The 115,343-nt window shown below is 46.3% G+C and carries 104 protein-coding genes, 2 tRNA genes, 1 other RNA gene and 4 pseudogenes (2 of these 111 only partly in view); 91 read left to right on the forward strand and 20 right to left on the reverse strand.

Annotation, left to right across the window (positions count from 1 at the left end):
- The 7 genes from GN277_RS10205 to GN277_RS10235 all read left to right on the forward strand — a co-directional run.
- Positions 1-646, forward strand: partial view of a YicC/YloC family endoribonuclease gene (locus tag GN277_RS10205; RefSeq protein ID WP_159750943.1) — the 3' portion only. The gene continues 236 nt to the left of window position 1, outside the view; the window shows 646 of its 882 coding nt (coding positions 237-882); the start codon falls outside the window, past its left edge; the stop codon is at positions 644-646.
- A gap of 21 nt (positions 647-667) precedes the next feature.
- Positions 668-1,288 (forward strand): guanylate kinase, encoded by a 621-nt coding sequence (gmk, locus tag GN277_RS10210; RefSeq protein WP_159750944.1) that lies wholly within the window; start codon positions 668-670, stop codon positions 1,286-1,288.
- A 3-nt stretch (positions 1,289-1,291) separates the two neighbouring features.
- The gene (gene rpoZ, locus GN277_RS10215; RefSeq protein WP_159750945.1) at positions 1,292-1,606 is read left to right on the forward strand and encodes a DNA-directed RNA polymerase subunit omega; all 315 of its coding nucleotides are present in this window, start codon (positions 1,292-1,294) and stop codon (positions 1,604-1,606) included.
- A 200-nt stretch (positions 1,607-1,806) separates the two neighbouring features.
- Entirely contained in the window at positions 1,807-3,132 is a 1,326-nt protein-coding gene (gene rimO / locus GN277_RS10220; RefSeq protein ID WP_159750946.1) for a 30S ribosomal protein S12 methylthiotransferase RimO, read from the forward strand.
- Entirely contained in the window at positions 3,129-3,671 is a 543-nt protein-coding gene (gene pgsA / locus GN277_RS10225) for a CDP-diacylglycerol--glycerol-3-phosphate 3-phosphatidyltransferase (protein ID WP_159750947.1), read from the forward strand. Before rimO ends, pgsA begins: the two co-directional genes overlap by 4 nt.
- A gap of 3 nt (positions 3,672-3,674) precedes the next feature.
- Positions 3,675-4,919, forward strand: a complete 1,245-nt coding sequence (locus tag GN277_RS10230) for a competence/damage-inducible protein A (protein ID WP_159750948.1) — start codon at positions 3,675-3,677, stop codon at positions 4,917-4,919.
- Between the two features lie 56 nt (positions 4,920-4,975).
- On the forward strand, positions 4,976-6,448 hold the full coding sequence (locus GN277_RS10235) for a GNAT family N-acetyltransferase (protein ID WP_159750949.1): 1,473 nt from the start codon (positions 4,976-4,978) through the stop codon (positions 6,446-6,448).
- Positions 6,449-6,572: 124 nt separating this feature from the next.
- Here GN277_RS10235 and GN277_RS10240 read toward each other — a convergent pair whose 3' ends face one another.
- Together GN277_RS10240 and GN277_RS10245 are read right to left on the reverse strand one after the other, a co-directional pair.
- The gene (locus GN277_RS10240; RefSeq protein ID WP_159750950.1) at positions 6,573-7,370 is read right to left on the reverse strand and encodes an ABC transporter permease; all 798 of its coding nucleotides are present in this window, start codon (positions 7,368-7,370) and stop codon (positions 6,573-6,575) included.
- Complete coding sequence (locus tag GN277_RS10245) at positions 7,363-8,067, reverse strand: ABC transporter ATP-binding protein (protein WP_244324668.1); 705 nt, start codon at positions 8,065-8,067, stop codon at positions 7,363-7,365. Before GN277_RS10245 ends, GN277_RS10240 begins: the two co-directional genes overlap by 8 nt.
- 37 nt (positions 8,068-8,104) lie before the next feature.
- Between GN277_RS10245 and GN277_RS10250 the strand changes: the two genes are divergently transcribed.
- Together GN277_RS10250 and GN277_RS10255 are read left to right on the forward strand one after the other, a co-directional pair.
- Entirely contained in the window at positions 8,105-8,968 is an 864-nt protein-coding gene (locus GN277_RS10250) for an AraC family transcriptional regulator (RefSeq protein WP_159750951.1), read from the forward strand.
- Positions 8,969-8,972: 4 nt separating this feature from the next.
- A complete protein-coding gene (locus tag GN277_RS10255; protein WP_159750952.1) occupies positions 8,973-9,437 on the forward strand; it encodes a hypothetical protein in 465 nt (154 codons plus the stop codon).
- 718 nt (positions 9,438-10,155) lie between these two features.
- Here the strand turns inward: GN277_RS10255 and GN277_RS10260 are convergent.
- Positions 10,156-10,587, reverse strand: a pseudogene (locus tag GN277_RS10260) (ATP-dependent Clp protease proteolytic subunit); the annotation flags it as partial.
- A gap of 133 nt (positions 10,588-10,720) precedes the next feature.
- Complete coding sequence (locus GN277_RS10265; protein ID WP_159756589.1) at positions 10,721-11,065, reverse strand: MmcQ/YjbR family DNA-binding protein; 345 nt, start codon at positions 11,063-11,065, stop codon at positions 10,721-10,723.
- A gap of 163 nt (positions 11,066-11,228) precedes the next feature.
- On the opposite strand from GN277_RS10265, the gene GN277_RS10270 reads away from it, so the two are divergent.
- The 4 genes from GN277_RS10270 to GN277_RS10285 all read left to right on the forward strand — a co-directional run bounded on the left by GN277_RS10270 (position 11,229) and on the right by GN277_RS10285 (position 13,965).
- Positions 11,229-11,411 carry a hypothetical protein gene (locus GN277_RS10270; protein WP_159750953.1) on the forward strand — a complete coding sequence of 61 codons (183 nt, stop codon included), beginning with the start codon at positions 11,229-11,231 and terminating at the stop codon, positions 11,409-11,411.
- Between the two features lie 148 nt (positions 11,412-11,559).
- A complete protein-coding gene (locus GN277_RS10275; RefSeq protein WP_159750954.1) occupies positions 11,560-11,814 on the forward strand; it encodes a UPF0175 family protein in 255 nt (84 codons plus the stop codon).
- Positions 11,807-12,298: a DUF3368 domain-containing protein gene (locus GN277_RS10280; RefSeq protein ID WP_159750955.1), complete on the forward strand. Its 492-nt coding sequence runs from the start codon at positions 11,807-11,809 to the stop codon at positions 12,296-12,298. Before GN277_RS10275 ends, GN277_RS10280 begins: the two co-directional genes overlap by 8 nt.
- A gap of 26 nt (positions 12,299-12,324) precedes the next feature.
- Positions 12,325-13,965 carry a recombinase family protein gene (locus GN277_RS10285; protein ID WP_159750956.1) on the forward strand — a complete coding sequence of 547 codons (1,641 nt, stop codon included), beginning with the start codon at positions 12,325-12,327 and terminating at the stop codon, positions 13,963-13,965.
- Between the two features lie 67 nt (positions 13,966-14,032).
- Here the strand turns inward: GN277_RS10285 and GN277_RS32135 are convergent.
- Positions 14,033-14,170, reverse strand: a pseudogene (locus GN277_RS32135) (spermidine/putrescine ABC transporter ATP-binding protein); the annotation flags it as partial.
- Positions 14,171-14,341: 171 nt separating this feature from the next.
- Here GN277_RS32135 and GN277_RS10295 point away from each other — a divergent pair.
- From GN277_RS10295 to GN277_RS10325, 7 genes are all read left to right on the forward strand, one after another.
- Positions 14,342-14,956, forward strand: a complete 615-nt coding sequence (locus tag GN277_RS10295; RefSeq protein WP_159750957.1) for an epoxyqueuosine reductase QueH — start codon at positions 14,342-14,344, stop codon at positions 14,954-14,956.
- Between the two features lie 50 nt (positions 14,957-15,006).
- Positions 15,007-16,386, forward strand: coding sequence for an argininosuccinate lyase (gene argH, locus GN277_RS10300; protein WP_159756591.1), 1,380 nt, complete (start codon positions 15,007-15,009; stop codon positions 16,384-16,386).
- Between the two features lie 50 nt (positions 16,387-16,436).
- Positions 16,437-17,522, forward strand: coding sequence for an aspartate-semialdehyde dehydrogenase (asd, locus tag GN277_RS10305; protein WP_159750958.1), 1,086 nt, complete (start codon positions 16,437-16,439; stop codon positions 17,520-17,522).
- A gap of 164 nt (positions 17,523-17,686) precedes the next feature.
- Positions 17,687-19,837 (forward strand): polyphosphate kinase 1, encoded by a 2,151-nt coding sequence (gene ppk1, locus GN277_RS10310; protein WP_159756593.1) that lies wholly within the window; start codon positions 17,687-17,689, stop codon positions 19,835-19,837.
- 77 nt (positions 19,838-19,914) lie between these two features.
- Positions 19,915-21,990, forward strand: a complete 2,076-nt coding sequence (locus GN277_RS10315; RefSeq protein WP_159750959.1) for a DNA topoisomerase — start codon at positions 19,915-19,917, stop codon at positions 21,988-21,990.
- A gap of 101 nt (positions 21,991-22,091) precedes the next feature.
- A complete protein-coding gene (locus tag GN277_RS10320) occupies positions 22,092-22,760 on the forward strand; it encodes an LbetaH domain-containing protein (RefSeq protein WP_159750960.1) in 669 nt (222 codons plus the stop codon).
- Between the two features lie 27 nt (positions 22,761-22,787).
- A complete protein-coding gene (locus GN277_RS10325) occupies positions 22,788-23,684 on the forward strand; it encodes an NAD(P)-dependent oxidoreductase (protein ID WP_159750961.1) in 897 nt (298 codons plus the stop codon).
- Between the two features lie 114 nt (positions 23,685-23,798).
- Here the strand turns inward: GN277_RS10325 and GN277_RS10330 are convergent.
- A pseudogene (locus GN277_RS10330) lies at positions 23,799-24,978 on the reverse strand (IS110 family RNA-guided transposase).
- Positions 24,979-25,277: 299 nt separating this feature from the next.
- Between GN277_RS10330 and GN277_RS10335 the strand changes: the two are divergent.
- The gene (locus tag GN277_RS10335) at positions 25,278-25,754 is read left to right on the forward strand and encodes a methylglyoxal synthase (RefSeq protein ID WP_159750962.1); all 477 of its coding nucleotides are present in this window, start codon (positions 25,278-25,280) and stop codon (positions 25,752-25,754) included.
- A 61-nt stretch (positions 25,755-25,815) separates the two neighbouring features.
- Here the strand turns inward: GN277_RS10335 and GN277_RS10340 are convergent, their stop codons facing one another.
- Positions 25,816-25,968, reverse strand: coding sequence for a hypothetical protein (locus GN277_RS10340; RefSeq protein ID WP_159750963.1), 153 nt, complete (start codon positions 25,966-25,968; stop codon positions 25,816-25,818).
- Positions 25,969-26,176: 208 nt separating this feature from the next.
- Between GN277_RS10340 and GN277_RS10345 the strand changes: the two genes are divergently transcribed.
- From GN277_RS10345 to GN277_RS10355, 3 genes are all read left to right on the forward strand, one after another.
- Positions 26,177-27,427, forward strand: coding sequence for a DUF1015 domain-containing protein (locus tag GN277_RS10345; RefSeq protein ID WP_159750964.1), 1,251 nt, complete (start codon positions 26,177-26,179; stop codon positions 27,425-27,427).
- Between the two features lie 44 nt (positions 27,428-27,471).
- Positions 27,472-28,704, forward strand: coding sequence for a nucleotide sugar dehydrogenase (locus GN277_RS10350; RefSeq protein ID WP_159750965.1), 1,233 nt, complete (start codon positions 27,472-27,474; stop codon positions 28,702-28,704).
- A gap of 201 nt (positions 28,705-28,905) precedes the next feature.
- Positions 28,906-29,547 carry a cell wall hydrolase gene (locus tag GN277_RS10355; protein ID WP_159750966.1) on the forward strand — a complete coding sequence of 214 codons (642 nt, stop codon included), beginning with the start codon at positions 28,906-28,908 and terminating at the stop codon, positions 29,545-29,547.
- A 94-nt stretch (positions 29,548-29,641) separates the two neighbouring features.
- Here the strand turns inward: GN277_RS10355 and glgB are convergent, their stop codons facing one another.
- Positions 29,642-31,450 carry a 1,4-alpha-glucan branching protein GlgB gene (gene glgB, locus GN277_RS10360; protein ID WP_159750967.1) on the reverse strand — a complete coding sequence of 603 codons (1,809 nt, stop codon included), beginning with the start codon at positions 31,448-31,450 and terminating at the stop codon, positions 29,642-29,644.
- A 204-nt stretch (positions 31,451-31,654) separates the two neighbouring features.
- Between glgB and GN277_RS10365 the strand changes: the two genes are divergently transcribed.
- From GN277_RS10365 to GN277_RS10390, 6 genes are all read left to right on the forward strand, one after another.
- The gene (locus tag GN277_RS10365; RefSeq protein ID WP_159750968.1) at positions 31,655-32,221 is read left to right on the forward strand and encodes a TetR/AcrR family transcriptional regulator; all 567 of its coding nucleotides are present in this window, start codon (positions 31,655-31,657) and stop codon (positions 32,219-32,221) included.
- Positions 32,222-32,550: 329 nt separating this feature from the next.
- A complete protein-coding gene (locus GN277_RS10370; protein ID WP_159756596.1) occupies positions 32,551-33,852 on the forward strand; it encodes a putative DNA modification/repair radical SAM protein in 1,302 nt (433 codons plus the stop codon).
- 10 nt (positions 33,853-33,862) lie between these two features.
- The gene (locus GN277_RS10375; RefSeq protein ID WP_159750969.1) at positions 33,863-34,636 is read left to right on the forward strand and encodes a TIGR03915 family putative DNA repair protein; all 774 of its coding nucleotides are present in this window, start codon (positions 33,863-33,865) and stop codon (positions 34,634-34,636) included.
- Positions 34,637-34,781: 145 nt separating this feature from the next.
- Positions 34,782-37,181, forward strand: a complete 2,400-nt coding sequence (locus GN277_RS10380; RefSeq protein WP_159756599.1) for an ATP-dependent DNA helicase — start codon at positions 34,782-34,784, stop codon at positions 37,179-37,181.
- A 13-nt stretch (positions 37,182-37,194) separates the two neighbouring features.
- Complete coding sequence (locus GN277_RS10385) at positions 37,195-37,932, forward strand: TIGR01906 family membrane protein (RefSeq protein ID WP_244324669.1); 738 nt, start codon at positions 37,195-37,197, stop codon at positions 37,930-37,932.
- Between the two features lie 45 nt (positions 37,933-37,977).
- Positions 37,978-41,745: a phosphoribosylformylglycinamidine synthase gene (locus GN277_RS10390; protein WP_159750970.1), complete on the forward strand. Its 3,768-nt coding sequence runs from the start codon at positions 37,978-37,980 to the stop codon at positions 41,743-41,745.
- Positions 41,746-41,849: 104 nt separating this feature from the next.
- On the opposite strand, the gene GN277_RS10395 is transcribed toward GN277_RS10390, so the two are convergent.
- Positions 41,850-42,461, reverse strand: coding sequence for a PilZ domain-containing protein (locus tag GN277_RS10395; RefSeq protein WP_159750971.1), 612 nt, complete (start codon positions 42,459-42,461; stop codon positions 41,850-41,852).
- 313 nt (positions 42,462-42,774) lie between these two features.
- Here GN277_RS10395 and GN277_RS10400 point away from each other — a divergent pair, with 313 nt between their 5' ends.
- The 4 genes from GN277_RS10400 (at position 42,775) to gdhA (ending at position 49,374) form a co-directional block, all read left to right on the forward strand.
- A complete protein-coding gene (locus GN277_RS10400) occupies positions 42,775-45,312 on the forward strand; it encodes a hybrid sensor histidine kinase/response regulator (protein ID WP_159750972.1) in 2,538 nt (845 codons plus the stop codon).
- Positions 45,313-45,358: 46 nt separating this feature from the next.
- Positions 45,359-47,386 carry a bifunctional diguanylate cyclase/phosphohydrolase gene (locus tag GN277_RS10405; protein WP_244324670.1) on the forward strand — a complete coding sequence of 676 codons (2,028 nt, stop codon included), beginning with the start codon at positions 45,359-45,361 and terminating at the stop codon, positions 47,384-47,386.
- Between the two features lie 33 nt (positions 47,387-47,419).
- Positions 47,420-47,773 carry an Hpt domain-containing protein gene (locus GN277_RS10410; RefSeq protein ID WP_159750973.1) on the forward strand — a complete coding sequence of 118 codons (354 nt, stop codon included), beginning with the start codon at positions 47,420-47,422 and terminating at the stop codon, positions 47,771-47,773.
- A gap of 266 nt (positions 47,774-48,039) precedes the next feature.
- On the forward strand, positions 48,040-49,374 hold the full coding sequence (gene gdhA, locus GN277_RS10415) for an NADP-specific glutamate dehydrogenase (protein WP_159750974.1): 1,335 nt from the start codon (positions 48,040-48,042) through the stop codon (positions 49,372-49,374).
- Between the two features lie 139 nt (positions 49,375-49,513).
- On the opposite strand, the gene GN277_RS10420 is transcribed toward gdhA, so the two are convergent.
- The gene (locus tag GN277_RS10420) at positions 49,514-49,762 is read right to left on the reverse strand and encodes a hypothetical protein (protein ID WP_159750975.1); all 249 of its coding nucleotides are present in this window, start codon (positions 49,760-49,762) and stop codon (positions 49,514-49,516) included.
- A 275-nt stretch (positions 49,763-50,037) separates the two neighbouring features.
- On the opposite strand from GN277_RS10420, the gene GN277_RS10425 reads away from it, so the two are divergent.
- Together GN277_RS10425 and GN277_RS10430 are read left to right on the forward strand one after the other, a co-directional pair.
- Positions 50,038-50,110: transfer RNA gene (locus tag GN277_RS10425), tRNA-Val, on the forward strand.
- Positions 50,111-50,159: 49 nt separating this feature from the next.
- Positions 50,160-50,233 (forward strand) — tRNA-Met (locus GN277_RS10430).
- Between the two features lie 93 nt (positions 50,234-50,326).
- Here the strand turns inward: GN277_RS10430 and GN277_RS10435 are convergent.
- On the reverse strand, positions 50,327-51,172 hold the full coding sequence (locus tag GN277_RS10435) for a MerR family transcriptional regulator (protein WP_159750976.1): 846 nt from the start codon (positions 51,170-51,172) through the stop codon (positions 50,327-50,329).
- A gap of 100 nt (positions 51,173-51,272) precedes the next feature.
- Here GN277_RS10435 and GN277_RS10440 point away from each other — a divergent pair, with 100 nt between their 5' ends.
- The 3 genes from GN277_RS10440 (at position 51,273) to GN277_RS10450 (ending at position 54,836) form a co-directional block, all read left to right on the forward strand.
- Positions 51,273-52,604, forward strand: coding sequence for an MATE family efflux transporter (locus GN277_RS10440; protein ID WP_159750977.1), 1,332 nt, complete (start codon positions 51,273-51,275; stop codon positions 52,602-52,604).
- Between the two features lie 121 nt (positions 52,605-52,725).
- Positions 52,726-54,255, forward strand: a complete 1,530-nt coding sequence (locus GN277_RS10445; RefSeq protein ID WP_159750978.1) for a Y-family DNA polymerase — start codon at positions 52,726-52,728, stop codon at positions 54,253-54,255.
- A complete protein-coding gene (locus GN277_RS10450; RefSeq protein WP_330587210.1) occupies positions 54,252-54,836 on the forward strand; it encodes a hypothetical protein in 585 nt (194 codons plus the stop codon). Before GN277_RS10445 ends, GN277_RS10450 begins: the two co-directional genes overlap by 4 nt.
- On the opposite strand, the gene aroD is transcribed toward GN277_RS10450, so the two are convergent.
- On the reverse strand, positions 54,752-55,546 hold the full coding sequence (aroD, locus tag GN277_RS10455; RefSeq protein WP_159750979.1) for a type I 3-dehydroquinate dehydratase: 795 nt from the start codon (positions 55,544-55,546) through the stop codon (positions 54,752-54,754). The two genes, GN277_RS10450 and aroD, sit on opposite strands and share 85 nt — an antisense overlap.
- Positions 55,547-55,685: 139 nt before the next feature.
- Between aroD and spoIVA the strand changes: the two genes are divergently transcribed.
- From spoIVA to rnpB, 6 genes are all read left to right on the forward strand, one after another.
- Positions 55,686-57,158: a stage IV sporulation protein A gene (spoIVA, locus tag GN277_RS10460; protein WP_159750980.1), complete on the forward strand. Its 1,473-nt coding sequence runs from the start codon at positions 55,686-55,688 to the stop codon at positions 57,156-57,158.
- A 169-nt stretch (positions 57,159-57,327) separates the two neighbouring features.
- Positions 57,328-57,798, forward strand: a complete 471-nt coding sequence (locus tag GN277_RS10465) for a MogA/MoaB family molybdenum cofactor biosynthesis protein (protein WP_159750981.1) — start codon at positions 57,328-57,330, stop codon at positions 57,796-57,798.
- Positions 57,799-57,814: 16 nt separating this feature from the next.
- Entirely contained in the window at positions 57,815-58,498 is a 684-nt protein-coding gene (locus GN277_RS10470; RefSeq protein WP_159750982.1) for an MBL fold metallo-hydrolase, read from the forward strand.
- Positions 58,499-58,510: 12 nt separating this feature from the next.
- Positions 58,511-58,990, forward strand: a complete 480-nt coding sequence (gene rnhA, locus GN277_RS10475) for a ribonuclease HI (RefSeq protein ID WP_159750983.1) — start codon at positions 58,511-58,513, stop codon at positions 58,988-58,990.
- 127 nt (positions 58,991-59,117) lie between these two features.
- Entirely contained in the window at positions 59,118-60,962 is a 1,845-nt protein-coding gene (locus GN277_RS10480) for an alpha-amylase family glycosyl hydrolase (RefSeq protein WP_159750984.1), read from the forward strand.
- A 39-nt stretch (positions 60,963-61,001) separates the two neighbouring features.
- An RNA gene (gene rnpB / locus GN277_RS10485) (RNase P RNA component class A) lies at positions 61,002-61,370 on the forward strand.
- A gap of 28 nt (positions 61,371-61,398) precedes the next feature.
- Here rnpB and GN277_RS10490 read toward each other — a convergent pair.
- The 3 genes from GN277_RS10490 to GN277_RS10500 all read right to left on the reverse strand — a co-directional run bounded on the left by GN277_RS10490 (position 61,399) and on the right by GN277_RS10500 (position 63,573).
- Positions 61,399-61,845, reverse strand: coding sequence for an aspartate carbamoyltransferase regulatory subunit (locus GN277_RS10490; RefSeq protein ID WP_159750985.1), 447 nt, complete (start codon positions 61,843-61,845; stop codon positions 61,399-61,401).
- A gap of 11 nt (positions 61,846-61,856) precedes the next feature.
- Positions 61,857-62,774: an aspartate carbamoyltransferase gene (pyrB, locus tag GN277_RS10495; protein ID WP_159750986.1), complete on the reverse strand. Its 918-nt coding sequence runs from the start codon at positions 62,772-62,774 to the stop codon at positions 61,857-61,859.
- Positions 62,775-63,189: 415 nt separating this feature from the next.
- Positions 63,190-63,573: a putative ABC transporter permease gene (locus tag GN277_RS10500; protein WP_159750987.1), complete on the reverse strand. Its 384-nt coding sequence runs from the start codon at positions 63,571-63,573 to the stop codon at positions 63,190-63,192.
- A gap of 162 nt (positions 63,574-63,735) precedes the next feature.
- On the opposite strand from GN277_RS10500, the gene pheA reads away from it, so the two are divergent.
- The 4 genes from pheA to GN277_RS10520 all read left to right on the forward strand — a co-directional run bounded on the left by pheA (position 63,736) and on the right by GN277_RS10520 (position 67,561).
- Positions 63,736-64,866 carry a prephenate dehydratase gene (pheA, locus tag GN277_RS10505; protein ID WP_159750988.1) on the forward strand — a complete coding sequence of 377 codons (1,131 nt, stop codon included), beginning with the start codon at positions 63,736-63,738 and terminating at the stop codon, positions 64,864-64,866.
- Between the two features lie 24 nt (positions 64,867-64,890).
- Positions 64,891-66,186 (forward strand): ATP-binding protein, encoded by a 1,296-nt coding sequence (locus tag GN277_RS10510; protein ID WP_159750989.1) that lies wholly within the window; start codon positions 64,891-64,893, stop codon positions 66,184-66,186.
- A gap of 483 nt (positions 66,187-66,669) precedes the next feature.
- Positions 66,670-66,870: a hypothetical protein gene (locus tag GN277_RS10515; protein ID WP_159750990.1), complete on the forward strand. Its 201-nt coding sequence runs from the start codon at positions 66,670-66,672 to the stop codon at positions 66,868-66,870.
- Positions 66,845-67,561, forward strand: coding sequence for a putative PEP-binding protein (locus tag GN277_RS10520; RefSeq protein WP_159750991.1), 717 nt, complete (start codon positions 66,845-66,847; stop codon positions 67,559-67,561). Before GN277_RS10515 ends, GN277_RS10520 begins: the two co-directional genes overlap by 26 nt.
- Positions 67,562-67,836: 275 nt before the next feature.
- On the opposite strand, the gene GN277_RS10525 is transcribed toward GN277_RS10520, so the two are convergent.
- Together GN277_RS10525 and GN277_RS10530 are read right to left on the reverse strand one after the other, a co-directional pair.
- The gene (locus GN277_RS10525) at positions 67,837-68,241 is read right to left on the reverse strand and encodes a type II toxin-antitoxin system HicB family antitoxin (protein ID WP_159750992.1); all 405 of its coding nucleotides are present in this window, start codon (positions 68,239-68,241) and stop codon (positions 67,837-67,839) included.
- 28 nt (positions 68,242-68,269) lie between these two features.
- On the reverse strand, positions 68,270-68,458 hold the full coding sequence (locus GN277_RS10530) for a type II toxin-antitoxin system HicA family toxin (RefSeq protein WP_159750993.1): 189 nt from the start codon (positions 68,456-68,458) through the stop codon (positions 68,270-68,272).
- A gap of 177 nt (positions 68,459-68,635) precedes the next feature.
- On the opposite strand from GN277_RS10530, the gene GN277_RS10535 reads away from it, so the two are divergent.
- The 7 genes from GN277_RS10535 to GN277_RS10565 all read left to right on the forward strand — a co-directional run bounded on the left by GN277_RS10535 (position 68,636) and on the right by GN277_RS10565 (position 77,782).
- Positions 68,636-71,224: an N-acetylglucosaminidase gene (locus GN277_RS10535; protein ID WP_159750994.1), complete on the forward strand. Its 2,589-nt coding sequence runs from the start codon at positions 68,636-68,638 to the stop codon at positions 71,222-71,224.
- A gap of 104 nt (positions 71,225-71,328) precedes the next feature.
- Entirely contained in the window at positions 71,329-71,538 is a 210-nt protein-coding gene (locus GN277_RS10540; protein ID WP_286151972.1) for a hypothetical protein, read from the forward strand.
- A gap of 322 nt (positions 71,539-71,860) precedes the next feature.
- A complete protein-coding gene (locus GN277_RS10545) occupies positions 71,861-73,447 on the forward strand; it encodes a sodium:solute symporter family protein (protein ID WP_159750995.1) in 1,587 nt (528 codons plus the stop codon).
- 137 nt (positions 73,448-73,584) lie between these two features.
- Entirely contained in the window at positions 73,585-75,573 is a 1,989-nt protein-coding gene (locus GN277_RS10550) for a 2-isopropylmalate synthase (RefSeq protein WP_159750996.1), read from the forward strand.
- Positions 75,574-75,592: 19 nt separating this feature from the next.
- Entirely contained in the window at positions 75,593-76,831 is a 1,239-nt protein-coding gene (locus tag GN277_RS10555; RefSeq protein ID WP_204162733.1) for a metal-dependent hydrolase family protein, read from the forward strand.
- Positions 76,832-77,236: 405 nt separating this feature from the next.
- Positions 77,237-77,500, forward strand: coding sequence for a type II toxin-antitoxin system RelB/DinJ family antitoxin (locus tag GN277_RS10560; protein ID WP_159750997.1), 264 nt, complete (start codon positions 77,237-77,239; stop codon positions 77,498-77,500).
- Between the two features lie 3 nt (positions 77,501-77,503).
- Entirely contained in the window at positions 77,504-77,782 is a 279-nt protein-coding gene (locus GN277_RS10565) for a type II toxin-antitoxin system YafQ family toxin (RefSeq protein WP_159750998.1), read from the forward strand.
- Between the two features lie 36 nt (positions 77,783-77,818).
- Here GN277_RS10565 and GN277_RS10570 read toward each other — a convergent pair whose 3' ends face one another.
- Positions 77,819-79,186 (reverse strand): MATE family efflux transporter, encoded by a 1,368-nt coding sequence (locus GN277_RS10570; protein ID WP_159756631.1) that lies wholly within the window; start codon positions 79,184-79,186, stop codon positions 77,819-77,821.
- 144 nt (positions 79,187-79,330) lie between these two features.
- On the opposite strand from GN277_RS10570, the gene GN277_RS10575 reads away from it, so the two are divergent.
- From GN277_RS10575 to GN277_RS10590, 4 genes are all read left to right on the forward strand, one after another.
- Positions 79,331-81,118 carry an aminopeptidase P family protein gene (locus tag GN277_RS10575; protein ID WP_159750999.1) on the forward strand — a complete coding sequence of 596 codons (1,788 nt, stop codon included), beginning with the start codon at positions 79,331-79,333 and terminating at the stop codon, positions 81,116-81,118.
- 88 nt (positions 81,119-81,206) lie between these two features.
- Complete coding sequence (locus tag GN277_RS10580; RefSeq protein WP_159751000.1) at positions 81,207-81,440, forward strand: hypothetical protein; 234 nt, start codon at positions 81,207-81,209, stop codon at positions 81,438-81,440.
- 146 nt (positions 81,441-81,586) lie between these two features.
- Positions 81,587-83,740 (forward strand): FtsX-like permease family protein, encoded by a 2,154-nt coding sequence (locus GN277_RS10585; protein ID WP_159751001.1) that lies wholly within the window; start codon positions 81,587-81,589, stop codon positions 83,738-83,740.
- Positions 83,737-84,519, forward strand: coding sequence for an ABC transporter ATP-binding protein (locus GN277_RS10590; RefSeq protein WP_244324671.1), 783 nt, complete (start codon positions 83,737-83,739; stop codon positions 84,517-84,519). Before GN277_RS10585 ends, GN277_RS10590 begins: the two co-directional genes overlap by 4 nt.
- Before the next feature lie 94 nt (positions 84,520-84,613).
- Here GN277_RS10590 and GN277_RS10595 read toward each other — a convergent pair whose 3' ends face one another.
- Entirely contained in the window at positions 84,614-85,975 is a 1,362-nt protein-coding gene (locus GN277_RS10595) for a peptide MFS transporter (protein WP_159751002.1), read from the reverse strand.
- Between the two features lie 324 nt (positions 85,976-86,299).
- On the opposite strand from GN277_RS10595, the gene GN277_RS10600 reads away from it, so the two are divergent.
- From GN277_RS10600 to GN277_RS30125, 18 genes are all read left to right on the forward strand, one after another.
- Complete coding sequence (locus GN277_RS10600) at positions 86,300-87,739, forward strand: acyl-CoA carboxylase subunit beta (protein ID WP_159751003.1); 1,440 nt, start codon at positions 86,300-86,302, stop codon at positions 87,737-87,739.
- 14 nt (positions 87,740-87,753) lie between these two features.
- On the forward strand, positions 87,754-88,548 hold the full coding sequence (locus tag GN277_RS10605; protein ID WP_244324672.1) for an OadG family transporter subunit: 795 nt from the start codon (positions 87,754-87,756) through the stop codon (positions 88,546-88,548).
- Between the two features lie 24 nt (positions 88,549-88,572).
- Positions 88,573-88,947, forward strand: a complete 375-nt coding sequence (locus GN277_RS10610) for a biotin/lipoyl-containing protein (protein ID WP_159751004.1) — start codon at positions 88,573-88,575, stop codon at positions 88,945-88,947.
- Positions 88,948-88,988: 41 nt separating this feature from the next.
- Positions 88,989-90,146 carry a sodium ion-translocating decarboxylase subunit beta gene (locus GN277_RS10615; protein WP_159751005.1) on the forward strand — a complete coding sequence of 386 codons (1,158 nt, stop codon included), beginning with the start codon at positions 88,989-88,991 and terminating at the stop codon, positions 90,144-90,146.
- A 19-nt stretch (positions 90,147-90,165) separates the two neighbouring features.
- On the forward strand, positions 90,166-91,590 hold the full coding sequence (locus tag GN277_RS10620; RefSeq protein WP_159751006.1) for an oxaloacetate decarboxylase subunit alpha: 1,425 nt from the start codon (positions 90,166-90,168) through the stop codon (positions 91,588-91,590).
- A 227-nt stretch (positions 91,591-91,817) separates the two neighbouring features.
- A complete protein-coding gene (locus tag GN277_RS10625) occupies positions 91,818-92,732 on the forward strand; it encodes a MurR/RpiR family transcriptional regulator (RefSeq protein WP_159751007.1) in 915 nt (304 codons plus the stop codon).
- 3 nt (positions 92,733-92,735) lie between these two features.
- Positions 92,736-93,989 (forward strand): BaiN/RdsA family NAD(P)/FAD-dependent oxidoreductase, encoded by a 1,254-nt coding sequence (locus GN277_RS10630; RefSeq protein WP_159751008.1) that lies wholly within the window; start codon positions 92,736-92,738, stop codon positions 93,987-93,989.
- A 57-nt stretch (positions 93,990-94,046) separates the two neighbouring features.
- Positions 94,047-94,703 carry a (d)CMP kinase gene (gene cmk / locus GN277_RS10635; RefSeq protein ID WP_159751009.1) on the forward strand — a complete coding sequence of 219 codons (657 nt, stop codon included), beginning with the start codon at positions 94,047-94,049 and terminating at the stop codon, positions 94,701-94,703.
- A 22-nt stretch (positions 94,704-94,725) separates the two neighbouring features.
- Positions 94,726-95,583, forward strand: a complete 858-nt coding sequence (ispH, locus tag GN277_RS10640) for a 4-hydroxy-3-methylbut-2-enyl diphosphate reductase (RefSeq protein ID WP_159751010.1) — start codon at positions 94,726-94,728, stop codon at positions 95,581-95,583.
- The gene (gene rpsA / locus GN277_RS10645; RefSeq protein ID WP_159751011.1) at positions 95,564-96,646 is read left to right on the forward strand and encodes a 30S ribosomal protein S1; all 1,083 of its coding nucleotides are present in this window, start codon (positions 95,564-95,566) and stop codon (positions 96,644-96,646) included. The genes ispH and rpsA overlap by 20 nt, the downstream gene beginning before the upstream one ends.
- Before the next feature lie 204 nt (positions 96,647-96,850).
- On the forward strand, positions 96,851-98,170 hold the full coding sequence (rsxC, locus tag GN277_RS10650) for an electron transport complex subunit RsxC (RefSeq protein WP_159751012.1): 1,320 nt from the start codon (positions 96,851-96,853) through the stop codon (positions 98,168-98,170).
- A gap of 54 nt (positions 98,171-98,224) precedes the next feature.
- Positions 98,225-99,154 (forward strand): RnfABCDGE type electron transport complex subunit D, encoded by a 930-nt coding sequence (locus GN277_RS10655; RefSeq protein ID WP_159756640.1) that lies wholly within the window; start codon positions 98,225-98,227, stop codon positions 99,152-99,154.
- Positions 99,154-99,735: an RnfABCDGE type electron transport complex subunit G gene (locus tag GN277_RS10660; RefSeq protein WP_159751013.1), complete on the forward strand. Its 582-nt coding sequence runs from the start codon at positions 99,154-99,156 to the stop codon at positions 99,733-99,735. The genes GN277_RS10655 and GN277_RS10660 overlap by 1 nt, the downstream gene beginning before the upstream one ends.
- Before the next feature lie 11 nt (positions 99,736-99,746).
- On the forward strand, positions 99,747-100,472 hold the full coding sequence (gene rsxE / locus GN277_RS10665; RefSeq protein WP_159751014.1) for an electron transport complex subunit RsxE: 726 nt from the start codon (positions 99,747-99,749) through the stop codon (positions 100,470-100,472).
- Between the two features lie 13 nt (positions 100,473-100,485).
- The gene (locus GN277_RS10670; RefSeq protein ID WP_159751015.1) at positions 100,486-101,061 is read left to right on the forward strand and encodes an electron transport complex protein RnfA; all 576 of its coding nucleotides are present in this window, start codon (positions 100,486-100,488) and stop codon (positions 101,059-101,061) included.
- 12 nt (positions 101,062-101,073) lie between these two features.
- Positions 101,074-101,865 carry an RnfABCDGE type electron transport complex subunit B gene (locus GN277_RS10675; RefSeq protein ID WP_159751016.1) on the forward strand — a complete coding sequence of 264 codons (792 nt, stop codon included), beginning with the start codon at positions 101,074-101,076 and terminating at the stop codon, positions 101,863-101,865.
- 78 nt (positions 101,866-101,943) lie between these two features.
- Entirely contained in the window at positions 101,944-102,360 is a 417-nt protein-coding gene (locus GN277_RS10680; RefSeq protein ID WP_244324673.1) for a DUF2752 domain-containing protein, read from the forward strand.
- Between the two features lie 70 nt (positions 102,361-102,430).
- Complete coding sequence (locus GN277_RS30125; RefSeq protein ID WP_244324674.1) at positions 102,431-103,057, forward strand: hypothetical protein; 627 nt, start codon at positions 102,431-102,433, stop codon at positions 103,055-103,057.
- A gap of 79 nt (positions 103,058-103,136) precedes the next feature.
- Here GN277_RS30125 and GN277_RS10690 read toward each other — a convergent pair whose 3' ends face one another.
- Positions 103,137-104,126, reverse strand: a complete 990-nt coding sequence (locus GN277_RS10690) for an FAD:protein FMN transferase (protein WP_159751018.1) — start codon at positions 104,124-104,126, stop codon at positions 103,137-103,139.
- A 211-nt stretch (positions 104,127-104,337) separates the two neighbouring features.
- On the opposite strand from GN277_RS10690, the gene GN277_RS10695 reads away from it, so the two are divergent.
- From GN277_RS10695 to GN277_RS10750, 13 genes and pseudogenes are all read left to right on the forward strand, one after another.
- Entirely contained in the window at positions 104,338-104,709 is a 372-nt protein-coding gene (locus GN277_RS10695) for a NusG domain II-containing protein (RefSeq protein ID WP_159751019.1), read from the forward strand.
- Between the two features lie 65 nt (positions 104,710-104,774).
- Complete coding sequence (locus tag GN277_RS10700) at positions 104,775-105,266, forward strand: Gx transporter family protein (protein WP_159751020.1); 492 nt, start codon at positions 104,775-104,777, stop codon at positions 105,264-105,266.
- A gap of 44 nt (positions 105,267-105,310) precedes the next feature.
- Positions 105,311-105,922, forward strand: a complete 612-nt coding sequence (gene ruvA, locus GN277_RS10705; protein WP_159751021.1) for a Holliday junction branch migration protein RuvA — start codon at positions 105,311-105,313, stop codon at positions 105,920-105,922.
- A gap of 72 nt (positions 105,923-105,994) precedes the next feature.
- The gene (gene ruvB / locus GN277_RS10710; RefSeq protein WP_159751022.1) at positions 105,995-107,002 is read left to right on the forward strand and encodes a Holliday junction branch migration DNA helicase RuvB; all 1,008 of its coding nucleotides are present in this window, start codon (positions 105,995-105,997) and stop codon (positions 107,000-107,002) included.
- A gap of 102 nt (positions 107,003-107,104) precedes the next feature.
- Positions 107,105-107,518 (forward strand): cell division protein ZapA, encoded by a 414-nt coding sequence (zapA, locus tag GN277_RS10715; RefSeq protein ID WP_159751023.1) that lies wholly within the window; start codon positions 107,105-107,107, stop codon positions 107,516-107,518.
- Between the two features lie 103 nt (positions 107,519-107,621).
- Positions 107,622-109,833 (forward strand): annotated as a pseudogene (locus GN277_RS32395) (peptidase U32 family protein).
- An 8-nt stretch (positions 109,834-109,841) separates the two neighbouring features.
- The gene (locus GN277_RS10725; protein ID WP_159751024.1) at positions 109,842-111,314 is read left to right on the forward strand and encodes an FtsW/RodA/SpoVE family cell cycle protein; all 1,473 of its coding nucleotides are present in this window, start codon (positions 109,842-109,844) and stop codon (positions 111,312-111,314) included.
- A gap of 37 nt (positions 111,315-111,351) precedes the next feature.
- Positions 111,352-112,680, forward strand: coding sequence for a peptidoglycan D,D-transpeptidase FtsI family protein (locus GN277_RS10730; RefSeq protein ID WP_159756646.1), 1,329 nt, complete (start codon positions 111,352-111,354; stop codon positions 112,678-112,680).
- A 36-nt stretch (positions 112,681-112,716) separates the two neighbouring features.
- On the forward strand, positions 112,717-113,037 hold the full coding sequence (locus GN277_RS10735; protein ID WP_159751025.1) for a hypothetical protein: 321 nt from the start codon (positions 112,717-112,719) through the stop codon (positions 113,035-113,037).
- Position 113,038: 1 nt separating this feature from the next.
- Positions 113,039-114,277, forward strand: a complete 1,239-nt coding sequence (locus tag GN277_RS10740; RefSeq protein WP_159751026.1) for a DUF2953 domain-containing protein — start codon at positions 113,039-113,041, stop codon at positions 114,275-114,277.
- A 20-nt stretch (positions 114,278-114,297) separates the two neighbouring features.
- Entirely contained in the window at positions 114,298-114,693 is a 396-nt protein-coding gene (locus GN277_RS10745) for a GerW family sporulation protein (RefSeq protein WP_159751027.1), read from the forward strand.
- A gap of 93 nt (positions 114,694-114,786) precedes the next feature.
- Complete coding sequence (locus GN277_RS29415) at positions 114,787-114,924, forward strand: hypothetical protein (RefSeq protein WP_204162734.1); 138 nt, start codon at positions 114,787-114,789, stop codon at positions 114,922-114,924.
- A 287-nt stretch (positions 114,925-115,211) separates the two neighbouring features.
- A protein-coding gene (locus tag GN277_RS10750) for a DUF6033 family protein (RefSeq protein WP_159751028.1) crosses the window boundary here: on the forward strand, positions 115,212-115,343 show its 5' end (the start). The gene runs 834 nt beyond the window's last position; the window shows 132 of its 966 coding nt (coding positions 1-132); the start codon lies at positions 115,212-115,214; its stop codon lies off the right edge, out of view.

Raw genomic sequence — 115,343 nt, forward strand, 5'->3', positions numbered from 1 at the left:
GTATAATGAACAGCTTGCAGGGGAGTATCTTTCATATTTCAGACAGATGGAGGAAAAATTCTCTCTTGGGAATGACGTTCGGGTCTCCACGCTTCTGCGTTGTCCAGAGGTGCTGATCATGGAAGAACAGACGATGGACGAGGACGAGCTGTGGAATGGGCTTAAAAAGGCGCTGTCTGGCGCTATCCGGCAGTTTGTAGAGACAAGGGCCCAGGAAGGGGACAGTCTGAAGGAGGACATTCTTAAGAAGCTTAGCGGGATTCAAAAGCTGGTGGACTATATTGAAGAACGTTCACCCCAGATTGTGGCGGAGTATCGGGAGAAGCTTCAGAATAAGGTTCGTGAGCTTCTTTCAGATACCCAGATAGAAGAAGGAAGGCTTGCGGCAGAGGTGGTAATCTTTGCGGACAAGATTTGTACAGACGAGGAGCTTGTAAGGCTTAGAAGCCACGTGGTACATATGAAGGAAACGTTGGAATCCAAGGAAAGCGGGATTGGACGCAAATTAGATTTTATAGCTCAGGAGATGAACCGAGAGGCGAACACCATTCTTTCCAAGGCAAATGACCTGGAGGTTTCCAATGCGGGGATTGATCTGAAAACAGAGATTGAGAAGGTTAGGGAGCAGATTCAGAATATTGAATAAAGGCAGAGAGAGGATAAGCTCATGGGCGAGAGAGGTATTTTGATTGTGGTATCCGGCTTCTCCGGAGCCGGCAAGGGTACGGTTATGAAAGAGATTATGGGGCAGTATGATAATTATGCGCTGTCCATTTCCGCGACAACCAGAAAACCAAGGGCGGGGGAGGAAGAAGGACGGGAATATTTCTTTAAATCCACAGAAGAATTTGAAAAAATGATTGCGAAAGATGAACTGATAGAGTATGCTAGATATGTGGACAATTACTATGGGACGCCAAAGGTCTATGTGGAGGAGCAGTTAGCTGCTGGGAAGGATGTAATCCTGGAGATTGAAATCCAGGGGGCCCTTAAGGTGAAGGAGAAGTTTCCAGAGACCTTATTGTTGTTCGTGACTCCGCCTACGGCCAGAGAGTTAAGGTCGCGTCTTGAGGGACGGGGAACCGAGACGAAGGATGTGATTGATTTCCGCATGAATCGGGCGAAGGAAGAAGCCGAGGGAATGAATCAGTACGATTACCTGATCGTCAACGATGTGCTTGAGGAATGTGTGGCGCAGGTGCATCAGATCATTCAGGGAGAACACAGAAGAAGTTACCGCAATCAGGCGTTTATAGAGTGTATGAAGGAAGAACTGAAAGGAGAATAGTGTATGCTGCACCCATCTTACACAGATTTAATGAAAGTAGTGAATAAGGATGTAGAGGAAGGCGAGACTAAGATTGTCAATAGCCGGTATTCCATCGTTATGGCGACTGCGAAAAGGGCGAGGGAGATTATAGACGGCAATATGCCGCTGGTGCCTGTAAAGAACGGTGAGAAGCCGCTTTCGGTTGCCATCGACGAGCTGAATCAGGCTAAGATCAAAGTCGCCGCAGAGGAAGAACCAAAAGAGATAAAAGCGCAGGAAGCAGAGGATATACAGGAAGATAAGGAGCAGAGGGTGCCGGAAGAGGTTTTAGAGTAAGCACAGGAATTTTTGAGGAACTGTTCGGCATAGATACAGGCAATGAGGGGCTATCGGAAAATGACATTTTCACACAATATATAGACATTTTCTGCCAAGAAGGATGGTATATATTGTTGAGATATTTCGTTTTCCGACAGCCCTTTCTTGACATAGCATGAGTTTTATGAAACTGTGTATAAATTTGGAAGGAGGATAGGATGAATATATTATTTATCTCTCTGGGATGTGACAAGAATCTGGTAGACTCGGAGGTCATGTTAGGTCTATTAGATGGGAAGGGATATCAGATTGTAGATGACGAGACCCAGGCAGATGTGATCGTAATCAATACCTGCTGCTTCATCCATGACGCAAAGGAGGAAAGCATCCAGACTATTCTTCAGATGGCGGAGTATAAAGAAACCGGAAGGCTTAAGGCTCTAGTGGTGACCGGATGTCTTGCACAGCGGTATCAGCAGGAGATTCTTAAGGAGATTCCGGAGGTGGATGCAGTTCTTGGGACCACCGCCTATGACCGGATTGTTCATACGGTGGAGGAAGCTCTTTCTTCAAAGGGCTATATGGAGATTGGAGGGCTGGATGCCCTTCCTTTGGTGGAGGAAAAGCGTTTGGTGACGACAGGCGGACATTACGCCTATCTGAAAATCGCAGAAGGGTGCGACAAACACTGTACCTACTGCATCATTCCGAAGATTCGGGGGAATTATAGGAGTGTGCCTATGGAGAGGCTATTGAAGGAAGCCAGGGAGCTTGCAGACCAAGGCGTGAAGGAACTAATCCTGGTGGCTCAGGAAACCACCCTCTATGGGAAGGATCTTTATGGAGAAAAGTCGCTTCACAGACTGCTGCGGGAATTATGCAAGATCAGAGGAATCCGCTGGATTCGTCTCTTGTACTGTTATCCGGAGGAGGTGGATGATGAGCTGATTCAGGTGATAAAGGAAGAAAAAAAAATCTGTCATTATCTGGATCTTCCCATTCAGCATGCCAGCGACGAGATTTTGAAGAAGATGGGAAGAAGAACCTCCAAAGGGCAGCTTAAGGAGATTGTGGCAAGGCTCAGAAAGGAGATACCGGACATTACCATCCGTACCACGCTGATTACTGGTTTCCCAGGGGAGACGAAGGAGCAGCATGATGAGCTTATGGAGTTTGTGGACGAGATGGAGTTTGACCGTCTGGGCGTATTTACCTATTCGCCGGAGGAGGACACGCCGGCCGCCATGCTGCCAAACCAGGTGGCAGAAGATGTCAAGGAGGAACGGCAGGCAGAGCTTATGGAGTTGCAGCAGGAGATTGCCTTTGATCAGGCAGAGGACATGATAGGACGGGAAGTGCTGGTGCTGATTGAGGGTAAAGTGGCGGATGAAGCTGCCTACGTGGGGAGGACTTATCGGGACGCCCCCAACGTTGACGGGCTGATCTTCGTACAGACAGAGGAGGAGATGGTGACCGGAGACTTTGCAAGAGTGAGAGTGACCGGCGCTTTGGAATATGATTTGATAGGAGAGTTGAGCGTATGAATTTACCAAATAAACTGACGGTGCTTCGAGTGATTATGGTGCCTTTTTTTGTTTTTTTTATGCTGACAGATGTAGGAGGCCCTTTGAATAAATGGATTGCCCTTGTGATCTTCTGTGTGGCGAGCCTTACGGATATGCTGGATGGGAAGATTGCGCGGGCAAGGAACCTGGTAACAAATTTCGGGAAATTTATGGACCCGCTGGCAGATAAACTGCTGGTATGTTCTGCCATGATTTGTCTGATTCCATCAGGGGATTTGGAGGCGTGGATTGTCATTTTGATTATTGCGAGAGAGTTTATCATCAGCGGCTTTAGGCTGGTTGCGTCGGATAACGGAATCGTCATTGCGGCAAGCTACTGGGGGAAATTCAAGACAGTATCCCAGATGGCGATGATTATTGTGCTGATTGCCGACTTTGGCGGCGTATTTGATATGATTGGAACAGCGTTAATCTGGGTATCCTTAATCTTGACGGTTGTTTCTTTAATCGATTATGTTGCCAAGAATGTACAGGTGCTGACACAAGGGGGTATGTAACGGATGACAGTGGAATTTATTTCTGTAGGTACAGAGATTTTATTGGGAAATATTGTAAATACCAATGCGGCGTATCTGTCGGAGCAGTGCGCGGCTCTAGGTCTTTCCTGCTATCACCAGAGCGTGGTGGGGGATAACGAGGAGCGTTTGGAGGAGGCCGTAAGACAGGCCCTTTCAAGGTCTGATATTCTGATTTTAAGCGGCGGCCTTGGCCCTACGAAGGACGACTTAACCAAGGAGGTTGTGGCGAAGGTCTTTGGAAAGGAATTGTATGAGGATACTCACACAAAAGAGAGGATTGAGGCGTATTTTAAAAGAGTACGCAGCGAGCAGGTAACGCCCAACAACTGGAAACAGGCCATGGTGCCAGAGGGAGCTAAGGTGGTGGATAATCATAACGGAACGGCTCCCGGACTGATTATGGAGGAGGACGGGAAGACTGCCATCCTGCTTCCAGGCCCGCCAAACGAGATTAAGCCCATGTTTGAGAGGGATATTGCGCCTTATCTGAACCGTTTGCAGCCAGAGGGAATTTACTCGAAGATGGTGAAGATTTGTTCGATCGGGGAGAGTAAGGCTGAGACCATGGTTGCTGATTTGATGGACGCACAGACGAATCCTACTATTGCGCCCTATGCAAAGACGGGAGAGGTACATTTCCGCGTGACGGCCAAGGCTGCTAGTCCCAAGGAGGCAAAAAAGCTGTTTGCGCCTCTCATGGACGAATTGTTTGGCCGTTTCGGAGATAAGATTTATACCACTGAGGAGGAGGTTACCCTTGAGGCGGCTATCGTCAGTCTTCTTGAGGATGATAAGATGACCTTGACGACAGCAGAATCCTGTACAGGAGGACTTCTGGCAGGCAGGATTATGAATGTGGCAGGGGCTTCAAACGTATATCGGGAGGGATATATCACTTACTCCAATGATGCCAAGGAGCGTCTCCTTGGGGTAAAGCGGGAAACCTTGATGCAGTACGGCGCGGTAAGTGCACAGACCGCTGAGGAGATGGCGCGGGGCGCGGCCAAGGCTGCCGGTGCGGATGCCGCCCTTAGTGTGACAGGGATTGCAGGGCCGGCAGGCGGTACGCCGGAAAAGCCGGTAGGGCTTGTGTACGTGGGCTGTTATGTGAAGGGGCACGTCCGTGTGGAGGAGTTTCACTTCACAGGAAACAGAGATAAGAACAGGGAATTTGCCGTGGCAAGGGCATTGACTCTTCTTCGAGAGGAACTGATTGGGAGAAAGTAGGTAAGCAGGCAGTCTGTTTGCTGTGCTAACCGATAAAAAAGCTAGGAGGCTTTGATATGGAAATAAGGATGTTACAGCAGCCGGAGTTGCTTCCGGCGCTGCATCTTGTGTGGGAGGTCTATGCGGATACGATTGCACCGACCAGTACTCCAGAGGGTGTGGCATCATTTCAGAAATTTATTAAATACGATTATATCAGCCAGGTATGGCAGCGGGGAGAGTTGATTTTCTTTGGCGCATACGAGGGAGAAAGCCTGTTGGGCACCCTTGCTCTAAGACCGGATGGTCACATTGCTCTTTTCTTCGTGGATAAGGACCGTCAGGGACAGGGAATCGGGCGTATGCTCTTCCAGCATGCCTATCATTACTGTGCCCAGTATCTTAATGCAGGCAGGTTGACGGTCAATGCTGCGCCGGATGCGGTGGAGAGGTATGTACATATGGGAATGCGTCCTATTTCCGGAGAACAGGAGAGGGAAGGGATGCGCTACGTCCCTATGGAAATGTATGTGAACTTAAGTGTGGTGTCTCCCAAAGGCCAGCGGTCGAAGGCTCCGTGGATCGCCCTTGGGGCATTTGGGGTGGTTCTGGTGCTGCTGTTGACGTTTATAGGCGTCAATGCGTTCAATGATATCCGAAGAGAGATTGTCCATCAGAGGGACTGGGTGTATGATGAGCCAGATTATGATTATGATGATAACTATGACTATGATTATGATAATGGCTTTGGCTCAGAAGAATTTCCGGAGGGCTATGGCGGCGACGGATATGATGAATCAGAGGAAATGTCGGGAATATGGACGATTCCGGAGATGATTGACGATGGGCTTACCTATGAGATTGAAGAGGATGTGTATGAATTTTCAGATGAAGAGAAACAGTCTATGATGATTCAATTCCAGGTGGCTTATCCTAAGCTCAGCGGGCTTTCGGATGCCTCTGTAGAGAAGAAGGTCAATGATATCTTAAAGGCGCGGGCCATGGAGTCAGTGAAGCGGATTTATGACGACCCTGCTCCAGAGATTAAGGAGAGAGTACTTGGAGAGGAATATGCCATATTAATCGACTATGTGGATTATAAAGTCTGCTATGCGTCTGAGGATGTGCTCAGTGTGGTGTACGAGGACTACTGTTACGAGGGCGGGCAGGATTACTATGTCCAGCATCTGCGTACCTGTAATATCAGCTTGAAGGACGGGAAGGTGTATGAGGTAAAGGAGATCGTAGAGCTTAGCGACAAATTTTTGGAGGAATGGCTGGTCAGAATGAGAAGCGAGGCGGGAGATGATAGTTTTCTGTCAGAGGCGGATATGAATACTTTGAAGAAGGCGCTGGAGGGAGACAGCCAGAACGGTGTATATGATGTGAGCTTCTTTCTGGATGCCGATGGAATTGAGATTGGCTTTGATTTGAACTATGCCAGCGATGATGAAAATAACAGAGGGTATGTGTGGGTGACTGCTCCCTTTACCTTTGAGGAGATGGGTGAGTATGGGTCAGGCAGTAACCTGTGGGAAAAGTTGAAGTAAGGTAAGGTATGGGTCAGGCAATGGCCTGTGGGTGTGATAAGGATAAGTATGTACGCAGGAGGTGCTATTTGCATCTCCTGATGTGTTTTTCGACAGTGATTTTGCCGAAAACGTATGAGGGATTTTAGAAACGGCGCCGGCACCATTTTTCCAGGAGGCTGATTAAGGAGTAAAGAAGCATTGCCATGATGCATAGGAGGACGATGCTCATAAGAAGCCAATCCATTTTAAATACCTGGCTGGAATATATAATGAGATATCCAAGCCCGTCTCTCGCCGCCAGGAATTCACCGATGATTACCCCCACCAGACACAGTCCGATATTGACCTTCATATTGCTTATGATTGCCGGAATGGAGCTTGGCAGAACCACTTTTGACAAGGCGTGAAACTGGTTGCCTCCCAGGGTGTAAATTAGTTTTATCTTACCTGGATCGACGGTAGTGAAGCTGGTGTAAAGACTTAAGATGCTTCCGAAAATGGCCACCGACATTCCAGCAACAATAATGGTGGTTTTGGTTGCGCCAAGCCACACAATTAGAAGCGGGGCTAACGCAGATTTGGGCAGGCTGTTGAGCACCACCAGGTAGGGGTCTAGGATTTCGGAGAGTTTGCTGCTGAACCACAGGGCAACTGCCACCAGAATGCTGATGGCAATTACAAGCAGGAAACTTAAAATCGTTTCGTATAAGGTGACTCCAAGATGGAGAAAGATGCTCTTATCCAAAAGCATTTCCCAGAAACAAAGTGCAATCTTGGAGGGACTGCTGAAGATAAAAGAATCAATTATCCCTACATTGGCTGTGAATTCCCAGATAAATAAAAAACTTAGCAGTATTAATATTCGTGATATCCTGACAATTCGTTTATGTCGGCGGTGCATGAGAAGATATTTCTGTTGTCCTGCTGACAGGTTACTCATCTGTATTCAACTCCTTCCATATGAGATTAAAATATGTTTTAAATTCCGGTGCGTTACGCCGGTTTAGGGGTGTATCTGTGTCAAGGTCAAAAATCAGCGGGATGGTCTGCTTAATGGTTGCGGGACGACCTGAAAGAATGATGACTCGGTCAGCCAGAGATATGGCTTCTGACAGGTCATGGGTTACAAGCAGTGCAGATTTTCCTTCTTTGCGTATGATTTGACCGATATCGTCCCCCACAGTCAGCCGTGTCTGGTAGTCCAGGGCAGAAAAGGGTTCATCCAGGAGAAGAAGCTCCGGCTCCAGCACCAGGGTACGGATTAGGGCTGCCCGCTGGCGCATCCCGCCGGACAGCTCCGAGGGACGGGAGGTCTCAAACTGGCGGAGCCCATAGAGGTCTAAAAGCTCGTGGGCCCGCTCTTTGGTGCGGGCGGTCAGCATATGTTGAACCTCCAGTCCAAGGATTACATTGCTGTAGATGGTTCTCCATTCAAAAAGTTCGTCGTGCTGAAGCATGTAGCCTACATTTGTGGTGCTTTCTTTTAAGTATTTTCCATTAATCTTGATCAGGCCCTTTTCCGGTTCGAGAAGTCCTGCGATTAAGGAAAGCAGTGTGGATTTGCCGATGGTATAGCAGTGGAAACTAAATGCTATCCAGATAGTACCTAAAATGAGCTGAAAGTCAATGGTATACATGATAAAATATGATTCAGGAAAGGGGAGCTCTGAAGCCATGGAGTGGAATAAAAAATTACAAAATATTATTGATTATGTTGAAAATCATTTACAAAGGAAAGAAGAACCTGTCAGCAATGATGAAATAGCAAAAATGGCAGGTTGCTCCTTTGGGTTCTTTCAAAAAGTATTTTCTTATATGAATGGTATCAGCTTTGCTGAGTATGTCCGCTCTAGGAAATTAACTTTAGCTGGATATGATTTAAAAAGTACAGATTTACGTATTATAGATATAAGTTATAAATATGGCTATAATTCGCCAACCTCATTCACAAAAGCATTTCAGCAATTTCATGGTGTTTCTCCTAAAGAAGCAAGGGAAAAAGATATTGAATTAGCTGTTATGCCTAAAATGCAAATTGAAGATAAACAAAAATATTCATGGAAATTAGAACGAAAGCCAAGTTTACATTTAATTGGAAAGACTACCAAGATTTCATGTGTGAACAATGAGCATTTTTCAAAAATCCCTGAATTTTGGAGTGATTGCCAAAAAAATGGCCTTTATGCAAATTTAATATCTTTGGATAGAGGAAATCCCAAAGGTATGTTCGGACTATTTGGTTATTATGATGAAAATTCTAATGAAATAGAATATTCTATTATGGTTATATCAGATGCAGATTTACCAGACGGATTTACAAAAATTGAGTTGCCAGAAGCAACCTGGGCAATATTTGACTGTATAGGTATGATACCTCTGTCTATTCACAAGGGCTGGAAATATCTACATGAAGAGTGGTTGATAAAATATCCTTTCAAACACGCGCCTTGTCCAGAAGTAGAGTGGTATAGCGATGGCAATTCTTACGACGCAAATTATTTAAGTCAAATATGGATACCAATTATAGAGGAGGACTAGAAAAATGGTACATTTAGTTTATTGTGATAATGCAGGAAAAAGGGGAGAAAAAGTATTGGACAAAATCCTTGCAGGGACAAAGAGTATGGTTGTTCGTGGGGCCGCAGGCAGAAAGCTTCCCCACAGTCGAGTTTTTGAGGGAGAGCGTCTTTATTTCATGGAAAAAGGAAGTGGGTTAATAACAGCAACAGCCATTGTAAAGTCGGTTCAAAATTATGTGAAACTGACGGATTACGAAATTACAAAAATACTGAAAGAAAATCAAAACAAATTAAATCTGTCTGAAAAGCAAAAAACACGCTGGCATAAGAAATGTTTGTGTTTAGTGGAATTTGAAAATGTTGAGGAAATAGAGCCTCTTAGTTTTGAACATCAGGGAAATATGGACGATTGGTTAATCTTAAATAAGATTGAAGATGTTGTTGTCGGCACAAGTATTCCCTACAATTATGAAAACTCAAGATTTTAGTTGCCACAAAGAAATCTCTAAAAGCGCATAGATAACCATTACTTCGTCTGAAAGGCGATAAATATGCAGACTCAAAAATGGCTTTTGAAAGCGATGCTATCTATTACAGCACAAATGCACCCGCATTTTTACCTCTTGCGCTAAGCTGCCAGATATGCTATATTATAGAAAAGGGAAAGCCACAGAAGCGGCTCTACCCCGAACAATAATTTTTTACCTCAAAAGAGGCAAGCCGTCACTATTGTGAGTAGTGGCGGCTATTTCTTTTTTCCCTTGTAAATCTGATAAATCAAATTAGCAAGGGCAACAATGAGTATTCCGATCTGAATTAAATCAGCATATGTAACATACATTGTATCGCCCTCCTTTCTTTCGTCTGGAGGGCTGTTATACCCTCCGAAAATAAAAGAGGGGCAAAGCCGCCGTTGGCTCTATGGTTTTCCCATAAAGGAAGTATAGCATACATTTTCTTATCGTACAATCATAATATTCCGAATCAATATAGCAATCGGAGTTGAATATTTATTAAGAGAAATGGTGTGCATAGAAAATGCCTACACTCCAAACTGAAATGTAGGCATCATCTGCGCTAAATTTTAGATATTTCACCTGTCTACTTGACAAGGGGCATATCAATACCACCCAACTGCGGCTTTATTTTTTCGTCTTTGTAAAGATATTGATTTTTTTAAAACCAAATTACTTTTTCTATATAAAATCAACGTTTATCTATAATTTTATCAATCAAGCCAAAATCCATTGCTTCTTTTGCTGTCATATAATTATCGCGTTCCGTAGCAATGGCAATCTCATCAATACTTCTATCTGTATTTTCTGATAAAATGGTATTTAAGCGTTCTTTGGTCTTTTGTATGTGGTCAGATGTAATTTTTATATCGGCTGCCTGTCCTTGAATCCCATTTCCATGAATAGCAGGCTGATGTATCATAATTTCTGCATTGGGCAAAGCAAGGCGCTTTCCTTTTGCACCTCCTGCCAATAAAAAGGCTCCAAAACTGGCGGCAAGACCTATACATATTGTTGAAACATCACATTTGATATACTGCATTGTATCATAAATAGCAAAACCTGACGAAACAGAGCCCCCTGGACTATTTATATATAATTGAATATCTTTTTCAGGATCTTCCTTTCCCTATTTAATATAACATAGCTTTCTAAAATTATCTTAATAGAAATTGCCCCAATCTGTTATTCATAAATAATTTACAGGTAGTGTCTCAGGATTTCCAAGCGTGTGAACACTGTTATAAACTCTTACTTCAAGATCTGATTTTCCCTGTTATAAGGTCATAGCTTTCCAAAATCATACGTTTAATATCTTTATCCGGTATACTTCCATCCAGAATCACCGTATTCCAATGCTCTTTATTCTGATGATACCCTGGGATTACAGACGGGTAAGCCTGCCGCCAAAAATCACGCCATTGAGGGTCCACCTTGACATTTACTCGTATGGTCCCGTCCTCCCATTCATATGTCCAGGCAAATGCTTTCTTATTCTTTCTGTACCGAACTAACTGCCAGTTCTCGTCATGGAACGGAGCATCCTGGTAGGTGTCCGGCAGAGTCAGGCAATATTTTAGAACGGATTTTCTGTCAGTCATCATATGGTTCCCCTTTCTTATGTATGATTATAAACGATTTCTCTACATTTGTATATATCACAATCTATCTCAGAAGGCTCTCACATTAACAACCCATAAAGAATAATTTGCCAGCAGCTTCATAAATATATTATGAAACCTGACTACAAGAAAGCGGGTTGTTATGTCAAGAAAAAAGCAGAACATCGAGATTGTTTTACATAAACCAACAGATTTATCAAAGGTGTACAATGCACCGCAGGTTACAGAATTTTGGGAAGAAAAAATTTTGGCAAAGGTGAGAGCCTTTAGTCTCACAGAACAAGATTACCTTCGATTATTGGAACAAGTTTCGGTTAGTATTTGAAATGTGGCGGCCGTAGTTACTGTAAGCTTCAAAGAGAAAATTTGGAAAGAGGGTGTTAAAAAATAAGGATTTCAAGTATAATATTTCATAGATAAAAAAATTTTAACATTCATGAGAAAGATACAAGAGTCTGTGCAGGAGGTAGGATATGGGTCAGGTATCGATAGATATACCGGAAGCGGTTTTGTACGATACACGTATGAGCCAGGAGGAAGCATGTAAATTTGCAAAGCGGGCAGTAGCCCTTGGATACTATTCCCAGAGTGGAGTATCGATCGGATACTGTGCGCAGATTGCGGAAATGACGGAAGAAGATTTTATCAAGTATCTGGGTAAAAATCAAGTTTCAATTATCCAGTTTGACAATGAAGAAGAATTTCTGGAGGAGCTGGAGCATGCGTAAGGTGATTGTGAATTCAACACCGCTGATTATACTATGCAATATAGGGAAGCTGGAGATATTGAAGGAGATGTATGGTGAAGTTGTGATTCCCCAGGCAGTATATACGGAAGTAACTGTAAAAAAGGATTCTGCCTGTCAGCAGGTGGTATCGGCAGACTGGATTCATGTAGAGCAGGTGAAGGACCACTCTGAGAAGAAGATGTATAAGGCGAAACTTCATGAAGGGGAAGTTGAGGTCATGATGCTTGCACAGGAGACTGGGAAAGAGGCTCTGGTAGTGATTGATGACAATGCGGCAAAAAAGACAGCAAAATATTTGGGGCTTACGGTCACAGGTACGGTGGGGGTGCTGCTAAAAGCCAAAAAGAGGGGAATACTTCCAGAAATACGTCCTGTTTTGGAGAGCATGAAGAGGAAAGGATTTTATATTAGCGGAAATGTAGAGCAAATGATATTAGAGCAGGCAAAAGAGCAGTTATCCTAGGGCTTACTAAATTATGGAGACGGGCTATGAAGATATTCATATACAGCAGGAAATCTAAATGGACAGGCAGGGGCGAGAGCGTAGAGAACCAGCTTACCATGTGCAGGGAATACATACAATATAACCTTGAAGGGGCAGATAAGGCGGAGATTGTGGAATATGAAGACGAAGGATATTCAGGGAAAAATACCAACCGACCCCAGTTTCAGAAAATGATGAGCGACATCAAGCAAGGAGGGTGCAATTATCTGGTATGTTATAAATTAGACCGGTTAGGGAGAAATATCGCAGATTTGGCGAATCTAATTGAGACGCTGAATAAGCTGAACGTCTCTTTTGTGAGTATTAAGGAAAGATTTGACACATCAACGCCCATCGGAAAAGCAATGATTTATTTTGCAGGGGTATTGGCTCAGATGGAACGGGAACAGATTGCAGAGCGTGTCAGGGATAATATGATTATGCTGGCGAGAAAAGGAAGATGGCTTGGCGGCAATACGCCGTTAGGATTTCGGGCTGAGGCAGAAGAAAAAATATCAATCAACGGTAAAAATAAAAAATCCTTTCGTCTGGTCATGGATGAAGAAGAAATTAAGGTAGTGCAGTTTATTTTTCAGGAGTATTTAGAAAAACAGTCTTTGGTGGGCATTGTAAAGTATTTTCTAAGCCATGACATCATGACAAAGAGAGGTTATGAGTATTCCACAACGGCAGTCAAGGATATTCTGACCAATCCGGTATACTGTATTGCCGATAAAGAAGCCTACGATTATTTCTGGAATCTGGGATGTCAGGTATGTCTGGAGGAGGAGGAGGCAGACGGAAAATACGGTTTGATTAGCTACGCAAAAACATCTTCTTCTCAATATAAAAACAAAGATAATGCGCCAGAAAAATGGGTAATTGCACTGGGCAGGCATCGGGGTATTGTATTGGGAAAGGATTTTGTGAAAATCCAGAAGGTGCTGAAATATAATAGTTCTAAGGGGGATCGCTGGCATAAGCCCCAGAATCAGGTTGCTTTATTATCAGGACTGCTATATTGTTCCTGCGGTCACTATATGCGTCCGAAGAATTATTCTTCTAAACAACTGACAGAAGACGGTGAACGGAAGTTTTCCTACCTGTGTACTTATAAGGATAAGACTAACGGGAAAAAGTGTTCGACAGCGAACGTACAGGGCAATACTTTGGACCGGTTAGTATGTGAGGAAATTTTGCGGTATGCAGACGAGAACTCCAGCGTTTACCAAATGCTGGAGGAGATGAAAGAGAAGATTATAAATACAAAAGAAGATAAGGTAAATGCAGCGGATATTCTGGATTGGGAGATACAGAAACGAAAAAAAGAGGTAAAGAACCTGATTACCGCCCTTGCCAAATCGGAGGGCAACGAGGCGTTTATCAGCCAGATTGAGCAGGAAATAACGAGACTGAACGATGAATGTGCGGCGTTAGAAAAGGAAAAGGGCGAGGCTTTAGAGGAGGGCTGTCTGGTTCAGGGGAACAGACAGCAGCTAGATGTTCTTATTCACCAGCTTCAATCGTTTCAAAAGCTCTTTGACTCTTTAACGGTAATTGAAAAGAGGGAATACTTGCGTATGATATTAGACAAGGTTGTATGGGACGGGGAACAGGCCCATATTTTTATTTGTGGCAGCCATTGACGGGGAATGGGCGGAGAAATATCTGTGGCAGCCCCAGGCTTTGTTTCCATTGGTCAGCCATCCCATTGCCGCAGCCCGAAGGTCCTACTATGGATACAAATTCTCCCTTGTTCAGCGCAAAGGATATGTCCGTAAGAGCAGGAGTTTCCCCTTCCAGGGTGTGATAGGCGTAATGAATATGTTTGAGTTCTAATACTTGTTCCATAGGAACCTCCTGTATTTTATATAAGATTCAGCTACCGTTACATTATTTTATGTAAATATCATAAATTAGTGAAGGATTAATCTTGCCAGAAACGGTGAAAGCAGTTATAATTCAAAAGGTATGCCACATAAAGACGAAGTACATAGTCATTTTTAGAGGAGAAGAGTTCAGATGAATTATCAGAAAGAACTGGAGAAGTTGATTGAGGGTCTGGGAAAGGAACAGAAGGTGCCAAGCCTTCTGCTGCATAGTTGCTGTGCGCCATGCAGCAGTTATGTGCTGGAATATCTGAGTAATTATTTCGAGATTACCACCTTCTATTATAACCCCAATATTTATCCGGAGAGCGAATATACCAAACGGATTTTAGAGCAGCAGACTTTGATTGCGAAGATGAGGACCCAGCATCCGATTGCGTTTATGGCAGGAGCTTATGATAAAGACCGTTTTTATGAGATGGCGAGAGGAATGGAGCATCTAAAGGAGGGCGGGGAACGTTGTTTTAGATGTTATGAGCTAAGGCTTCGGGAAGCGGCGGAGGTTGCGAAAAAGTGCGGTTTTGATTATTTTGCAACGACGCTGAGCATCAGCCCTCTTAAGAATGCCGTCCGGTTAAATGAGATTGGGCTGCGGCTTTCTAAGGAGTTTGGGGTGGCGTATCTGCCGTCTGATTTCAAGAAGAAGAATGGATATAAACGCTCGATTGAGCTGTCGAAGAAGTATGGGCTGTATCGGCAGGATTATTGCGGGTGTGAATTTTCCGTAGCCCTGTCGCGCAGGGCTTAGAAGATAAATTCACCAGCCTAAAAGTGATGAAATACAAGGGAGATGAAGAAATGGCACAGTTATGGGGCGGACGTTTCACAAAGGAAACGGATCAGCTTGTTTATCAGTTTAACGCATCAATCTCATTTGATAAGAGATTCTATGCCCAGGATATCCGCGGCAGTATTGCCCATGTGATGATGCTGGCAAGACAGGGAATCCTTACGGATACAGAGAAGGAGAAGATTATAGAGGGACTGGAGGGAATCTTAAGCGACGTGGACAACGGAAGGCTTGAGATTACAGAGCAGTATGAAGATATCCACAGCTTTGTGGAGGCGACGCTGATTGACAGAATCGGGGAGCCGGGAAAGAAGTTACATACAGGGCGCAGCCGTAATGACCAGGTGGCGCTGGACATGAAGCTTTATACGCGGGACGAGGTACATATGCTGAACCAGCTTGTAAAGGAGCTTCTTCAGGCAATCCTTGTAATCATGGAGGAGCATGTGGATACATACATGCCTGGGTTTACTCATTTGCAGAAGGCGCAGCCGGTCACCCTTGCCCATCATATGGGTGCATATTTTGAAATGTTTTGTAGAGACCATGAGAGGCTTAAGGATATTTATGGAAGGATGGATACCTGCCCCTTAGGTTCTGGGGCGCTGGCTGGAACCACCTATCCGCTGGATCGGGATTACACGGCGAGCCTTCTTGGCTTCAAGGGACCCACAAGGAACAGTATGGACGGAGTGTCTGACAGGGATTATCTTTTAGAGCTTCTGTCAGCCCTTTCGATTTTGATGATGCATCTGAGCCGTTTTTCCGAGGAGGTCATCATCTGGAATTCCAACGAGTATCAGTTTGTGGAGATTGACGACGCCTACAGCACAGGCAGCAGTATTATGCCCCAGAAGAAGAATCCGGATATTGCGGAGTTAGTCCGCGGCAAGACCGGACGGGTCTATGGGGCCCTTCAGGGACTTCTGGTTGCCATGAAGGGAATTCCTCTTGCCTATAATAAAGATATGCAGGAGGACAAGGAGGTGGCGTTTGACGCCATTGACACGGCAAAGGGCTGCCTTGGGCTGTTTACCGGTATGCTTAGGACCATGGGCTTTAAGAAAGAACGGATGGAGGAAAGTGCGAAGCTTGGATTTACCAATGCCACGGATGCAGCGGATTATTTGGTGAACCATGGCGTTGCGTTTCGAGATGCCCATGGGATTGTGGGACAGTTGGTGCTTCTTTGCATTGAGAAGGATATGACCCTTTCTGAACTTCCCCTTGAGGAATATCAGAAGATATCGCCTGTGTTTGAGGAGGATATCTATCAGGCAGTCAGCATGGAAACCTGCGTCAATAAGCGGGTTACAAAAGGGGCGCCGGGAAGGGCGGCCATGGAGGCGGAGATTGCTGAATGCAGGAAGTATCTTGGAGAGTATTAAGATATACATACAAAGTTTTATAGAATTCAGGATAAGAGGAGTGGAGAAGCATGGAACAGAAATTAAGAGTAGGTGTCTTAGGCGCAACCGGAATGGTCGGACAGCGATTCATATCGCTGCTTGAAGACCACCCATGGTTTGAGGTTGTGACTGTGGCGGCAAGCGAAAGATCGGCGGGAAAGACTTATGAGAGCGCAGTTTTAGACCGCTGGAAGATGGCTTCACCTATGCCAGAGAGTGTGAAAGGGCTTACCGTTTTGAATGTCAATGAGGTAGAAAAGGTTGCCGCTACCGTTGATTTTGTGTTCAGCGCCGTGGATATGACGAAGGATGAGATTCGGGCCATTGAGGAGGAATATGCAAAGACAGAGACTCCTGTGGTATCCAACAACAGCGCCCACCGCTGGACGCCGGATGTGCCCATGGTGGTGCCTGAAATTAACTCCGAACATTTTGAGGTAATCGAAGCCCAGAAGAAGCGTCTTGGAACGACGCGGGGCTTCATTGCGGTAAAACCGAACTGCTCGATTCAAAGTTATGCGCCCTGTCTTGCAGCATGGAAGGAATTTGGCCCCAAGGAGGTGGTTGCGACCACCTATCAGGCAATCTCAGGCGCAGGCAAGACGTTTGAGGATTGGCCGGAGATGGAAGGAAATATAATTCCTTATATCGGCGGGGAGGAAGAAAAGAGCGAGCAGGAGCCTTTGCGCGTGCTGGGGCATGTAAAGGATGGCCAGATTGTGAAGGCAAGCTTTCCGAAGATTACCTGTCAGTGTGTCCGTGTTCCGGTGCTGGACGGTCATACGGCGGCAGTATTTATTAATTTTGAGAAGAAGCCAACTAAGGACCAGTTGATTGAGAAGCTTTTAAGCTACAAGGGATATCCCCAGGAGGCAAAGCTTCCAAGCGCGCCGAAGCAGTTTATTCAATATCTGGAGGAGGATAACCGTCCCCAGGTTAAGTTAGATGTGGATTTTGAGAAGGGCATGGGCGTTTCCATCGGACGTCTTAGAGAAGACAGCATTTACGACTATAAGTTTATTGGCCTGTCCCACAATACGGTGCGCGGCGCGGCAGGCGGCGCGGTGCTCTGTGCGGAGGCATTGACATCGAAGGGATATATTAAGGCAAAATAGACAGAATGAAAAGAGCGGGGATTTCCCGCTTCTTTTATTTTCCGGAGGCATTGTTTTGTCAAAATTCCTTCTTTCATTTCCTCCTCCCAGGTGGTAAAATAAATAGATAAAAGCAAAGACGTGAGGTAGCAGATATGGATAAAAAGATACTAAATTATACCTTGATGGACAGAGTCCAAAAGCCCGAAGACCACGAATTGCAGTGCGCCCTTGGATATACCCAGAACAGAGAGTTATCATGGCTGAAATTCAACAAGAGAGTCCTTGAGGAAGCTAAAGACTCTACGGTTCCTCTCCTGGAGCGTATGAAATTTGTTGCGATTTTCAGCAGCAACCTGGATGAATTCTTTATGATTCGTGTGGGAAGCCTGTTTGACATGGCGCACACAGATGCCAGCAGACGTGATAGTCGTTCTGGCCTGACTGCCAAGGAGCAGCTTGACAAGATTTTTGAGGCTGTCGCGCCCCTCTATAAAGAAAGGGATAAGGCATATGCAGAGATTAAGAAGCAGCTTGGCCCATATGGGATCTGCGGCCTGAACTTCAAGGAGTTGGAACAGAACGAGAAGAAGTATGTAAAGAAATATTTTAAAGAACAGATTCTGCCTGTTCTCTCTCCCCAGATTGTAGACGCTAATCATCCATTTCCCCATCTGCTCAATAAAGAGGTCTATGTGACGGCCAACTTAAAATTCAAAGAGAAGGCGAACTCCAAATCTATGATGGGTCTTGTGCCGATTCCCCAGTTTGTGTCGGATGTCTTGTATCTTCCGGGTCACGACATCCGCTATATCCGTATGGAGAAGGTTATCCTGGAGTATCTGGATCTTGTTTTTTCAAAATACGAGGTATCGGACGCCAATTACATTTGCGTGACAAGGAATGCGGATATTGCGCCGGATGATGAGGCGTTGGACGTCAGCGACGACTTCCGTTACTTGATGAAGGAGACGTTACATAAGAGGCGCCGGATGGCTGTGGTTCGTCTGGAGATTGCGGAGAAGATGAAGCCAGATATTGAGGCATATTTCTGTGAGAAGTTCAATATTGAGCCCCATCAGATTTTCCGCACAAAGATTCCCATGAAGCTGGCGTTTATATTTGCAATCAGTGACAAGCTGCCGGAGTCTATGAAGCGCTCGCTTATTTACCATCCCTTTACGCCCCAGAATTCGGCCCATGTGCAGGAGGGGAATGTCATGCGTCAGGTTAAGAAGCGGGATATCCTTCTTTATTATCCCTTTGAGAGTATGAATCCCTTTCTTAAGATGATTAAAGAGGCTTCTGTGGACCCCAATGTGATGACAATTAAGATTACCATCTATCGCCTTGCCAAGAAGGCCAGGCTGGTGGAATACCTGTGCGCAGCGGCGGAGAATGGAAAGGATGTTACCGTGTTGATTGAGCTTCGGGCCAGGTTCGACGAGCAGAATAATATTGACTGGTCTGAGCGTATGGAGGAGGCAGGATGTCGGGTAATCTATGGCTTTGAATCCTACAAGGTTCATTCCAAGATATGTCTGATCACTTACCGCAACCGGAATGAGATTCAATATATTACACAGATTGGAACTGGCAATTATAACGAAAAGACGGCGGCCATGTATACGGATTTGTCGCTGATGACCGCAAATCCGGCCATCGGAAAGGATGCTGCGGAGTTTTTTAAGAACATGTCGATCGGGAACCTGGACGGGACCTACGAGCACCTGATTGTGGCGCCTACCAGCCTGAAACGGAAGGTACTGTATCTCATGGATGAAGAGATTAAGAAGGGAAGCGGCGGACGGGTTATTATGAAGATGAATTCGCTTACAGACGTGGATTATATCAGGAAGGTTTGCGAGGCTTCTAAGGCCGGAGTCAGGGTGGACCTGATTGTGAGGGGAATCTGCTGTATCCTTCCGGGAATACCGGAATACACGGAGAATGTCCGTATTATGAGTATTGTGGGAAGATATCTGGAGCATGCCCGTATTTTCAGCTTCGGAACGGGTGCGGAGCAGAAGGTTTATATTGGTTCGGCTGACATGATGACAAGGAACACACAGAAGCGTGTGGAGGTTGCATGTCCGATTTTGGATGACAGCATCCGCCGTCAGATTAACCATTACCTTAAGGTCATGCTCAGCGATAATGTAAAGGCAAGAGTCATGCTTTGCGACGGCTCTTATGTGAAGAAAACAGCCGAGTCCCAGGTGGACTCTCAGGCAGTCTTTATGGAGGAGGCAATCCACGCCAAGAGAGTGGCTCCCAAGGAGGAGAGGCGATTTGGCGAGTGGGTGAAGGAGCTGATCGGCAGTATTCGGAAGTAGGGCGGCCATAAGATTTTGGCGTTATGTCCGATTATTGCTATGGAATTGTGAAGAATTAGAGGAGAGTTATCATTAATATGGGGAAATCACTTTATATTGCGGAGAAACCAAGTGTGGCGCAGGAGTTTGCCAAGGCGCTTAAAATGAATGGGAGAAGGGGGGACGGATACCTGGAGTCAGAGGAGGCTGTGGTTACCTGGTGTGTGGGGCATCTGGTGACCATGAGTTATCCGGAGGTGTATGATCCGAGCCTTAAGAGGTGGAGTCTTGAGACTCTGCCTTTTATACCAGGGGAGTTTAAGTATGAGGTGATTCCGGCTGTGGCCAAACAGTTTCGGATTGTTTCAGGGCTTTTGAACCGGAAGGACGTGGAGACAATCTACGTGTGTACAGACTCCGGACGGGAGGGAGAGTACATCTATCGGCTGGTGGAGCAGCAGGCGAATGTGAAGGGAAAGGAACGACGCAGGGTATGGATTGATTCCCAGACGGAGGAGGAGATACTGCGCGGCATCCGTGAGGCGAAGGAGTTAAAGGAATATGATAACCTGTCTGCATCCGCCTATCTTCGGGCGAAGGAGGATTATCTGATGGGGATTAATTTTTCCCGTCTATTAACCTTAAAATATGGGAACAGCATTGCAAATTATCTTAAGCTGGACCGCTCTGTAATCTCCGTAGGAAGGGTGATGACCTGTGTGCTTGGTATGGTGGTCAGGAGGGAGAGGGAGATTCGGGAATTTGTGGAAACCCCCTTTTATCGGGTGGTGAGCACAAACGGAGAGCCAGGGGAAACCTTTGAGGGTGAGTGGCGGGCAGTCAAGGGCTCCCGCTGGTTTGAATCATTTGACCTCTATAAAGAAAATGGCTTCAAGGAGAGAAAAAAGGCGGAGGAATTGCTTGCTTATCTCAGCGACCAGCCGCCGCTGTCCTGCCAGATTATTTCGATTGAAAAAAAGAAGGAGAAGAAGAATGCGCCCCTTTTGTTCAATCTGGCAGAATTGCAGAATGAGTGCTCTAAGCGGTTTAAGATTAGTCCAGATGAGACTCTTCGCATCATACAGGAGATGTATGAGAAGAAGCTGGTAACCTATCCCAGAACCGATGCCAGAGTGCTGTCTGCGGCTGTGGCCAAAGAGATCCATAAGAATTTGAACGGTCTGATGAAATATGAACCGGCTGTGCCCTTTCTTCAGGATATTGTGGTCTTCAAAAGCCATAAGGGACTTTTGAAGACCCGCTATGTCAATGACAAGCAGATTACAGACCATTACGCGATTATTCCTACGGGCCAGGGGATAAATGTTTTGAATTCCCTGCCCCATCTGTCGGGAAAGGTGTATGATTTGATTGTCCGAAGATTTCTCAGCATATTCTATCCTCCGGCGGTTTATCAGAAGATACAGATTGTCACGAAGATGAAGGAGGAGTCATTTTTTTCCAGCTTTAAGGTGCTTGCAGAGGAAGGGTACCTGAAGGTTTCGGGAATCCCTGGGCAGAAGAAGGAGGCGTCTTTAGGGGCGAAGCATCAGGACGGAGATGGGGAAAAGGAAGAAAATGAAGTAGAGGGAGGTACGGACACCGCATTTTTTCAAAAGCTTCAGGCCCTTAAAAAAGGTATGACGCTTCCCGTCCAGTCTTTGGAGATTAAGGAAGGGAAAACCTCACCGCCGAAGCGGTATAATTCTGGCTCCATGATTCTTGCCATGGAGAACGCCGGACAGTTGATTGAGGATGAGGAGCTAAGGGCCCAGATTAAGGGCAGCGGAATCGGAACCAGCGCCACCAGAGGGGAGATTTTAAAGAAGCTGTTTGCCATCGAGTATCTTGCCCTGAATAAGAAGACCCAGACTGTCACGCCGACTCTCCTTGGGGAAATGATTTTTGACGTGGTAGAACATTCCATTAAGTCGCTGCTAAACCCTGAGCTTACGGCGAGCTGGGAGAAGGGGCTTAACTATGTTGCCGATGGAGAGATTACGCCAAAGGAATACATGGAGAAGCTTAGCCATTTTATCATAAGCAGGACGCAGGGGGTTAAGGGGCTGTATAACCAGAGCCAGCTTTATGCGTGCTATGATAAGGCGGCAGAAGCCTATCGAAAGCCGGAGAAGGAGAAGAAGAAGGGGAACAAAAAAGAAAAAAATTTGTAAGAAATTTCTTAATATGCTGAAAAAGTAATGTGGCAGTATAGAAGATGTGGTAGAATATTAAGTGGATACTCAGAAAGCATAAAGAAAGGAAGACAGGCAGAATGCAGGAATTAACAGTCAAAGAGTTGTACACATTGGATGAGACGATTGCAAAGGATATCTTTAAGGGTGTTACTTATCCCTGGGAGGTGCTTCCGAAGATTAGTGAATTCATCCTCCGGCTTGGAGAAACACTTTCTGAGGAGGAGTATGACAAGGTCGGTGAAGACGTGTGGATTGCAAAGTCGGCAAAGGTGTTTGAGTCTGCGTATATCCACGGGCCTGCGATTATCGGAAGGGATGCAGAAGTAAGGCACTGTGCGTTTATCCGAGGAAATGCAATCGTTGGTGAGAAAGCCGTGGTTGGCAATTCTACTGAGCTTAAGAACGTAATTCTGTTTAATAAGGTTCAGGTGCCTCACTATAATTATGTGGGCGATTCTGTTCTTGGCTATAAGGCGCACATGGGCGCAGGCTCCATTACGTCTAATGTGAAGTCAGATAAAAAGCTGGTGGTGGTCAAGACGCCTAAGGGCAATATTGAGACGGGTATGAAGAAATTTGGCGCAATGCTTGGCGACGAGGTGGAGGTGGGCTGCGGAACTGTCCTAAATCCGGGAAGCGTCGTTGGAAGCCGCACCAATATTTATCCCCTTTCCTGTGTGAGAGGATACGTTCCGGCAGGAAGTATCTATAAGAAGCAGGGCGAGGTTGTGGAGAAGATGGAGTAACAGACACAGAAGAACGGGAGGAAGAGGATGCATAAAATTGGGTTTATTGGAGTAGGAATCATGGGGAAATCCATGGTCCGCAATCTGATGAAGGCTGGATTTGAACTTCATATTTTTGCCAGAACAAGGGCAAAGGTTGAGGATGTGGTCAGCGAGGGGGCAATTTTCCATGAGTCCATAAAGGACTGCGTAGAGGGCTGTGAGGCTGTGATTACAATCGTTGGTTTTCCGCAGGATGTGGAGGAAGTATATTTTGATACGGGAAACATTCTGGATAGCGCAAAGGAAGGCGCTTACCTGATTGATATGACCACCACAAGCCCCATGCTTGCCGAGAAGATTTGGGAAGATGGAAACAAAAGAGGCTTCCATGTGCTGGATGCGCCTGTGACCGGCGGAGATACAGGGGCGAAGGCTGGAACCCTGTCTATTCTCGTTGGTGGTAAGAAAGAGGACTACCAGGTATGTATGCCGCTGTTTGAAGCAATGGGCACTAATATTAACTATCAGGGAGAGGCAGGATGCGGGCAGCATGCTAAGCTGGCCAATCAGATTATGATTGCAGGGACGCTGTCAGGGGTCTGTGAGGCTTTGACCTATGCAAAGGCTAAGGGGCTTGATCTTCAGGTGCTGCTTGACTCTGTTTCCACCGGCGCGGCGGGCAGCAGGCAGTTGGATACCTTCGGACCGAAGCTTCTGGCAGGGGATTTTGCGCCGGGCTTCTTTATGAAGCATTTTATCAAGGATATGAAGCTTGCCCTTACAGGGGCGAATATGAGCGGTCTGTGTCTGGATGTGTTAAGCCAGGTCCTGGCCAATTATGAAGAACTGGCGGCAGAGGGATACGGCGACCTTGGAACCCAGGCATTGATGAAATACTACGAGGAGACTATGGACGACGGGGAAGATGAAACTTCCCATTGAAAGACCAACTATTAAAAGTCAAGTAGATAATTGAAAAAATTCAAAAGAAATTTTGTAAAAAAGAGTATGACAATAAGGCCTGCTGTCAGGCAAGCCGGCATGGGTTAAAAGGATTTACACTTTTGGAACGTAAGGCCGATTGTTTTTTAGGACGGCATAAATGATGTTGCACATTTTTCTAGCAACAGCTCCAACACATGTCAAATGATGTTTGCCTTCTGCCCTCTTTTTCTGGTAATAGACACTTAATACGGGGTCTCTAAAAGAAGCGATTAGAGCGGACTGAAAAATGGCTTTCCGCAAATAAGGTGATCCGCGTTTGCTCATTACATTGTGGGCTGCTTCAAAATTCACCGGATTGTGTAACAGTGGCATCGAGACCGGCAAAAGCCACCAGCTTTCTGGGGCTGTCAAATTTGGAGATATCGCCTATCTCGCTAAGAATGGTCGCTCCTGTGACAGTGCCAATTCCAGTAATGGTAGTAATGGGGGATTCCAGTTTTTCCATGATACTGGAAATTTCCGCTTCCGTTTCTGTTACCTGTTTTTCAATAAAAGAAATCTGCTCGATCAGTGATTTGAGCTGGAACGTGAAGCTGTTTTTGGCAAAGGTAACGCCGAAAGAAGAGGATGCAGCAGCTTTTAACTGTTCCGCTTTCGCAGCGCCGACTTTCTGTCTGCTAAGTTGTGCAAGAAGTTCCGCCAAGGTTTCAGATGAAACCGATTCAAAATCAATCGGTGAAGAAAACTGGAGAAGGATTTCTTTTGAGGTCTTGCCGAAAATGTCGGAAAAGATGGACTGGTATTCGGGGAATACCTGATCCAGAACACAGACAACTTTCCGTTTTAAATCACTGATGGATTCCACAAGATAAGTGCGGAAGCGAGTCAGGGTACGCAGAGAAAACAGAGCTTCGTCTGCAAGCCTGGTTTCCACGAACTGCCCATACCGGATCAGGTCAGCGATCAGGAGGGAATCAATGATGTCATTTTTGCGTTTGCGGATTTCTGTTCCCCTGCGCCATCCATCGGTTTGGATAGGGTTGATAACATGGAGAAGGAAACTTTTCTCAAAGAGGAAAGAGTAAACGGAAAGCCAGTAGTGGCCAGTAGCTTCCATACCGATCTCAAAATCAGAGGGGTTTAAAGAATAAGAAGCGAGTTTGGAAAACAACGCATTTCCGCCATCCGAAGTATTGGGAAAGGAAAAAGCTTTGAATACTACTTTGCCAGTATCATCCATCATGGAAGCAACATGATTATTTTTACCAATATCAATGCCCACAAAAAACATAAGAACACCTCGAAAAAAGATTTCAGATTGGGAGACCACTCATCTAATAAGCGCCACTACCTTGTGCTAAATACGGAGAGAAGCCATAAGGCAACCAACATCCAACTCATACGCGGAAAGCTTATTAGAGAGAGGGATCAGTCTTTCAAGTACGAGCAGAATCGCTCAAGGAGAAAACGATCATCCTCTCAATCTAATAAAACAATTATCTCCTATCAGACTGGAGATGTAAAGAAGTAGGTCTAAGGGTTTATAGGTATCCCTCGAACAACCTAAATACATTATACAAGGAGAAAAGAATGGCAAGTGAGAATTTTGTAACGTTTGAGATTGGAAAGACCAAGCATATTGCGCTGGTGGCTCATGATGGCAAGAAGAAAGAGTTGGTAGAGTGGTGCGACAAGAATAAGGAAATCTTAAAAGGACATTTCCTGTGCGGAACAGGCACGACCTCAAGGCTGATTGCAGAGAAGACCGGACTTCCGGTGAAGGGATATAACAGCGGTCCTTTAGGCGGGGATCAGCAGATTGGAGCGAAGATTGTTGAGGGACAGATTGATTTTATGATTTTTCTGTGGGACCCGTTGGAAGCACAGCCTCATGATCCGGATGTAAAGGCGCTATTGCGTATTGCGGTGGTGTATGATATCCCGATTGCAAATAATCTGGCAACGGCGGATTTCATGCTGAATTCTAAATATATGGACGATACTTACAACCGAAGGGTGGAGAATTTCAACAAGACGGTTCAAGAGCGTGTGGAAAAGATGAAATAAATTGGAATAATACAATGGGGGCTGTCGGTATCTGTGCCGATCGCCCCTTAAAAGGTAATTTTTAATCCCTAAGTTCTATATTATGAGCAATTTTTCGTAAAATTTTTTCCTTGATTCCGTCAGCAGGTTTTAGGGTTTCATCTTCTAATTCATCTTCAAGGCTTTGTGCTTCATCCAAAAAGCAGCTTTTCATATTTTTTTCTAATTTATCCATAACGATCCTCCGTATATAAGATGATACTATATGTATGTTAAAAATAGTACTGGAAAATATTGGAATGTCAAGAGATTCTTTAAAAATATTATAAAAATTTATAGAATCAAACGTTCGCAATCAAATATTTTTTGTGTTATACTGATATTTAGTGCAGTTATATGGCTGCACAGTAAGATAAAATTTTAAGAAGACTAGGAGTGATCACATGCCAGTAATCCGGCCTTTTAAATGTGTGCGTCCGGCAGAGGATAAGGCTTCTGCCATTGCCGCACTTCCATATGATGTGTATAACCGAAAAGAGGCGAAAGAGGTTGTAAAGAACAACGCTCTTTCATTTTTGAAAATAGACCGTGGGGAGACCCAGTTTCCGGACGATGTGGATATGTATTCCACGCTGGTGTACGAGCGAGCCAGACAGACCCTTGAGGAGATGCTTAAGGAGGGTTCCTTTGTGATGGAGGAGGAAGCCTGCTATTTTCTGTATGCCCTAACTTACGATGGGCAGACGCAGACCGGTATCGTAGGCTGTGCGTCGGTTGACGATTATCTGAATGGAAAGATATGCAGGCATGAGAATACGAAGGAAGACAAGGAGCAGGATCGGATTCGTCATGTGGATACGATGAACGCCCAGACAGGGCCAATCTTCCTGGCATATCGCAGGCAGCAGGAATTGGAGGACATTGTCTGTAAAGTGAAGGAGGGGCAGCCCCTCTATGATTTTACGTCAGAGGACGGCATCCGTCATCAGGTATGGAGGCTTGAGGCGGCTTCAGAGGCGACAGAACGGATTGGAGAGATATTTTCAAGGCTTGACCGTGTCTATATTGCAGACGGGCACCACAGGGCAGCGTCGGCTGTGAAGGTAGGGCTGAAACGCCGCAGGGAGTATCCGGATTACGACGGGACAGAGGAGTTTAATTATTTTCTCTCCGTACTTTTTCCGGAAAATGAGCTTAGGATTTTTGACTATAACCGAGTTGTGACGGGACAAAACGGACTTACGTTTCAGGAATTGCTGGAAGGTATTCAAAAGAATTTCCATATAGAAGAACAGGCCTCCATGTTTCGGCCGGCCCATAAGGGCGATATTGGAATGTATGGCAACGGCAGATGGTATCGGCTTTCTGCCCATGAGGAGTTGTACACAGGGGATCCGGTGGAGGATTTGGATGTGTCGGTTCTGCAGAATAAGATTTTAGAGCCTTTGCTTGGAATCCTGAATCCTAAGGCAGAGCCAAGGCTTACATTTGTCGGCGGAATCAGAGGACTTGATGAGCTAAAGCGGCTGGTGGATGAGGCAGGGCAGGCAGGAGAAGAAAAAATTGCCTTTGCAATGTATCCCACCTCCATGGAGGAATTGCTGGCCGTGGCAGACTGTGGCAGGCTTATGCCGCCCAAATCCACCTGGTTTGAGCCTAAGCTGCGAAGCGGATTATTCATACATATGATATAAATTTAAAATATTTAAAATTTTACGAAAAGAAAGGTGAAAATCAAATGAAAATAGCAGTAGCAGGAACAGGATACGTGGGGCTTTCCATTGCCACCCTGTTATCACAGAATCATGAAGTAACAGCCGTGGATATCATACCGGAGAAGGTAGAGCTGATTAATCAGAGAAAATCTCCCATTCAGGACGAGTATATCGAGAAATATCTGGCAGAAAAAGATTTGAAGCTGACTGCCACATTAGATGCAGAGGAGGCATATACCAATGCGGATTTCGTAGTCATTGCAGCTCCCACCAATTATGACAGCAAGAAGAATTTCTTCGATACCAGCGCTGTGGAGGCTGTGATTCAGCAGGCAATTCAATATAATCCGGACGCGGTGCAGGTCATCAAGTCCACCATACCAGTAGGATTTACAGCGTCTGTCCGTGAGAAGTACCATTGTGACAATATTATTTTCAGTCCGGAGTTTCTGCGGGAATCCAAGGCTCTTTACGACAATCTCTATCCCAGCCGTATTATCGTGGGCACAGATGTGATGAATGCCCGTCTGGTGAAGGCTGCCAACACATTTGCGTCCTTGTTAAAAGAAGGGGCGATTAAAGAAGAAATCGACACTCTGATTATGGGATTTACCGAGGCGGAGGCAGTAAAATTATTTGCAAATACCTATCTGGCCCTTCGCGTATCCTACTTTAACGAGCTGGATACCTATGCGCAGATGAAGGGGTTGGATACCCATCAGATTATTGACGGTGTCTGTCTTGACCCGCGTATCGGGACTCATTACAACAATCCTTCCTTCGGGTATGGCGGCTACTGTCTGCCAAAGGATACCAAGCAGCTTCTGGCGAACTATGCTGATGTGCCCCAGAACATGATGTCAGCAATCGTAGAAAGCAATCGCACGAGGAAGGATTTCATTGCGGACAGTGTGCTGGAGATTGCCGGAGGCTATGGGGCAAACGGCGAGTATAACGCAGGAATGGAGGGAGAAGTCGTGGTGGGGGTTTACCGGCTGACCATGAAATCCAATTCTGATAATTTCCGTCAGAGCTCTATTCAGGGCGTGATGAAGCGAATCAAGGCAAAGGGCGCGACGGTTGTGATCTATGAGCCCTCACTGGAGGACGGAAGCACATTTTTTGGAAGCAAGGTGGTAAACGACCTGGCGAAATTCAAGGAGATGAGTCAGGCCATTGTTGCAAACAGGTATGATTGTTGTCTGGACGACGTAAAGGACAGAGTATATACCCGTGATATTTTCCAGAGGGATTAAATAGAATTTGAAAAAAACTGCAAAAATGGGAGTTGAACCCATAGTTGATATTTTATTGACAGGTGGGTAAAGTTGTGATACCATACCCTTCGTTGCACAATACATGTAACAAATTTGTAATAATTGTAATAAAGTTGAAATTATTGAATATACTTTATTAAAACATAGTTCATGTATTGTAACAATAGGAGGGAAGTATTTATGATAAAAAACAAAAAATTTAATTCGGTGGTGGCAGTAGTTTCAGCTTGTTCGCTTATGACCGTAGGATTTACCAGCGAGGCGGCTTCAGCCAAGCCTGAGGCAAGCCTGGCAATCAGCGGGATGGATACCCAGCAGCTGGTGAAATTGCAGCGGGAAAGTTTTCAGGTCACACCGGATACACTTATGGTATCAACGAAGGAGAAGATAGAGGAGCAGCAGAGACTGAAGATAGAGGAGATTGAGCGAAGAGAGCGTGAAGCAAAGGAGAAGGCAGAACGTGAAGCGAGGGAGAAGGCCGCGGCGCTTCAGTCACAGTATCAGGAATTGATGGCTTCCATTATTTTCTGCGAGGCGGGCAACCAGCCCTATGAAGGCCAGGTTGCGGTTGGAGCTGTCATCATGAATCGAGTGAGAAGCAGCGCGTATCCCAACAGCATTGAAGGTGTAATCTATCAGTCAGGACAGTTTGGGCCGGCGTCTACAGGATGGCTTGACAGAGTCAGAAGCACCCGCGGTTATACGGCCAGCGCCATGCAGGCTGCAAATGACGCTCTGGCAGGGGCCAATCCCATTGGCGGATGCCTGTATTTCGACCAGGGAGGATATGGGACGAAGATTGGAGCACACTATTTTCATTAATAAAGGAGAATTTATTCAGCCGTTTAAAGTCCGGATTTTGATTGGGCTTTGAAACGGCTGAACTTATTTTAGTCTGTAATTTGACATGAAAATTTTATACGAGTTTATAATAAACGGCTGAATAGGGGCTTAGATTAAAAACTGCCTGTCCATTTTTTAATATGATTTCCGTCTTATTATATTTCTTAACTCCCCCATACTCTTGGGAATCGCTTGCCAGTAATAGGGTCAGCTTCTTAGTTTCCGTTATCTCAAGCTTATAATTTTTCTGTTCCTGGTCAGAAAAGTTAAAGACAGCCAGGATTCGTTCCTTCTTGGCGAAACGCTGGAATGCATAGATGCACCGCGGCTCCTGATGGCAGTCAATCCAGCGGAAACCGTCGGCTTCGTAATCTTTTTCATAGAACGCCGGATGCTTAAGATAGAGCCGGTTTAAATCCTTCATGAATCGATGAAAGGCATCGTGAATCGGATAGGAGAGAATGTCCCAGTCCTGCTGGCGTTTTTCATCCCATTCCCGAAGCTGGCCGAATTCATTTCCCATAAAATTCAGCTTCTTGCCGGGATGGGCGTACATGTACATATAGAAGGCCCTTGCCTGGGGGAATTTCTCGTCGTAGTCTCCATGCATCTTCTGCATGATGGTTGCTTTGCCGTGAACCACCTCGTCGTGGGAGAGGGGGAGAAGGAAGGAGTCATTATAAAAATACATCATGGAAAAGGTCAGCTTGTGGTAGCTTTCTTGGCGGTATTCTGGTCCTGTGCGGAAATAATCCAGAGTATCGTTCATCCATCCCATATCCCATTTGTAATCAAAACCAAGTCCTCCCTCACTGACCGGACAGGTGACGTCGGGGTAGGAGGTGGAATCCTCGGCAAAAAGCATGACTGTGGGGTGAAGCTCCTTTAAGCCTCTGTTCATCTCACGGATAAAGTCAACGGCAGTATGATTCACTCCTCTTGCCGGTTCACCCTGCCAGTAAATCATCCGGCTTATGGCGTCCATGCGGATTCCGTCCATGTGATATTCTGTGAGCCAATAGTTGGCGGCGGATTGGAGGAAGCTTCGGACCTCTCCGCGGGAATGCATGAAATTGCAGCTTCCCCATTCGCTGACGCCTACGTCGTGGTGGGGATACTCATAGAGGGCTGTACCATCATAGTTTGCCAGTGCGTACCCGTCTACAGCGAAGTGGACAGGGACGAAATCCAGGATTACGCCTATGTTATTTAGGTGGCATTTATCTACGAATTCCATCAATTCCGCCCCAGTACCGTAACGGGAGGTGGGGCTGAAGAAGCCGGTATTCTGGTATCCCCAGGATTCATCGCAGGGGTGCTCGCTTAAGGGCATAAGCTCCACGTAATTGTATCCGTATTCCTTCAGGTAGGGAATCAGGAGATCTGCCAGCTCTGCATAGGTATACCAGTCATCCGCCGCATCTGAAGGCTTACGAAAAGAGCCGAAATGGAGTTCGTAGATGTTCAGCGGCTTATCCTTACAGTCAGAGCGCTTCTGCATCCAGGAGGCGTCCTGAAAGGCATAGCTTAAGTCTGTTGAGGCATTCCCAGCAAGCCTTCGTACAATGGAGGCTGTATTTGGGCGAAGCTCCATGCCGAAGCCATAGGGGTCACAGTGGTCCATGCAGGAGTGGTCCTGCTTGTAAATGCGGTACTTGTACATCATTCCTGGTTTGGCCTCTTTTGCATAACATTCCCAGAAGTTGCCGTCATAGACTTTGTGCATCTCCCATTCCTGCCAGCCGGTAAATTCTCCGATTAGTGCAATTCTTAACGCGCCTGGTGCAAATGTGCGAAATGTGACGCCCTCTGCCTCTGGGTGTGCGCCGAGAAACCGGTAGGCATCAAATATTTTTCCTGTGTAAAATCCATAAAAATCCATAATGTCTCCTCCAAATTGTAAAAAATAATGGACAGTAGTTGTTTATCTGTTTTATAATTATTATACCGACAAACAAGGAGGACATCCACCGTCAATACGGACGGATAGGCGGATAAACGACGTTTTAAGGAAAATGTCGGAGAAGGTTCTTGACGGAGGATCGTACTGGTGGTGAAATAGAGATACATAAGGGAGAGAAAAGAGATGGATTTGCGGATTGAGAAGACAGAGAGAGGGATTAAGAATGCATTTATCCAACTGCGCTCTAAAAAGCCTTTGGAGAAGATTACGGTTCGAGAGCTGTGTGAGCTGGCGTGCATCAATAAGTCTACTTTTTATTCCCATTACAGGGATATCTATGATTTGTCGGACAATATGGAGGAAGAGTTGGTGCGGTCAATCATCAACAGTATTTCCCATCCGGAATATATTATGGAGCATCCGGCAGAATTTACGAAGGAATTATGTTTCGCTTATTTGTCGCAGAACACCTTGACGATGATTATATTTTCTGGAAGCCAAAGGAATAACCTGGTGGACAGAATCGAGACAAGTATTAAGGAGATGGTGTTTCAGAAATATCCGGACTGCAGGGAGGATGCAGTTTGGAATATTGTGCTGAGTTATTGTATTCAGGGAGCTTACCATACGTTTCAGAGGAACAGAGAGGGGGATATGAATACCTTGATAGAGGTAATCGGGAGGCTTACAGAAGGGGTGAAAGGAGTGTATGAATATACCTTAATGGACGCAGTCCACCCGCCCCGCTAGGGGTATGCATTACGGGATGCCCTTTGGGTATACCTTAATGGACGCAGTCCACCCGCCCCGCTAGGGGTATGCATTACGGGGTGCCCTTTGGGTTGGGGAATCAAGAAAATTTTGTTAAAATATAGATTGACAAGAGGAACGTTTGTTTGTATAATATAAAAAGAACAGATGTTCTTTTTGATTGGAAAGTAAGGGAAGAAGATATGAGAAATCAAGAAGCTATGTCCAAGGACTGCCCCATAATATACGCCCCAAAAGGCAGGAGGGAATCCACCCAACAAAGTGTGATACCCGCTCATTTAGGGAGGGCAGACGTTGTCCGACAAAGCATGTCAATATATGATAAATTAAATATTCTGACGGATGCGGCTAAGTATGACGTGGCATGCACCTCCAGCGGGACAGAGCGCAAGAGCGACGGCACAGGTATTGGAAGCTGTGAGCTTTCAGGAATCTGTCACAGTTTTTCAGCAGATGGCAGATGTATCTCTCTGCTTAAGATTCTCTTTACCAATGAGTGCATCTATGACTGCAAGTATTGTATTAATCGCAGGAGTAATGATGTGAAGCGGGCTTCTTTTACGCCGGATGAGGTATGTACGCTTACAATGGAGTTCTACCGCAGGAATTATATTGAAGGCTTGTTCCTAAGCTCTGGTATCCTGAACAGTCCAGACTATACAATGGAGCTGCTCTACGCCACTCTTTATCGGCTGAGACACAAGCACCATTTTCAAGGTTATATTCATGTGAAATCCATACCGGGGGCAAGTCAGGAGTTGATTCAGATGACGGGTTTTCTGGCGGACAGAATGAGCGTCAACTTAGAGCTTCCCACAGCAGAGAGCCTTAAGGCTTTGGCGCCGAACAAGACCAGGAAGAATATTTTAACGCCCATGCGTCTTGTGCAGAATAAGATGACGGAGAATAGGCATGAGATAAGGCTGTACCGGAATGCTCCCCGCTTTGTGCCGGCTGGACAGAGCACCCAGATGATTATAGGGGCGACGCCGGAGACAGACTACCAGATTGTGAAGGTGGCGGAATCTCTATATCAGAAGTTTGAGCTAAAGAGGGTATTCTACTCGGCCTTCGTGCATGTCAACGAGGATGCCGCCCTGCCTGCCAGGACAGGGGAGGGGCCACCTCTTTTGCGGGAGCACCGTCTGTATCAGGCAGACTGGCTGCTAAGATATTATCATTTTCAGGCGGATGAGCTTCTGTCCAATGAGAACCCTAATTTTAACGTGGTGTTTGACCCAAAATGCAACTGGGCCTTGAAGCATTTGGAGGAGTTTCCGGTGGAGGTGAATCTGGCAGACTATAAGATGCTGCTCCGTGTGCCGGGGATAGGCTATAAATCGGCGGTACGGATTGTGAAGGCGAGGAGGCTTGGGCGTTTAGATTTTGGGGACCTTAAAAAGATTGGGGTGGTGCTTAAGCGGGCGCTATACTTTATTACCTGTAATGGCCGGATGATGTATCCCACGAAGATGGACGAGGACTATATAACAAGGAATCTGCTGAGCGCAGGGGAGAAGCTGCCCTTTGAGGTAACAGGTATGGGATATCGGCAGATTTCTCTGTTTGATGATGTAAGATTTGGGAATTGCCGTGAAAATTATGTTTAGGGGAATGGATATGAAGACAGTTTTTGTGTGTAACGATACGGTTACAGGGATTTTTTCCGGTATTTATGATGCCTGGAAATCAGGAAAGGGAGAAACAGATTGTGAGATTGTGCTGGGGGGAATGTTGGATTTCCAGTTGTTTTGCGATTATGTGGAGGTGGAGGAGACAGAGCATAAGGCAATGGCTGTGGAGTCATTGATTCGCAGGCACCTGGGAGAACGGGCGTATGGGGCTATCTATCATGCCTTAATGTCAGCGGATCAGAAGAAAGGGGACGCTGTTCTTGGGACGATGCTTGCCGCCAGGCAGCTTAAAGACAGTACAAAGATTATGGACCATCTAGGACACCCGAAGGTGGAGAAGGTCTTTGAGCTTGCCAGAAATGTGTTTGGAGAGGCCCACAGCTACAAGGGATTTCTAAGGTTTCGGGAGCTTAAGAACGGTGTGCTGTATGCAGAGATTACGCCGAAGAACCAAGTCTTAACCTGTCTGGCGCCTCATTTTGCTGAACGGCTTCCTGTGGAGAACTGGATGATTCATGACAAGCCTCATAAGTCGTTCGCAGTTCACGAGGCTGGGAAACAGTGGGTGATTGTCTGGGGAGAGAGTTTTGATGAGGAGACATTTCAGGATGTGTCTGAGAAGGAAGAAAAGTACGCTAAGCTGTGGACAGGCTTCTGTCGGACGATTGCCGTTGAGTCCCGTATCAATCCCAAGTGTCAGCAAAAGAATCTTCCTTACCGTTTTCGTGGGAATATGGTGGAATTCACAATGAGCGTTTAGACGCTAGTGTGCTGACCGCACTACACTAGCAGCAATGGACGAAAAAAAGTGCACTGTAAACAGTTATGCCATGGTATAATAATTGGCAGAGAAGACATTCCTATGTTTCTTTGGGGAAGAGTCAGAGAGGATGGAATTGGTGCATATGGACAAGGAGCAGCCGTTGATTCGTATCTCAGTGCGGAATCTGGTGGAGTTTGTTCTTCGGAGTGGAGATATCGACAATCGTGCAGCAGGAGTGGACAGGGATGCCATGCTGCTTGGAGGGAAGATTCATAGAAAGCTTCAGAGGAAGATGGGAGCAGGGTATCAGGCGGAGGTGCCGTTAAAGCATGAGGTTACCTGCCAAGGATTTACATTGTCTGTGGAGGGGCGGGCAGACGGGGTAATACAGCAGAAGGAAGGGGTCGTGATTGATGAGATTAAGGGTATTTTCAGAGACATTAATCATTTAGAGGAGCCGGTGGAGGTTCATCTGGCGCAGGCCAAGTGTTATGGATATATCTACGCATATGATCACGGGCTTATGGAGATTGGAATACAGATGACCTATTGTAATCTGGAGACGGAGGAGATTAAGCGTTTTCAGAGTGTGTATACCTTTGAGACCTTGAAGGCCTGGTTCTTTGATGTGCTTGGACGCTACGAGAAGTGGGCAAGATATCAGCTTGAGTGGAAGAAGAAGCGGGATGGGTCCATCAAGCAGGTGGTGTTTCCGTTCGCCTACAGGGAGGGGCAGAAGGAGTTGGCTTCTTCCGTGTACCGGACGCTTCTTCGGAAGAAGAAATTATTTATCCAGGCGCCAACAGGGGTGGGGAAGACCATCTCTACCGTGTTTCCCGCTGTGAAGGCAGTTGGGGAGGGCTTGGGAGAGAAGATTTTTTATCTGACGGCAAAGACGATTACCCGAACCGTGGCATGGCAGGCTTTTGAGACGCTGAGAGAGCAATGCCTGCGCATGAAGGTCATTGTACTTACGGCGAAGGATAAGATCTGTTTCTGCGAAGAAACAAACTGTAATCCGGATGCCTGTCCCTATGCCAAGGGTCATTATGACAGGGTGAATGACGCGGTATATGAACTGATTACAACCTCTGATGAGCTGAATCGGGAGATTTTGGAGGAGCAGGCCAAGAAGTGGAGGGTATGTCCCCATGAGATGAGCCTTGACGTGTCAGAGTGGGCGGACGCTATAATCTGTGACTACAATTATGTGTTTGACCCCAATGCCCATCTAAGGAGATTCTTTGGCGAGGGAAATAAAGGGGAATATCTCTTTTTAATTGATGAGGCCCATAATCTGGTGGAGAGAGGAAGGAAGATGTACAGTGCCGAGATTTACAAGGAGGACTTCCTAAAGATTAAGAAGCTGGTGAAGTTAAGGGATGAGAGACTAACGGAGAGGCTTAAGGATTGTAACAGCCAGCTTCTTGCTTTAAAGAGGGACTGTGAGGGATATCAGGTTTTAAACAGCGTCTCCCATGTTTATCTGAAATTAATGTCCCTGATGACTGAGCTTGAGCGTTTTCTTGAGGAATGTAGGGAGGAGGAGATTCGTAAGGAGGTACTTGAGCTGTACTTTACTGTAAGAAGGTTTCTTAATATTCATGATGGTTTGGATGAAAATTATCTGATTTACTCGGAGCTTGAGGATACGGGGAGATTCAAGGTGTGCCTGTTCTGTGTGAATCCGGCAAACTGTCTGAAGGAATATCTGGATAAGGGGAACAGCACTGTGTTTTTTTCCGCCACTTTGCTGCCCATTCATTACTATAGACAGCTTCTTAGTACAACCAAGGAGGACTATGCCATTTACGCACAGTCACCTTTTGAGCCTAAAAACAGACTGCTTCTTCTTGGGATGGATGTCAGTACAAAGTATACAAGGCGAAGCAGGCAGATGTACAGGCGATATGCAAGATATCTTCTTCAGGTAGCATATGCAAAGGCAGGCAATTATATGGCGTTTTTTCCTTCCTATCAATTTATGGAGGAGGTATATGAGGAGTTTCTTGAGCTTCTTAAGGAAGAAGGTAAGGAGGCACAAGAGATTGAGTATGTAATGCAGTCCCGCCATATGTCGGAGGAGGCAAGGGAGATTTTTCTTGAGAATTTCGGAGAAGCTCACCCAAATAGCTTCCTGGGGTTCTGTGTGATGGGTGGAATTTTTTCAGAGGGTATAGATCTTGCACAGGATAAACTGATTGGAGCCGTGATTGTAGGAACAGGCTTGCCCCAGGTGTGTCGGGAGAGAGAATTGTTGAAGTCCTATTTCGACGGTCTGGGCTACAGGGGGTTTGACTATGCTTATCTCTATCCGGGTATGAATAAGGTTCTCCAGTCGGCAGGAAGGGTTATTCGTACTGACGAGGACCGAGGGGTTATTCTTTTGCTGGATGAGCGATTTAGCGACGGGAGGTATCAGGAGACGTTTCCGCGGGAATGGAAGGAGTATGGAAGATGCACCGTAGATCATGCGGCAGGGCAGATGAAGGAGTTTTGGGAGAGTTTTGCTGTGGGGCAGCCAACAGGCAGGACGGAATAGGAGAGTACGAAGAATGGCGAAGATAGAAGGAACAGAGAAATGTTTTGCAGCTCATCTGGCGGCATCCCTTTCGATGCTGCTGGTCATCCTTGCAATGCTGCTTACCAGTTTTCAACTGGCGATTTATGGAGATCCCGATTATAGATTTTATGAGAAGGAATATCAGAAATATCAGGTTACAGAGTCCCTTCATATGAGTCTTGAAGATGTCATGAAGGTGACGGATTATATGATGGATTATCTGATTGGAAGGGAAGAAGAATTGTCTATCGTAACAGAGGTGGACGGCAGGACCCAGGATTTTTTCAATGATCAGGATCGTTTTCATATGGGAGAGGTGCGAGAGCTGTTTCTGGGAGGGCTAAGGCTTCGGAATATTTGTGTGGTAATTGCGTTACTGCTACTCCTTGGGCTGATTGTCATGAAGGCAGATTGGAAGCGCCTTCTTCCAAAGGCTTACTTGCGGGCTGTTCTTGTACTGTTAATTGTGAGCGTCTTTTTAGCAGTTGCATTTACTGTGAACTTTACACAATGTTTTACCATTTTCCATGAGATTTTTTTCGACAACGATCTGTGGATGTTTAATCCCAGTGAAGACTATATGATCCGTATGCTTCCGGAAGGGTTCTTTTCGGATATGGTGGTAAGAATCGGGACCATGTTTTTGGGAATGGTGACGGTCTTAGGCGTAATATTTATCATTTGGAGAAAAGATATTCATTTGATATTGCACAAAAATATGTTACAATGAATTAGCATAATTAATATTCGATGTACTAGGTATGGAGGAGAAGGTATGGGCAAAGTAAGACGAGTGTATGTAGAGAAAAAAGACGGCTTTAGAGTGCAGGCACAGGAGTTGCGGCATGAGATTAGCAGTTATCTTGGCATCTGTGATGTAGAGGACGTGCGTGTCCTAATCCGTTATGACGTGGAGAATATTTCGGACGAGACATTTAAGAAGGCATGCAGGGGTGTCTTTGCGGAGCCTCCGGTTGATACGCTGTTTCAAGAAGAATTTCCAATGACTGACGCATGCAGGGTATTTTCTGTGGAGTTTTTGCCGGGACAGTTTGACCAGCGGGCAGATTCTGCCGTTCAGTGCGTCCAGTTCATAAGGGAAGATGAGCAGCCTGTGATTAAGACGGCCACCACGTATGTGATTGAGGGAAAGGACGGGCTCATTCCTTTGGAGGAGTTTGAGAGAATTAAGGCGCACTGTATCAATCCGGTTGATTCCAGGGAGACTGGAATGGAGAAGCCAGAAACCTTGGTTGCCATGTTTGACGAGCCAGAGGATGTGAAGACCTTTGACGGTTTTAAAGATATGGAGGAAGGCAGATTAAAGGAATTATATGCTTCGCTGGGCCTTGCCATGACTTTTAAGGATTTTCTGCATATCCAGAAGTATTTTAAAGAGCAGGAGGACAGAGATCCCACTATGACAGAGATTCGCGTCCTTGATACTTACTGGTCTGACCACTGCCGCCACACCACATTTTCAACAGAGCTTACAGAGGTGTCTTTTGGAGACGGAGATTACCGCAAGCCTATGGAGGCGGCCTATCGTCAGTATCTGGCGGATCACAGTGAGATATTTAAAGGGCGGGAGGACAAGTTTATATGTCTGATGGATTTGGCCCTGATGGCAATGAGAAAGCTTAAGCGGGAAGGAAAATTAGACGACCAGGAGGAGTCCGACGAGATTAATGCCTGCAGTATCGTTGTACCTGTCAAGGTAGACGGTGTGGAAGAAGAATGGCTTGTGAATTTTAAGAATGAGACTCACAACCATCCGACAGAGATTGAACCCTTCGGAGGTGCGGCCACCTGTCTTGGAGGCGCAATCAGAGATCCGCTGTCTGGACGTACTTATGTCTACCAGGCAATGCGTGTGACAGGTGCGGCAGACCCCACTGTGTCTGTCAACGACACCATGAAGGGAAAACTGCCTCAGAAGAAGCTGGTACGTGAGGCGGCCTTGGGCTACAGCTCTTATGGCAACCAGATCGGGCTTGCGACGGGTGCTGTGAAGGAGATCTATCATCCGAATTATGTGGCGAAGCGAATGGAGATTGGAGCCGTATTAGGGGCTGCGCCCAGACGGGCAGTTATCCGTGAGACTTCTGACCCCGACGATATCATTATTCTGCTTGGGGGACGTACCGGACGGGACGGATGCGGCGGCGCAACCGGCTCATCCAAGGTGCATACAGAGGAATCCACCAAGACCTGCGGAGCGGAGGTTCAGAAGGGAAATCCGCCTACAGAGCGTAAGCTTCAGCGCTTGTTCCGCAGGGAGGAGGTCAGCAGGCTCATTAAGAAGTGTAATGATTTCGGAGCCGGCGGAGTGTCTGTAGCCATTGGAGAGCTGGCGGACGGCCTTAGGGTGGATCTTGATAAGGTGCCCAAAAAGTATGCAGGGCTTGACGGGACAGAGATTGCCATCTCGGAATCCCAGGAGCGTATGGCGGTGGTTGTGGCGCCGAAGGATGTAGAGGAATTTATGGCATATGCCAGAGAAGAAAACCTGGAGTCTACCTGCGTCGCTGTCGTGACAGAGGAGCCGAGACTTGTATTGTCATGGAGAGGCAAAGAGATTGTGAATCTTTCCCGTGAATTTTTGGATACAAACGGGGCTCATCAGGAGACCAAGGTTGCGGTGGATATCCCAAGGAGGAAAGACAGCATCCTGGTGAGAGAAGAAATCGGAGATGTGAGGGAACGCTGGATGTCTATGTTAAAAGATCTCAATGTGTGCTCCCAAAAGGGGCTTGTGGAGATGTTCGATGGCTCCATTGGGGCGGCGTCTGTGTTCATGCCTCATGGGGGTAAGTACCAGTTGACGGAGACCCAGGCTATGGTGGCGAAGCTGCCGGTACAGACGGGAGACTGTGATACTGTGACCATGATGAGCTATGGGTTTGACCCCTATCTGTCCACTTGGAGTCCCTTCCATGGCGCGATTTATGCTGTGACGGAATCTATGGCGAAGATTGTTGCCGCCGGCGGTGATTGCAACAAGATTCGCTTTACCTTCCAGGAGTATTTCCGCCGTATGACGGAAGATCCCCACAGGTGGAGTCAGCCTTTTGCGGCCCTTCTGGGAGCATATGACGCACAGCTTGGTTTTGGGCTTCCCTCCATCGGGGGAAAGGATAGTATGTCGGGAACCTTTGAGGATATTGATGTACCGCCTACGTTGGTTTCATTTGCTGTAGATGTGGCGCAGGAGAAGGATATTATTACGCCGGAGCTTAAGCGGGCGGGCAGTAAGCTGGTTTGGCTGCGCATGATGACGGATGCGTATGATATTCCGGTATATGGACAGGTGATGGAGCAATACGGCAAATTTACTCAGGATATCCGCGAAGGCAGAATCTTATCTGCGTACGCGCTTGACAGACATGGAATTGCGGCGGCAGTCAGCAAGATGGCGTTCGGCAACCGGATGGGTGTGAAGATTGAGCATAATGTGGATGAAAGAGATCTGTTTACGCCGGCCTTTGGAGATCTTGTTGCGGAGGTTCCGGCAGAGAAGGTGGGAGAGCTTAGCATTACCTATACTGTGATTGGAGAGGTGACGGATGACGCTGCATTCTCTTACCGTAATGTGAGGATTGAGCTGCCTGAAGCAGAAGCGGCATGGAAGGGAACTCTTGAGAAGGTATTTCCCACGAATTCCAACTCAGAGGGACAGGATGTGAAGATTGATAAGGGGCTGTATGAGACGAAGGATGTCCATATCTGTACCTACAAGATTGGGCAGCCTACTGTATTTATTCCCGTCTTTCCGGGAACGAACTGTGAGTATGACAGCGCCAAGGCATTTGAGCGGGCGGGAGCCAAGACCCTTGTTCGGGTGTTTCGGAATATGAGTGCAGAGGATATTCTGGACTCTGTGTCTATCTTCGAGAAAGCCATTGATCAGTCTCAGATTATTATGTTTCCAGGTGGCTTTAGTGCAGGTGATGAACCAGACGGCTCGGCGAAGTTTTTTGCAACGGCATTCCAGAATGCGAAGATGAAGGAAGCGGTAGAGCGTCTTTTGAATGAGCGTGACGGGCTGGCGCTTGGAATCTGTAACGGCTTCCAGACCCTGGTAAAACTTGGGCTGATGCCAGGTGGAGAGATCACAGGACAGAATGAGGATTCTCCGACTCTGACCTACAACACGATTGGACGCCATATATCTAAGATGGTGTACACGAAGGTTGTGTCGAACAAATCCCCATGGCTTCAGATGGCAGAGCTGGGCGGCGTCTATACGAATCCGACGTCCCATGGAGAGGGGCGGTTTGTGGCGAATCAAGAGTGGCTTGATAAGCTGTTTGCCAACGGACAGGTGGCGACACAGTATTGTGATCCGGATGGCTGCATCACCATGGACGAGGAATGGAACGTCAACGGCTCCTACTGTGGGATTGAGGGGATTACAAGTCCAGACGGAAGGGTGTTCGGTAAGATGGCCCACTCAGAGAGACGGGCAAGGTCTGTGGCAATGAATATCTACGGAGAACAGGATCTTAAGATTTTCGAGTCAGGAGTGGCTTACTTTAAATAGAAGAAAGAAGAAAAGAGGCTGTATTGGGGAATTATCATATTTTCCCAACAGCCTCTTAAAAATAAAATATGGTAATAAAAAAACTGCCTTAGGCAGTTTTTGGATCAGCTCATCTTATTCAACTGTTGACGATATACAAACTGACGAATATCTCTCTCTGCACCCTTGGGCAGATTCGCAAACTGGCATCCATAACCGAAATAACCATCTTTGATAACCGTCTCACGTAAGATGGATGCCTGCACCTCCTGGGGCTTCTTCATGAAGCTGTACTCAAATTCAACGTGATCCCCCACACCCAAGTGCTTATTCGTAGTAAGGTAAAAGCCGCCCACACTGATGTTCTGGACAGTGCCTGTGAAGCGTCCATGGTTCTCGGACATAAAACCAACTTCTTTGGCCATTCGTACCCTGAGCTCTTGCTGACGCTGAAGAATCTCAATGGTCTCAAGAATCTTACAGTCAGCGATCCACGGCTCCAATATGTATGGGTCTGAATTCTTCCGGACTTCAAGTTCACTGAATGTCTTGATATAACCAATCTGGCTGTCACAGAAATCAATCCGAAGCCGATCCGTATGTTCGCTTAGCCCATTCTCATCCTCAAAATGAAGAGTAATCTTATCCTCCATACATCTGACTCTTGCTTTCAGCAGAATCTCCGATTCGGAGTCGGGCTCATAGATGATGCATGAGTTGCAATTCTTTAGGATCATAACTTGAAAAATTCCTCCTTCATAGAAATAAATCCATCGACTAGACTTATTCTATCATGATGATTCGTGAATTGCAATGACATTTTAAAATAATGGTGACGAATTGTAGAGGCTAAACAATAGGAAAAACATAAGAAATAGATAAGAAACAGAGAAATTTCAGAAATGAATTGATTTCACTGGTAGGATTGTTTATAATGAATCTGGTAAGATGCAGGTATTTATGCTTTTATATAAGATAAAATGTTGCATGGTAAGGTCCGGGAGTGCGGGCTGTCCGCAGAATATAGGAACTAAGAAGAGGGATATAAGCATGTTTAAAAAGACAAAAAAGTTTCTGATAAGTAGTGTGTGCAGTCTGGTGGTACTGTGTATCGTAATATTTTTCTGGCTTGGCTCGGCAATGGGCCAAAAGAGCTTTGATGCCATTAATGAAGTCGGTCTGCTTTACATGTCCGAGATGAGCGTGCAGCTACAGCAGAAGTTCAACGCCGTAATAGAACTTCAGGTTTCAAGGGTGGAGGCTGTGGTTAAGCGTACGCCGCCTCAGGACGCCGTCTATGGGGAGGAGATGCTTACGGAGCTGTATCGTAGCGCCGAGGTCAGGGAGTTTGTGCATTTTGGCATGTATCGGAAGGATGGCGGCCATGAGACGATTTACGGGGAAGAAGCTGATTTCCTAAATGAAGAAGAATTCCAGGATACTTTAAATAACGAAGAAATATTTATCACAAGTGGTTACAGTAAGAGTGGAACAAAGCTGCTTTTATTGGTGGTGGATGCCAGCTATCCCATGGGAGACGGCGGTGTCAGCGACGTGGTGGTGGCAGGGATACCTATGGAATATTTGGAGGATGCCCTTGTTCTGGAAGGGGACGGCACCATGGTTTATTCCCACATTATCCGCGGGGACGGAGAGTTTGTGGTACGTACAGGCAATGCGTTCCGTGAGAATTATTTTGCACGTATTAAGGAGACGGTTTCGGAAAAAAGTCAGCAAAGTCCAGAGGAATATATAAGTCAGTTTAAGGATTCGATCCAAAAAGGAGAAAATTATTCTACGCTGATCATCGATAAAACGGGAATCCACCAGCATATGTATGCAGCTCCTCTAAAGGGGTCTGACTGGTATCTGGTATCTGTCATGCCTTACGGTGTTTTGGACGGTGTGATTATGAATCTGAACCATGTTCAGCAAATTACGGTGCTTGTTGCCTGCGGCATGATTCTTATTGCTTTGGCGATTATTTTTATCCGGTATTACAGGCTGTCCCAACAGCAGTTACGTGAGCTTGAAAAGGCGGAGAAGAAGGCCTTTAGGGCAAACCAGGCAAAGAGCGAATTTTTATCCAGCATGAGTCATGACATCCGTACGCCCATGAACGGGATTGTAGGAATGACGGCAATCGCTTTGGCAAATGTAAATGACCCTGTACGGGTTCACGACTGTCTAAAGAAGATTGGACTTTCAAGCAGGCATTTGTTAGGGCTGATTAACGATGTCCTGGACATGTCCAAGATTGAGAGCGGAAAGCTGTCTTTGAATATGGATATCCTCTCCTTAAGGGAGACCATGGAGAGTATTGTGAATATCGTTCAGCCGCAGATACGAGAAAGAGAGCAGCATTTTGATATCTTTATACGGGATATCCAGACTGAGAACGTATACTGTGACAGTGTGCGTTTAAACCAGGTGCTTATTAATCTGCTTTCCAATGCGATTAAATTTACGCCCACAGGCGGCAGGATTAATGTTTATTTAATACAGGAGGATTCTCCTCTGGGAAGCAGCCATGTACGCTGTCATTTTCGGGTGAAGGATTCGGGAATCGGTATGTCGCCTGAGTTTCAGAAGAAGATATTTGAGACATTTTCCAGAGAAGACTCAAAGGTGCAGAAGATTGAGGGAACTGGTCTTGGAATGTCCATCACCAAGGTTATTGTGGATATGATGGGAGGCACCATCGAGGTTAATAGTGAGCAGGGGGTAGGAAGCGAGTTCCATATTGTAGTGGACTTTGAGAAGGCGGCCGTTGAAGAAGATATGGCGCTTCCGCCGTGGCGCCTGCTGGTGGTTGACAATAATGAGGATTTGTGCCGCAGCGCGGCGTCTGCATTGAAGGAGATTGGTGTGGACGCACAGTGGGCCTTGAATGGAGAACGTGCCGTTCAGATGGTGGAGGAGCACTATAAAAAGCATACGGCTTATGATGTCGTGCTGTTAGATTGGAAGATGCCTGGGATGAACGGGCTTGAGACCACTAAGGCTATACGAAAGATTGTAGGGGACGCTCTGCCGATTCTGATTATTTCGGCTTATGACTGGACGGACATTGAGGATGAGGCGCGTGCCGCCGGAGCCCATGGATTTATCTCCAAGCCGCTGTTCAAATCCAATCTGTATCTGGGACTTAGTCAATATATGGGAGGCGGGGTTCCAGAAGAAAAGCTTGAGTCGGAGAGTGTGCATTTTGAAGGACTTCATATTTTGCTGGCAGAGGATAACGAGCTGAATTGGGAGATTGCATATGAGATTCTTACCGATGCTGGATTTGAAGTGGACTGGGCAGAGAACGGACAGATCTGTGTGGATAAGTTTAAACAGTCTGAAGAAGGATATTACGATGCTGTGCTGATGGATATCCGTATGCCGATTATGAACGGTTACGAGGCGGCAAAGGCTCTGCGCGCCTTAGAGCGTCCGGATGCTAACCTGCCGATTATTGCCATGACAGCGGATGCATTTTCGGAGGATATTCAGCAATGTCTGGAGTGCGGCATGAATGAACATGTGGCAAAGCCTATTGACATACAGAAACTTATGAAGCTTTTAAAATCCTATCTAAAATAGGAGTAAGTTCAATAATTGAAAGCAGAAGATTGAGGAAGAGATTTCGATGAGTAAAAAGAAGAATATTTTTGAAATGAAAAAGATTTTGATCGTTGATGATTCGGAGATTAACCGTTCGCTGTTGTCGGATATGCTTTCTGATGAATATGAGATATTGGAGGCGGAGAACGGTATGGAGGCGTCAGCGATCCTGCATGACAGAGAGCAGGAGATCGCGTTGGTCCTGTTGGATATTATGATGCCGGTTATGGACGGGTTCGAGACGCTGGTGGTTATGAATAAAAATGGATGGATCAAGGATGTTCCGGTCATTATGATATCGGCGGAGAATGTTCCGGCATATGTGGATAGGGCCTATGATCTGGGGGTGCAGGACTATATCAGCAGGCCCTTTGACGAGCGTACTGTAAGGCGGCGGGTAATCAACACGATTATTCTTTTTACCAAACAGAAAGAATTGTCCCATATGGTGACAAACCAGATCATGGAGAAGGAAAATGACAACAAGCTCATGATAGAGATTCTGTCAAATATTGTGGAGTTTCGTAACGGCGAGAGCGGTCTTCATGTGTTACATATTCGGATGTTTACGGAGTTGATTTTAAAGTGGCTCATTAAGAAGAAGCTTTATGGTATTTCTACAGAGGATATTTCGCTGATCTGCAACGCATCGGCGCTCCATGATATTGGCAAGATTTCTATTCCCTCGGAGGTGCTGAACAAGCCGGGGCGGCTGACGGATGAAGAATATGAGATTATGCGGGAGCATGCGGCAGAAGGCGCCAGATTGCTGAGTAATATTCCGTTCCGAGAGAATGAACCGCTGATTCGGTTAGGCTTTCAGATATGCAGGTGGCATCATGAGCGGTTTGACGGGAGAGGGTATCCGGACGGATTGGAGGGTGACGAGATCCCGATTGCGGCCCAGGTCGTGGCCCTGGCGGACGTGTACGATGCACTGACCAGCAAGCGTGTTTATAAGGACGCATACTCTCATGACAAAGCTGTTGAGATGATTCTCAACGGCGAATGTGGTGTGTTTAATCCGACTCTTATGGAGTGTCTAAGAGAGATCTCTGATGCATTGAAAGAAGAAATGCGGGTACGTTCAGAAGGCAAGAAGATGCAGGAGGAGGTTCTGGATGCAGTAGAGCAGATGGTGGAGAAGGGAGAGCTAGATGTTTCAGACCGTACATTGAAGCTTCTGGAGCGTGAACGTGTCAAGTACCAGTTCTTTGCGGAACTATCCCAGGAGATTCAGTTTGAGTATACTGTGTCGCCGGAGATGCTGATTCTGTCAGAGTGGGGAGCAAACTATCTGAATATGCCTGAGACCATCATGAATCCCCGAAAGGATTGTTTTGGTACGGATGTATTTACCCAGAATGATTTTGAGCATCTGCTTAATAGGCTTGAGAAGACTACACCTCAGGAGCCTGTGGTGGAGGAGCGGTATGTGCTGAACATTAACGGACAGGAGAGATGGAGTAGGGTCATCGCCCGCTCTATGTGGGGAAGCTGGGAGCCGCCGGAGTACATAGGAGCCATTGGCAAGATCGTAGATATTCATGAGGACATGGAGAAGATGAACCATCTGGAGGTCATGGCGGCCCATGATTCCCTGACCGGACTTTTGAACCACAAGGCGGCAAAATCTCAGATCATCGCCCGTCTTGACGAGGATGAAGAAAAGAAGTTTCTTTTGCTTTTGTTTGACCTGGATCATTTCAAACTGGCCAACGATACATACGGCCATCTGTTTGGTGATGAGGTGCTTAAATTCGTGTCTGATAAGCTGCGGACCAACACGAGATCCATTGATATTGTTGCACGAATGGGCGGCGATGAGTTTTTGATTTTTATGCCCTATAAGGATGAGGTGGAGCCTCCTGTGAAGCGCATTTTCCGTTTGTTGTCTACCCGTTATGAGAAGTTCAACATCAGTGTCAGCATGGGGATTGCCTGTGCGAAGGATTGCGGCGGCAATTATGACACCTTATTCCATATGGCGGACGAGGCATTATATGAGGTTAAGAGAAGCGGCAGGAATAACTATTGTTTTTACCAGAAATAGAATGTTCAGAAGATAGAAAGGAGGAAAACCACAATGACGGTAAGAGAATGTTATGAGGCGATGGGTGCGGACTATGAGGATGTGTTTGGAAGACTCCGCAAGGATGAGAGAATTCAGAAATTCGTGTTGAAGCTGCTGAACGATAAGAGTTATGAACTGCTGATGAATTCCATGGAAACTGGAAATATGGACGAGGCATTTCGGGCGGCACATACATTGAAGGGTGTGTGCCAGAATCTGTCAATCACAGCGCTCTATCATTCATCGGCAGAGCTTGCTGACCGTTTAAGGGGAAGTCAGGAGTATGGAGAGGACGTAGAGCCCCTTTTGGAACAGGTAAAGAAGGACTATACACTTGCGATGGATTGTATTCGTAAGCTGGCGTGATGAGAGTACGTCTGATATACTGTTTGTACATGGCAGTATATCAGGCGTATTTTTGTGATATTGTTTTTGATAAAATGAAATTTAGAGTGTGCTCTGTTGCATGTATGCTGGTTATAACTCGTATAAAATCTACAATATTTGTATAGAAATGAAGGAAAACAAAAGTAAAATTGCAAAAAAATATAAAATTTACGAAAAAAAACTTGTGTTCCAGACAAAAAACCTTTAAAATAAAGGAGAAGATTATATTTAGGAGGTAGAAAGGTATGTCATATGTTGATGAAGTCCTGGAAAAAGTTGTGGCAAAGAACCCTGCTGAACCAGAATTCCACCAGGCAGTAAAGGAAGTATTGGAGTCATTGAGAGTGGTGGTTGAGGCGAACGAAGACAAGTTTAGGAGAGACGCCTTGCTTGAGAGACTGGTAGAGCCAGAGAGACAGATTAAGTTCCGTGTACCCTGGGTAGACGACAAGGGACAGGTTCAAGTGAATACAGGTTACCGTGTACAGTTTAACAGCGCAATCGGCCCATACAAGGGAGGACTTCGTCTTCACCCGTCTGTGAATCTTGGAATCATTAAGTTCCTGGGATTTGAGCAGATTTTCAAGAACTCCTTGACAGGTCTTCCCATTGGAGGAGGAAAGGGCGGTTCTGATTTCGACCCGAAGGGCAAGTCAGACAGGGAAGTGATGGCATTCTGCCAGAGCTTTATGACAGAGCTTTGTAAATATATCGGTGCAGATACAGATGTACCGGCAGGAGATATTGGAACAGGAGCGAGAGAGATTGGTTATCTGTTTGGCCAGTATAAAAGGATTCGCGGCTTATACGAAGGCGTGCTGACTGGAAAGGGCTTAAGCTACGGCGGTTCTCTTGCCAGGGCGGAGGCTACAGGATATGGTCTTCTGTATCTGACAGAGGAGATGCTGAAGCTTAACGGAAAAGAGCTGGCAGGGAAGACGGTTGCAGTATCCGGTTCCGGAAACGTGGCGATTTATGCCACACAGAAGGCACAGGAATTGGGTGCGAAGGTAGTGACAGCCAGCGACTCTAACGGATGGGTTTATGATCCAGAGGGGATTGACGTTGCGGCGTTGAAGGAGATTAAGGAAGTCAACCGCGCGAGGCTGACTGAGTATAAGAAGTATCGTCCGAATTCTGAGTACCATGAGGGACGGGGCGTATGGTCTGTGAAGGTGGACATAGCTCTGCCCTGTGCGACGCAGAACGAGCTTCATCTGGAGGATGCGAAGATACTGGTAGAGAACGGCTGTATGGCTGTCGCAGAAGGCGCTAATATGCCTACAACCTTAGAGGCCACAGAGTATTTACAGGAGAAGGGCGTATTGTTTGCACCAGGAAAAGCGGCCAATGCCGGAGGGGTGGCAACGTCTGCTCTTGAGATGTCTCAGAATAGCGAGAGGCTGAGCTGGTCCTTTGAGGAAGTGGATGCCAAGCTTAAGGGTATTATGGTGAAAATCTGTCACAATATGGTTGATGCTGCTAAGCGCTACGGTATGGAGGGCAACTATGTGGCAGGAGCGAATATTGCAGGATTTGAGAAAGTTGTAGATGCGATGACAGCTCAGGGAATTGTATAAAATTGGTGAAATAGTTAAGAAAATATAATATTAATATATCAATAAGCCTACCTTGATACTCGATTCAAGGCAGGCTTATTGATACGTTAGAGCCGCAAAAATATGCCGCCGGCAATTCTTTTTGAGCTTCGTTTGACTATTAGTTTGCAAGAAATTCTTCGATTTCTTCCAGGCTCTTTCCAGATGCAACAAGCAACTCTGCAGCTTTCTGAACCTCAGCTTGTTTCCTTTGCTTTTCAACCATAGCATCATAACGAACCTGGTCTTTTTTTAACTGTTTGAGGTTCGCTTTTTCCTGCTTCAGTTCTGCAGATAATGCTTCGATTCTTTCCTCTGCCATCTCAATTAATTCCGGATAATTCTTTTCTTCTACCTTTCTTCTCGCCATTTTAAACGACCTCCATAATTATTAGTTTACACTATAAAGATATCATTCATTGACAAAAGAGTAAAGAGTTTCAGTGTATTTTGTTTGAAAATTTTGTGATTTTTTTCGTGATTATTTTTGTAGAATAAAGTTTTTATTGCTTTCAAATTTCGTATTTTAAATTGAAATAAATAGAGTAAAAAAACTTTTTGAAAAATTTGTAAAAATGTGTTGACAAGCTATAGTATTTGATAGTATAATAGCGAAGCAGGTTCGAGATAGGAACTTGTAGAGAAGGGATCTTAGCTCAGCTGGGAGAGCATCTGCCTTACAAGCAGAGGGTCATAGGTTCGAGCCCTATAGGTCCCATTGCAACAAAGATTGTTGCAGATGGTTCTGTGAATACAGAATCATATTTGGCGGGATAGCTCAGTTGGCTAGAGCACACGGTTCATACCCGTGGTGTCGCTGGTTCAAATCCAGTTCCCGCTATTTATTAGATAAACCTGCATACGCAGGTTTTTTTGAATTTTTCAGCACCAGGCACATAAAGAATGTGGGCATTCAAAGTAGTTCGGATGTAAATCACAGTATAGGAATTTCAATCTGTGTAATATAATCCTCAATCCTGTCAATAACATTCTCATTCATTCCCATTTCATAGGAAAATCCATGCAGTTTTATTCCTTGTCCGTCGGCATAAGCCAGAATCTCCTGATATTTTTCCGGAATCTTCTCCCAGGCTCCCTTGTGGAAAGCTCTGATATATTTTCCGCCGGATTGTATGTGAATTCCGGTTTTATTTGGATTTTTGGACAGCTTTTGCTCCCCTTGGGAAAAAGCCGGAATTTCAATAAATAGCATAGAGTACTCGTGGAAATTTCCTTGATACAGACAATCAACGGAAATCATGGTTCCATAGGAAGCGTCGTGCAGACGACGAAGCTGATATTTCTGTGTTTCGGCAGCAATCATTTCCACCTCTTTGTCAAAGGAAGTTGAAGCGTCAATCTTTAATGTCACCAGGCGGCATTCTCTTTTTTCCACTACACGAATCTCTGACAAATCCATGGTCAGCAATGTAACCATATTTCTGTGATGGCTGCACAGAGTCTCCCTAAGTCTGCTCATATGGTCGATCTGTCTGTTAAGCTCTTTAATCCTTTCGTCCAGAAGACATTTGAGGCTTAGGGCAGAACGACGCTTCATAAATGTCTGTATCTCATCAATGGATACGTCCAGCTCACGCAGCAGGAGAATCGTCTCTAACACCGAGCTTTGCCTATAATTATAATAGCGGTATCCGTTTTCTGGATTGATGTAAGCAGGCTTAAAAAGCCCGATCTCATCGTACCACATCAAGGTTTTTTTGTTGATGCCGTGGAGCTTTGCAAACTGTCCGATGGTAAGCAGTTTATTTTTTTCATTCATTTTCAAATCCTCTATTGACCATACTGTTACTGTATAGTTTATCATACTCTGTACAGAAGCAAAATGCAAGGTAAGTTTCCAAGGTAAGAGGAGAAAAACGATGGAAAAACAAAGTGTATACAACAAACCGGTTACAATAAAAAATATTTTAAAATTTGCAATGCCAACCATTGTTATGACAATATTCATGTCATTTTATACCATGGTTGACGGGTTGTTCGTCTCTAACCTGATTGGAACAGACGCCTTATCCGCCATCAACCTGACAGCGCCGGTCATCCAGCTTGTGACCGCAATCTCCACCATGCTTGCCACCGGAGGCAGCGCTGTAATCATGAAGAAGATAGGAGAACAAAAAAAGGAAGAGGCCAGGGAGGATTTTACCTCCTTGATTCTGGTAAATGTGGCGGTAGGAATTATCATGTGCGCCTTGGGTTTTTTGTCCATGGGCTCGATCTTCGCCGGCATGAACCTATCTCTGGCCGTAGAAGGGTATTGCGTGGAATATCTGAGCCGTTACCTGCTCTTTACAGTTCCAATTCTGTTGATGAATAATTTTACCCTCTATATGATTGCCAGTGAGAAGGCGGCTCTTTCCCTCATCTGTTCTGTGGCGGGAGGAGTGTTGAATATGGCGCTGGATTATGTATTCATTGCCTGCTTTGACATGGGAATTGGCGGAGCGGCAGCGGCAACAGGATTGGGGTATTCTGTGACAGCGGTTGTGGGGTTATTGGTGTTTAACAGGAAAGAGAATCTTTTACATTTCAGGAGGCCCGTCTTTCGACTGGAGGTTCTAAAAAACGCAGCTTCAAACGGATGCTCTGAGATGGCCACAACACTGGTTACCGGCATTGTCACTATGATGTTCAACTGGACCATGCTGACCTATGTTGGAGAAAATGGCGTTGCCGCCGTTACCATCATCATGTATGTCCTGATGTTTGCAAGCTCTCTGTATACGGGATATTCTTACGGGGTAGCGCCTATGCTCAGTTATTATTACGGTGAGCAGAGCTATGAAAAACTTAGGAAGCTGGTGAGGAGTAGTCTGAAAATCATTGGGGGAATCTCCCTTTTGACGGTGGCAGGCTCATTTGTACTGACAAAACCTTTGGTATCCATATTTGCCAGACCAGCTAATCCAGTATACGAGCTGGCTTTTACAGGAAATCGAATCTGTACGGCGGCCTTATGCTTTATCGGCTTTAATATTTTTGCTAGCGGTATGTTTACTGCGTTGTCTAACGGCCTGGTGTCGGCGGTGCTGGCGTTTTCACGGTCATTTGTTTTCATGATGATTGCCATGCTGACTCTTCCCGCGGTTTTGGGGGTAAATGGAATCTGGCTGGCAACTCCTGTGGCAGAGCTTATGGCGCTGGCCCTTACGGGAGGGATGTTTGTGAAATATCGAAAAAGGTATCAGTATTAAGAAAAACAAGAATTTTTTTACAGTTGAAAACAAACGTAAGTTCTGATATAATTAAAAAGAACTTACGTTTGTTGTTTTTTCTGGTGACAGGATGTGCAGACGATATAAAGAGGTGACGGATATGGAGGAGAATAAGCATACCTATATCGCAATCGATTTAAAGTCCTTCTACGCCTCGGTAGAATGTGTAGAGCGTAACTTAGATCCCATGACAACGAATCTGGTGGTTGCCGATTTAAGCCGTACAGAGAAGACGATCTGTCTGGCAGTATCCCCTTCTCTGAAGGCCTATGGAATTTCAGGGAGGGCAAGGCTGTTCGAGGTGGTACAGAGGGTTAAGGAGGTCAACGCCATGAGACAGAGCATGGCGCCCAACCGCCGGTTTGACGGAGCGTCTTATGATGATACTGAGCTTAAGGCCTCGCCCTCTAAGGCTCTTGACTACATCGTGGCAAAGCCCAGGATGGCGCACTATATTGATTACAGTACAAGAATCTATGAGATTTATCTAAAATATGTGGCGCCGGAGGACTGCCATGTATACTCTATCGACGAGATTATGATGGATGTCACCCATTACCTGGCCACTTATGGGATGTCGGCGCGTAAGCTGGCAGGGAAGATAATCAGGGACATTCATTCTACGACGGGCATTACGGCGACAGCGGGGATTGGGAGTAACCTGTATCTGTGCAAGGTTGCCATGGACATTGTGGCAAAGCATATCCCGCCGGATAAGAACGGGGTGCGCATTGCGAACCTGACGGAGAAAAGTTACCGCCGGATTCTGTGGGCCCATCAGCCCATTACAGATTTCTGGCGGGTGGGGCATGGGTACGCGAAGAAGCTTAAGGAGTACGGCATGTATACCATGGGAGATGTGGCCAGATGTTCCCTTGGAAGGGCGGGAGAATATCATAACGAGGAGCTGCTATACAAGTTATTTGGGGTAAATGCAGAGCTTCTGATTGACCATGCCTGGGGATGGGAGCCTTGTACCATGGCGGATATTAAGTCTTATAAGCCCAGCGCCAACAGTATGGGGGCAGGCCAGGTGCTTCGGTGTCCCTATACGGCGAAAAAGGCGCGGCTGGTGGTTCGTGAGATGACGGAAGCTTTGGTATTAGATTTAGTAGATAAGTGTCTGGTGACAGACCAGATGGTTTTGACTGTAGGTTATGACAGGGAGAACCTGTCAGATTCCAGAAAGAGGAAGTCCTTAAAAGGGGAGATTACCACAGACCGCTACGGGAGGAGTGTTCCCAAACATGCCCACGGCACTGTGAACCTTAAAAGGCAGACGTCTTCTTCCAGGAGGATTGTGGAGGCGGTGCTTCAGCTATATGACGACATTATTCAGAAGGATTTTCTCATTCGGAGGATTACGGTAACCGCGAACCATGTGGTGGATGAGAATAGGGTCAGGAACGAGCCTGTGTTTGAACAACTGGACTTATTCACAGATTATGCAGCTCTTAAAAAAGAGCAGGAGGCCGAAGAAGCAAGTTTGCAGCGGGAGAAGAATCTGCAGCGGGCCATGCTGAACATTAAGAAGAAGTATGGAAAGAACGCGATTTTGAAAGGAACGAGTCTGATGGAGGGCGCGACAGCCATGGAGAGGAATCGACAGATTGGAGGGCATCGGGCATGAGTAAGAACGGGAAAAGCTTCTTGAACAATAGCGAGCTATATAAGTATCAGGATATGATTGAGCTTCCTCATCATGTATCCAAGACCCACGCCCACATGCCGGTGGAGGACAGAGCCGCCCAGTTTGCCCCCTTCGCCGCCCTGACCGGACATTATGAGGCTGTGAAGGAGACGGAGAGGCTTACGGATGAGAGACATGAACTGGATGAATATTGGCAGTCGGATTTAGACAGGAGGTTTAGGGAGATCAGGGGGGTTCAGGGGATACGGCCGGAAGTATCCATCACCTACTTTGTGCCGGATCCTCACAAGGAGGGAGGCTCCTATGTGACGGCTACAGGATATGTGAGGAAGATAGACGAGTATGAACGGACAGTGATTTTAGAGGATGGAACACGGATACGCATGGAAGATATTTTAGACTGTGAACCCCTGCCAAAACCGACGGTTTTACAGCAGGGGGGATTCATAAAGAAAATCCATGATTTTCGTCAAGTTTATAAGAGCCTGTCTTGCCGTATGGCAGCCGTTACAAGGCCTGATGTATGCTTTTTTAGAAGGCCGTGTAATTCCTGGGCATGAATCTGCCCTGGGGCGGAGGCTTTGTCGCCGGAGCCGAAGGTGAGGCAGGAGCCAAACGCCTCGCAGGCAATACGGCTGATGCTTCCCATACCAGACATGGACATGGTGATGATGGGGCGGTCGGCATAGTTAGACGCCATCTCCTCTGTAGCCGCAAGGAGAGTAAGGACATCTTTCCTACTCCTTGGCATTACTGCAATCTTAGGAATGTCTGCGCCCATGTCCTGCATCTTGCGCAGCCGGTATATAAGCTCAGACTTGGCAGGCGTTTTGTGAAAATCGTGGTTGGAGGCCACGACCTTTGTATTACAGTTATGTATGGCAGAGATTAAGTCCGTCACAACGGCGTCTCCGGTGAAAATCTCTACGTCAATAAGGTCTGCCAGGCCTAAGGCTGCCACAGCCTTGTTAAGAGAAACGTAGGATTTTGTATCAAGCTCTGAGACGCCTCCCTCCCGTTTCGTGCGGAAGGTAAATAAAAGGGGGGTGTCCCCAAGAGTTTTGCGCACTTCTGCCAAAACCTCTGTCACCTTTTCTATATTTTCCACGTCTTCAAACCAGTCGGCGCGCCATTCCATCAGATTCATGGGCATATCCATATACTTTTTGGTGAGGGAAATGATTTCTTCACGAGTCTTACCCACATTGGGGATACAGATGGCGGGGATGCCTTCCCCAAGAACAAGGCTCCTTACTTTCAATGTATTCATAGGCGGTCTATTCTCCTTGTGATTGTGTCTTTTGGACCTATTTTAACAAAAATAAAAAAAAGAAGCAAATACGAAAAAGTATTCTAAACCATATATAGTGCGCATATATTCTAACAGCACAGACGGAAGGGGCAAGAGCATGGAGAAATATCATTTATACAAAGATATACAAGCCAGAACAAACGGAGAGATATACATGGGAGTCGTAGGTCCCGTCAGAACGGGAAAATCTACATTTATCAAGCGGTTTATGGATGTGCTGGTGCTGCCAGCCATGGAGGATGAGCACAAAAAGGCGAGGACAAAGGATGAACTTCCCCAGTCTGCGTCCGGACGGACGATTATGACCACTGAGCCAAAATTCGTCCCCAAGGAGGCGGCAGAGATAAAGCTTTCGGAGGATGTGAAGGTACGGGTCAGGCTGATTGACTGTGTGGGTTACATGGTAGAGGGGGCCTCCGGCCACGTGGAGGGCGGGGAGGAACGCCAGGTGAAAACCCCCTGGTTCGACCATGAGATACCCTTTACCAAGGCGGCGGCAATCGGAACCAGGAAGGTCATCCATGACCATTCAACCATTGGTATCGTGGTTACGACGGACGGCAGTATCACAGATATTCCCAGGGAGAATTACCGAGAGGGAACTGAGAAAACCATCCGTGAGCTTCAGAGCATTGGAAAGCCTTTTGTGGTGCTGGTAAATTCCAAGAAGCCCTTTGGAGACGAGGCGAAGCAGGTGGCCCAGGAATGTGAACAGCAGTATGGCACCAAGGCAATTCCCATTAACTGTGAGCAGCTAAAGGAGGAGGATATCACACGAATCATGGAAGCAGTACTGTACGAATTTCCGGTTTCCGAGGTGCAGTTCTTTATTCCGAAGTGGGTGGAAATGCTTCCAAGGGACCACAAGATTAAGCAGGAGCTGTTGGTACATATCAAGGATATCCTGAACCGCTTTGGAGAAATCCGAGACGCAGTCGCAGGAATCGAGCTGCCGGAGTGCATGTACATAGAGGAAATGAAGGTAGACCATATTGAGATGGATACCGGTTGTGTGAAGGTGCGCATACAGGTAGCAGAAAAATTCTACTATGAGATGTTAAGCGAGCTGACCGGAACCCATATTGCGGGGCAGTATGAGCTGGTGGCAGCTATGAAGAACCTGTCGGAGCTGAAAAAAGAGTACGAAGGGGTACGGGATGCATTTGCCTCGGTACGGATGCGTGGTTACGGTGTGGTCAGTCCTCAGAAAGACGAGATTACTTTAGAGGAGCCAACCATCATCAAGCAGGGCAACAAATATGGGGTTAAGATTCATTCGGAGGCTCCCTCCATTCATCTGATCCGCGCAAATATTGAGACGGAGATTGCACCGATTGTAGGAAATGAGCAGCAGGCTCAGGACTTGATTCGCTATATTAAGGACGCCAAGGAAAGTGAGGAGGGAATCTGGGGCACGAATATCTTTGGCAAATCCATTGAGGAGCTGGTGATGGACGGAATGCAGAATAAGATGGCGATGATTAATGACGAGAGCCAGGAGAAGCTTCAGGATACCATGCAGAAGATTGTAAATGACAGCAACGGAGGCTTGGTCTGCATCATTATCTGACGTAAAATGCTTTACACCTCTGGTATTATTTGCTATGATTGTTTTGGAAAACACAGGGTAAAGTCCGTGAGCCGTTCATGGGCTTTATGCCTTTTCCTGACAAGGTTCTATAGATAAAAAGGAGATTCTGGTAAATAAAAGGATTTCCGGCAAATAGCGGAGGTATGATATGAGAGTTGCAATTATTACGGCGAGTACAGATGTATACAGGGGAACTACAGAGAATGAGAGTGGGGAGGCAATCATGGAGATGATGGAGGAGGCAGGCTTTGAGATTGTATTCATGCGTGCCCTTCCCAACGACAGAGAGGTGCTGTCCAGGATAATGGCGAGTTTGGCTGACACGTTCGTGACAGATCTTGTTCTGACCACAGGAGGAGCAGGCTGCGGACCTTTTGACTGTACGCCGGAGGCCACCACGGATATTATAGAAAAGCCAATCTTAGGTATTCCAGAGGCCATGCGCGCCCATACCATGAAGATGACTAAGCGTGCCATGCTGAATCGCAGCGTTGCCGGAATCCGTAAGGAGGTACTGATTGTGAACCTGCCAGGAAAGGCTCAGGCGGTTCGGGAAACTCTTAAATATCTGATACCGGAGTTAGTTCATGCGGTAGAGGTGATTCAGGGCGAGGCGTAATAAGGAGTACAGACATATGAAGATTACATATCTGAAGCACAGTGGGTACGTGGTGGAGGATGCCGGCAGGGCAATGGTTTTCGATTATTATGAGGGAAATCTTCCTGATTTCTTAGAGGCAGTAAAGCTCTATGTATTTGTAAGCCATGTCCACTATGACCATTTTAATCCTCAGATTTTTCAGTGGAAAGATCAATATCCTGATATTCAATATATTTTGTCAAATGATATTGAGGAGAAAGGTTTTAAGGAGAGCTGTACCTTTGTGGGCCCTGGTCAGGAGGTGGTTCTTGACGGGATTAAGATTAGAACTCTTAGGTCCACAGACGAGGGCGTGGCATTTCTGGTGCAGGCAGGAGAACGAAGGATTTACCATGGGGGAGATCTGAACTGGTGGCACTGGGAGGAGGAAAGCAGGGTGTATAATGAGATGATGCGCAGAAGGTTCCTCCATGAGATGGAGAAGCTAGAAGGAGAGTCTGTGGATGTAGCGTTTCTGCCTTTGGACCCTAGGCAGGAGGAGCAGTATGCTTGGGGGTTCGACTATTTTATGCGCCATACTCGGACAGGCTGTGCTTTTCCCATGCATTTCTGGGAAGAATATGAAGTTTACGACCGATTGATTGAGGATACGAGATCAGAGCCCTATCGCCAGCGAGTGATGAAGGTGTCGAAGCCTCAGCAGAGCTTTGAGGTATAAAGGAGAAGAAGGATGAAGGTGAAGATTTATACAGACGGAGCTGCCAGAGGGAATCCAGACGGTCCGGGCGGCTATGGAGCCGTGCTGGAATATGTGGATACAAAGGGAGAGCTGCACACAAAGGAGTTGTCCCAGGGATACAAAAAGACTACCAACAACCGGATGGAGTTGATGGCCGTGATTGCGGGGCTTAAAGCCTTAAACCGGCCTTGTGAGGTAGAGCTTTATTCCGATTCTCAGTACGTGGTCAATGCATTTAATAAACATTGGATTGACGGATGGATTAAAAAGGGCTGGAAGCGGGGGAAGAATGAGCCGGTAAAGAATGTGGATTTGTGGAAACAGCTTTTGGAGGCGAAGGAGAAGCATCAGGTAACGTTTATCTGGGTCAAGGGCCATGACGGGCATCCTCAGAATGAGCGCTGTGATGCCCTGGCCACAGGGGCTGCGGACGGTGAGAATCTGATGGAGGATACCGTCATGGATGCTTGAGTGCCACATACCAGAATGGGTGATATCTGTATTTTCTGTGGCAGACAGAGGGATTTTATGGTAAACTATAGAAGTGTCACACAGAAAATGTGATACCGGAAATATTTTTTAGGAGGTACGGATAACGATGGCATGGTATGATGAGGCAGTATTTTATCACATTTATCCGTTGGGGCTTACGGGCGCGCCGAAGCAGAATACCTACGGGGAGCCGAAGCACCGTCTAAACACCTTGTTGCCGTGGATTGCTCATATTAAGGATATTGGATGTAATGCAATTTATATTGGTCCCTTGTTTGAATCAGTGGGCCATGGATATGAGACTACGGATTACAAGAAGCTGGATAGCCGTCTTGGAACCAATGAGGATTTGACCGCGTTTGTTAAGGAGTGCCACAGGCAGGGAGTGAAGGTCATTTTCGACGGAGTGTTCAACCATACGGGACGGGATTTTTTTGCGTTTCAGGATATCAAGAAGAACAGAGAGAATTCTCGCTACAAGGATTGGTATCGAAACGTGAATTTTTGGGGAAATAATGAGTTTAACGATGGGTTTTCCTACGAGAACTGGGGAGGCTACGATCTTCTTGCGAAGCTGAACCAGCAGAATCAGGAGGTACGGAATTATATTGGGGATGTAATCCGCTTCTGGGTAAAAGAATTCGACGTGGATGGAATCCGTCTGGATGCGGCAGATGTGCTGGATTTTGAATATATGAAGGAGCTTCGACGGGTGGCCAATGAGGTGAAGCCTGATTTCTGGCTGATGGGAGAGGTGATACATGGAGATTACAACCGCTGGGTGAATGAGGGGACACTACATTCTGTTACCAATTATCATTTGCACAAGGCTCTGTATTCGGGCCATAACGACCACAATTATTTTGAGATTGCCCATACGGTGAAGCGTCTTTACGGCATGGGGGGAAACCGTCCAGATGGACTTAAGCTCTATAATTTTGTAGACAACCATGATGTGGAGAGAATTTATACGAAGCTTATCCAGAAGGCCCATTTTGCACCGGTGCACGTCCTGTTATATACCCTTCCGGGAGTTCCGTCTATCTATTACGGCTCAGAGTTTGGGATTGAAGGGCGCAAGGAGAAGCACTCTGACGATTCCTTAAGACCTGCGCTGTCTTTTGATGAGTATGAACATGCCAGGGAGGAGAATCCATATACCAGGCTGATTGGAGCCCTTGGGAAGGTACGCCAGAGTACGCCTGCCCTCTCCTACGGGGATTATAAAGAGTTGACGCTGACGAACCGGCAGTACGCATTTTCCAGAGACTATGAGGGAGAATCAGTAATCGTTACAGTCAATAATGACGACAACGACTTTACCATGAATCTTCCGGCGGGAGACGCAGCGGCCTATGTAGGAGCGCTGTCAGGAGAAAAGGTGGATGTGAACAGCGGCCGTATTTCGGTCAGTGTGAAGGCCAATTCCGGTGAGATTTGGATTCCCTTATCCAAGGGACAGGCTTTGAATGCGGGTGTTATGGCTGATTTAGGCAAGGTTGATGCCGATGCAAAGGTAGAGGCTGTCGAGAAGGCCACAGAGAAGGTGGGAAAATCATCAGCAGGAACAGCCAAGCGGATTGTGACTGATGAGAATGCCAACGCTGCGGTGGAGATTGTAGACGAGAAGGTGGCAGAGGTCATGATGGAGTCTGTGGAGGAGAAGAAGGCGAAGCTGGAATCTAGGGATACCTTGGACGCTGTGGCTGAGAAGATGATTGATGAGGCTATGGAGAACCTTGCACAGTCTGACGCTGCTCAGAAGAAGCCGAAGGAAGATAAAAGGGAATGCTGCCAGGAGGCTTTTGAGAAGGGAAGGATTACAGGGCTTCAGGAGGCGATTCTTGCCATGATGGAGAAGAACGGTCCGGTTACAGACCAGATGAAGAAAGACGTCATGGATAATGTGTACCATGATTCCCTGATTAACTGGATTAAGAGTTTTCGGTGATTGTTTTTTTAAGGATTCTATGTTATATTAGATGCATTGCAAGTAAGACAGGTAATCGCGTCTGTAAATGACAAGTCCTAAAGGCTGTCAGGCCGAAAGGCAGCAGATGAGGAAAGTCCGGGCTTCACAGGGCAGGATGCCGGATAACGTCCGGTGGAGGCGACTCCAAGGAAAGTGCAACAGAAATGAACCGCCATGTATATGGTAAGGGTGGAAGGGCAGTGTAAGAGACTACCGCCCTGCTGGTAACAGTGGGGGCACATGTAAACCCCATCCGAAGCAAGACCGGAAAAAGACAATGTGGCGGCCCGTCACGTCTTAGGTAGGTTGCTTGACCCCGCCGGTAACGGCGGGGCTAGATAGATGATTACCCAACGACATAACCCGGCTTATCGTCTTGCTTGCAGCATTAATTAATAAAATATAAGTCTGGTTATTATTTTAATTTACCGTGATACTTTTCTTCACAGTATTTGCAGCGATAGATCTCTTTGTCTGGGTCAGTCAGTACGAATACGTGATCTAACCCCTGCTCGATGGAGGTGATGCACCTTGGATTCTTGCAGCGGATAATATTGGTAATCTCCTTCGGGAGATGCAGGCACTTCTTTGCCACAATCTTGGAATCTTTGATGAGATTAATGGTAATATTGTGATCAATAAATCCCAGAACATCCAAATCAATAAAATCAATGGGGCACTCGATCTTCATGATATCTTTCTTGCCCATCTTGTTGCTCTTGGCATTCTTGATAATGGCAACGCAGCAGTCTAATTTGTCCAGATGGAGATACTTGTAGATGTCCATGCTGCGGCCTGCCTGTATATGGTCTAATACGAAACCTTCCTCGATACGTCCTACATTCAGTGTATTTTTCAACATGATCTTCCCTCCTACACTTCGATATTAAGCAGCGTCAGAATGAGCGCCATCCGAATATAGACGCCGTACTTAGTCTGTTTGAAATAAGCCGCCCTGGGGTCGTTGTCTACCTCAACAGAAATCTCGTTGACACGCGGAAGCGGGTGAAGGACATACATATCCTTAGGAGCCAGCTCCATTTTCTTGGAGTCTAAGATGTAGAAATCCTTCATACGCACGTAGTCTTCCTCGTTGAAGAAGCGCTCCTTCTGTACGCGGGTCATGTAGAGCAGATCCAGCTTCGGCAGCGCATCCTCAAGACGAACAACTTCTTTGTACGGGATATTCCCCTTATCCAGTACATCAAAGCGCATGTAGCCGGGAAGCCTTAATTCTTCCGGAGAGATTAAGATGAACTTAATCCCTGAGTATCTCACCAGGGCGTGGATCAATGAATGGACGGTACGACCAAATTTCAAATCCCCGCACAGACCGATAACCATGTTGTCCAGACGGCCTTTTAAGTTGCGGATTGTAAGTAAGTCAGTCAATGTCTGGGTTGGGTGCTGGTGCCCTCCGTCTCCGGCGTTAATTACCGGAATAGACGAATGCTGGCAGGCAACCATGGGCGCGCCTTCTTTGGGATGGCGCATAGCACAGATATCCGCATAACAGGAAACGGTGCGGATGGTGTCGGAAACGCTCTCCCCTTTGGCGGCAGAGCTGGACTCTGCGGATGAGAATCCAAGGACGCTTCCGCCTAAGTTCAGCATTGCGGCCTCATGGCTCAGTCTTGTCCGTGTGCTTGGCTCATAGAAAAGGGTTGCCAGCTTCTTCCCCTGGCAGGCATGGGCGTACTTGGCTGGGTTGGCTTCAATGTCAACGGCCAGGTTCATCAGTCGATCCAATTCTTCTACGGAAAAATCAAGCGGACTCATTAAGTGTCTCATAAAAACCTCCTTATGATGTAAATGAAAAATATAAAAATGTATGTATATCATCAACGGCTTCGGCCCTTGGCCATAACCGCGTGATGTCAGGTAAGTGGGGCGTCTGCCGCCTGTAGAGTATGATTCTGATGAAAATATAATATTGAAAATATATCAATGAAAATAGTGAGTATTTGTAAATATGAATGTTTGAATGAATAGAGCAAGAAAGGAAGAATATGAATTAACTTAAATAAAAAATTATCAATAAGAAACGAAATGAATATAACCAGCCATCCATATAAAATATGAATGATAAAGCACGGCTTGTCTATATAGAGGCAGTCTGCGCTGCTGTTACATTCTTGGATATTCATGCCTTGTCCTCCCTACTTGAAAATCTTTCATATTATAATATAACAAATAGGAAAGATTTTCAATGTTTTATGAGGATTTTTTCAAACAATAATCCAGCGCCGAACCAAAGGGGCGCGTAATCCAGGCGAATTAAGCCTCTGATATTCAAGGGGGCTTCGCTGTAGTCCCAGGGGCATGCATCAAATTTTTTCAGGAAAGAGCCGGTCAAATATTCGCCGCAGAAAATGCAGCAGGTGTATACGCCTCCTCGCAAAAACAGGCTTTTTCCCTTGAGCAGCCGGCAGACGGGCGCCAAAAAGCTTGCCATGCCGTAGATAGGGAACATCCAGATGGAAGTGTTCCCTGTTAGTTTTGGGTTTTCGTCCTGCAGGGAGTGAAGTCCTGTGAAAAGGATTTCCATGCACCATCCTGTGGTCCCGCAGGTTAGGAAATTATGCTTCATAGAATTAAGTATGGCAAAGGAATGTGGATTTTATACAGAAAATATATTATAATACCTTATAGTTACACCCAGGGGGGGATGCTGTAACGGTTTATCTTGGGGCAGGCGGTCTTCTTCTTTGAAGACTTAATTTACAAAAATAAAAATCAAGGAGAAAATAATATGGCAACATTGGCGGAATTAAGGGTACAGATAGATGCGGTAGATGACGAGCTTGTAAGGCTGTTTGAGGAAAGAGTGCGTTTAGGCGGCCAGGTGGGGGATTATAAGATTCAGAACGGAATGAAGATATTTGACCGTCAAAGAGAGCGGGAGAAGCTTAAGGATGTGGCAGAAAAGGCAAGTACAGAGTTTAACAAGAAAGGTGTGCAGGAATTATTTGAACAGTTGATGGCAATGAGCCGGAAGGTTCAGTACCAAAAGCTTGTGGAGGCGGGAGCCCTTGGGCGCCTGCCCTTTATCGGAGTAAAGGAGTTGGATACCCAGAATGCAAGAGTGGTATTTCCTGGGACAGAAGGGGCCTACAGCCAGGCAGCGATGGAGTATTATTTCGGTGAGAAATGCAACAGCTTCTATGTCCGAACATTTCGGGATGCCATGGAGTCCATTGAGGAGGGGGCGGCAGATTTTGCTGTGCTTCCCATTGAGAATTCAACGGCGGGGGCTGTGGACGAAATGTACGACCTTTTGGTTGAATTTGAAAATTATATCGTGGGGGAGACGATTATTCCCATTACTCATACGTTGGCGGGGCTTCCTGGAACAGAGCTTTCGGACATAGAGCGCGTGTATTCCAAGGGGGTTGCGTTGATGCAGGCGTCCCGTTTTCTGGACGAGCATAGCGGATGGCAGCAGATTAGCGTGGCGAATACGGCGATTGCAGCAAAGAAGATTATGGAGGATAAGGATAAGAGTCAGGCGGCAGTCTGCAGCGCCAATGCTGCGAAGATTCACGGGCTTGAGGTGCTTGTTGATAATATTAATGATGATCCCAATAATTCCACTCGTTTTATCGTGGTGACAAACCAGAAGATTTTTCATAAGGACGCCAAGAAAATCAGCATTTGCTTTGAGGTGCCCCATGAGAGCGGTTCTTTATATCACCTGCTGTCTCACTTTATTTACAATGATCTGAATATGACAAAGATTGAGTCAAGGCCAGTGGAGGGGAGAAACTGGGAGTATCGGTTTTTTGTGGATTTTGAGGGGAATCTTGCAGAACCGGCGGTAAAGAATGCGATTCGCGGGCTTAGGGAGGAGAGCAGGAGCCTGCGGATACTTGGGAACTACTAATATGTTGTGTTTAGGAGTGAGTAAATGAGAATCAATGAATTAATCTTATATAAGCATATGGAGGAAGGAAAGCTGCTTTGGGATATGACCTTTCTTATGGAGAATTATGACAATACTTATTATAATTCTGAGGATTTAAAGGGGCTATTGTTTGACTGTGTAAATGAGCTTCTGGAGATGGGGGTCAGCCATGGGTTTGAGGGAAATCTATGGCATAATTATCTGACCTATCTTCTGGCCAGCCATGAGAATGCTTATAGTACCTCCTGCGAGATTGTGGGTCAGGTGTCAGGCAGCATCAATGAGATTGCAGAGCATGATTTCGGGATTTTCAAGGAATTGTTTGACTATGATTTCGGGGAAATGAAGGATGCGCTTAAGGCTGGGTGTATGTCTGTGCTTCTTGACTATCGGGGAATGGAGGGACACGGGAAGGTGTTTAACAAAAGGCTTCGGGATAGAATCTGTGATTTAAGCAAGAACCTAGCGGACACAGAGGATGCTAGGGAGTTTAAGGATACTCTGACTCAGTTTTACAAGGAATTTGGCGTGGGAAAGCTGGGGCTTCACAAAGCGTTTCGGGTAGAGCATGGGGACGGTATGGCCAGGATTGTTCCGATTACGAAGATTGCCCATGTGCATCTTGACGACTTGGTTGGGTATGAGATTGCCAAGGAGAAGCTGATTGCCAATACGGAGGCGTTTGTGGCGGGAAGAAGGGCAAATAACTGCCTTTTGTTCGGTGATGCCGGAACAGGGAAATCCTCCTCCATTAAGGCGGTTTTGAATCAATATTATGATAAAGGGCTTCGCATGATTGAGGTATATAAGCACCAGTTTCAGGACCTGAATGATATTATTTCCCAGATTAAGAATCGCAATTACAAGTTTATTATCTATATGGATGATCTTTCCTTTGAGGAATTTGAGATAGAATATAAGTATCTGAAGGCTGTGATTGAGGGCGGATTGGAGAGGAAGCCGGATAATATCTTAATCTACGCCACGTCCAACCGAAGACATCTGGTTCGTGAGACTTTTCGAGATAAGGCGGATCGAGACGAGGAGCTGCATACCAATGATACGGTGCAGGAGAAGCTGTCTTTAGTGGCAAGGTTTGGAGTGACCATTTATTTCGGAAAGCCGGAGAAGAAGGAGTTTCAGGAGATTGTGCGGCAGCTTGCCAGGCGAAACGGGATTGAGATGCCAGAGGATGAGCTTTTGCTTGAGGCAAATAAGTGGGAGTTAAGCCATGGCGGGCTGTCGGGGAGAACGGCGCAGCAGTTTATTGATTTTCTTATGGGGAGGAGGGAGGTTTGAGCCTCTCTTAATCAATTATCCTATATTTGAGAAAATATTTACATAAAGATGTTCCAATAGTATAATTAATTCATATTTTATTATAGAAGGTTTTAACAATATATAAATTTAAACGAATAATTCATATCAGAAACGGTTTTATGTGATAATTGCCACATGGAAATTAAATGACGTTATAATGGTTTAGGTCAATATGTCCCAAATCCGGTACAGGCATAAAGTAGAACAGGGAATATCATTCTAAAAAAATTAATAATTTTTATAGAAATTGTAATTTAGAGGATGATGATGAATGTGTGGTTACATGTATATATCCGTCTATATGGGAAGATAAGAATAAAACAATAGAAATTATTATTGCCAATGAATCAAATAATGTAATTGGTGCTAGAAGTAAAGTAAATAATATTGACATAGAAGACTATAAATTATCTCTTAAAACTTTATGTGAATCAATAAAAATAAGAAAAACACACTGACAATTTGATTGATATCAAGAATTTGAATGTAATCGAAACTAAAGATGGTGTTCCAATAAAGTTATTTGCGACAGTTAAAAATAAATCAAATGCTATTTATGCAAATCAAGTTGGGATTAAATCGGCAGGTCTTATAAGTACAGAGTTTTTTCAGCCAATAGATTCTTTTGAAAAATCGTATGCAGAGTCTAAGGGATATTTGTGAATATTTTAATGATGGTGTCTCAGCAATACGGTTATTTGATTATGATCAAAATAAAAGTTACTTTTTTGAAAATAATAAATTTGAAAGGGGAATAAGAGCATATGAAAGTAAAAAGGTTCGACAAATAATAGATGCTCAATTGAAAGGGTGTGTATATTTAAGTAAAAATTATTCTATAGAAATTGTAATTCCATTTGTAACAAACATTCAAGATATAATTACAATAAAAAATAAGTTAAAAGAATATGATAGTAATATTCCTGTATGTGTGATGATAGAAAATCCTGCATCATATTTATCAGTGAAAGAATTTGCTGAATATGTAAATTCTTTTTCTATTGGAACAAATGATCTTTTACAATATTTTTTTGCATGTGATAGAGATTCTATAAGTAAAGAAATAAATTATATAAATCCGTATTCTAAAGCGTTAATAGATTTTTGGCAATTATATCCTTCAAATCTTCTTAATAAAACTAGAATATGTGGGCAGTTGCCTATTTATCCATACATGTTACAGACATTAATACAATTAGGATTTAAAAATTTTTCTATTCCTTCACCAATGATACCTTTTGTTGCAAAAAAAATAAAAAATATATCACTTTGTCAAGAATTTATTGCACATCTTAAAACTTTAACGAATGATGATGAAGTTAGAAATTATATAATAGCAACAATGTTAAAATAATATGTACGTGGAAAATAGTATTTCACTTGTCAAATACAGAATACGCAGGGCGTGCGAGCTGTTGTCTGAGTATTTTAAAGAGAATGATGTATGAAATTATCAAACCATATGTTAAGAAAGCAACTTGGCGCGAAAATAAAGTTTATTATACAGAAAAAAATGCAGGAAACCACGGGGCTGTCTGAGAGGGCGGAGATTTGATTATCTTATAAACCATTACGATAAGATGTGACCTGGAAACAGAAGGGAGATGAACCCTGCTGTTTCCAAGAATTTCAGAACTTGATCTGCAATTTCTGCATAAGAGCCTCTTGTAAAACCTGAGAGAAATTTATGCCAATGGACGTAGCTTCCTCGTTGAGCCATTCTGGAATACTAAGCGTTTTTTTAACAGATCGGGGGCTGGTTCTTTTTTTATATGCCAGTAGGTCGAATTCGATTACAACAAGGAAAGCATCTTTTTCGACGGTTATATCAGTAGGGTCTGATGGTTCTGGTAAGGCTTCGCTTTCAGCTTCGCGTGATGTGAGCGCTAGGCCGAGAGCATTGACAGCCATTTCATATGCTTGTGTCATATTGTCTCCCTCAGTAAGACATTCTGGAATATCTGGGAAGGTAATCCAGAAGCCTCCTTCCTCGGCTTTGTGAAAAATAGCGGGATAAAATACTAATCTATTCATGCAGATACCTCCATTTTTAATGACAGAGCTACTTTAGCCCCGCCTGCTTTAATATTGCTTGCTCTAATCCTTTTTTCATGGCCTGTGAATGATAAGGAACGATTACCTGTTTTCCAGTTTCGGGATTCCTTAATTTTACGTGGGAACCGTTTTGACTGACAGCTATAAAACCATTTTGCTTCAACATTTTAATGATTTCCTTTGGTGTTAATGGCATCTATTGAATCTCCTTTCCTTATCATGTATTTATTATAATACGTAATATTACGTGTGTCAATAACTTAACATCTCTTAACAATTCCTTAATATATTGAAAAATTTACCAATAAGTGATAAAATTATTTATGTACCAGCAGACACATTTTGATTAATAAGGGGCAAAGGAGGAGTTAAATTGCAAAGAATAAGAAGATTCCTGGTACTTACACTTCTTGTATGTCTTGGCGCGACGCTGCCGGACATAATGAGTCATGCAGAGGAAATGTCAGGGGAGCAGACATCTGCAGGATCAGGATTAGAGGATGAGAACTCTCAGCGTCTGGATGCGGTTACGGCTATGGATGAAGCCGGTAACATTTTTGAAGTGGACGAGGAGGGAGGAGAGCTTAACGATCCAGGGATTGCCGCATATTCACGGGACATTTCTGTGAAGGTGGTCAATTTCCGGACAAAGGGCAATGCAGTTACAAATTATACGGAATATAAAACAGGGGCGGCAGGCTATACCAACGGCGCATATGGCGCGGATGCCGCTTACCTTGGGACGAACGGCGGTAAGGTTCGTTTCATGCTGTCAGGCGTTGTGGGGGAGGTGTCCGCAGACGAGGTCCAGGTGGTGGATTTTTCAAATGCCAAGTCGATTAGTTATTATGCCGTGGAGGGAGGAAGGCTGCGCCATTATATTACTCAGGACATGTCGTTAGAAAAGCACGCCACTTCTCTGGATAACGGCAGCGCGCCTACATACCTGCAGGCAGGGGTAACCTATTATAGCTATGACGGACATTATTTCTATACAGATTATGGAACTATGATAGGGGATTACCAGAATGAGACAAGAGCAGCTTCTGTGAATTCGGGAAATCCCTATTACAACTATTACCAATATCTGCCGTTTCGCAGCAGAACCTCATACAGCGGGCAAGAGCTTAACAGCCTGATGATAGGAAAGATAAATGGTTCGTCGAAGTTAAATAACACCGGAGATTATTTTACCAACAGCCAGAATACCTACGGGGTGAATGCACTCATTATGACCGGTATTGCGGCAAATGAAAGCGGATGGGGGACAAGCAGTATCTGCCAGAATAAGAATAACCTGTTTGGGCTTAATGCAGTGGACGCGTCTCCGGGAACCAGCGCCAACACCTATGCAAGCGTGGAGGAATGTATCCGCCAGTTTGCAGACGGATGGATGTCCAGAAAATATCTGAATCCCAACGGCTGGACCTACAAAGGCGGCTTTCTTGGCAATAAGGCCAGCGGAGTGAATGTAAAATACGCCTCTGACCCTTACTGGGGCGAGAAGGCGGCGAATATTATCTGGCTTCTGGATGGGAACGGAGGCGGCAGAGATGCCTATGCCTATACCATCGGTATCAAGGATACCATTGCCACGGGCCATACTAGTGTAAATGTGCGCAATGGAAGCAGCCAGTCGTCAGCCAGCCTTTATAAGACCGGTGCGTCCTCCAACTATGCCGTGTTGCTTCAGGATATGGCAGCAGAGAATGGATATTACAGGATTCAGAGCGACGGTGTGCTAAGTGGTGATCGTTCTGGACTGAATACCAAAGCAGGAGAGTATCAGTTTGAGCAAATGTTTGCCTACATACACTCAGATTATGTGGCGGTTGTGAATCAGGGAGGAACTGTTGCGGCGAAGAAAGAGCTTCAGTCTGTCACCATCAGTCAGGCTCCTGCAAAGACTGTATATACAGCAGGCGAAGTATTTGATCCGGCAGGCATGGTCGTGACGGCAGGGTTCAGTGACGGTTCACAGGAAGATGTGACGTCGGTGATTACGTATAGCCAGGAACCGCTGCAGGCAGGTACGGGAAGTATCACGGTATCTTATACATATGAAGAAACTGTTATGTCAGCGGAGCAGGCAATTACTGTGAACGAGTCTGCGGCAACGCCAGAGCCGGATGAGGGTCAGCCGCCGGTAACGACCCCAACACCGGACGAAGTGACGCCACCGGTAACGACTCCGACGCCAGAGCCGACACCAGACGAAGTGACGCCGCCGGTAACGACTCCGACGCCAGAACCGACACCAGACGGAGTAACGCCCCCGATACCAGGGACAGATTCTACGGCAGGGACAGATTCTACGCCGAGTCCGACGCCAGGCGCAGAGGACAATTTGAATCCGATATCCGTCTCTGACACGAAATTAGACACAGAAGAGGACGGAAATACAGGAGACACTTCCACACCGGAGGCAACTTTGACACCTTCAGTTAAGAATGACAGTACAGGTATCTGGGTTCGCGGCGGAACCAGTGAAGGAGTTGCGTGTATGGTTGAAGTGGTTGCGAAGGATTCCGAGCCTTACCATACCTACATAGAGCCAGTCAAAGATAAAGTTATTCTTGGAGTCTATGACATTAGTTTGACAATAGGTCTGGCAGAAGGTGAAACGACAGAGGTTGGTATTCCTGTCGGGGAACAATACAATGGAAAGAAGACGGTTGTTCTGCATTATGACAGCAGTAAGGGATTGGAGAGGTTTACACCTGTGGTGGAGAACGGAGAAGTGGTTGTTAGGGTTTCTGGTTTCTCACCATTTGTGGTAGCGTTAGATGAAGCGCCGCCTGCTTCTTCTCCCAAGGCAGAGCAGAAGCCTCAAGAGGCCCAAGCCGTAAGGAGAGCGCCGGTGACAGGAGATGAAAGCCAGGCTGTGCTGTGGGGAGTACTGCTAACGCTGTCCTTTGGAATGATTTCTATGTATTTATTTAGTAAGAAGCGTATCAAATAGTAAGAAGAAAGGGAAACCCTTGGAGTGAAGATTCTGAGGGTTTTCCTTAGCAACAAATGCTTTACACCACAATCACCGATTGATATAATAAAAGTAGCAAGTAAATGGCACTTATAAAAGGTGGTGAGGATATAACGGAAAAAGAGATGTTAAAACTCTCAGTCGAAGAGTTCTCAAGGTTACAAGATTATATGATAGAATCCGACAAAGATTCTAACGCATATAAAAGAATGAAACGGCGTTATATTGAATTAAAAGTTATTCTTACGGCTTCAGGCATCAACATATCAGAACTCGATTATATTAAAGAGTAGCAGCTAAATAAGCAGATCAATATACGGATGAGCCGGCTAAGTATTGGCCATAGTTTAGGATTATGTATTGTATGAAAAAAGAATTAGAGAATATGGTACAACAAAATCGCAGAGTAATGTACTCTGCGATTTTGTTGTAAACAGCATGTCTATTATAACCATCATACACTGAGAAACCAGTACCTGATTTCATTACCTAATATTTTTTGAAAACAGGTTGACAGATATAAGCATGTATGCTAATATAATCAGGAATAATTTAGTACTTTAAAGCGTTACGCTTTAAAGTAAAACTAAATATATGGCTTGGAGGAAATGAGAGATGTCAAAGGAAATATTGTGTCTGATTATGTTGGTTATATTCTTTGCCGTCATGATCTATGTAGGGTTCTACTCAAGGAAGCATGCAACAGATGTAGACGGGTTTGTGCTGGGGGGCAGAGGCGTCGGCCCCTGGCTGACTGCGTTTGCCTTCGGAACGTCTTACTTTTCGGCGGTTATCTTCGTGGGATATGCCGGACAATTTGGCTGGAACTTTGGAATGTCCGCTACCTGGGCGGGCCTTGGCAATGCCTTTATCGGTTCGCTGCTTGCGTGGAACATTCTTGGAAGAAGAACCCGTGTCATGACCCAGCATTTGGATGCTAAGACCATGCCGGATTTTTTTGGAAAACGGTTTGATTCCGTTCCCCTTAAGGTAGCAGCTTCGGTTATCGTATTTATTTTTCTGATTCCCTATACTGCCTCTCTCTACAATGGGTTATCAAGCCTGTTTGGGCTGGTTTTTGATATCCCCTACTGGGTGGTAATTGCGGTGATGGCTGTGCTTACGGGATTTTACGTGATTTTCGGGGGATACATGGCTACGGCGATTAATGATTTTATTCAGGGAATTATTATGCTGTTTGGCATCTGCGCCGTGATTGGGGCTGTGTTGTCCGAAAACGGCGGCTTGCTTGAGGCCACGAAAACTCTTGCGTCCATTACAGGCGACGCAGGATGGGAGGGGGCGTATTCGGCTTTCCTTGGACCGGACCCTCTGGCGCTTCTGTTTGTGGTAGTCTTAACCTCCCTTGGTACGTGGGGGCTGCCTCAGATGGTGGGTAAGTTCTATGCCATTAAGAGTGAGAAGGATATACATAAGGGAACGGTGATTTCCACGGTGTTCGCCATCATCGTGGCAGGAGGATGTTATTTCCTGGGGGGCTTCGGGCGACTGTACGGTGATCAAGTGGTGATGAACGAGGCGACGGGAAAACCATTGTTCGACACCATTGTTCCTACCATGCTGTCTACTCTGCCGTCGGTGGTGATTGCGGTGGTAATCGTGCTGGTTTTGTCAGCGTCCATGTCCACTCTGTCTTCGCTGGTGCTGACCTCAAGCTCTACCTTCACTTTGGATGTGATTAAACCGGCAGTAAAGCAGGGGATGTCGGATAAGAAGCAGGTCATGATTATGCGGATTTTTATCGTGTTCTTTATTCTAGTATCGGCTGTGATAGCTATTTTTAAGGACGCACATCCAGAGGTGACGTTTATTGCCCAGATGATGGGCGTGTCCTGGGGGGCGCTTGCAGGGGCCTTTCTTGCACCGTTTTTATATGGCTTGTACTGGAAGGGGATTACCAAGATTTCCGTGGTAATATGCTTTTTCTGGGGCTGCGGGATTGCGCTTTTGCAGTTGTTTGTGACATTAGGTGGGGTTGATGTCACCGGATGGGGTATGGTGCTTGGATATATTTTTAAATCCTCCATCAATTCAGGTGTAATTGCAATGGTGGGAGGATTGGTACTTGTCCCTGTGATCAGTTTATTTACCAAGAAGCAGGACGGGGAAGAACTTGGGAAGATTTTCGCCTGCTATGATGAGATGGTGACGATTACCAAGAAGTCTTCACTTCAGGAGTAAGATTAATAGGATAAAATATATCAAGGAAAGTGATTAAAATCAGCACTTTCCTTTTTGTTGTACTTATGTTAGGATAAGAGTGTGTTAAAAAAGAGCAATAGTTTTGATTAATATTATACAAGGAGAGAGCAATAGTTATGAAGAATTGTAAGAAATATGAGAGAACCTATTTTATGCCGCCAGAGGTAACTTACGACTGGGTGAAGAAGGAGTACGTTGACAAACCGCCTATGTGGTGCAGCGTGGATTTGCGTGACGGGAACCAGGCTTTGATTGAGCCAATGAGCCTTGAGGAGAAGCTTGAGTTCTTCCAGATGTTGGTGGATATTGGGTTTAAGGAGATTGAAGTAGGATTTCCGGCGGCGTCTGAGACAGAATACCAGTTTATGCGGACGCTGATTGAAAAGGATATGATACCAGACGATGTGACGGTGCAAGTGTTGACCCAGGCCCGCGAGCACATCATTAAGAAGACCTTCGAGGCGGTTAAGGGAGCGCCGCATGCGGTGGTGCATCTGTATAACTCCACGTCGGTTGCTCAGCGTGAGCAGGTATTTAGAAAGAGCAAGGAGGAGATTAAACAGATTGCCATTGAAGGGGCCCGTCTTCTGTTAGAGCTGGCGTCTGAGACGGACGGGAATTTTACCTTCCAGTACAGTCCGGAGAGTTTTCCGGGGACTGAGGTGGATTATGCGGTGGAGGTCTGCAATGCGGTTCTGGATGTGTGGAAGCCAACGGCAGACAATAAGGCCATTATCAATATTCCCACCACTGTGGAGAATGCCATGCCCCATGTATTTGCCTGCCAGTTGGAATATGTGAATAAGCATCTTAATTACAGGGACAATGTGATTCTCTGTCTTCATCCTCACAATGACAGGGGATGCGGCGTTGCCACGGCAGAGCTTGGAATCCTGGCGGGAGCAGATCGAATTGAGGGAACGTTGTTTGGAAACGGAGAGCGTACTGGTAATGTGGATATTGTGACCATGGGAATGAATATGTACTCCCACGGCGTAGATCCTGGATTGGATTTCTCAGACATGAAGCACATCCGAGAGACCTATGAGCGCCTTACCAGGATGCATGTGTACGAACGGCAGCCTTACGCCGGAGATTTGGTGTTTACCGCATTTTCCGGCTCGCATCAGGATGCTATTGCCAAGGGCATGACCTGGAGGGAGGAGAAGGAGTGCGAGACATGGACGGTTCCGTACCTTCCCATTGACCCTCAGGATGTGGGAAGAAGATATGATTCAGATGTAATTCGTATCAACAGCCAGTCTGGTAAGGGTGGCGTTAATTATATTCTGAAGCAGAGCCATGGCATCAATCTGCCGCAGAAGATGCGGGAAGAGGTGGGATATCTGGTGAAGGATGTGTCGGATAAGGCGCACAAGGAGTTGACGCCGGACTGGGTATATCAGATTTTCTCAGACCACTATATCAACACCAGACCTGTATTCCATATCGACGAGTGCCATTTCAGGCAGGTGGACGGTATTACGGCGGATGTGACCATCAACCATGGCGGCGAGGCAAGGGTGATTACTGCTATGGGAAACGGACGTCTGGATGCGGTCAGCAATGCCATAAAGCAGTATTTCAATATCAGCTATGAGCTTCGTTTTTACGAGGAACATTCCCTGACCAGAGGCTCCTCCTCCAAGGCAGTCGCCTATGTAGGGATTGTGTGCAGCGGTAAGACCTTCTGGGGCGTGGGAATCGACGCGGATATTATCAAGTCCTCCATGGAGGCGCTGACGGTGGCTGTAAATAAGATTGAGGAGATTGGCAGCGCTGACGGATGTAAGGATGAGAGGATGATTGAGATCATGAATTATATCCAGGCAAATTATATTGATATCACACTGGATGATTTAGCGGAGAAGTTTTATCTGTCAAAGCCTTATATTTCCAAGTATATTAAGGAAAAATCCGGTCTGACCTTCGGAGAGCTGGTGAAGAAAATTCGGATGAAGAAGGCAAAGGCGCTGCTTAAGAGCAGCAATATGACGGTGGAGAATATTGCGCTGTCCGTAGGCTATCAGAATGTAGAGCATTTTAACCGGATGTTTAAGAAGGCTTATAATACCACGCCGATGCAGTTTCGGAATCAGAAGTAGGCCCAAAGGAGATAAAAGGATGATTATAGCGGCAAGATATTTAATAACAGGGGACGGAAAGACTGTACTTGAGAACCAGGCGGTGCTTACGGGTGCAGACGGAAAGATTCAGAAAATCGCACCCCTTACAGACATTACTAGGGAATATCCCAAGGAGGAGGTGAAGGACTATGGCGATGGGACCCTTCTTCCGGGCCTATGCGATATGCACGTTCATCTGGGCTACTGGTATTCTCAGCCGGACGGCTTCAACTATGGGTCCCAGTTGATTATGCTCTATGCCCTTCAGCATGCTCAGGCGGCGTTTGAACGGGGGATTACGTCTGTCAGGGATATGTCCTCTGCCCACGGCGTCTGTAAGAACTTAAAGCTGGCGGCGGAGAAGGGATTTGTCACCATTCCCAGGATTACCCACACGGATACCGGAATCTGTATGACCGGCGGCCATGCCTGGGAGGAGGTGGAGCAGGTTGACGGACCCTGGGAGGTCAGAAAGGAGATACGCAGACAGATACGCGACGGGGCTGAATGGGTGAAGGTCTTGACCACCCATCGAACCCACACGCCGGAGTTGACCCAGGAGGAGCTTGATGCGGCTGTGGACGAGTGCCACAGAAGGGGAATCAAGTGCGGCGTCCATGCGGGAACCAATCCGGGAATCCAGATGTGTATTGACGCCGGATTTGACACCATTGAACATGCAACCTTCATGACCCTTGACCATGCGAAGCAGATGGCAGAAAAGGGGATTGCCTGGACGCCCACCATCATGGCCTATACCTTGCTTTATGATATCTGTAAGGAGAATATGGAGAAGCATGCAGGCGCGCCTGCCGGAGATCCGGTGATGCAGAAGGAGATGAAGGATTACCAGTATTTTGAGCCTGCATATAAGGCATATCGGGACCATTTTAAAGAATTCTATGATACAGGCGTGACGGTGATTGCGGGAACGGATATGGTGATGTACCAGTCGCCCCTTTTGCCTCTGAATCGGGAACTTAAGTATATGGTGGAGTATGGTATTACGCCTGTCCAGGCCATTCAGACAGCCACCTCCAATCCGGCCAAGGTTCTTGGTGTGGAGGAGGAGAGAGGTCTGGTGAAGGAAGGGCTTGACGCGGATCTACTAGTGGTAGGCGGGGACTTGAGTAAGGACATTACCAGACTGGGCGACGTGAAGCTGGTTACTCTTGGCGGAAAGAGGGTATTTGAAAATGGAATCCGCTATGTGGGGACTGGTAATCTGACCATGTAATCTGCCAAAGCTTGGGGAAACTTGGCTAAATAGATAAGCAATACTGTTGAATGTAAAAAGGACATTCCTAAGGCAAGGGGGAGCGTCCTTTTTACATCCATAGGATTAAATCCCGATTTTGAGAAGCTCGGTCATTTCCCAGTCTGTCACTCTGCCTTAGTCAAAATAAAAAGCCCCTTCCTCGAAGACATCCGCCGGTGCACTTCTTTCGCAGCGCATGAGCGCCTTGCTCCTTGCCCGCAGAACCGCAAGACTGAAGGGCTTTCATATATTATTGAATCGGATGATTTCTTTAAGAATTATACAAACTAATATTGTAATTTTCAATCTTGAGCTATTAAATTATCGTTGTTTTTATATGACAAATATGATACAATTTTAATACAAATATATTGGAGGTGCATTATGGCTACATTACAAATACGTATTGATGATACAATTAAAAAACAGGCTGATACTTTATTTTCCAGTTTGGGGCTGGACACATCAACAGCAATCCGTATTTTTTTAAATGCCGCTATCGAAAACGCAGGTATCCCTTTTTCTGTGCAACATAAGACAATCCCCTATCAGCTTGAGGAGGCTGTTTATGATAGCCGTTTCCGAAGAAATCTTAATGGTCCTTTTGATCAAGCACAAGATGCCGTTGCCTCCATGCTGGAGGATTAACCTATGTATAAGATTGTCTACACGAATCGTATGAAAAAGGATGCCAAATTAATGAAAAAGCGGGGCAAGGATATGCAAAAACTTGTCAACGTGCTTTCAATGCTGGCTAATGGCAATTCTTTACCTGTCCAGTATAAAGACCACTCTTTAACTGGAAATCTACATGACTTCAGGGAATGTCATATAGAACCCGACTGGTTGCTTATGTACCAGATTTATGAAGATACTCTTATCCTTTCGGCTACTGCAACTGGTACCCATGCAGATCTGTTTGGGAAATAAGCCCCTGTTGTGTAAGCTTATCAAATCTATATACTACTATCCATTGGTTCCCTGAAGCATCCTTTCAGTTTTCCGTATGACTATAAAGTAACTGATGACCAGTATAATGGTTGCCCCCGTCCAAGCCATAATCTCCGCATAGAAAATCCCCTTTTCCCCAATGAGCATAGGGAGGAGGATGGCGGTCATGGCACGCATAACGAATTCCGCGACGCCGGAGACCAGTGGAAGAACTGTGTTGCCCATTCCCTGTATTGCAGAACGTGTGATGTGAAGGATATACAGAATGGGCAGACATACGCTCATGACGGCCAGATAATAATATGCGATGTTAAGTGTCTGTATGAATTCCTCCTGGGTGCCGGAGATGAACCACCCAAGAATCATCTTTCCGGCAAACAGCATCAAAAGGGCAATGACCAGAGAAGTTAAAAGGGCAATGAGTACGGCGGACTTCACTCCTTTGCGGATGCGGTCCGTCCTTCCCGCGCCGAGATTTTGTCCGGCGTATGTAACCATGGAATAGCCGTAGGAGGTGGCGGCCACCTCCAGCACGCCGTACAGCTTGTTGGTGGCAGTAAATCCGGCAATAAAGATGACGCCGAACCCATTTACCACGAATTGTACGATCATGCCCCCAACGGATATGATAGCATTCTGAAAGGCCATGGGAAATCCAAGCATCAGAAGGCGTAAGGGAAGCCGTCTGTCTGTTATGCAAAAATCAGAAGCCGCCAGCCTTAAAAGCTCAAGCTTGCGGATGTGGTACAGGCAGAACAGACTGGAAATCAACTGTGCAATCAAGGTTGCGACGGCGGCTCCGGCAATCCCGAACCCAAAGACCAGGACGAACAGAAGGTCAAGGGCGATATTGGTGATTGCGGCGACAATCATGGCATGTAAAGGCGTCTTGCCGTCCCCAAGGGAACGAAGGATGGATGCCAACAGATTGTACGCCATTACAATCGGGATGCCAAGATACATGATGCGCAGGTACAGCAAAGTGTCGGGAAGAATCTTTGGCGGTGTCTTAAGGAGATTTAAAACCGGATGGGCCAGCAGTTGTCCAGCTATGAGAAGCACCAGGGCGGATAAAAGGGACAGAACGGCGGAATGGCCGACAGATTTACGCAGGTTATCATATCGGCCTGCGCCGAACTCCTGTGCCATCAGGATTCCAAAGCCCTGGGTAAAGCCCTGGATAATTCCAAGCATCATCCAGTTCAGCCAGTCGGCGGCGCCTAAGGCGGCAAGGGCGCCCACGCCAAGAGCCTTTCCTACCACCATAGTGTCCACCACAGTATACAGTTGTTGAAATACATTGCCTACCATTAAGGGGAGGGCAAATGTGAAAATCAGGGAAGCGGGCTTCCCTTCCGTCATGTTTTTGATGTGTGCTGCCATCATCTTACCTCTTCTTTAATAATATCCGAAAGTTTCCGACAAAGCATAGCATAATTTTTATTGGGATTCAATATAAAAATTGTGCTTTAGCCTGTTTTATGTTACAGTATCCATATATTATTTTTTATGTAGGAGGTTTCGTTTATGAACGTAGCAGAAAGGATTTTTGCTCTCCGGTCACTCATGAAAGAAAAAGGGATTGACGCATATGTTGTGCCGACTGCCGACTTTCACCAGAGTGAATATGTAGGAGAGCATTTTAAGGCAAGAAAGTATATTTCCGGCTTTAGCGGCTCTTATGGAACGGTAGTCGTAACCAAAGACGATGGGGGACTCTGGACAGACGGAAGATATTTCTTCCAGGCGGAGAATGAGCTTAAGGACAGCGGGCTTCGTTTGATGAAGATGTTTGTAGGCGATACGCCGTCGATTACGGAATATCTGTGCGACCGTGTGCCTAAGGGCGGGACGGTTGCGTTTGACGGGCGCGTGCTGTCTATGGGAGAGGGGCAGGAATACGAGGAGGTGCTTAGTAAGAAGAAGATTCGTATTCACTATTCCATTGACTTGGTTGACGACATCTGGGAGGACCGCCCGCCTCTTTCTGACAAACCGGCATTTTTCCTGGAGGAGAAATATTCAGGTGAGAGTACTTCGTCAAAGCTTATGCGCGTGCGTAAGGCTATGGAGGAGTATGGGGCCGATTCCCATATTATTGCGTCACTGGATGATGTTTGCTGGCTTTTGAATGTGAGAGGAGATGATATTGATTTCTTCCCCCTCCTTCTTTCCTATGCCATTGTAAAGCAGGACAGGGTGGAGTTATATGTGGATGCTTCTAAGCTGGATGACAGGATTCTCGATGAGCTTAATAAAAACCACGTGACGGTTCATCCTTATAATGACATATATGAGGATGTAAAGAAAATGGATGCTTCAGGGACTGTGCTGATTGATCCAATGAAAATGAATTATGCCCTCTATAAAAATATTCCCTGTAAGATTGTAGAAGCTGCTAACCCCACTATTCTCATGAAAGCCATGAAGAATGAGGTAGAGCTTGAGAATATCCGCAAGGCACATATTAAGGACGGGGTGGCTGTTACCAAGTTCATGCACTGGATTAAGACCCGCTATGACAAGGAGACGATTACAGAGCTTAGCTCTGCCGCAAGGCTTACGGAGTTTCGCGCCGCCCAGGAGGGGTATATCAGGGACAGCTTCGAGCCTTTGTGCGCCTTTGCAGATCATGGGGCCATGATGCACTATTCTCCATGTGAGGAGACGGATGTACCCCTGTCTTCTGGCGCGTTCTTCTTAAATGATACAGGAGGCGGTTATTATGAAGGCTCTACCGATATCACCAGAACCTTTGTCCTTGGCTCTGTGGACGCGCAGATGAAGCGGTATTTTACGGCTGTGGTAAGGGCTATGATGCGCCTGTCCAGGGCTCGTTTCCTTTATGGCTGCTATGGTTATAATTTGGATGTGCTGGCCAGGGGGCCAATCTGGGATTTGGATTTGGATTATCAGTGCGGTACAGGCCATGGCGTGGGATATCTTGCCAATGTTCATGAGCCGCCCACAGGTTTCCGCTGGTATGTGGTTCCAAGCAAGAACGAACACCATCAGTTAGAGGAGGGCATGGTCATTACCGACGAGCCGGGAATCTATGAGGACGGGCAGTTTGGAATTCGCATTGAGAATGAGTTCGTGGTGAAAAAAGGCGTGAAGAATAAGTACGGGCAGTTTATGTATTTCGAGACCATTACGTTTGCCCCCATTGACTTGGACGGAATTGACCCAGAGGAGATGAGCCGAGATGAGCGGGAGTGGCTGAACCATTATCATGAGCAGGTCTATGAGAAGATTGGTCCCCGTTTGACAGAGGAAGAACGAGAGTGGCTTAAGGAGTATACAAGGCCTATTTAAAGTAAGTTCATACTACGAAGGGATATGATATATGTTTTAAAGGGAAGCTTAATGGAGAAATTTGAATGAAATAGAAAGTGAGGAAATAATGAAAAGATTAGGCAAAATATATAAAATAATTTCCATCCTTGTCTATACCTTTCTCTTTACCGCCATATGGCTTCCCTGGGTTACCTATGGCGGTAAGAGTTACTGTCTGCCCGCATACATCAGGATGGTAAATGAGGCGGGCGGAATTGTGGACATTACTAATGGAGACCCGTCTTGGGTAGCCTCCTACTACCTTTTTTTGTACCATTGCTTGGGTCTGCGTTTGCGGTGATTTACATAATCGGAGGCCTTGCCAAAAAAAATGTAAGGCTTTTCTGGAGGCTGGTTCAGTGGTGTGAATTCTTGTATACAGTTACGGCAATCATTCTTTTTCCCATGGTGCCCATGGGATGGACATATGTGCTCCCCATTCTCTGTTTGGCTGAATTCGTAATATCACAGTATGCAGAGCAGAGAGATGAGATACTGCGTGAGGCAAGGATTCGTGCAGAGCGTGACCGGCTTGAGAAAGATGAGCGAAAGAGAAGGCTGTACTTTCCGGGCAGATACAGTATCTATTACTATAAGATGATCCTGAAAAATGTAAAATACCACATTCGCAATTATGTGATGCTTATACTGAGCGGAACATTTTTGATGATATTTTTGTATCTGGTATTCGCACTCTGGCGCGCATTTCAGGGAGTCCATACAAAGGAGGCGGTGATTGGAGGCGAGATTCAGGCGATTATGCTGAGCGCCGTCTGGATCGGCCTTCTGTTGAATGCTGTGCTCATGGGATTTTCCTTTTCTTACTATATCCGCAACAAGATGCAGGAGGAAAAGGCGCTTGTGCTTCTGGGAATCCGCAGTAAGTCGCTGACTTCGATTATGATGATGGAGTACGTCGGCTGCCTTATGTGTTCCGTTGTTCTGGGGATTGGGCTTGGAAGTCTATTGTTCAGGTTTTTGATTTCCATGCTGCAAAAAAGGTTTGACTTCACCTTTCAGTGGATGCCCCCCTCCACGTATCTTCTAATGCTTACCATCTTTTTGGTAGCAGCTCTTGTGGCTGCCGCGGTAAACGGACATGTCTACGAGCATATGCGATGGTCAGCGGCAGGGCTTCTGGAGCCTAAAAAGAATCGGATACCTGGATTATCAGGGTGGATCAGAGGAGGATTAGGCGCAGTACTTATCTGCGTGGCGCTGTTGGGACTGTCTAAGAGAAGCGGCGGAGAGGATGTGGGACTCCAAGGGTGGTATCTGATTGGAGTGTATTGGCTGATTCTGTGTATTCTGTCGGCCCAGATGAAGCGTCTGAAGGCGGATGAGAATCGTTATTATGGACAAGTGTTTGGCAATCTTACATTTCTTACCAGGTTTCGGGAGAATCTTAAGAAGGTTTATTTATTGACCTTGATTGCATTTTTTGTTATGTATACGTTTTCCTCGATTTATATTGGTATTGCCGCAGCGCCGTCGGGAGAAGAACAGTATCCTTATGACTATGTTTGTACCTCGGTTATGGGGGAGGAGGAATTTTTCACAGAGCTTGGCAGAGAAAATGAGGGGGAGATGTATGATTATCCCATGGTAACCACATTTACCTCCAAGCCCAATAAGGTTTCAGTCTTAGAAACCATAAAAGGGATACTGACCCTTCGATATACGGCGGTAAGCAACGGTCGGGAGGTACTGCCGGTGCTGCCGGTACAGATTGGAATACCGGAATCCGTTTATATAGAGCTTAAGGAAAAAAAGTACGGGGAGAAACCAGAAGCTCTGGGCCTGACCGGAGAGGAGATTGCTGTGGTCTATCAGGAGGATACTTCTGTCAAGGCCCATATTCTGGATTGGTTAAGACCAGAGGAGGGAATCCATCTCCAGACCTTAAATCCAGATTTAGAGCTTAATGGGTTTGAGGCTTATCAGGCAAAGAAGGTACAAAAAGAAGAACGGGATATCCTAACCGGCGTATGCAGTAATGGAATGTGGCAGAATCTCATTGTATTTTCAGACGAGTATTTTCAAGAGCTTTTTCAGGGAGAGAGGATGTATCTGCTGAATACGGGGGAAGCCTATGACAAAGTCGGCGACCTGTTGACAGAAAAGGCAGTTGAGGAGGAAACTATAAGCTTTTATGGCAGAAAGTCGAGCATACAGGATATGGAGACAGAGCGGTATCTAAAACAGGTAATCTGGCTGTTTATGACGGTGATGACCGGCATATGCGGAATCTATCTGATCTTCATTAAATTTTGCTTTGAGATGGATGAAATCGTAGAACGTTACCGTTTTCTGGACTGCATGGGGATGCATGAGAATACATTAAAAAAGACGCTGCGCAGGGAAATGCTGCCGTTTTTTGCCTTGCCGTTTATAGCAGGGGGCGGCTCGGCTGTAATCTTTTCGGCCCTTACTTTTAAAGTCAGAATGTATACGGGTGAAGAAATCATGAAGTATCTGTGCTATGCCTTGCCTGTCTGGCTGCTCTACTGGCTGATACAGGCAGCAGTTTATCAGGTGCTCAAAAGAGTGCTTCTGGGTAAGATTATTAAGTATGTTTTCAGGAAGGGGAAGAAATTGTGACAGAAATCATAAGAACGGAAAAACTGGTAAAAAATTATTATAGAAATAATGATACAAAGAATCCAGAAGCAAGGATAGAAGTGTTGAAGGGCTTGGATATTACCGTAAATGAAGGGGAATACGTATGTATTATGGGGAGCTCTGGGGGAGGTAAAACCACTCTCCTTAAGATATTCGGAATGATGGAAGCAATCACTGACGGTAAGTTTTACTTTAAGGGAAGGGATGCCTCCGACCTTTGGAAAGATGAGCTTGCAGACATCCGCAGACGGGAGATTGGCTTTGTATTCCAGGATTTCTATCTTATGGACAGCCTGTCCGTGGGAGAGAATATTATGGTGCCAATGATTCTTGACAAAGCTTTGGCTTCGGAGATGAAAGAGAAGATGCAGGGTCTGGCCAAGCGGTTCGGAGTGGAAAAGCTGCTGGATAAAGCGCCGAAGGAGTTGTCTGGAGGGGAGAAGCAGAGGATTGCAATCTGCCGCGCATTAATTAATGATCCAGACGTAATTATGGCAGATGAGCCTACCGGAAATCTGGATGCCAAATCCAGCCGCCGTCTGATGGAGACATTTGACGAGATTAATCAGGGTATGAAAAAGAATATCATCCTGGTAACCCATGATCCGAAGATTGCCTGCAGAAGCAGCAAGATATTTTTTATTGACGACGGAGTAATTGCCGCTGTTCTGGAAAAGAGGGATGGGGATTCGGCACAATTTTATCGAGAGATATTAAGAATGATGGAGCAGATGGAAGGGCAGACAGATGCCGATTGAGGAAAATAGTGCTGCATTAAAAAATACAAGATATGGCGTTTGGATTCTGCCATATCTTGTATTTTACTTTTAACTCAATGACCTTTTCATATGTCTATTCCTCGGTCTCCATCTTTTCAAGTTTACCGCTGATCGCCCATAGAACTACGCCGAATACAATAACGATTGCTGCAAGAGCGCCGTATCCAACTGCGAAATTCACTGTCTTCAAGTAGTCGTATACCGGCGGATAAATCTTGTTAGAGAAGAATACCGCGATTGGCCAGAAGCCTAACAGCAGTCCCAGAACCTTCGCCGGCGCCAGCTTGGAAATAAATGAATTCCCAAGTGGAGAGAAGACCATCTCACCTACAGACATCAGGACACATACCAACAGAAGGAAGATAATAGAACACTGTCCGTCCCCTGCAACCATGTCGGCAACTACCATTACTACGTAGGAGATACCGAGAAGGATCATACCAAGCCCTGTCTTCTGATACATGCTCATATCGCCCTGAGGCCTGTTCGCTAATTTTGCCCACACACCGGCAAGAACCGGTCCAAGGATAATACAGGTAAGGGCATTGATGGAATCAAACCATGACGTAGGTATCTGGAAGCTTCCGATATACCAGTTTGCCTTGTTCATGAAGTCTGAACCGTCGCCATATCCGAAACGGTAATATGCAGGCATATAAGTCATATACCACAATGCCCAGAATACTACGGAGAAGATGGTAATCAGAACGATAACCGCAATCTTCTTCTTGTCGCCGGATGTAAGAGGCGCAGCTTCTGCCTTTGCTTTCTTCTCGGCAGATACAAATTCTCTCTGGTCGTGCTTGAACGGCTTCTTGCCGGCTTCACCCAGAGATTTGCCGTTCAGGATAAACCATGCGGCGTCAATGAACAAGAAAATCGCACAAATCAGGAATACAGTATTAAAGCTGCATTTAATACCAAAGAGACCTGTTGTTGCAAGGATTGCAATAAAGGTGGTTCCAACGAATGATCCAATATTAACAAAGGAATACTGGATTGAGAAGGCGGCGTCAAGTTCTTCTTTGTCGTGGAACAAAAGGCCGTTTACACCGGATAAGTTACCCTTAAACAAACCGGTACCAATAGATACCAAAATAATCATTGCCCAGACCAGACCTAATGAATGAGCCTGCCATGTACACAGGTATCCTATTCCCATAAGAATCATGCCTACTGCTACGCAAAGCTTTGGACTTAACCAGTAGTCAGCGATGTAACCACCAATCATAGGTGTGATGTAGGTCATTGCAACAAAGTTTGCAGAAAGAGCTACACCTTCGCTGTCGCTAAGACCAAGTCCGCCGGCTGCAACATCAGTTGCAATCCAAATGGCTAACAGGTATTTTACCGTGTAGAATGCGAGACGCTCAAATGTAAACCCCATTGAACACACGTAAAAGCCAAATGGTCTGCGTTTTTTTGCTGTTTCCATAAAATTCACCCTCCAATTAATATAGTTTATTCCACAAAATATGTACATATAGATATATGTATTCTTGTGAAAATCTACAGTAAATATATCATAAAACAGACCAAAGTACAACTGGCAATTTAAGAAATTTTTAAGTAATTTTACATTTTTTATAGAAATAAATGGAAGTATTTTATAGATTCTGCCCTGCATTTCTACAGTCAAAAAAAGTATTGCAGGAAAGCAACAAAAGGGATATAATATAATTGGCAAAAATTTGGTTTTGCTTTTTTACTGTTACGAGTAAGACCTATTTTAATATGAAAGAAAATGGAGGGCTTGACTATGGGCAACATGGCAACAGAGAGTGCAGCAAGTGTTAGGGTAACTGACTTACTTGATGCAGGAAGCTTTGTTGAGATCGGCGGGGCGGTTACTGCCAGGAACACGGATTTCAACATGCAGGAAAAAGAGACTCCTGCCGATGGCGTGATCACCGGTTATGGAGTAATTGATGGGAATTTGGTGTATGTGTACAGCCAGGACGTGTCCGTATTGAACGGTGCAGTAGGCGAGATGCATGCCAGGAAGATTGCGAACATCTATGATATGGCAATGAAGATGGGAGCGCCTGTAATCGGTCTGGTGGACTGTGCGGGACTTAGGCTTCAGGAGGCGACGGACGCGCTGCATGCGTTTGGAAATCTTTATTTGAAACAGACTATGGCTTCTGGGGTAATCCCGCAGATTACGGCAATTTTTGGGACATGCGGCGGCGGCTTATCCGTTGTTCCTGCACTGACAGATTTTACGTTTATGGAGGCTGAAAAGGCAAAGCTGTTCGTAAATTCTCCCAATGCCCTTCCAGGCAACAATATTTCCAAGCTTGACACTTCATGTGCGAAGTACCAGAGCGAGGAAGCAGGTCTTGTGGACGCTGTAGGGACCCAGGAGGAGATTCTTGCCAATATCCGTGCCCTGGTGTGCATGATTCCGGGCAACAATGAGGAGAACGGCTCTTACGAGGACTGCCAGGACAGCTTAAACCGTCTCTTAGACGGGATCGAGAATGCTGCGGAGGATACGTCCATTGCCCTTTCCATGATTGCGGATGACAATGTATTTTTCGAGACGAAGCGTGATTATGCCAAGGATATGGTGACAGGCTTCATTCGTTTGAACGGCATGACTGTTGGCGCGGTTGCCAACCGTACCAAGGTATATAATGAGGAGTCTGAGGTTACGGCTCAGTTTGACGGTTCTTTATCTGCTGACGGTGCAAAGAAGGCGGCAGAATTCGTAAACTTCTGTGACGCTTTTAACATTCCGGTGCTGACCCTTACCAATGTGACAGGTTTCGCGGCATGTGAGTATGAGGAGAAGAACCTTGCAAGGGAGGCGGCTAAGCTTACCTATGCATTTGCCAACGCAACGGTGCCCAAGGTGAATGTAGTGATTGGCAAGGCTTTTGGAAGCGCTTATGTCACCATGAACAGCAAGTCCATTGGAGCTGACATGGTGTATGCATGGCCGGCGGCTGAGATTGGAATGATGGAGGCGAACCTTGCCGCTAAGATTATGTATGCAGGAGCAGACGCCGATACGTTAAAAGAGAAAACTGCGGAATATAGAGAGCTGCAGTCAAGCCCGTTATCTGCTGCAAGAAGAGGCTATGTGGATACCATCATTGAGCCGAGTGAGACCAGGAAGTATGTGATCGGCGCCTTCGAGATGTTATTCACGAAGAGAGAAGACCGTCCAATGAAAAAACACGGGTCGGTTTAGAGAGGTGAGGCAAAGTGAGGAAAAAAATTAGCTTATTACTCTGTGCTGTGGCTGTCATGCTCTGCTTTACCGCATGCGGAAGCGCTCAGAAGGATGATGAGACTGAGTATAACGAATCGGCGATCGAGCAGACCACAGAGTTCATGATTCAATATTGCACCAATGCTGACGAGGCCATGCGAAAAGAATTCCGAAACATGAAAGAGCTGAAACTGGATTTCCAGTTGATGCAGTCAGGGATTCCCATTACGGCGGAGAGCTTCCTTGGCGCCCTGAATGCATGGGAAGCTGCTGAGGAGGAATGTGGAGAGTATAAAAGCCACGGTGATTTTACTTCGGAGATTACCAACGAAGGATATAAGCTCTCTGCTAACGCCAAGTTTGCGGACAGGGAAGCGACGATTAGCTTTATCTTTGACGATAAGTCTTATATGGAGTCAATGACGGTTGACGCAAAGTATTCCATGGGAGAGATTCTTGCAAAAGCAGGGATGAATACTGTCCTTGGAATGGGAACCGTGTTCGTGGTATTGATATTTATCTCTTTTTTAATCTCCCAGTTTAAGGTCATTCCGGCGTTGTTTGGCTCTAAGAAGAAAGAAGAACCGGCAAGCGCGCCAGTTGTGAGCGGGCCTTCAAGCGTTTTGGAAACGGTTGAGACGCAGGAGACGGACGATACGGAGTTGATTGCTGTAATTGCGGCGGCGATTGCGGCGGCTAGGGAAGAAGCAGGCATGGATGAAGCTTGTGCGGGCGGTTTCTTTGTGAGAAGCATCAGGCGCCGTCCGGCAAATAAATGGAAAGCATAAGACGTAGAAGGAGGATTTTTTAAAATGAAAAATTATACGATTACAGTAAATGGCAATGTATATGATGTTACGGTAGAAGAAAACGGCGCAGGCACAGCGCCGGCAGCGGCGGCAGCGCCAAGGGCGGCAGCGGCGCCAAAGGCAGCGGCTCCGGCTCCAAAAGCAGCGCCGGCGGCAGGCGCAGGCTCTGTTGAAGTGAAGGCAGGCGCGGCAGGAAAGGTGTTCAAGCTTGAGGCAAGCGTGGGACAGAGTGTGAAGAAGGGCGATGCCGTAGTAATCATTGAGGCAATGAAGATGGAGATTCCGGTTGTGGCGCCAGAGGATGGAACTGTGGCCAGCATCAATGTGGCAGTTGGAGATGCGATTGAATCAGGCGCTGTTCTTGCCACATTAAATTAGGATAATCTTTTTGATTATCTGACACGACTGGAGGTTAAAAGATGGAATATATAACAACGACATTAGGAAACCTCGTGCAGCAGACGGCATTTTTCAGTCTTACACTGGGCAATCTGGCGATGATTGTGGTTGCATGTTTTTTCCTGTATTTAGCGATCAGGCATGGGTTTGAACCGCTTCTCCTTGTGCCGATTGCGTTCGGTATGCTTCTGGTGAATATTTTTCCGGATATCATGCTGCATGCAGAGGATGCGGCAAATGGGACGGGCGGTCTGCTCTACTATTTCTATATGCTGGATGAGTGGTCGATTCTGCCTTCCCTGATATTCCTTGGAGTAGGCGCAATGACAGACTTCGGGCCGCTGATTGCCAACCCGAAGAGTTTTCTTCTGGGTGCGGCGGCGCAGTTCGGTATCTTTGCGGCATATTTGGGAGCCATGGCAATGGGGTTCTCAGACAAGGCGGCGGCAGCGATTTCAATCATTGGCGGTGCGGACGGACCGACTTCTATTTTCCTTGCAGGTAAGCTGTCACAGACGGCGATTATGGGCCCAATCGCAGTAGCGGCATATTCCTATATGTCTCTGGTGCCGATTATCCAGCCGCCCATTATGAAGCTTCTGACCACGGAGAAGGAGCGTAAGATTAAGATGGAGCAGTTAAGACCGGTTACCAAGCTTGAGAGAATCCTGTTCCCGATTATCGTTACGATTGTAGTCTGTGTGATTCTCCCTACCACGGCTCCCCTGGTTGGTATGCTGATGCTTGGAAACCTGTTCCGTGAGTCCGGTGTGGTAAGACAGTTGACGGATACGGCAAGCAACGCCCTGATGTATATCGTAGTTATTTTGCTTGGTACTTCCGTAGGCGCCACCACCAGTGCGGAGGCATTTCTGAACGGAGATACGATTAAGATCGTCATTCTTGGTCTGGCTGCATTCATGTTCGGTACAGCGGCAGGCGTCCTGTTTGGGAAGATCATGTGTGTCGCTACAGGCGGCAAGGTGAATCCTCTGATTGGTTCTGCCGGCGTATCTGCGGTTCCGATGGCGGCAAGGGTATCCCAGAAGGTGGGGGCGGAGGCTGATCCGACCAACTTCCTTTTGATGCATGCCATGGGGCCTAATGTAGCCGGAGTTATCGGCACAGCGGTAGCGGCAGGAACGTTTATGGCGATTTTTTGGAGTGATGTAAGGTAATTAGAACATCTATTAAAATATGGAGGATAGAAAATGGCAGAGAAAAAAACCAATTAAAATAACAGAAACCATTCTGCGTGACGCGCACCAGTCTCTGATTGCCACACGTATGACGACGGAACAGATGCTTCCCATTGTCGAGAAGATGGACAAGGTGGGGTACCACTCCGTAGAGTGTTGGGGCGGCGCCACCTTTGACGCGTCGCTTCGTTTCTTAAAGGAGGATCCATGGGAGAGACTCCGCAAGTTCCGCGACGGGTTCAAGAACACCAAGCTTCAAATGTTATTCCGTGGACAGAATATTCTGGGATACCGTCCCTATGCGGATGACGTGGTAGAGTATTTTGTTCAGAAGTCTGTGGCAAACGGAATCGATGTGATTCGTATCTTTGACTGTCTCAATGACCTTCGTAACCTGCAGACAGCGGTTACGGCGGCAGTAAAGGAGAAGGCGGACGCACAGGTGGCGTTGTCCTATACGCTGGGTGATGCTTATACATTGGATTACTGGGTTGACATTGCTAAGAAGATTGAGGATATGGGCGCAACCTCCATCTGTCTTAAGGATATGGCGGGGCTTTTAGTTCCCTATAAGGCGACGGAGATGATTGAGGCGCTTAAGGAGGCAACCAGCCTTCCGATTCAGCTTCACACCCACTATACCTCCGGCGTTGCTTCCATGACCTATTTAAAGGCAGTAGAAGCAGGGGTGGATGTCATTGATACAGCCATGTCGCCCTTTGCCCTTGGTACTTCACAGCCTGCCACAGAGGTTATGGTTGAGACGTTTAAGGGTACGCCTTATGACACAGGCTTTGACCAGGGACTTCTCTCAGAGATTGCAGACCATTTCCGTCCGATTCGGGACGCTGCTCTTGAGAGTGGGCTTTTGAATCCGAAGAACATGGGCGTCAATATCAAGACGCTGCTTTACCAGGTTCCGGGCGGTATGCTTTCCAACCTGACCTCTCAGCTTAAGGAGCAGAATGCAGAGGACAAGTATTACGACGTTCTGGAGGAGGTTCCGAGAGTGCGTAAAGACTTAGGAGAGCCGCCTCTTGTTACACCGTCCTCACAGATTGTTGGTACTCAGGCAGTGTTCAATGTACTGATGGGCGAGCGTTATAAGATGGCCACTAAGGAGACGAAGGATATCTTAAGCGGCAAGTACGGCGCAACCGTTAAGCCATTTGACGAGGAAGTGAAGAAGAAGGTTCTGGGTGAGAATCCGGAGGTTATCACCTGCCGTCCTGCGGACTTGATTCCTGATGAGCTTGATACTCTGCGAAAAGAGTGCGCTCAGTGGAGTCAGCAGGATGAGGATGTGCTCTCTTATGCACTGTTCCCGCAGGTCGCTACGGACTTCTTTAAGTACAGGGAGGCGCAGCAGACGAAGATTGACCAGACCATGGCGGATACGAAGAATGGAAGTTATCCGGTTTAAATTAGGATATAGAGAGATGGGGAAAGGGACTGCTATTGCGGTCCCTTTTCAAATACTAATTCATAGACCTCCTGGGCTGTTTTGTCCGGATTTTGGGAAATTGCATTGTAGATCGGAAAAAGCTCGTCAACATAAAATTCTGTTGCCGGAAAACTCTCTTGAATGTTTGGGAGACAGGCTATATAATAGTAACGGTGTAATAGATGTAGGAAAGAGGCCTTAATGCTATGCGAAGCAAGAATGAGTTGTTGAATAAGATCGAGGACGGATATCCGAAGTTCAGTAAAGGCCAGAGAAAGCTTGCTGACTTTATTAGGAAGGATTATGACAAAGCGGCTTTTCTGACAGCGGCTAAGATGGGAGAAGAGGTGGGCGTTAGTGAATCCACTGTGGTACGGTTTGCCATGGCCCTTGGCTATGACGGGTATCCGGCTTTCCAGAAAGCCCTTGGGGAAATGGTGCGGACAAAGCTGAATTCCATCCAGCGCATGGAGGTGACCTACGGCAGAATCAGCCAGGGGGAGATTCTGGCAACCGTGTTACATTCAGATATTGAAAAAATTAAGCTGACCATGGAAGCCATCGACAGAGAGACCTTTGAGATGGCTGTGGATACCATACTTAACGCAAGAAAGATTTATGTGGTGGGAATCAGAAGCTGTGCTCCCCTTGCCAGCTTCCTCTGTTTTTATCTGAATTTGGTATGTGACGGAGTGGTTGCGGTAAATACCAGCAGTCCCAGCGAGATTTTTGAGCAAATGCTCAGAATCAATGAGGAGGATGCCATTATCGGCATCAGTTTTCCAAGGTATTCCATGCGTACCCTAAAAGCCCTGGAATACGCCAGCAATCGGAAAGCCAAGGTAATCACCCTGACAGACAGCGTCCATTCGCCCATGACGCTTTACTCCTCTTGTAATCTGATTGCAAGAAGCGATATGGCTTCCATCGTGGACTCACTGGTTGCGCCCTTAAGCGTGGTAAACGCGCTGGTGGTAGCCTTGTGTATGAAGAAGCAGAAGGAAGTGATTACCACCCTTGAGACGTTAGAGGAGATTTGGGACGAGTACCAGGTATACAATAAGGATGAGCTGAATCTGGTGGGGGAGAAAATGGAGATGTCAGGCGTTGGGGAGGAGTAAGATATGAGTGAGGTTTTGGTGATAGGCGGCGGCGCAGCAGGTATGTTTGCCGCCATTGCGGCGGCAAGGAACAAACACAGGGTCTGCCTTCTTGAAAAGAATGAGAAATTGGGGAAAAAACTCTTTATCACAGGAAAAGGGAGATGCAATATTACCAACGCATGCGATATGGAGACCTTGTTTTCCTCTGTAATCAGCAATCCAAGGTTTCTGTACAGCAGCTTCTATGGATATACAAACCAGGATGTGATTCAATTTTTTGAAGGCCTTGGGGTGCCTACGAAGATAGAACGGGGAGAGAGAGTATTTCCTGTATCCGACCATTCCTCGGACGTGCTTCGAGCCATGGAAAAGGAGATGAAGCGGCTTCATGTTCAGGTCAGACTCCATACGGAGGTTGTAGGGCTCTGTGTCAGAGACGGAAGATTCGTAGAGGCAGAGCTGGCATGTGGGGAAAAGCTTGGAGGGGATGCCTGTATTGTGGCGACAGGCGGCCTTTCTTATCCGACCACCGGCTCTACAGGGGACGGATATCGTTTTGCCAGAGAATGTGGGCATACGATTACTCCGTGTATGCCGGCCCTTGTGCCGATGGAGGTAAGGGAGAGCTGGGCCGGCAGTCTGATGGGCCTTTCTCTTAGAAATGTATCAGCATCCATTTATCAGGGAAAGAAACGGCTGTTCCAGGAGTTCGGGGAGATGCTGTTTACCCATTATGGAGTCAGCGGCCCATTGATGATCAGCGCCAGCAGCTATGTGGGACAGAAGCTTAAAGATGAGGAATTAAGGCTTGAGATTGATTTAAAGCCTGCTCTAAGTGAGGAGCAGTTGGACCAGAGGGTGCGAAGGGACTTTGAGGAGAACTGTAACCGGCAGTTTAAGAATGCACTTGGAAAATTGTTCCCTTCCAAATTGCTTCCGGTTATGGTAGAATTAAGCGGAATTGCTCCAGAGAAAAAGGTTAATGTCATATCAAAGGATGAACGGATGAGATTCGTACGTCTGATCAAGCATCTGACGATGACCCTTTCGGGGCTTCGGGATTTTAATGAGGCCATCATTACCAGGGGAGGCGTTAAGACGAAGGAGGTAGAGCCAAGGACCATGGAGTCCAAGTATGTGAAGGGGCTGTACTTTGCAGGGGAGGTGCTGGATTTGGACGCGCTTACGGGAGGATTTAACCTGCAGATTGCGTGGTCAACGGGATATGCGGCGGGAAGCAGCATCCCCCAGACTGGCGGGGCATCCGGTCAGTAATTAAGCTTAAGTAAAGATATTCAAACAGACAATATGTCGGAACAGGAGAAAAAGAAGATGGGATACAATGTAGCAGTAGACGGACCGGCTGGTGCGGGGAAGAGTACCATCGCCAAGCTGGTGGCAGAAAAAAAAGGGTATATTTATGTTGATACAGGAGCCATGTACCGTGGTCTTGCCATTCATTTCCTTGACAGAGGGATAAAGGCAGAGGAGACAGAAAAGGTGATTGAAGCCTGCAAGGATGCGAACGTAAGGATTTGCTATGAAAATGGTGTGCAGCAAGTCTATTTAAACGGTACGAATATTACCGGAAGGCTCAGGGATGAGGCCGTGGGCCGGATGACATCAAAGTGCTCCGTGATTCCGGCGGTCCGTGAAAAACTTTTAGACCTTCAAAGGGAACTTGCCAGAACCCAGGATGTAATCATGGACGGGAGAGACATTGGAACCTGCGTGCTTCCTGACGCAGATGTAAAGGTTTATCTGACTGCAAGCGTCAAGACCCGTGCAAAACGCCGCTATGATGAGCTGACTGCAAAAGGAGAGAGCTGCGACTTTGACGAGATTGCAAAGGATATTAAGGAGAGGGATGAACGAGACATGAATCGGGCGACAGCGCCCCTTAAGCAAGCCAAGGACGCTGTCTTGGTGGACAGCTCGGACATGTCAATCGAGGAAGTAGTAGAGACCATTGCTAAGCTGTGCAGATAAAAACAGGTTGAAGGAGAAAACCATGCATATTGAATTAGCGAAAACAGCCGGCTTCTGCTTCGGCGTAAAACGCGCGGTGGAGACGGTCTATGAGCAGGTTAGATGCCATAAGAGCCGCCGAATTTATACTTACGGTCCCATCATCCACAACGAGGAGGTCATAAAGGACCTTAAGAAGCAGGGGGTCTCGGTACTCCATTCTGAGGAAGAACTTTTAAAGATAGAGGACGGGGTGGTAATTATCCGTTCCCATGGAGTACCTCGACATATTTATGACTTGCTAAAGAAAAGGAACATTACCTGCGTTGACGCCACCTGCCCCTTTGTGAAAAAGATTCACAGAATCGTGGCCGAGGAAAGCGAAAAAGGCTCCCATATTGTTATCATTGGAAACAGCGTCCATCCAGAGGTGGAGGGGATTCGAGGATGGGCGAAAGACCAGGTGAGTGTCATCCAGTCAGCAGAGGAGGCAGAGCATTTTCAGGCTGAGAAAGAGGGTCAGAAAGTGTGCATTGTGGCCCAGACGACATTTAATTACAATAAATTCAAAGAATTAGTTGAAATTATTGATAAAAAGGGTTATGATATAATTGTTTTAAATACGATTTGCAATGCGACGAAAGAACGCCAGGAAGAGGCGCGCCGGATTGCAGGGAGAGTAGATGCTATGGTAGTAATAGGGGATAAGCGTAGCTCTAATACTCAGAAGTTATTTGAAATATGTAAGAATGAATGTTTGAATACGTACTATATACAGACACTTGACGATTTGGATATGAATCAATTAAGGTCCGTGGAAACAGTAGGTATTACAGCAGGGGCATCCACGCCCAATATTATAATTGAGGAGGTTCAAAATTATGTCAGAATTAACTTTTGAACAAATGTTGGAAGAGTCTTTCAAGACAATAAGAAATGGAGAGGTTGTGGATGGTACTGTCATCGATGTGAAGCCCGATGAAATCATCTTGAATATAGGTTACAAGGCAGACGGTATCATCACAAGAAGCGAGTATACGAACGAGGCGAATGCAGATCTGACTACAATGGTGTCAGTGGGGGATGCCATGACTGCAAAGGTCTTGAAGGTTAATGATGGCGAAGGTCAGGTGTTATTGACGTATAAGAGGCTTGCTGCCGAGAAGGGCAATGAAAGATTAAGAGAAGCATATGAGAATCATGAAGTATTGAAGGCTCCTGTTGCACAGATTCTCGGAGGCGGATTGAGTGTCGTAGTGGAAGAAGCAAGGGTGTTCATCCCTGCCAGCCTGGTTTCCGATACTTACGAGAAGGATCTTACAAAGTATCAGGGTCAGGAGATTGAGTTTGTGATTAGTGAGTTCAATCCAAGAAGGAACCGTGTGATCGGTGACAGAAGACAGCTTCTTGTTGCAGAGCGTGCGGAGAAGCAGAGAGAGCTTTTTGCAAGGATTCAGGCAGGCGACCGGATGGAAGGAACTGTTAAGAATGTAACGGATTTTGGCGCGTTTGTGGATCTTGGAGGAGTTGACGGGCTTCTTCATATCTCAGAGATGTCCTGGGGACGTGTTGAGAATCCGAAGAAGGTATTCAAGGTTGGCGAGAAGCTGGAGGTTATGATTAAAGAGATTCATGACACTAAGATTGCCTTGAGCCTGAAGTTCCCAGAGAGCAATCCGTGGGCGAATGCAGGGGAGAATTTTGCTGTAGGTACGGTGATTGATGGAAAAGTAGCCAGGATGACAGATTTTGGTGCATTTATTGAGCTTGCACCAGGAGTTGATGCGCTGCTCCATGTTTCCCAGATTGCAAGGGCGCATGTGGATAAGCCGTCAGACGTGCTTTCCGTAGGTCAGGAGATTACGGCGAAGATTGTAGATCTGAATGTTGCGGAGAAGAAGATCAGCCTTAGCATGAAGGTTCTGGAGAATTCTTCCGAAGATTCTTCTGATGATGGGCAGTAATAAAAAACTGAATTGTGTATAAGATTAAGGGTAGAGATCCATCGGGATTTCTACCCTGTTTTACGCAAGACAGATAGCAAGGTTCCGTTAAAATTTCGACAAGATGTTCGGGGAAATATACAAGGAAATACTGGAATCTACTAGATAATTAGGGGATTTTGTTGTATAGTAGATAAAGAGAAAATAGGAAGGAAGGATAAAGGGATGGCATTGTTAACGTTTAAGGGTGGAATCCACCCGGATGACGGCAAGAGCCTGGCGAAGGATAAGGCGATTGTCGAAGTAAAACCCAAAGGGGATCTGGTGTATCCGGTTTCTCAACACATAGGCGCTCCTGCCAATCCGGTAGTAGCAGTTGGAGACCGTGTCTTAAAAGGTCAGATGATCGCGGAAGCCGGAGGGTTTGTGTCGGCGCCGATCTATGCATCGGTTTCAGGGAAGGTGAAAGCAATCGCACCCCACTTGAACCCCACAGGAGGCACTGTGAACAGCATCGTGATTGAGAACGACGGCGAGTATGAAGAAGTGGAGTATCCGGCTGTAAAGCCTTTGGAGGAGATGACAAAAGAGGAGATACTGAACACGATTGGCGCTGCCGGAGTGGTTGGTATGGGAGGCGCCGGTTTCCCCACAAGGGTGAAGCTTTCACCGAAGGAGCCGGATAAGATTGACTATATTATAGCAAACTGTGCGGAATGTGAACCATACATTACGGCGGATTACAGGTGTATGCTGGAGATACCGGAGAAGCTGGTAGGCGGCATGAAGATTATCCTCAAGCTCTTTGACAATGCAAAGGGTATCTTTGGAGTGGAGGATAATAAGCCGGATTGTATCGAGAAATTAAAAGAACTGACCAAGGATGAGCCCCGAATGGAAGTCCTTGCTCTTAAGACCAAGTATCCTCAGGGCGGTGAGCGTCAGTTAATCTACGCGACCACGGGGAGGGCCATTAACTCCGCAATGCTTCCTGCGGATGCGGGATGCGTGGTGGATAACGTGGCGACGATGATCAGTATCTATGAGGCTGTGGCAGAAGGAAAGCCGTCTATGAGCCGTGTGACAACCGTAAGCGGCGACGCTGTGAACGCGCCTGGGAATTTTAAGGTTCCTTTTGGTCTGAACCAGGCAGAGCTGATTGAGGCTGCAGGGGGCTATAAGAGCGAGCCTGAGAAAGTAATTTCCGGCGGTCCGATGATGGGCTTTTCCATGTTTTCATTGGAGGTTCCGATAACGAAGACGTCCTCATCAATCCTCTGTCTTACAAAGGATGAGGTAGCAAAGTTTGAGCCGACGGCGTGTATCAACTGCGGACGATGTGTGGATGCCTGTCCCAGCCGTCTGATTCCGTCAAGGCTTGCGGATTACGCAGAGCATCATAACGAGGAGGCATTCACGAAGCATGAAGGCTTAGAGTGTATGGAATGTGGCTCCTGTAGCTTTGTATGTCCGGCGAAGCGGCCCTTAAAGCAGGCTATTGGCTCGATGAGAAAGATTGCGCTGGCAAACCGCAAGAAGAAATAAAGAATTTAATAGAAGAGGAAGAGGTGAACAAACGTGAGTGAGAACAAGTTGAAAATGTCATCTTCACCACACATTCGTTCCAAAGTTACTTCAAGCAATATTATGCTCTATGTGACGATTGCGCTGCTGCCGGCTTCTGCTTTCGGTGTATGGAACTTTGGAGTGTCAGCCCTCGTGATGCTGATCTGTACCACAGCGTCCGCGGTCCTGACGGAATACATATATGAGAAATTAATGCACAAGAAGATCACGATTAACGATTACAGTGCGGTGGTTACCGGATTGCTGCTTGGCCTTAACATGCCGGCGTCCGCACCCTGGTGGATGGGCGTACTGGGGGGCATCTTCGCAATCCTGATCGTGAAGCAGCTTTTTGGAGGTCTGGGTCAGAACTTCATGAATCCGGCTCTTGGCGCAAGGTGCTTCCTGCTGATTTCATTTACCAGCCAGATGACCACCTTCATCTATGACGGCGTGACGGGTCCTACCCCGCTTGCTCAGTTAAAGAGCGGCGAGATGGTAGACAGCATGAGCATGCTGATTGGACGGATTCCAGGAACCATTGGTGAGACGTCCGTAATTGCCATTGTGGTCGGCGCTATATTCCTGATTCTTATGGGAATCATTGATCTTCGGATTCCAGGGACTTATATCGCGACCTTTGTGGTATTTATCGGTATTTTCGGACATTTTGCGAATCCCGACGTGGGCTTCTTTGATCCACAGTATATTACCGCGCATCTTTGCGGAGGCGGTTTGATGCTTGGCGCATGGTTCATGGCGACCGATTACGTAACTTCACCCATCACGAAGAAGGGACAGCTTGTGTATGGCGCCCTTCTTGGTATTCTGACAGGTTTATTCCGTCTCTTTGGCGGTTCTGCGGAGGGTGTATCTTATGCGATTATTATCAGTAACCTTTTAGTGCCGTTAATCGAAAGGGTTACTCTTCCAAAACCATTTGGTAAAGGAGGAGAGAAATAATGAATAAAATATTAAAGAATACATTGATTCTGACAGCGATTACATTGGTTGCAGGGCTGGGACTCGGATTGGTGTACGAGGTCACCAAGGCTCCTATTGCCCAGGCTCAGGAGACTGCCAAGAAAGAGGCGTGGCAGAAGGTATTTCCAGAGGCGGACATCAACGATTTTGAGCAGATAGAGATTGACCAGGCTGCGGCAGACCAGGCCCTTGCCGATATGGGTGTAAACGGAACCGTGGATGAGGCTTGTACCGTAGGTGATTTGGGCTATGTTGTTACGGCTACGGATAAGAATGGCTTTGGTGGAAGCATCCAGGTAACTGTGGGCATTACCAGCGACGGCACAGTGAACGGAGTATCAATCCTGTCCATCAACGAGACGGCGGGTCTTGGAATGAAGGCCACAGAAAGCTCATTCTATGGACAGTATGAAGGAAAACAGACAGAGAAGTTTGTGGTATCCAAGGACGGCGGGGACGGAGAGCCGATCGACGCGTTAAGCGGCGCAACCATCACGTCCAGGTCTGTGACAGGCGCAGTCAATGCGGCTCTTGGATATTATCAGGCTGCATTTCAATAGGAGGTAGAAAGATGAATAATTGTACCGAAAGAATCTATAACGGTCTGGTCAAAGAAAACCCTACCTTCGTCCTGATGTTGGGTATGTGTCCGACCCTGGCGGTAACCACGTCCGCCATTAACGGTGTAGGTATGGGCCTGTCTACGACGGTCGTACTTGTACTGTCTAATATGCTGATTTCCATGCTGCGTAAGATTATTCCGGATTCCGTCAGAATGCCGGCGTTCATCGTAGTGGTGGCTTCATTTGTAACGATTGTACAGTTCCTTTTAGAAGGCTTTGTTCCCAGCCTCTATGCGTCCTTGGGACTTTACATTCCGCTGATTGTTGTAAACTGTATCATCCTTGGCCGTGCTGAGAGTTATGCGTCTAAGAATCCAGTTATGCCGTCCATCTTCGATGGTATCGGTATGGGTCTGGGATTTACCGTGGGCCTAACTGCCATCGGTATTGTCCGTGAGGTGATTGGTACGGGCGCGATCTTTGGACAGCAGCTTCTTCCTCTTGCAGATGCTGCGGCAGGAAAAGGAGGCTATGTGCCAGTTACCATCTTCATCCTTCCTCCGGGAGCATTCCTGGTGCTTGCATTCCTGGTTGCATTACAGAATAAGGTAAGGAATAATGCGGCTCGTAAGGGCAAGAAGGTGGTAGAAGCAGCAGGCTGTGGAGAAGGCTGTGCATCCTGCGGTAATGGCGCGTGCAGCGGAAAAGTTTTCCCGACAGGAAATGAAAAGTAGGAGGGGTACATAGATGAAAGAATTATTGATTATTGCAATCGGATCTGCTCTCGTGAATAACGTTGTACTCAGCCAGTTCCTGGGAATCTGTCCCTTCCTGGGCGTATCCAAGAAGGTGGATACAGCGGCCGGAATGGGCGGTGCGGTAGTATTCGTTATCACGATAGCGTCACTTGTTACTAGCTTAATCTACAAATTTATCCTGATGCCCTTGGGATTTGAATACTTACAGACGATTGTATTCATTTTGATTATTGCGGCTTTGGTTCAGTTTGTTGAGATGTTCTTAAAGAAGGCAATGCCGCCCCTCTACAATGCGTTGGGCGTGTATCTGCCGCTTATCACAACAAACTGTGCGGTACTCGGTGTGGCTTTGACCAACGTACAGAAGGAATACAGCGTTCTTCAGGGTGTGATTAACGGTATCGGAACATCTGTCGGATTCTTAATCGCCATTGTAATTATGGCTGGAATCCGTGAAAAGATTGAGTACAATGACATTTCAGAGTCCTTCCAGGGAACGCCCATCGTGCTGGTAACAGCCACCCTTATGGCGATTGCGTTCTGTGGATTCTCAGGACTGATATAGGAGGGGCAGACAATGAGTGTTACAGGTATTATAATTGCTGCTGTGATCGTGGGCGGCACCGGTTTATTCATTGGTGTGTTCCTGGGAGTTGCAGGCAAGAAATTTGCGGTAGAAGTAGACGAGAGAGAAGAAGCCATCACAGGTGTGCTTCCTGGAAATAACTGCGGCGGCTGCGGATACGCAGGATGCTCCGGCCTTGCGGCAGCTATCGTTAAAGGCGAGGCGGAGATTAGCGGATGTCCGGTAGGCGGCGCGCCGGTGGCGGAGAAGATCGGCGCTATTATGGGCGTGGAGGCAGGCGCTGCGGCACGTCAGGTTGCGTTTGTCAAATGTGGGGGAACCTGTGATAAGGCAGGAAAAGACTATGAGTATTATGGCCTGAATGACTGTGTTATGGTGAATATGATGCAGGCAGGAGGCCCGAAGTCCTGTAATTACGGGTGTCTTGGCGAGGGAAGCTGTGTGAAGGCTTGTCCTTTTGACGCCATCCATATCGTGGACGGGGTTGCCCTTGTGGATAAGGACGCATGTAAAGCCTGCGGCAAGTGTATCGCGGCATGTCCAAAGAAGCTTATTGAGCTTGTTCCTTATGACCAGAAGCATCTGGTACAGTGCAGCTCAAGGGATAAGGGCAAAGACGTGATGAAGGCTTGTTCTGTTGGGTGTATTGGATGTAAGATGTGCGAGAAGGTCTGTGAGTCTGATGCAATTAAGGTGGAGGGCAACGTTGCCCATATTGATCCGGAGAAATGTACAGACTGCGGCAAGTGTGCTGAGAAGTGTCCAAAGAAGATTATTATGTAAAATCTTTCGATGATGAGGAGAATAGAACAGCAGCCGATGAAAAGAACTTTCATACAGACAGTGCAAAACGCTTTCAGATTGTTATGGAAAGATATCAAAGATATAAAATGGGCGATTATTGTAGTAATCGCCTATTTTGTATTGGCGAAAAATTATCTGTACAGCTTGTGTCCGATGGTGGTTATTACAGGCTTCCCATGTCCGGGATGCGGACTTACCAGGGCGGGGGTTAGGCTCCTTCGGCTGGATTTTGCAGGAGCGTTTCAAATCCATCCTTTCATTTATCCTATTGTGGTCTGTTTGGGAATCCTTGGGTGGAATCGTTATATCAGGAATCGCAGGATGGGGACAGGGCTTAAGCTTTTGTCAGCGATTATTTGTATTCTGATGATTTTGTTTTATATCTGGAGAATGGTGTGTTATTTTCCCCAAGAGCCGCCTATGAGTTATTATGGAAGGAATTTATTAAGGTTTTTTCACAAAGCTGTTTACTGATTGAAATTATGCTGTTTCCGTGGTAAAATGAATATTAACAGTAATCAGAGCAGTACGAGGAGGATGTACGATGGAAAATAATTATGATAATACACCAAAAGAGAATGACAGCTCCAGCCAGCCTGTTAGTGATTCCAATGGAGGACAGTTGAATTCAGACTTGACGGTCAGTCAGCAGGACAAAGGCGCAGATACGAAGGGCCAGTATACAGATCCTAATGCAGGAGCGCAGCCTGATCATTCTCAGCAATATCCATACAGCAATCAGAATAACTATAACTACAATCAGCAGAACAATGGTTATCAGTATGGCCAGAATGGTCAGAACAGTGGTTATAATTATAACCAGAACCAGAATTATAGTCAGTATCAGAATTATAATCAGAATAACAATTATAATTATCAGGACAACTATAGCTACAATACGGGCAATCAGCACAATCAGATGTATGAGCCGGGGCAGGATACGACTCCCATGACCATGGGAGACTGGCTTCTTACTCTTTTGGCGGCCATGATTCCATGTGTGGGCATCATATTATATTTTGTGTGGGCGTTCAGCAAGACCACGAATGTGAACCGCAGGAATTTCTGTCGGGCTCAGTTGGTCATCATGGGTGTGGTGCTGGTTATCTACATTATTTTCTTTGCGCTGTTTGGCTCTGTGCTTTTTAGCGCTGGAAGCTGGTATTATTAAACATTTGCATGCAAAAACCTTCCCAGAGAAATCTGTGAAGGTTTTTTGTCATATCTGGGAAAATCCAGACAATATTCTGCTATTTTAGCTTATGCTGAAAATTCTTGGAGTAGTGAATCTTATTGTCATTGGTAATAAAGACGGCGTCCACATTGTCTAACTGTTCAATCAGCCGCATACTCTTGTCGTAGCCCAGCAGGAAACAGGTGGTGCTTAAGGCGTCGGCTGTGAGGGAGGAATTGGTAATAATGGTGACGCTGGTTAAGTTATTTTCGCAGGGATAACCTGTGTTCGGATCCAGTATGTGGTGATACAGCTTGCCGTCTGCCTCGAAATAGCGCTGGTATGTGCCGGAGGTAACGACAGATTTGTTGGAAATCCGTACAGAGGTAATGGGTTCTCCAGTCATGTCAAAGGGCTTCTGGATACCGATGTTGTAGTCAGAACCGTCCAGCCGGCTTCCCATAGCGAGAACATTTCCACCGAGATTAATGACAGCGTGTTTGACCCCCTGCTCTTTGAGATACTTTTTCAAGATATCTGCGATGTAGCCCTTGGCAATACCGCCCACGTCGATTGAGGCGTAAGGGTCCAGGAGACGGACTGTGTTGCCGTCTATGAGGATATTTTTGTAATCTACATGGCTTGCTGCCTCGTAGATCGCCTCCGGAGCCGGCAAAGCAGGGGCTTCTGCATGAAAATCCCACAGGTTGGATACAGGGGCGATGGTGACGTCAAAGGCGCCGTTGGACAGATCACCGTAGTAGATTGCTTTCCTCAAGAGAGTGACAGTCTCGTCGGAGACTTCTACGGAATTGCCACCGGCGCTGTTAATACGGGAAATCTCACTGTCTTCTATCTTGTTCGAGAACATGGCGTGATACTTTTTGCAAATATTTTCACAGCCCTTCAGCACTTCTTCATCGGCTCTGTCAAGAATCTCGATTCGGACCACTGTATCAAAGAGAGTGTCGGTATAGACTTGATTTTGCTCTTTCTTAAGTCCCGAACAGCCAGATAGAAGAAGGGCGGCGGATACAAGCAATGCGGTAAGTTTTTTATATTTCATAAATACACCTCGTTTCATAAATCATTATAGCGTAGGTGAGGGCTTCAATCAAACTCTTTTTTATATGAAATCTAATTATTGAATTGCATGGTACAAGATTGCATAAATATTCATATGTATAAGGGAAATCTCTCATAAAATCGAACATGTGGTTGCAGAACAGGATTTCTTGTGTTAGAATGTTATAGAGAAAATAATGAGGTTGATGTTTATGAAGAATGGTTTGAAGAAAAAGGACTGGATTCTGATTGCGGTGATCCTGTGTGTGGCGGGGCTTACCGTCCTTGTCCATACATTTATCGGCGGTGCGGGCGCCAACAGGGTGATCGTTAAGATAGAGGGTGCGATTGAAGGAATATACAGCCTGTCGGAAGACAGGGAGGTAGAGATAAATGGAGGCACGAACCTGCTGAAGATTAAGAATGGGGAGGCGTCTATGAGCTGGGCAGACTGTCCAGACCAACTGTGCGTTCACCAGAAGCCAGTATCTTTGAACCGTGAGAGTATTATCTGTCTTCCCAATAAGGTGGTTGTGGAGGTGGAGTCCAGTGGGAACAGGGAATTTGACGCTGTGACGAACTGATGAGATTTTCGGTTTTGCAGTAGGAAGGTTTTCATATATACGGTTTTCACATAGGAGGGACATTTTTGAAAAGCAAGGTGGCATATTTGGGGGTATTTACGGCGCTGGCGTTAATCTTTAGCTATGTGGAGACGCTGATACCGTTTCATTTCGGCGTTCCGGGGATGAAGCTTGGGCTTGCGAACCTGATCATCGTGATTGCGCTGTATAAGATGGGCTTTTGGGAGGCCTTCCTTTTGTCCATAGTGCGGGTGCTCCTTACCGGCTTTTTGTTTGGAAATTATTTCAGCATTATTTACAGCCTGGCAGGGGCTTTCTTAAGCCTTTTGGTGATGGCAGGGCTTAAGCGGGCACGCGGGTTTAGCGTAATGGGGGTGAGCGTTGGCGGAGGTGTGTTCCATAATATTGGACAGCTTATTGTGGCGATGCTGGTGGTGGAGACGTTCAGCGTAATCTACTATGTGCCGGTGCTTCTGATTGCCGGACTTGTGACAGGACTTCTGATAGGGATTGCGGCGAATGAGATGTTGGAGAGGCTTAAGAATCTTAAGTTATGATATGCGTCTGCTGCTTTTACTGGTTAAAAAGAGGGAGGAATGGTATGATATCATATCTAAGAGGGACGCTTGCTGCGTTGGAGGAGGATAAAGTAATCATAGATGTGGGTGGCGTTGGCTATGGAGTTTTTATGTCCGGTTCGTCCATGGGGCGCCTGCCGTCTGTGGGAAGTGAAGTGAAGCTTCATACATATCTTAATGTGAAGGAGGATGCCATGCAGTTGTATGGGTTTCTTTCACGGGATGATTTGTCTGTGTTTAAGCTGCTGATTGGGGTTAATGGGATTGGGCCCAAGGGAGGGCTTGGAGTCTTGTCAGCGTTAAGTCCTGATGATCTGCGGTTTGCGGTGCTGGCCAATGATGTGAAGGCAATCTGTGCCGCACCAGGGATAGGGAAGAAGACGGCGGAGAAGCTGATTTTAGAGCTTAGGGACAAGCTTGAGCTTTCGGATGCTTTAGAGCATATTGCTTCTGCTTCTGATGTGTCTGGGGGGACAGAAACATATGGCCAGGTTCAGGGCGAGGCTGTCCAGGCTCTTGTGGCCCTTGGATATGGCAGTACAGAGGCATTGAGGGCAGTCAAGAAGGTGGAAGTGGGGGAAGCTATGGAGGCGGAGGACGTGCTGAAGCTGGCATTAAAGTATATGTCTCTTTAAATGCAGAGCTTATGGAAGGCACATCATGGAGCAGGCGCTTCAAAGTAAAAATAATGAGGGTGAGTTTTGAAAATGGGCAGACGAATTATTACGACGGAGAATCTGGATGAGGATGTTAAGATTGAGAATCATCTGCGTCCGCAGATGCTTGCGGATTATATCGGACAGGAGAAGGCGAAGGAGACGCTTAAGATCTATATTGAGGCGGCAAAGGCAAGGGAGGAGCCTTTGGATCATGTGCTGTTCTATGGTCCGCCGGGGCTTGGAAAGACCACCCTTGCGGGAATCATTGCCAACGAGATGGATGTGAATCTTAAGATTACTTCCGGTCCTGCCATCGAGAAGCCAGGGGAGATGGCCGCGATTCTGAATAACCTGCAGGAGGGCGACGTGTTGTTTGTGGACGAGATACACCGCTTAAACCGGCAGGTGGAAGAAGTGCTCTATCCGGCAATGGAGGATTACGCTATTGACATTATGATTGGGAAGGGAGCCAGTGCAAGGTCTATCCGCTTAGAGCTTCCGAAGTTCACCCTTGTGGGCGCCACCACCAGGGCGGGGATGCTGACGGCGCCCCTTAGGGACCGTTTTGGTGTGGTGAACCGAATGGAGTTCTATACAGTGGAGGAGTTAAAGACCATTCTTTTGCGCTCTGCAAAGGTGTTGGAGGTGGGCATTGACAGTAAGGGAGCAGATGCGCTGGCCAGGCGCTCAAGAGGGACGCCGCGGCTTGCCAACAGGCTTCTAAAGCGTGTGCGGGATTTTGCACAGGTCAAGTATGACGGCTACATTACAGAGGAGGTGGCGAACTATGCCCTGGATCTTCTGGATGTGGATAAGGAGGGGCTGGACCAGACGGACAGGCGGCTATTGCTGGTAATGATTGAAAAGTTCTTAGGGGGACCTGTGGGGCTTGATACCCTGGCTGCTGCCATCGGAGAGGATGCAGGAACCATTGAGGATGTCTATGAACCATACCTTCTGATGAACGGATTCATTCAGCGGACGCCGAGAGGAAGGATTGTGACGGACCATGCATACCGCCATCTTGGAATTTCCCGCGAAATTATTGAAAAATAGTTGGTTTTTGGAGAAGTATCGTTTATAATAGAGTGAGAGTCGAAAAACTGTGGCTGACAGTTTTTCGTATACTAAGGCATAAGAATTTCGAGGAGGCTTCTAATGGCATCATCAAAAAACTTTACAGAAGTATTAATAGGGGGCAAGGTATTCACCCTGAGCGGTTTTGAGAGTGAAGAATATCTGCAGAAAGTATCGACCTATCTGAATCATAAGATTGAGGAGTGCAGTAACAGCGACGGATACCGGAAGCAGAGTGCCGAGACCAGAAGCATTTTGCTGGCGCTGAATATTGCAGATGATTATTTTAAGGCAAAGAAGCAGGGCGGCACACTGGAAAGTGATATAGAGGCAAAGGATAAAGAGATGTATGATCTGAAGCATGAATTGATTTCTGTTCAGATCAAGCTGGAAAATGCAGAAAAGTCTATGGACAAGCTCAAGGAAGAAAATAAGGAATTTCAGATGAAGATTGTCCAGCTTGAAACGGAGATAAAGAATAATCGTAAGAAATAGGCTGTCTTTTGACAGCCTTTTTTAAGGAAGTGGTAACGAGTCTTAAACCAGGCTTATATGGGGTGAAGGAAAGGACTTTTAGGACAAGTTTAAGGGAGGGTATATGATTGACAGACAGATTGAGATACTTGCGCCGGCCGGCTCCTTGGAGAGCTTAAAGGCTGCCGTCTGTGCGGGGGCGGACGCAGTCTATATCGGGGGACAAGGTTTGGAGCGAGAGCATATGCGAAGAATTTGACCGAGGACGAGCTGCTTTGGGCCATTGATTATGTACATATTCATGGGAGGCGTATTTATCTGACCGTGAATACGCTGTTGAAAGATTCCGAGACAGAGGAGCTTTATGAATATCTCCTTCCCTATTATCTTAAGGGGCTTGACGGTGTAATCGTCCAGGATATGGGGGTGTTGGAGTATTTGCGCAGATATTTTCCAGACCTTAATGTCCATGGGAGTACCCAGATGACCATTACAGGGGCGGACGGGGCGGAATTTTTAAAAAGACAGGGCGTGGTGCGGGTTGTGCCTGCAAGAGAATTATCCCTTAATGAGATTCGCCGTATGAAGGAGCAGACGGGGATAGAGATTGAGTGCTTCGTCCATGGAGCCTTGTGCTACTGTTATTCAGGACAGTGCCTTTTAAGCAGCATGATCGGCGGCAGAAGTGGCAATCGGGGACAGTGCGCTCAGCCTTGCCGACTTCCCTGGCAGGCAGAGGGGAGAAAGGCTGAAGATTTGATGAGCCTTAAGGATCTGTGTACTATTGACATGCTTCCAAAGCTTATTGAAGGGGGGGATTGATTCCTTCAAGATTGAGGGCAGGATGAAGCAGCCGGATTACGTGTACACTGTGACAAGCATTTACCGGAAATATGCAGATCTTTATCTTGAGAAGGGCATAAAAGGTTATAAGGTGGAGAAGGCTGACCGAGACAGGCTCTATGGCGCTTATCAGCGCAGAGGGTATACGGATGGATATTATGGGCGGCATAACGGAAAAGAGATGGTTTCCTTTCAGCGTATGTCAGGGGAGAAGGAGGAAAACCACCTTCAGGAATTTAAAATACAAGAAAAAAATTAATGGTAATTTAATACTTTCTGTGGGAGAGCGTGCTAAACTGGTATTAACCTATCATGATTTAGAGGTAGAGTGCAAAGGCGGGACAGTACAGCCTGCCATGCGGCAGCCCTTGGATGTGGAGAGAACGGAAAAACAGATGCGAAAGACCGGCGGCACAGAATTTCGGTTTGAGAAGTTTTGGGTAGAGATGGACGGGGAGTGCTTCCTTCCTGTGCAGGCGTTAAATGAGCTGCGAAGGGATGGGCTTCAAAGGCTTACGGAGGCGATTCTGGACAAACACCACAGGAAGGAGTCAGAAGCGCCTGCCTGTAAAACGGGTGGACAAGGTTTGGACTTAGAATTGAAAGGCTGTAAGGAGGATGGCAGAAGGCTTGGCCTATGTGAAATCAAGGATGAAGATTCGCACCTTGGAGTACAGAAAGAGTACAAGCCATATCTGTCCTGTGTTGTTTTGACCTTCCCTCAGCTTAAGGCTGTCATTGACTGTGGAAATATAGGGACGATATACATAGATGATGAACTTGGCGTGCAGGAGCCGGTTAGGCAATATCTGTCCAAGTACAGAAAGGCCCATCGGTATTTTCTGGCAATGCCCCACATTTTCCGTATGGCGGATATGAAGGGCTGGGAGGATTTTTATGGCGAGATGGAGAGCTTTTATGACGGTGTTCTGCTTCGCAACTGGGAAAGCTACCAGTGGCTTTTGAGTCGTGGTTATAAGAAAGACATTTGTTCTGACTCTAACCTGTATGTATTTAACAGATATGGCAAGACTTTTATGAAGAAGCAGGGAATTAGCCGGTTCACGGCTTCGGCTGAGCTAAACGTAAGAGAGCTTAAGAAGCTTGGAATCCAAGAAGCAGCATTACAGGTCTATGGATATCAGCCAGTCATGGTGACGGCAAACTGTATCCAGAAGACAACAGGAAGATGTCAAAAGGAGGAAGGGGTAGCTTTTCTGACTGACCGCTATCAGAAACGGTTTGCGGTAAGGCGGTGCTGCCGCTATTGCTATAATGTGATTTACAACAGCGCCCCTTTGTTCCTTGCGGATAAGGAGCCAGAGATCAGAGGGCTTATGCCGGAAGAACTTAGGCTTGATTTTACCATAGAAACAAAGGTGCAGGTGCGGGAAATCACGAGGCTTTATGAGGAGGCATTCCTTTTTTGCCAGGATGTGGCGCCGCCCCAGGGGGAATATACGAGAGGGCATTTTAAAAGGGGAGTAAAGTAGGTGAAGATTTGGTAAATATTATTGTTGAATTATCAAAATATTTAATGATCGTGCTGCTTACCATGTATACATATCTGTGTTTCAGCATTTTTGGGTATAGTGATCCGGACAGGCAGAGAAGTATGCTAAGAAGGCAGAATGTTCTGATGTTTATGATCCATATCAATGCATTTATGGTGATGTATCTTGAAAAGGAGGACATCAAGATTCTTGCATTTTATGTGATACAGGTGATATTATTTATCACAACTATAACGCTGTATACGAATATTTATCCCAAGTCCTCCAGGCTGGTGGTGAATAATATGTGTATGCTGCTTTGTATCGGTATGATTATACTGGCCAGGCTGAATTATGAGAAGGCTGTGAAGCAGTACGTCATTGCAGCAGGGGCGATTGCGGTCAGTATGGCGGTTCCGGTCATAATCCGGAAGTTTAAGAAGCTGTCAGAATGGAGAAATCTGTATGCCGTTGCCGGAATTGCATCCCTTGCCATTGTCGTGGTAGTTGGGCGGGTGTCCTACGGGGCGAAGCTTGGGTTCACGGTTGCAGGAATCAGCATCCAGCCGTCAGAGCTGGTGAAGATTATTTTCGTGTTTTTTGTGGCATCCAGCTTCAAGATGTCGCTGGAATTTAAGAATATTGTGATAACCACGGCTCTTGCAGCCTTCCATGTGCTGATTCTCGTGGTGTCTAAGGATCTGGGGGCAGCCTTGATTATTTTCGTGGTGTATCTGGCCATGCTCTATGTGGCGACCCATCAGTTCCTGTATGTTGCCGCCGGACTTGGCGCGGGCAGCGTGGCGTCAGTGGGGGCCTATTACTTGTTCAACCATGTGAGAACCAGGGTAGAGGCATGGAGAGATCCCTTTGCGGTCTATGACAACGGAGGATATCAGGTTGCCCAGTCCCTTTTTGCCATCGGTACAGGCGGATGGTTTGGAATGGGGCTGTTCCAGGGGATGCCGGAGAAGATTCCTGTTGCGGATGAGGATTTTATCTTTTCCGCCATATCAGAGGAGATGGGATTAATATTTGCCCTGTGCATCATTCTCATCTGTGTCAGTTGTTATGTAATGTTCCTAAATATTGCCATGCAGCTTCACAATATGTTCTACAAGATGGTGGCTCTTGGACTTGGGACCTGTTATATTTTCCAGGCTTTCCTGAATATTGGGGGAGTGACCAAGTTCATCCCGTCTACGGGAGTGACGCTGCCGCTTGTAAGCTATGGAGGAAGCTCGCTGCTTAGCACGCTGGTTATGTTTGCTATTATCCAGGGATTATATATAGTAAGGGAAGACGAGGAAGAGGATATTGAGAGAAGAAAAAAGGAAAGGCTACGAGCAAAGAGAGGCCCAGAAGCGGGTGTGGGCAGACCGAGAAAGACAAGAGATGTCCCGGAAAGAGAGAAAAGAAGCCGACCGCCAAGACCGGAAAAAGAACAAGGCAAAGCGCGCAAGGAACAAAGAGTTCGCTAGGGTCACGTATATTTTCGTCGCGCTGTTTCTGGCTATGATGGGATATATCAGCTATTTCCAGGTTACAAGGAGTAAGGAGTACATCCAAAGCCCCTACAATGCCAGAAAAGATTCCTATGCGGAGCGGGTGGTGCGGGGAAATATTCTGGACAGGAGCGGGAACGTACTGGCCAGGACGCTGGTATCTGAGGACGGAACCGAGACGAGGGAGTACCCTTATGGCAATATGTTTGCCCATACGGTGGGCTACAGCGACCACGGCAAATCAGGGCTCGAATCTGTGACGAATTTTGAACTTTTGACATCCAATGCATTTTTTCTTGAGAAATTAAAAAATGAGTTCCAGGACAAGAAGAATATGGGGGACAGCGTGGTTACCACGCTGGACGCAAATCTGCAGCAAACGGCATATCAGGCCATGGGGAACGCTAAGGGAGCAGTTGTGGTGATGGAGCCGAGTACAGGCAAGATACTGGTGATGCTCTCAAAGCCGGATTTTGACCCGAATAGGCTGTCGGAGGATTGGGAATACTTGAATACAGATGTTAATAGTGCGCTTCTGAATCGCGCCACCCAGGGGCAGTACGCGCCTGGCTCTACCTTCAAGGTGATTACAGCCCTTGAGTATATGCGGGAGAATCTGGGAGCTTCGAGTTACAGCTATAACTGCGGCGGGGCCATTGAGCAGGACGGGACGACAATCCATTGCTTCGGCGGAAATGTCCATGGGCAGGTGTCTTTTGCGGACAGTATTGCATACTCCTGTAATACCTCTTTTTGTAATATTGGGCTTTCGTTAGATATGGGCAGATTTAAGAAGACATCTAAGGAATTGTTGTTCGACTCAAAGCTTCCTTCTGTTCTGCCTTATAGTAAGAGTAAGTTTATGCTGGATACAGGGGCCACCAGCGCGGATAAGATGATGACTGCCATGGGCCAGGGCAAGACCCAGGTTAGCCCCTATCATATGGCATTGGTGACATGCGCCATCGCCAACGGCGGGATTCTCATGAAGCCGTATCTTGTGGATTCGATTACGAACTATACTGGACAGGAGGTGGATAAGAACCTTCCGGAAGAGTATAAGACGCTGATGACGGCGGACGAGGCAGCGCAGCTTAAGCAGTATATGACGGGTGTGGTGGAGTACGGGACGGCGACGGTGCTTCGGGGCCAAAGCTACACGGCGGCAGGAAAGACCGGAACGGCGGAATACAGCTCTGACAAGGAAAAGGACCATTCCTGGTATATTGGTTTAACCAATGTGGACAACCCTGAGCTGGTAATCAGTGTGATTATCGAATCCTCTGATGGGGAAGGGAAAGCCGTCAATGTGGCGAAGCAGGTATTTGACGCCTATTATTAAGTTTTTTGATATTTTAGTGTACAAGAGGGGCGGAATATGAGATACTATAAACATCTATATGTGGCGGAGGGGCTTCGGAAAAAGGAGAAGATCATCCGTAAGCTTAACAATAATAAACTGCAAATGAATATCCATGTCATAACTTTGGCGAATAATGAGAAGAATCAGTTGGAGATCTATCATTCCATGGTCTTTTTACAGCCGAATTTTCCTCATGACGACTTATTTGTGGTCGGACTTGCAAAAGGTTATGAAGATGCGGTAGAAATGGTGGAAGAAATCGCTCAGGAAGTGTATAATAAGACAAAAGGGGCAGACATTCGTTCCTATATATTAGAGAGAGAACAGGAAGAGTAAGATGCTACATATTCTATTGCTTATCTTGAAAATCATAGGGATTATAATTGCAGTAATACTGGGGATACTTGTATTACTGGTTTGTGTCGTTCTTTTTGTTCCGGTCAGGTATGACATGAAGGCCGTATCAAAGGGCACATTTGCCAAAACCTGTATGAAAGCCAAAGTGACGTGGCTTTTACATCTGGTCAGAGTGAATCTGTGCTATGAGGACAAGGTGTTTTCCTGGCAGGTTCGGGTTGGGTGGAAGAAGATACAAAGCGGTCAGGAAGAAAAAAAGACTATAGAAGCAGAGGTGAAGACATATGATGAAGAAGTGGACGAGGATTGGGAAGAAGAACTTCAACAAGAGCCGGTCTCTTTTGGGTCTGGTTCGGAAGAAGCCGGTAAGAGGCATCGGGAAGTTCTGGAAGAAGAAAAGGGTAAGCCCGTTAAAGAGCCTGAAGAAAAACGGGAAGGTTCTGTGGAAGGGCTTGAAGAAAAACAAAAGGTTTGGGGAGCGTCTGGCAGAGATGTGCGGAATTCGTCCAAAGAGCCGGAACGGCTGGTGGACGAGCTGGAACGGGAGATGGAACGGGTCCTTGAGGCCGAAAAAGATATGGAGGAAGAAGAGTCCGCTGATTGTAAGGAACGGCAGGAAGATTGGGAAGCTGACCAGCAGGAATGGAAGATTGTTTCTGAAGACAGCGGGGAAGAACGGGAAACGGATTATGAGGGAACTGAAGAAGAAGGGACCGGAATATGGCAGAAGGCTGCAGGCATCTGTCAAAGCATTTACCAGAAGATAGCCAATCTGTACCGCAAGATTGCTGGGATACCGGAGAAGATTGGCAGTACCGTAGAGGGGCTTATCCAAAAGGTTCAGGGATTGCTGGAAAAGAAGGATAAGATCATAGAGTTTCTCTCGGATGAGATTCATCAGACAGCATTTATGAAGGCAAGGGATGAAGTGCTTTTCCTGCTTCGCAGGCTGAAGCCTGGGACAATTCAGGCGGATATCCGCTATGGATTTGACGATCCGTCCCTGACTGGTAAGGTTCTGGCTGGACTTAGCATGTGTTATCCCTTCTTGGGCGACGATGTGGATATTCATCCGGATTTTGAGAAAAGGGTGTTTGACGGGCAGCTAAAGATTGCAGGGCGGCTTCGGGCAAGCTATTTTTTGAAGCTTTTGTGGAAACTTGTGTGGAGTAAGGAAGTGCGCATGACCTACCGTCATGTGAGAAATTTTGAATTATAAGCAGTAGGAGGAATCGGATTATGACGGATCATCAATTTAAGGGAACAGTGGAGGCTTTGTTTAACGGAATGGATGGGGTAATCTCATCTAAGACTGTGGTAGGAGAAGCAATCCATATCGGGGATACCATCATCCTTCCTCTGGTGGATGTGTCTTTTGCCGTGGGCGCAGGAGCATTCAACGGGGACAAGAAGGAGAAGGGCGCAGGCGGGCTTGGCGGTAAGATTACTCCCAGTGCGGTGCTTGTAATTCAGAATGGACATACGAAGCTTGTGAATGTCAAGAATCAGGATACCATGACGAAGATTTTGGACATGGTGCCGGATATGATTGACCGTTTTGGGTCCAAAAAAGAAGATAAGATGACAGAGGATGAGGTGATGGACATCTTAGATTCGGCACAGGATGACCAGTAGGTTTTATAATATTGCCAGGTATTTAGAAGAACGGAGGCATTTTTTTAAGGGACGGCACATATGATATAAAAAATGCGGGCAAGGGTGGCTGTGATGAAGCGAGTTATAGGATTTGCCCTGTTCTGTGTGGCGCTTGGAATGGTTCTGGCACTTATTCTGCCGAACATGTTTGTGGCGGTGTTGTGTATCATCTTGTGTATCCTGGCGGGATATAATTTATTTTGCTGTTGAAAGAGACTGTTCTATGAAGTGAAATTGCGCAAGGTATGGTATTGTCTATGATTTGGATTTTACTATATCTTGTGCTTTATGCTTTGTGGGGCGGCTTTTTTAGCTCATGGCATGTATGTGGATTGGGGCAGCAGTAAGCAGATGAATGTATATCACTTTTATTCCCGAAAACCCACCATTTCATTCCATTATGATTGAAAATCAGAATTCTTTGTCGATATACTTATAGGGCACATCGTAAGCGGAAGCTATTTGTCTATGACCAGAACAAAATAGGAGGAATGAAGATGGAGTTTGAAGTGACAGGCAAATCAAAAGGGTACAATTTAACGGAGCTGTTTCTGAAAAAAGAAGGAGCGGGTAAGAATGATGGCATGAGTTTTGCAGAGCTTGCGGCTGCAAAATCAGCAGAGGAATCG

Source organism: Sporofaciens musculi, from assembly GCF_009830285.1.
Taxonomy (GTDB): Bacteria; Bacillota; Clostridia; order Lachnospirales; family Lachnospiraceae; genus Sporofaciens; species Sporofaciens musculi.

What these genes read in the sequence shown, in the direction of transcription:
- gmk (WP_159750944.1), top strand. Translation starts at nt 668, where the DNA reads ATGGGCGAGAGAGGTATTTTGATTGTGGTATCCGGCTTCTCCGGAGCC.
- rpoZ (WP_159750945.1), top strand. Translation starts at nt 1,292, where the DNA reads ATGCTGCACCCATCTTACACAGATTTAATGAAAGTAGTGAATAAGGAT.
- rimO (WP_159750946.1), top strand. Translation starts at nt 1,807, where the DNA reads ATGAATATATTATTTATCTCTCTGGGATGTGACAAGAATCTGGTAGAC.
- pgsA (WP_159750947.1), top strand. Translation starts at nt 3,129, where the DNA reads ATGAATTTACCAAATAAACTGACGGTGCTTCGAGTGATTATGGTGCCT.
- GN277_RS10230 (WP_159750948.1), top strand. Translation starts at nt 3,675, where the DNA reads ATGACAGTGGAATTTATTTCTGTAGGTACAGAGATTTTATTGGGAAAT.
- GN277_RS10235 (WP_159750949.1), top strand. Translation starts at nt 4,976, where the DNA reads ATGGAAATAAGGATGTTACAGCAGCCGGAGTTGCTTCCGGCGCTGCAT.
- GN277_RS10240 (WP_159750950.1), bottom strand. Translation starts at nt 7,370, where the DNA reads ATGAGTAACCTGTCAGCAGGACAACAGAAATATCTTCTCATGCACCGC.
- GN277_RS10245 (WP_244324668.1), bottom strand. Translation starts at nt 8,067, where the DNA reads ATGTATACCATTGACTTTCAGCTCATTTTAGGTACTATCTGGATAGCA.
- GN277_RS10250 (WP_159750951.1), top strand. Translation starts at nt 8,105, where the DNA reads ATGGAGTGGAATAAAAAATTACAAAATATTATTGATTATGTTGAAAAT.
- GN277_RS10255 (WP_159750952.1), top strand. Translation starts at nt 8,973, where the DNA reads ATGGTACATTTAGTTTATTGTGATAATGCAGGAAAAAGGGGAGAAAAA.
- GN277_RS10265 (WP_159756589.1), bottom strand. Translation starts at nt 11,065, where the DNA reads ATGACTGACAGAAAATCCGTTCTAAAATATTGCCTGACTCTGCCGGAC.
- GN277_RS10270 (WP_159750953.1), top strand. Translation starts at nt 11,229, where the DNA reads ATGTCAAGAAAAAAGCAGAACATCGAGATTGTTTTACATAAACCAACA.
- GN277_RS10275 (WP_159750954.1), top strand. Translation starts at nt 11,560, where the DNA reads ATGGGTCAGGTATCGATAGATATACCGGAAGCGGTTTTGTACGATACA.
- GN277_RS10280 (WP_159750955.1), top strand. Translation starts at nt 11,807, where the DNA reads ATGCGTAAGGTGATTGTGAATTCAACACCGCTGATTATACTATGCAAT.
- GN277_RS10285 (WP_159750956.1), top strand. Translation starts at nt 12,325, where the DNA reads ATGAAGATATTCATATACAGCAGGAAATCTAAATGGACAGGCAGGGGC.
- GN277_RS10295 (WP_159750957.1), top strand. Translation starts at nt 14,342, where the DNA reads ATGAATTATCAGAAAGAACTGGAGAAGTTGATTGAGGGTCTGGGAAAG.
- argH (WP_159756591.1), top strand. Translation starts at nt 15,007, where the DNA reads ATGGCACAGTTATGGGGCGGACGTTTCACAAAGGAAACGGATCAGCTT.
- asd (WP_159750958.1), top strand. Translation starts at nt 16,437, where the DNA reads ATGGAACAGAAATTAAGAGTAGGTGTCTTAGGCGCAACCGGAATGGTC.
- ppk1 (WP_159756593.1), top strand. Translation starts at nt 17,687, where the DNA reads ATGGACAGAGTCCAAAAGCCCGAAGACCACGAATTGCAGTGCGCCCTT.
- GN277_RS10315 (WP_159750959.1), top strand. Translation starts at nt 19,915, where the DNA reads ATGGGGAAATCACTTTATATTGCGGAGAAACCAAGTGTGGCGCAGGAG.
- GN277_RS10320 (WP_159750960.1), top strand. Translation starts at nt 22,092, where the DNA reads ATGCAGGAATTAACAGTCAAAGAGTTGTACACATTGGATGAGACGATT.
- GN277_RS10325 (WP_159750961.1), top strand. Translation starts at nt 22,788, where the DNA reads ATGCATAAAATTGGGTTTATTGGAGTAGGAATCATGGGGAAATCCATG.
- GN277_RS10335 (WP_159750962.1), top strand. Translation starts at nt 25,278, where the DNA reads ATGGCAAGTGAGAATTTTGTAACGTTTGAGATTGGAAAGACCAAGCAT.
- GN277_RS10340 (WP_159750963.1), bottom strand. Translation starts at nt 25,968, where the DNA reads ATGGATAAATTAGAAAAAAATATGAAAAGCTGCTTTTTGGATGAAGCA.
- GN277_RS10345 (WP_159750964.1), top strand. Translation starts at nt 26,177, where the DNA reads ATGCCAGTAATCCGGCCTTTTAAATGTGTGCGTCCGGCAGAGGATAAG.
- GN277_RS10350 (WP_159750965.1), top strand. Translation starts at nt 27,472, where the DNA reads ATGAAAATAGCAGTAGCAGGAACAGGATACGTGGGGCTTTCCATTGCC.
- GN277_RS10355 (WP_159750966.1), top strand. Translation starts at nt 28,906, where the DNA reads ATGATAAAAAACAAAAAATTTAATTCGGTGGTGGCAGTAGTTTCAGCT.
- glgB (WP_159750967.1), bottom strand. Translation starts at nt 31,450, where the DNA reads ATGGATTTTTATGGATTTTACACAGGAAAAATATTTGATGCCTACCGG.
- GN277_RS10365 (WP_159750968.1), top strand. Translation starts at nt 31,655, where the DNA reads ATGGATTTGCGGATTGAGAAGACAGAGAGAGGGATTAAGAATGCATTT.
- GN277_RS10370 (WP_159756596.1), top strand. Translation starts at nt 32,551, where the DNA reads ATGTCAATATATGATAAATTAAATATTCTGACGGATGCGGCTAAGTAT.
- GN277_RS10375 (WP_159750969.1), top strand. Translation starts at nt 33,863, where the DNA reads ATGAAGACAGTTTTTGTGTGTAACGATACGGTTACAGGGATTTTTTCC.
- GN277_RS10380 (WP_159756599.1), top strand. Translation starts at nt 34,782, where the DNA reads ATGGACAAGGAGCAGCCGTTGATTCGTATCTCAGTGCGGAATCTGGTG.
- GN277_RS10385 (WP_244324669.1), top strand. Translation starts at nt 37,195, where the DNA reads ATGGCGAAGATAGAAGGAACAGAGAAATGTTTTGCAGCTCATCTGGCG.
- GN277_RS10390 (WP_159750970.1), top strand. Translation starts at nt 37,978, where the DNA reads ATGGGCAAAGTAAGACGAGTGTATGTAGAGAAAAAAGACGGCTTTAGA.
- GN277_RS10395 (WP_159750971.1), bottom strand. Translation starts at nt 42,461, where the DNA reads ATGATCCTAAAGAATTGCAACTCATGCATCATCTATGAGCCCGACTCC.
- GN277_RS10400 (WP_159750972.1), top strand. Translation starts at nt 42,775, where the DNA reads ATGTTTAAAAAGACAAAAAAGTTTCTGATAAGTAGTGTGTGCAGTCTG.
- GN277_RS10405 (WP_244324670.1), top strand. Translation starts at nt 45,359, where the DNA reads ATGAGTAAAAAGAAGAATATTTTTGAAATGAAAAAGATTTTGATCGTT.
- GN277_RS10410 (WP_159750973.1), top strand. Translation starts at nt 47,420, where the DNA reads ATGACGGTAAGAGAATGTTATGAGGCGATGGGTGCGGACTATGAGGAT.
- gdhA (WP_159750974.1), top strand. Translation starts at nt 48,040, where the DNA reads ATGTCATATGTTGATGAAGTCCTGGAAAAAGTTGTGGCAAAGAACCCT.
- GN277_RS10420 (WP_159750975.1), bottom strand. Translation starts at nt 49,762, where the DNA reads ATGGCGAGAAGAAAGGTAGAAGAAAAGAATTATCCGGAATTAATTGAG.
- GN277_RS10435 (WP_159750976.1), bottom strand. Translation starts at nt 51,172, where the DNA reads ATGAATGAAAAAAATAAACTGCTTACCATCGGACAGTTTGCAAAGCTC.
- GN277_RS10440 (WP_159750977.1), top strand. Translation starts at nt 51,273, where the DNA reads ATGGAAAAACAAAGTGTATACAACAAACCGGTTACAATAAAAAATATT.
- GN277_RS10445 (WP_159750978.1), top strand. Translation starts at nt 52,726, where the DNA reads ATGGAGGAGAATAAGCATACCTATATCGCAATCGATTTAAAGTCCTTC.
- GN277_RS10450 (WP_330587210.1), top strand. Translation starts at nt 54,252, where the DNA reads ATGAGTAAGAACGGGAAAAGCTTCTTGAACAATAGCGAGCTATATAAG.
- aroD (WP_159750979.1), bottom strand. Translation starts at nt 55,546, where the DNA reads ATGAATACATTGAAAGTAAGGAGCCTTGTTCTTGGGGAAGGCATCCCC.
- spoIVA (WP_159750980.1), top strand. Translation starts at nt 55,686, where the DNA reads ATGGAGAAATATCATTTATACAAAGATATACAAGCCAGAACAAACGGA.
- GN277_RS10465 (WP_159750981.1), top strand. Translation starts at nt 57,328, where the DNA reads ATGAGAGTTGCAATTATTACGGCGAGTACAGATGTATACAGGGGAACT.
- GN277_RS10470 (WP_159750982.1), top strand. Translation starts at nt 57,815, where the DNA reads ATGAAGATTACATATCTGAAGCACAGTGGGTACGTGGTGGAGGATGCC.
- rnhA (WP_159750983.1), top strand. Translation starts at nt 58,511, where the DNA reads ATGAAGGTGAAGATTTATACAGACGGAGCTGCCAGAGGGAATCCAGAC.
- GN277_RS10480 (WP_159750984.1), top strand. Translation starts at nt 59,118, where the DNA reads ATGGCATGGTATGATGAGGCAGTATTTTATCACATTTATCCGTTGGGG.
- GN277_RS10490 (WP_159750985.1), bottom strand. Translation starts at nt 61,845, where the DNA reads ATGTTGAAAAATACACTGAATGTAGGACGTATCGAGGAAGGTTTCGTA.
- pyrB (WP_159750986.1), bottom strand. Translation starts at nt 62,774, where the DNA reads ATGAGACACTTAATGAGTCCGCTTGATTTTTCCGTAGAAGAATTGGAT.
- GN277_RS10500 (WP_159750987.1), bottom strand. Translation starts at nt 63,573, where the DNA reads ATGAAGCATAATTTCCTAACCTGCGGGACCACAGGATGGTGCATGGAA.
- pheA (WP_159750988.1), top strand. Translation starts at nt 63,736, where the DNA reads ATGGCAACATTGGCGGAATTAAGGGTACAGATAGATGCGGTAGATGAC.
- GN277_RS10510 (WP_159750989.1), top strand. Translation starts at nt 64,891, where the DNA reads ATGAGAATCAATGAATTAATCTTATATAAGCATATGGAGGAAGGAAAG.
- GN277_RS10520 (WP_159750991.1), top strand. Translation starts at nt 66,845, where the DNA reads ATGCAGAGTCTAAGGGATATTTGTGAATATTTTAATGATGGTGTCTCA.
- GN277_RS10525 (WP_159750992.1), bottom strand. Translation starts at nt 68,241, where the DNA reads ATGAATAGATTAGTATTTTATCCCGCTATTTTTCACAAAGCCGAGGAA.
- GN277_RS10530 (WP_159750993.1), bottom strand. Translation starts at nt 68,458, where the DNA reads ATGCCATTAACACCAAAGGAAATCATTAAAATGTTGAAGCAAAATGGT.
- GN277_RS10540 (WP_286151972.1), top strand. Translation starts at nt 71,329, where the DNA reads ATGGCACTTATAAAAGGTGGTGAGGATATAACGGAAAAAGAGATGTTA.
- GN277_RS10545 (WP_159750995.1), top strand. Translation starts at nt 71,861, where the DNA reads ATGTCAAAGGAAATATTGTGTCTGATTATGTTGGTTATATTCTTTGCC.
- GN277_RS10550 (WP_159750996.1), top strand. Translation starts at nt 73,585, where the DNA reads ATGAAGAATTGTAAGAAATATGAGAGAACCTATTTTATGCCGCCAGAG.
- GN277_RS10555 (WP_204162733.1), top strand. Translation starts at nt 75,593, where the DNA reads ATGATTATAGCGGCAAGATATTTAATAACAGGGGACGGAAAGACTGTA.
- GN277_RS10560 (WP_159750997.1), top strand. Translation starts at nt 77,237, where the DNA reads ATGGCTACATTACAAATACGTATTGATGATACAATTAAAAAACAGGCT.
- GN277_RS10565 (WP_159750998.1), top strand. Translation starts at nt 77,504, where the DNA reads ATGTATAAGATTGTCTACACGAATCGTATGAAAAAGGATGCCAAATTA.
- GN277_RS10570 (WP_159756631.1), bottom strand. Translation starts at nt 79,186, where the DNA reads ATGGCAGCACACATCAAAAACATGACGGAAGGGAAGCCCGCTTCCCTG.
- GN277_RS10575 (WP_159750999.1), top strand. Translation starts at nt 79,331, where the DNA reads ATGAACGTAGCAGAAAGGATTTTTGCTCTCCGGTCACTCATGAAAGAA.
- GN277_RS10580 (WP_159751000.1), top strand. Translation starts at nt 81,207, where the DNA reads ATGAAAAGATTAGGCAAAATATATAAAATAATTTCCATCCTTGTCTAT.
- GN277_RS10595 (WP_159751002.1), bottom strand. Translation starts at nt 85,975, where the DNA reads ATGGAAACAGCAAAAAAACGCAGACCATTTGGCTTTTACGTGTGTTCA.
- GN277_RS10600 (WP_159751003.1), top strand. Translation starts at nt 86,300, where the DNA reads ATGGGCAACATGGCAACAGAGAGTGCAGCAAGTGTTAGGGTAACTGAC.
- GN277_RS10610 (WP_159751004.1), top strand. Translation starts at nt 88,573, where the DNA reads ATGAAAAATTATACGATTACAGTAAATGGCAATGTATATGATGTTACG.
- GN277_RS10615 (WP_159751005.1), top strand. Translation starts at nt 88,989, where the DNA reads ATGGAATATATAACAACGACATTAGGAAACCTCGTGCAGCAGACGGCA.
- GN277_RS10620 (WP_159751006.1), top strand. Translation starts at nt 90,166, where the DNA reads ATGGAGGATAGAAAATGGCAGAGAAAAAAACCAATTAAAATAACAGAA.
- GN277_RS10625 (WP_159751007.1), top strand. Translation starts at nt 91,818, where the DNA reads ATGCGAAGCAAGAATGAGTTGTTGAATAAGATCGAGGACGGATATCCG.
- GN277_RS10630 (WP_159751008.1), top strand. Translation starts at nt 92,736, where the DNA reads ATGAGTGAGGTTTTGGTGATAGGCGGCGGCGCAGCAGGTATGTTTGCC.
- cmk (WP_159751009.1), top strand. Translation starts at nt 94,047, where the DNA reads ATGGGATACAATGTAGCAGTAGACGGACCGGCTGGTGCGGGGAAGAGT.
- ispH (WP_159751010.1), top strand. Translation starts at nt 94,726, where the DNA reads ATGCATATTGAATTAGCGAAAACAGCCGGCTTCTGCTTCGGCGTAAAA.
- rpsA (WP_159751011.1), top strand. Translation starts at nt 95,564, where the DNA reads ATGTCAGAATTAACTTTTGAACAAATGTTGGAAGAGTCTTTCAAGACA.
- rsxC (WP_159751012.1), top strand. Translation starts at nt 96,851, where the DNA reads ATGGCATTGTTAACGTTTAAGGGTGGAATCCACCCGGATGACGGCAAG.
- GN277_RS10655 (WP_159756640.1), top strand. Translation starts at nt 98,225, where the DNA reads ATGTCATCTTCACCACACATTCGTTCCAAAGTTACTTCAAGCAATATT.
- GN277_RS10660 (WP_159751013.1), top strand. Translation starts at nt 99,154, where the DNA reads ATGAATAAAATATTAAAGAATACATTGATTCTGACAGCGATTACATTG.
- rsxE (WP_159751014.1), top strand. Translation starts at nt 99,747, where the DNA reads ATGAATAATTGTACCGAAAGAATCTATAACGGTCTGGTCAAAGAAAAC.
- GN277_RS10670 (WP_159751015.1), top strand. Translation starts at nt 100,486, where the DNA reads ATGAAAGAATTATTGATTATTGCAATCGGATCTGCTCTCGTGAATAAC.
- GN277_RS10675 (WP_159751016.1), top strand. Translation starts at nt 101,074, where the DNA reads ATGAGTGTTACAGGTATTATAATTGCTGCTGTGATCGTGGGCGGCACC.
- GN277_RS30125 (WP_244324674.1), top strand. Translation starts at nt 102,431, where the DNA reads ATGGAAAATAATTATGATAATACACCAAAAGAGAATGACAGCTCCAGC.
- GN277_RS10690 (WP_159751018.1), bottom strand. Translation starts at nt 104,126, where the DNA reads ATGAAATATAAAAAACTTACCGCATTGCTTGTATCCGCCGCCCTTCTT.
- GN277_RS10695 (WP_159751019.1), top strand. Translation starts at nt 104,338, where the DNA reads ATGAAGAATGGTTTGAAGAAAAAGGACTGGATTCTGATTGCGGTGATC.
- ruvA (WP_159751021.1), top strand. Translation starts at nt 105,311, where the DNA reads ATGATATCATATCTAAGAGGGACGCTTGCTGCGTTGGAGGAGGATAAA.
- ruvB (WP_159751022.1), top strand. Translation starts at nt 105,995, where the DNA reads ATGGGCAGACGAATTATTACGACGGAGAATCTGGATGAGGATGTTAAG.
- zapA (WP_159751023.1), top strand. Translation starts at nt 107,105, where the DNA reads ATGGCATCATCAAAAAACTTTACAGAAGTATTAATAGGGGGCAAGGTA.
- GN277_RS10730 (WP_159756646.1), top strand. Translation starts at nt 111,352, where the DNA reads ATGGGATATATCAGCTATTTCCAGGTTACAAGGAGTAAGGAGTACATC.
- GN277_RS10735 (WP_159751025.1), top strand. Translation starts at nt 112,717, where the DNA reads ATGAGATACTATAAACATCTATATGTGGCGGAGGGGCTTCGGAAAAAG.
- GN277_RS10740 (WP_159751026.1), top strand. Translation starts at nt 113,039, where the DNA reads ATGCTACATATTCTATTGCTTATCTTGAAAATCATAGGGATTATAATT.
- GN277_RS10745 (WP_159751027.1), top strand. Translation starts at nt 114,298, where the DNA reads ATGACGGATCATCAATTTAAGGGAACAGTGGAGGCTTTGTTTAACGGA.
- GN277_RS29415 (WP_204162734.1), top strand. Translation starts at nt 114,787, where the DNA reads ATGAAGCGAGTTATAGGATTTGCCCTGTTCTGTGTGGCGCTTGGAATG.